The 115,343-nt window shown below is 50.5% G+C and carries 91 protein-coding genes and 1 pseudogene (1 of these 92 running past the window's edge); 51 read left to right on the top strand and 41 right to left on the bottom strand.

The genetic code is table 11. The annotated features are described in order from the left end of the window. The 6 genes from WG68_RS19075 to WG68_RS07935 form a co-directional block, all read left to right on the top strand. A protein-coding gene (locus WG68_RS19075) for a winged helix-turn-helix domain-containing protein (protein ID WP_152663057.1) crosses the window boundary here: on the top strand, positions 1-109 show its end. The gene continues 1,982 nt to the left of window position 1, outside the view; only the last 109 of its 2,091 coding nucleotides appear in the window; its start codon lies beyond the left edge, outside the window; its stop codon occupies positions 107-109. A 66-nt stretch (positions 110-175) separates the two neighbouring features. Next, complete coding sequence (locus tag WG68_RS19070; protein ID WP_052749013.1) at positions 176-2,251, top strand: winged helix-turn-helix domain-containing protein; 2,076 nt, start codon at positions 176-178, stop codon at positions 2,249-2,251. Positions 2,252-2,317: 66 nt separating this feature from the next. Beyond that, positions 2,318-4,408, top strand: a complete 2,091-nt coding sequence (locus tag WG68_RS19065) for a winged helix-turn-helix domain-containing protein (RefSeq protein ID WP_052749012.1) — start codon at positions 2,318-2,320, stop codon at positions 4,406-4,408. 103 nt (positions 4,409-4,511) lie between these two features. After that, entirely contained in the window at positions 4,512-7,391 is a 2,880-nt protein-coding gene (locus WG68_RS07940; protein ID WP_052749011.1) for an insulinase family protein, read from the top strand. A gap of 105 nt (positions 7,392-7,496) precedes the next feature. Next, entirely contained in the window at positions 7,497-7,622 is a 126-nt protein-coding gene (locus WG68_RS19920; RefSeq protein WP_268753155.1) for a hypothetical protein, read from the top strand. Positions 7,623-7,647: 25 nt separating this feature from the next. After that, complete coding sequence (locus WG68_RS07935; RefSeq protein WP_046557134.1) at positions 7,648-8,031, top strand: hypothetical protein; 384 nt, start codon at positions 7,648-7,650, stop codon at positions 8,029-8,031. 21 nt (positions 8,032-8,052) lie between these two features. Here WG68_RS07935 and WG68_RS07930 read toward each other — a convergent pair whose 3' ends face one another. Continuing rightward, positions 8,053-10,212: a winged helix-turn-helix domain-containing protein gene (locus tag WG68_RS07930; protein WP_046557133.1), complete on the bottom strand. Its 2,160-nt coding sequence runs from the start codon at positions 10,210-10,212 to the stop codon at positions 8,053-8,055. A 305-nt stretch (positions 10,213-10,517) separates the two neighbouring features. Here WG68_RS07930 and WG68_RS07925 point away from each other — a divergent pair, with 305 nt between their 5' ends. The 4 genes from WG68_RS07925 (at position 10,518) to glmU (ending at position 15,422) form a co-directional block, all read left to right on the top strand. Further along, a complete protein-coding gene (locus WG68_RS07925; protein ID WP_046557132.1) occupies positions 10,518-10,775 on the top strand; it encodes a hypothetical protein in 258 nt (85 codons plus the stop codon). A gap of 75 nt (positions 10,776-10,850) precedes the next feature. After that, positions 10,851-11,735 carry a TraB/GumN family protein gene (locus WG68_RS07920; RefSeq protein WP_046557131.1) on the top strand — a complete coding sequence of 295 codons (885 nt, stop codon included), beginning with the start codon at positions 10,851-10,853 and terminating at the stop codon, positions 11,733-11,735. Positions 11,736-11,973: 238 nt separating this feature from the next. Then, on the top strand, positions 11,974-13,914 hold the full coding sequence (locus WG68_RS07915; protein WP_046557130.1) for an alpha/beta hydrolase family protein: 1,941 nt from the start codon (positions 11,974-11,976) through the stop codon (positions 13,912-13,914). 143 nt (positions 13,915-14,057) lie between these two features. Further along, positions 14,058-15,422: a bifunctional UDP-N-acetylglucosamine diphosphorylase/glucosamine-1-phosphate N-acetyltransferase GlmU gene (gene glmU / locus WG68_RS07910; RefSeq protein WP_046557129.1), complete on the top strand. Its 1,365-nt coding sequence runs from the start codon at positions 14,058-14,060 to the stop codon at positions 15,420-15,422. A 52-nt stretch (positions 15,423-15,474) separates the two neighbouring features. On the opposite strand, the gene WG68_RS07905 is transcribed toward glmU, so the two are convergent. From WG68_RS07905 to WG68_RS07850, 12 genes are all read right to left on the bottom strand, one after another. Continuing rightward, complete coding sequence (locus WG68_RS07905) at positions 15,475-16,704, bottom strand: sensor histidine kinase (RefSeq protein ID WP_046557128.1); 1,230 nt, start codon at positions 16,702-16,704, stop codon at positions 15,475-15,477. Continuing rightward, entirely contained in the window at positions 16,704-18,056 is a 1,353-nt protein-coding gene (locus WG68_RS07900) for a sigma-54-dependent transcriptional regulator (RefSeq protein ID WP_046557127.1), read from the bottom strand. The genes WG68_RS07905 and WG68_RS07900 overlap by 1 nt, the downstream gene beginning before the upstream one ends. A gap of 20 nt (positions 18,057-18,076) precedes the next feature. Then, positions 18,077-20,497 carry an ABC transporter permease gene (locus WG68_RS07895; protein WP_046557126.1) on the bottom strand — a complete coding sequence of 807 codons (2,421 nt, stop codon included), beginning with the start codon at positions 20,495-20,497 and terminating at the stop codon, positions 18,077-18,079. Beyond that, positions 20,497-21,195, bottom strand: coding sequence for an ABC transporter ATP-binding protein (locus WG68_RS07890; RefSeq protein WP_046557125.1), 699 nt, complete (start codon positions 21,193-21,195; stop codon positions 20,497-20,499). Before WG68_RS07890 ends, WG68_RS07895 begins: the two co-directional genes overlap by 1 nt. Before the next feature lie 18 nt (positions 21,196-21,213). Then, a complete protein-coding gene (locus tag WG68_RS07885) occupies positions 21,214-22,449 on the bottom strand; it encodes an efflux RND transporter periplasmic adaptor subunit (protein WP_046557214.1) in 1,236 nt (411 codons plus the stop codon). 184 nt (positions 22,450-22,633) lie between these two features. After that, positions 22,634-23,770, bottom strand: coding sequence for a dicarboxylate/amino acid:cation symporter (locus WG68_RS07880; RefSeq protein WP_046557124.1), 1,137 nt, complete (start codon positions 23,768-23,770; stop codon positions 22,634-22,636). A 134-nt stretch (positions 23,771-23,904) separates the two neighbouring features. Next, entirely contained in the window at positions 23,905-24,246 is a 342-nt protein-coding gene (locus WG68_RS07875; protein ID WP_046557123.1) for a hypothetical protein, read from the bottom strand. Between the two features lie 15 nt (positions 24,247-24,261). Then, a complete protein-coding gene (locus WG68_RS07870) occupies positions 24,262-25,350 on the bottom strand; it encodes an ATP-binding protein (RefSeq protein WP_083981827.1) in 1,089 nt (362 codons plus the stop codon). Further along, positions 25,347-27,587, bottom strand: coding sequence for an ATPase, T2SS/T4P/T4SS family (locus tag WG68_RS07865; RefSeq protein WP_046557213.1), 2,241 nt, complete (start codon positions 27,585-27,587; stop codon positions 25,347-25,349). The genes WG68_RS07870 and WG68_RS07865 overlap by 4 nt, the downstream gene beginning before the upstream one ends. Before the next feature lie 171 nt (positions 27,588-27,758). Next, on the bottom strand, positions 27,759-28,145 hold the full coding sequence (locus WG68_RS07860) for a GntR family transcriptional regulator (protein WP_046557121.1): 387 nt from the start codon (positions 28,143-28,145) through the stop codon (positions 27,759-27,761). Beyond that, complete coding sequence (locus WG68_RS07855; RefSeq protein WP_152663056.1) at positions 28,138-29,421, bottom strand: hypothetical protein; 1,284 nt, start codon at positions 29,419-29,421, stop codon at positions 28,138-28,140. Before WG68_RS07855 ends, WG68_RS07860 begins: the two co-directional genes overlap by 8 nt. A 13-nt stretch (positions 29,422-29,434) precedes the next feature. Further along, positions 29,435-30,313, bottom strand: coding sequence for an ABC transporter ATP-binding protein (locus WG68_RS07850; RefSeq protein WP_046557119.1), 879 nt, complete (start codon positions 30,311-30,313; stop codon positions 29,435-29,437). A gap of 196 nt (positions 30,314-30,509) precedes the next feature. On the opposite strand from WG68_RS07850, the gene WG68_RS07845 reads away from it, so the two are divergent. Further along, positions 30,510-31,070: a DUF1439 domain-containing protein gene (locus WG68_RS07845; RefSeq protein ID WP_046557118.1), complete on the top strand. Its 561-nt coding sequence runs from the start codon at positions 30,510-30,512 to the stop codon at positions 31,068-31,070. Positions 31,071-31,081: 11 nt separating this feature from the next. Here WG68_RS07845 and WG68_RS07840 read toward each other — a convergent pair whose 3' ends face one another. After that, a complete protein-coding gene (locus WG68_RS07840; RefSeq protein ID WP_052749009.1) occupies positions 31,082-32,887 on the bottom strand; it encodes a flavodoxin domain-containing protein in 1,806 nt (601 codons plus the stop codon). Positions 32,888-33,104: 217 nt separating this feature from the next. Continuing rightward, entirely contained in the window at positions 33,105-33,947 is an 843-nt protein-coding gene (locus WG68_RS07835; RefSeq protein ID WP_046557117.1) for a hypothetical protein, read from the bottom strand. Between the two features lie 165 nt (positions 33,948-34,112). On the opposite strand from WG68_RS07835, the gene WG68_RS07830 reads away from it, so the two are divergent. The 9 genes from WG68_RS07830 (at position 34,113) to WG68_RS07790 (ending at position 50,655) form a co-directional block, all read left to right on the top strand. Beyond that, a complete protein-coding gene (locus WG68_RS07830) occupies positions 34,113-34,880 on the top strand; it encodes a DeoR/GlpR family DNA-binding transcription regulator (RefSeq protein WP_046557116.1) in 768 nt (255 codons plus the stop codon). A gap of 49 nt (positions 34,881-34,929) precedes the next feature. After that, complete coding sequence (gene glmS / locus WG68_RS07825; protein WP_046557115.1) at positions 34,930-36,759, top strand: glutamine--fructose-6-phosphate transaminase (isomerizing); 1,830 nt, start codon at positions 34,930-34,932, stop codon at positions 36,757-36,759. Positions 36,760-37,024: 265 nt separating this feature from the next. Next, positions 37,025-39,985 (top strand): TonB-dependent receptor, encoded by a 2,961-nt coding sequence (locus tag WG68_RS07820; protein WP_046557114.1) that lies wholly within the window; start codon positions 37,025-37,027, stop codon positions 39,983-39,985. Between the two features lie 63 nt (positions 39,986-40,048). Next, complete coding sequence (locus WG68_RS07815) at positions 40,049-41,653, top strand: tryptophan halogenase family protein (protein WP_083981826.1); 1,605 nt, start codon at positions 40,049-40,051, stop codon at positions 41,651-41,653. Between the two features lie 10 nt (positions 41,654-41,663). Further along, on the top strand, positions 41,664-42,371 hold the full coding sequence (locus tag WG68_RS07810; protein ID WP_046557113.1) for a SapC family protein: 708 nt from the start codon (positions 41,664-41,666) through the stop codon (positions 42,369-42,371). A 1-nt stretch (position 42,372) separates the two neighbouring features. Further along, the gene (locus tag WG68_RS07805) at positions 42,373-43,371 is read left to right on the top strand and encodes a cupin-like domain-containing protein (protein WP_083981825.1); all 999 of its coding nucleotides are present in this window, start codon (positions 42,373-42,375) and stop codon (positions 43,369-43,371) included. Positions 43,372-43,408: 37 nt separating this feature from the next. After that, positions 43,409-44,905 carry a tryptophan halogenase family protein gene (locus WG68_RS07800; RefSeq protein WP_046557112.1) on the top strand — a complete coding sequence of 499 codons (1,497 nt, stop codon included), beginning with the start codon at positions 43,409-43,411 and terminating at the stop codon, positions 44,903-44,905. 133 nt (positions 44,906-45,038) lie between these two features. Next, the gene (locus WG68_RS07795) at positions 45,039-47,672 is read left to right on the top strand and encodes a glycoside hydrolase family 16 protein (protein ID WP_235357699.1); all 2,634 of its coding nucleotides are present in this window, start codon (positions 45,039-45,041) and stop codon (positions 47,670-47,672) included. Between the two features lie 25 nt (positions 47,673-47,697). Beyond that, entirely contained in the window at positions 47,698-50,655 is a 2,958-nt protein-coding gene (locus WG68_RS07790) for a TonB-dependent receptor (RefSeq protein WP_046557110.1), read from the top strand. A 397-nt stretch (positions 50,656-51,052) separates the two neighbouring features. Here WG68_RS07790 and WG68_RS07785 read toward each other — a convergent pair whose 3' ends face one another. Both WG68_RS07785 and WG68_RS07780 read right to left on the bottom strand, forming a co-directional pair. Next, entirely contained in the window at positions 51,053-53,599 is a 2,547-nt protein-coding gene (locus tag WG68_RS07785; RefSeq protein ID WP_046557109.1) for a glycoside hydrolase family 3 protein, read from the bottom strand. Next, positions 53,599-54,876, bottom strand: coding sequence for a sugar MFS transporter (locus WG68_RS07780; protein ID WP_046557108.1), 1,278 nt, complete (start codon positions 54,874-54,876; stop codon positions 53,599-53,601). Before WG68_RS07780 ends, WG68_RS07785 begins: the two co-directional genes overlap by 1 nt. A 158-nt stretch (positions 54,877-55,034) precedes the next feature. On the opposite strand from WG68_RS07780, the pseudogene WG68_RS07775 reads away from it, so the two are divergent. The 4 genes and pseudogenes from WG68_RS07775 to WG68_RS07760 all read left to right on the top strand — a co-directional run bounded on the left by WG68_RS07775 (position 55,035) and on the right by WG68_RS07760 (position 60,605). Beyond that, positions 55,035-56,391: pseudogene (locus WG68_RS07775) on the top strand (GH1 family beta-glucosidase). Between the two features lie 29 nt (positions 56,392-56,420). Then, positions 56,421-57,791, top strand: a complete 1,371-nt coding sequence (locus WG68_RS07770) for a glycoside-pentoside-hexuronide (GPH):cation symporter (protein WP_046557107.1) — start codon at positions 56,421-56,423, stop codon at positions 57,789-57,791. 12 nt (positions 57,792-57,803) lie between these two features. After that, a complete protein-coding gene (locus WG68_RS07765) occupies positions 57,804-58,811 on the top strand; it encodes a LacI family DNA-binding transcriptional regulator (protein WP_046557106.1) in 1,008 nt (335 codons plus the stop codon). A 147-nt stretch (positions 58,812-58,958) separates the two neighbouring features. Then, positions 58,959-60,605 carry a methyl-accepting chemotaxis protein gene (locus tag WG68_RS07760; protein ID WP_152663055.1) on the top strand — a complete coding sequence of 549 codons (1,647 nt, stop codon included), beginning with the start codon at positions 58,959-58,961 and terminating at the stop codon, positions 60,603-60,605. A 15-nt stretch (positions 60,606-60,620) separates the two neighbouring features. Here the strand turns inward: WG68_RS07760 and WG68_RS07755 are convergent, their stop codons facing one another. From WG68_RS07755 to WG68_RS07745, 3 genes are all read right to left on the bottom strand, one after another. Then, positions 60,621-61,598, bottom strand: a complete 978-nt coding sequence (locus tag WG68_RS07755) for an aldo/keto reductase (protein WP_046557105.1) — start codon at positions 61,596-61,598, stop codon at positions 60,621-60,623. 28 nt (positions 61,599-61,626) lie between these two features. After that, positions 61,627-62,175: a DUF3617 domain-containing protein gene (locus tag WG68_RS07750; RefSeq protein WP_046557104.1), complete on the bottom strand. Its 549-nt coding sequence runs from the start codon at positions 62,173-62,175 to the stop codon at positions 61,627-61,629. 105 nt (positions 62,176-62,280) lie between these two features. After that, complete coding sequence (locus WG68_RS07745) at positions 62,281-64,341, bottom strand: winged helix-turn-helix domain-containing protein (protein WP_046557103.1); 2,061 nt, start codon at positions 64,339-64,341, stop codon at positions 62,281-62,283. A 138-nt stretch (positions 64,342-64,479) separates the two neighbouring features. Here WG68_RS07745 and WG68_RS07740 point away from each other — a divergent pair, with 138 nt between their 5' ends. After that, positions 64,480-66,258 carry an alpha/beta hydrolase gene (locus WG68_RS07740; protein ID WP_046557102.1) on the top strand — a complete coding sequence of 593 codons (1,779 nt, stop codon included), beginning with the start codon at positions 64,480-64,482 and terminating at the stop codon, positions 66,256-66,258. A 78-nt stretch (positions 66,259-66,336) separates the two neighbouring features. Continuing rightward, positions 66,337-67,248: an alpha/beta hydrolase family esterase gene (locus WG68_RS07735; RefSeq protein WP_046557101.1), complete on the top strand. Its 912-nt coding sequence runs from the start codon at positions 66,337-66,339 to the stop codon at positions 67,246-67,248. Between the two features lie 22 nt (positions 67,249-67,270). Here WG68_RS07735 and WG68_RS07730 read toward each other — a convergent pair whose 3' ends face one another. Both WG68_RS07730 and WG68_RS07725 read right to left on the bottom strand, forming a co-directional pair. Further along, entirely contained in the window at positions 67,271-67,867 is a 597-nt protein-coding gene (locus WG68_RS07730) for a response regulator transcription factor (RefSeq protein ID WP_046557100.1), read from the bottom strand. Further along, entirely contained in the window at positions 67,864-68,928 is a 1,065-nt protein-coding gene (locus WG68_RS07725; protein ID WP_235357698.1) for a sensor histidine kinase, read from the bottom strand. The genes WG68_RS07730 and WG68_RS07725 overlap by 4 nt, the downstream gene beginning before the upstream one ends. 185 nt (positions 68,929-69,113) lie before the next feature. Here WG68_RS07725 and WG68_RS07720 point away from each other — a divergent pair, with 185 nt between their 5' ends. From WG68_RS07720 to WG68_RS07710, 3 genes are read left to right on the top strand one after another with little or no spacing between them, the layout of a single operon-like run. Continuing rightward, complete coding sequence (locus WG68_RS07720) at positions 69,114-70,070, top strand: ABC transporter ATP-binding protein (RefSeq protein WP_046557098.1); 957 nt, start codon at positions 69,114-69,116, stop codon at positions 70,068-70,070. Continuing rightward, entirely contained in the window at positions 70,067-70,828 is a 762-nt protein-coding gene (locus tag WG68_RS07715; RefSeq protein ID WP_235357697.1) for an ABC transporter permease, read from the top strand. Before WG68_RS07720 ends, WG68_RS07715 begins: the two co-directional genes overlap by 4 nt. After that, the gene (locus WG68_RS07710) at positions 70,828-72,600 is read left to right on the top strand and encodes an amidohydrolase family protein (RefSeq protein ID WP_052749007.1); all 1,773 of its coding nucleotides are present in this window, start codon (positions 70,828-70,830) and stop codon (positions 72,598-72,600) included. The genes WG68_RS07715 and WG68_RS07710 overlap by 1 nt, the downstream gene beginning before the upstream one ends. On the opposite strand, the gene WG68_RS07705 is transcribed toward WG68_RS07710, so the two are convergent. Further along, the gene (locus WG68_RS07705) at positions 72,592-73,155 is read right to left on the bottom strand and encodes a LemA family protein (RefSeq protein WP_046557097.1); all 564 of its coding nucleotides are present in this window, start codon (positions 73,153-73,155) and stop codon (positions 72,592-72,594) included. The two genes, WG68_RS07710 and WG68_RS07705, sit on opposite strands and share 9 nt — an antisense overlap. An 18-nt stretch (positions 73,156-73,173) precedes the next feature. After that, on the bottom strand, positions 73,174-74,187 hold the full coding sequence (locus WG68_RS19060) for a hypothetical protein (protein ID WP_052749006.1): 1,014 nt from the start codon (positions 74,185-74,187) through the stop codon (positions 73,174-73,176). 203 nt (positions 74,188-74,390) lie between these two features. Here WG68_RS19060 and WG68_RS19355 point away from each other — a divergent pair, with 203 nt between their 5' ends. Next, a complete protein-coding gene (locus WG68_RS19355) occupies positions 74,391-74,564 on the top strand; it encodes a DUF3012 domain-containing protein (RefSeq protein WP_083981824.1) in 174 nt (57 codons plus the stop codon). A 33-nt stretch (positions 74,565-74,597) separates the two neighbouring features. On the opposite strand, the gene pdxR is transcribed toward WG68_RS19355, so the two are convergent. Continuing rightward, the gene (gene pdxR, locus WG68_RS07695; protein WP_235357696.1) at positions 74,598-76,049 is read right to left on the bottom strand and encodes a MocR-like pyridoxine biosynthesis transcription factor PdxR; all 1,452 of its coding nucleotides are present in this window, start codon (positions 76,047-76,049) and stop codon (positions 74,598-74,600) included. Positions 76,050-76,136: 87 nt separating this feature from the next. On the opposite strand from pdxR, the gene WG68_RS07690 reads away from it, so the two are divergent. Further along, on the top strand, positions 76,137-76,535 hold the full coding sequence (locus tag WG68_RS07690) for a GNAT family N-acetyltransferase (RefSeq protein ID WP_046557096.1): 399 nt from the start codon (positions 76,137-76,139) through the stop codon (positions 76,533-76,535). A 3-nt stretch (positions 76,536-76,538) separates the two neighbouring features. Continuing rightward, positions 76,539-77,165: an FMN-binding negative transcriptional regulator gene (locus WG68_RS07685; RefSeq protein ID WP_052749005.1), complete on the top strand. Its 627-nt coding sequence runs from the start codon at positions 76,539-76,541 to the stop codon at positions 77,163-77,165. Between the two features lie 3 nt (positions 77,166-77,168). Here the strand turns inward: WG68_RS07685 and WG68_RS07680 are convergent, their stop codons facing one another. The 4 genes from WG68_RS07680 to WG68_RS07665 form a co-directional block, all read right to left on the bottom strand. Then, positions 77,169-77,504, bottom strand: coding sequence for a hypothetical protein (locus WG68_RS07680; protein WP_046557095.1), 336 nt, complete (start codon positions 77,502-77,504; stop codon positions 77,169-77,171). Next, positions 77,497-77,763, bottom strand: a complete 267-nt coding sequence (locus tag WG68_RS07675) for a type II toxin-antitoxin system Phd/YefM family antitoxin (protein WP_046557094.1) — start codon at positions 77,761-77,763, stop codon at positions 77,497-77,499. The genes WG68_RS07680 and WG68_RS07675 overlap by 8 nt, the downstream gene beginning before the upstream one ends. A gap of 81 nt (positions 77,764-77,844) precedes the next feature. Next, positions 77,845-79,152: a short-chain fatty acid transporter gene (locus WG68_RS07670; RefSeq protein WP_046557203.1), complete on the bottom strand. Its 1,308-nt coding sequence runs from the start codon at positions 79,150-79,152 to the stop codon at positions 77,845-77,847. 105 nt (positions 79,153-79,257) lie between these two features. Continuing rightward, positions 79,258-79,638 carry a DUF4168 domain-containing protein gene (locus WG68_RS07665; RefSeq protein WP_046557093.1) on the bottom strand — a complete coding sequence of 127 codons (381 nt, stop codon included), beginning with the start codon at positions 79,636-79,638 and terminating at the stop codon, positions 79,258-79,260. A 154-nt stretch (positions 79,639-79,792) separates the two neighbouring features. On the opposite strand from WG68_RS07665, the gene WG68_RS07660 reads away from it, so the two are divergent. From WG68_RS07660 to WG68_RS07650, 3 genes are read left to right on the top strand one after another with little or no spacing between them, the layout of a single operon-like run. Beyond that, positions 79,793-81,286 (top strand): sensor histidine kinase, encoded by a 1,494-nt coding sequence (locus WG68_RS07660; RefSeq protein ID WP_200897559.1) that lies wholly within the window; start codon positions 79,793-79,795, stop codon positions 81,284-81,286. Positions 81,287-81,291: 5 nt separating this feature from the next. Next, the gene (locus WG68_RS07655; protein ID WP_046557092.1) at positions 81,292-82,659 is read left to right on the top strand and encodes a sigma-54-dependent transcriptional regulator; all 1,368 of its coding nucleotides are present in this window, start codon (positions 81,292-81,294) and stop codon (positions 82,657-82,659) included. Next, positions 82,656-83,489: a kinase gene (locus WG68_RS07650; protein ID WP_052749004.1), complete on the top strand. Its 834-nt coding sequence runs from the start codon at positions 82,656-82,658 to the stop codon at positions 83,487-83,489. Before WG68_RS07655 ends, WG68_RS07650 begins: the two co-directional genes overlap by 4 nt. Here the strand turns inward: WG68_RS07650 and WG68_RS07645 are convergent. Beyond that, positions 83,472-83,873: a hypothetical protein gene (locus tag WG68_RS07645; RefSeq protein ID WP_046557091.1), complete on the bottom strand. Its 402-nt coding sequence runs from the start codon at positions 83,871-83,873 to the stop codon at positions 83,472-83,474. The two genes, WG68_RS07650 and WG68_RS07645, sit on opposite strands and share 18 nt — an antisense overlap. A gap of 180 nt (positions 83,874-84,053) precedes the next feature. Between WG68_RS07645 and WG68_RS07640 the strand changes: the two genes are divergently transcribed. Next, positions 84,054-85,157, top strand: coding sequence for an SLC13 family permease (locus tag WG68_RS07640; protein ID WP_046557090.1), 1,104 nt, complete (start codon positions 84,054-84,056; stop codon positions 85,155-85,157). Here WG68_RS07640 and WG68_RS07635 read toward each other — a convergent pair. Together WG68_RS07635 and WG68_RS07630 are read right to left on the bottom strand one after the other, a co-directional pair. Continuing rightward, complete coding sequence (locus WG68_RS07635; RefSeq protein ID WP_046557089.1) at positions 85,152-86,237, bottom strand: MBL fold metallo-hydrolase; 1,086 nt, start codon at positions 86,235-86,237, stop codon at positions 85,152-85,154. The genes WG68_RS07640 and WG68_RS07635 overlap by 6 nt on opposite strands. An 80-nt stretch (positions 86,238-86,317) precedes the next feature. After that, on the bottom strand, positions 86,318-88,198 hold the full coding sequence (locus WG68_RS07630) for a coiled-coil domain-containing protein (protein ID WP_046557088.1): 1,881 nt from the start codon (positions 88,196-88,198) through the stop codon (positions 86,318-86,320). A gap of 169 nt (positions 88,199-88,367) precedes the next feature. Between WG68_RS07630 and WG68_RS07625 the strand changes: the two genes are divergently transcribed. From WG68_RS07625 to WG68_RS07610, 4 genes are all read left to right on the top strand, one after another. Beyond that, entirely contained in the window at positions 88,368-90,404 is a 2,037-nt protein-coding gene (locus tag WG68_RS07625; protein ID WP_046557200.1) for a DNA topoisomerase III, read from the top strand. A gap of 89 nt (positions 90,405-90,493) precedes the next feature. After that, complete coding sequence (locus tag WG68_RS07620; protein WP_235357695.1) at positions 90,494-91,258, top strand: peptidylprolyl isomerase; 765 nt, start codon at positions 90,494-90,496, stop codon at positions 91,256-91,258. 199 nt (positions 91,259-91,457) lie between these two features. Continuing rightward, positions 91,458-92,156 carry a division plane positioning ATPase MipZ gene (locus WG68_RS07615; protein WP_046557087.1) on the top strand — a complete coding sequence of 233 codons (699 nt, stop codon included), beginning with the start codon at positions 91,458-91,460 and terminating at the stop codon, positions 92,154-92,156. After that, positions 92,143-92,454, top strand: coding sequence for a hypothetical protein (locus WG68_RS07610; RefSeq protein WP_052749017.1), 312 nt, complete (start codon positions 92,143-92,145; stop codon positions 92,452-92,454). Before WG68_RS07615 ends, WG68_RS07610 begins: the two co-directional genes overlap by 14 nt. 34 nt (positions 92,455-92,488) lie before the next feature. Here WG68_RS07610 and WG68_RS07605 read toward each other — a convergent pair whose 3' ends face one another. Then, complete coding sequence (locus WG68_RS07605) at positions 92,489-92,911, bottom strand: DUF3010 family protein (RefSeq protein WP_046557198.1); 423 nt, start codon at positions 92,909-92,911, stop codon at positions 92,489-92,491. A 30-nt stretch (positions 92,912-92,941) separates the two neighbouring features. Then, positions 92,942-93,307: a hypothetical protein gene (locus WG68_RS07600; protein WP_046557197.1), complete on the bottom strand. Its 366-nt coding sequence runs from the start codon at positions 93,305-93,307 to the stop codon at positions 92,942-92,944. Between the two features lie 148 nt (positions 93,308-93,455). Here WG68_RS07600 and ccoG point away from each other — a divergent pair, with 148 nt between their 5' ends. The 5 genes from ccoG (at position 93,456) to WG68_RS07575 (ending at position 97,656) form a co-directional block, all read left to right on the top strand. Then, positions 93,456-94,895: a cytochrome c oxidase accessory protein CcoG gene (gene ccoG / locus WG68_RS07595; protein ID WP_046557085.1), complete on the top strand. Its 1,440-nt coding sequence runs from the start codon at positions 93,456-93,458 to the stop codon at positions 94,893-94,895. After that, positions 94,882-95,901, top strand: coding sequence for a serine/threonine protein kinase (locus WG68_RS07590; protein ID WP_083981822.1), 1,020 nt, complete (start codon positions 94,882-94,884; stop codon positions 95,899-95,901). Before ccoG ends, WG68_RS07590 begins: the two co-directional genes overlap by 14 nt. A gap of 51 nt (positions 95,902-95,952) precedes the next feature. Then, on the top strand, positions 95,953-96,594 hold the full coding sequence (locus tag WG68_RS07585; protein WP_046557084.1) for a thiol:disulfide interchange protein DsbA/DsbL: 642 nt from the start codon (positions 95,953-95,955) through the stop codon (positions 96,592-96,594). 65 nt (positions 96,595-96,659) lie between these two features. Next, positions 96,660-97,193: a DUF6942 family protein gene (locus tag WG68_RS07580; RefSeq protein WP_046557083.1), complete on the top strand. Its 534-nt coding sequence runs from the start codon at positions 96,660-96,662 to the stop codon at positions 97,191-97,193. Next, positions 97,186-97,656: a hypothetical protein gene (locus WG68_RS07575; RefSeq protein WP_046557082.1), complete on the top strand. Its 471-nt coding sequence runs from the start codon at positions 97,186-97,188 to the stop codon at positions 97,654-97,656. Before WG68_RS07580 ends, WG68_RS07575 begins: the two co-directional genes overlap by 8 nt. Here the strand turns inward: WG68_RS07575 and WG68_RS07570 are convergent. Continuing rightward, positions 97,653-98,039: a DUF4920 domain-containing protein gene (locus WG68_RS07570; protein ID WP_046557081.1), complete on the bottom strand. Its 387-nt coding sequence runs from the start codon at positions 98,037-98,039 to the stop codon at positions 97,653-97,655. The genes WG68_RS07575 and WG68_RS07570 overlap by 4 nt on opposite strands. A 244-nt stretch (positions 98,040-98,283) precedes the next feature. Between WG68_RS07570 and WG68_RS07560 the strand changes: the two genes are divergently transcribed. Next, a complete protein-coding gene (locus tag WG68_RS07560) occupies positions 98,284-99,072 on the top strand; it encodes a putative porin (protein WP_046557079.1) in 789 nt (262 codons plus the stop codon). 54 nt (positions 99,073-99,126) lie between these two features. Here the strand turns inward: WG68_RS07560 and WG68_RS07555 are convergent, their stop codons facing one another. Beyond that, a complete protein-coding gene (locus WG68_RS07555) occupies positions 99,127-99,543 on the bottom strand; it encodes a hypothetical protein (protein ID WP_046557078.1) in 417 nt (138 codons plus the stop codon). A 211-nt stretch (positions 99,544-99,754) separates the two neighbouring features. Between WG68_RS07555 and WG68_RS07550 the strand changes: the two genes are divergently transcribed. Further along, a complete protein-coding gene (locus tag WG68_RS07550; protein ID WP_046557077.1) occupies positions 99,755-100,216 on the top strand; it encodes a methyltransferase family protein in 462 nt (153 codons plus the stop codon). A 33-nt stretch (positions 100,217-100,249) separates the two neighbouring features. On the opposite strand, the gene uvrA is transcribed toward WG68_RS07550, so the two are convergent. Together uvrA and WG68_RS07540 are read right to left on the bottom strand one after the other, a co-directional pair. Further along, the gene (gene uvrA / locus WG68_RS07545; protein ID WP_046557076.1) at positions 100,250-103,072 is read right to left on the bottom strand and encodes an excinuclease ABC subunit UvrA; all 2,823 of its coding nucleotides are present in this window, start codon (positions 103,070-103,072) and stop codon (positions 100,250-100,252) included. Between the two features lie 334 nt (positions 103,073-103,406). Beyond that, complete coding sequence (locus tag WG68_RS07540) at positions 103,407-105,686, bottom strand: TonB-dependent receptor (protein WP_052749003.1); 2,280 nt, start codon at positions 105,684-105,686, stop codon at positions 103,407-103,409. 269 nt (positions 105,687-105,955) lie between these two features. Here WG68_RS07540 and WG68_RS07530 point away from each other — a divergent pair, with 269 nt between their 5' ends. After that, on the top strand, positions 105,956-106,987 hold the full coding sequence (locus WG68_RS07530; protein ID WP_046557074.1) for a LacI family DNA-binding transcriptional regulator: 1,032 nt from the start codon (positions 105,956-105,958) through the stop codon (positions 106,985-106,987). 149 nt (positions 106,988-107,136) lie between these two features. Here the strand turns inward: WG68_RS07530 and pgmB are convergent, their stop codons facing one another. Together pgmB and WG68_RS07520 are read right to left on the bottom strand one after the other, a co-directional pair. Then, on the bottom strand, positions 107,137-107,784 hold the full coding sequence (gene pgmB / locus WG68_RS07525) for a beta-phosphoglucomutase (RefSeq protein WP_046557073.1): 648 nt from the start codon (positions 107,782-107,784) through the stop codon (positions 107,137-107,139). A 1-nt stretch (position 107,785) separates the two neighbouring features. After that, positions 107,786-110,116, bottom strand: coding sequence for a glycoside hydrolase family 65 protein (locus tag WG68_RS07520; RefSeq protein WP_046557072.1), 2,331 nt, complete (start codon positions 110,114-110,116; stop codon positions 107,786-107,788). Positions 110,117-110,277: 161 nt separating this feature from the next. Between WG68_RS07520 and WG68_RS07515 the strand changes: the two genes are divergently transcribed. The 3 genes from WG68_RS07515 (at position 110,278) to ssb (ending at position 113,610) form a co-directional block, all read left to right on the top strand. Then, the gene (locus WG68_RS07515; RefSeq protein ID WP_046557071.1) at positions 110,278-111,510 is read left to right on the top strand and encodes an MFS transporter; all 1,233 of its coding nucleotides are present in this window, start codon (positions 110,278-110,280) and stop codon (positions 111,508-111,510) included. 119 nt (positions 111,511-111,629) lie between these two features. After that, positions 111,630-112,994, top strand: coding sequence for an MFS transporter (locus WG68_RS07510; RefSeq protein ID WP_046557070.1), 1,365 nt, complete (start codon positions 111,630-111,632; stop codon positions 112,992-112,994). Between the two features lie 19 nt (positions 112,995-113,013). Further along, on the top strand, positions 113,014-113,610 hold the full coding sequence (ssb, locus tag WG68_RS07505) for a single-stranded DNA-binding protein (protein WP_046557069.1): 597 nt from the start codon (positions 113,014-113,016) through the stop codon (positions 113,608-113,610). A gap of 206 nt (positions 113,611-113,816) precedes the next feature. On the opposite strand, the gene WG68_RS07500 is transcribed toward ssb, so the two are convergent. Continuing rightward, positions 113,817-115,028 (bottom strand): IS256 family transposase, encoded by a 1,212-nt coding sequence (locus tag WG68_RS07500; protein ID WP_046557068.1) that lies wholly within the window; start codon positions 115,026-115,028, stop codon positions 113,817-113,819. Positions 115,029-115,343 lie beyond the last annotated feature (315 nt).

The following is a 115,343-nucleotide window of genomic DNA, read 5'->3' as shown; positions in this document are numbered from 1 at the left end:
TAGTCTTACATATTCGATAGATAGCAACGCCGAAAACCTTATTTTTATGACGCTTAAAAAAGAAGAAAATCAGTTGGTTAAATATAGTTATGATTTCGCTGGAAAATAACCTACAGCGGTATCGCTGGCTGGGTGTTGAAAAATATCATTGTCAGCTTATCAGGCCAGATTGCTTATGAGCAGGGTAAGGATTGGCGACTTTAGCGTTAACCTAACTGAGCGTCGGGTATTTAAGTCGGGCATTGAGCTGGCGACAGAGCCAAAAGTTTTCGATGTATTATGCTACCTGATAGCGCAAGGTGATCGCTTTGTTAGTTTAAAAGAGCTGCACGACAATGTCTGGGCCGGCAGAGTGGTTACGGATACTGCAGTCAGAAGAACCATTAGTAAACTAAGAGTGTTGCTGGACGATACCGACGCCGAAAACCCGCAATATATTAAGTCGCAGATGAAGCGTGGTTATCAGCTGATTTGCAGGGTAAGTACTGAACCTGATACTGGAGCGCCGCTACTGGAAGGGCTGCCAGTTACTGATAACGATGTCAGTAAAAAATTAGCCGTGAGTAAGCCTGTAATAATGTGGTTAGCAATTGCTGCAGTAATACTCGCAGTAATTTACTATTTTTACGCTAAGCCACACCCGCAGCCGCTTAACAAGTTGGTAGAAATTGAAACCTTATTATCCATTCCTGGCCAGAAAACCAGCTTAACAGTATCAAAAGATGGCCGCTTACAGGCTTTTGTTGGCAAAGTTGATAGCAGCAGAAACTGGGAATTGTTTTTATATGACTCTGCCGCTGGTCAGCTAAAAAAAATTGACACGCCAACTGAACATTGTCGTTTTGTTGGTTTTATTGAGAATGACACCCGGCTGGCTTATGTTGGCTACGACGGCACAGAAGCAAAGCTTTACACGCAATCTGTGCTAGATCTGACTGCAGCACCTGTTTTTCATCCTACTGCGCAATTTTCTCTTATTTTTGGACCTATAGCGCTATCTGAAAATAATATTTTACTAGCCGCAGGAGAAAGTGTTTCAGGTAACATCCATTACTATAAATACAACTTAGAACATCATACCTTTGAGCAGTTTACCTTTAGTAGTGAAGACGGAATACAGGATGTCTTTGCGACTATCTCACCTGACAGGCGGTTATTGGCACTGGGCCGCGCCAATATTAATCAAAAAAACTCGATGCTGCAGATTTATCGTATTGCCGATAAAGAGCTGATAGCGGAGTATAAATTGCAGGATAATCAGCACGACTTCCGGCTAAGTTGGCGGGATAACGTTACTTTGCTTTTGCGCATAGATGTTAAGCATCATCTGGTTAATATTTATACTGGTGAGCGCACAGCCGTAGTTGCAGAACCTCACCCCCTGCATGAATATAGCTTAAGCGAAACTGGCGAGCTGTATGCGTTAAATTATAAGTTATCAAAACCTATTATCTATCAGGCTCGTTGGCCTTTTACTGATAACTTTACCAAAAGTTATCAGCTTGGCACTAAAGTACGTTCGCTGAGTTTTAGCCATGATACCGACATTCTGTGGTTAATTGAAAAAGAACATAATTTATATCGTCTGTATCGTTATTCCGATAATAAAAATGTACGCCAACTGGTTATCGAATCTCCACAACCGATGGTTCTGCAGGACCAGACTAAAGATGGCACGCTACTGCTATTGAAGCGGAATAACCGGCTGGAAATCTTTAACACCATAACGGCAGAGTTCACTACGGTATCGGTATCTACTCAGGATGTACTTGCAGGAAATTTTAGCCAAAATGGCGACTTTGTGTTTTTTTCCGAGCGGGTAAAAGATCAGCGGTTGGTAAAGCGCTACAGCCTGGTTGATAGAATGCAAACACTGCTGCTTACACACCACGTATTTATTCAGGATACTGTTAATGGTTACGTTTCGGTAGATGACAGTGGTGACGTCTGGTTGTTAGATGTTGACTTCAACAAAATACACTCACTATTTAATGGTATACCGTTAGATCTGAGCTATCAATTTACTGTAAGTAATAACCAACTTATAATCGCCTTTCTCACCATAATGGGTGAATGGGAATTAGCTAATGTTAATTTAACCTCGCAGCAAATCTGGCAGAGAAGCGTGCCATATCATGATTTTAGTCTACCCTTTTCCATTGATAGCACCGGGCGGAGTTTGATCTTTAAAACAAATATTAAAGAAGAAAATCAGTTGGTTAAATATAGTTATGATTTCGCTGGAAAATAACCTACAGCGGTATCGCTGCCTGGGTGTTGAAAAATATCATTGTCAGCTTATCAGGCCAGATTGCTTATGAGCAGGGTAAGGATTGGCGACTTTAGCGTTAATCTAACTGAGCGTCGGGTATTTAAGTCGGGCATTGAACTGGCCGCAGAGCCAAAAGTGTTAGATGTTTTATGCTACCTGATAGCCAACCGTGATCGCTTTGTTAGTTTAAAAGAGCTGCACGACAACGTCTGGGCCGGCAGAGTGGTTACGGATACTGCAGTCAGAAGAACCATTAGTAAACTCAGGGTGTTGCTGGACGATACCGACGCTAATAACCCTAAATATATTAAGTCGCAGATGAAGCGTGGTTATCAGCTGATTTGTGATGTTACTGCTATAGACCCTGCTGCTGAAGCGCAGATGATTGAGCAGCCTGTTATTATTAACGGCAATACTGGCAAGCAATTTCTGTTTCGCAAGTCGCTTTTAATAGGGTTAGTTATCACAGTTGTTATGCTGGTAGCGATTTATTATTGGTATGCTCAGTCACGACCGCAGCCAGTTAATCAACTGGTAGAAGTTGAAACCTTACTATCTATTCCCGGCCGGAAAACCAGCTTGTCTGTATCAAAAGATGGCAGGTTACATGCTTTTGTAGGCAGGCTTGATGGCGATAGTAACTGGGAATTGTTTTTATATGATTCTGCCGCAGGCCAGTTAAAGAAAATCGACACGCCTACTGAGCATTGCCGCTTTGTCACTTTTATTGATAACGACACCCGCCTGGCTTATGTTGGTTACGATGGTAGCCAAGCAAGCTTTTTTACGCAATCAGTGCTTAATCTAAATGAACTACCAGTTTTTCACCCTACAGCACCGTTTCAATTATTGGGGAATTCAGTAGAGTTAGCACCCAATAAAGTGTTAATAGCTGCATCTAACTCTTTATTAGATAATCTTCATTACTATAAATATGACTTAACAGCCAACACCTTTGAACAGTTTACCTATAGCAGTGGCGATGGAGTGCAGGATGCCTTTGCCAGTATTTCTGCAGACAAGCAGTTAGTGGCGTTAGGGCGAGCAAGTCTGAACGAGAGAAATGTGATGTTGCAGATTTATCGGATTGCAGATAAAGAGCTGATCGCCGAATACAAACTGCAAGATAGCATGCTGGATTTTAGAATAAGTTGGATTGATAACAACACGCTGCTAACGCGCACTGGTTATCGCCATTCTCTGATTAATATCGACAATGGTGATCGCACCGTCGTGGAGGCTGAACCCCACCCGTTACATGAATTTAGTTTTACCGCAACAGGTGAACTTTACGGTTTAAGTTATCAGGTTTCAGCAGCAGACATTTATCAAGCTCAGTGGCCATTTACCGGTCACTTTACTACAAATTACCGCTTGGGTAGCAAGGCTTTACAGCTTAGTTTTAGTCATGACAGTGACACTCATTGGTTAGTTGAAAAGGAGCCTGATAGTGATCGTTTATATCGTTACGCTGAAAGTCAAAACCAGCGCCAACTGGTTATGCAGACAGCTGAGCCGTTTTATCTTCAAGATCAAACTACAGATGGTTCGCTACTTTTATTAAAAAAAAATAACCGGCTTGAAGTATTTAATATTGTTACTGCTGAGTTTGTGTCAGTTTCGGTATCAACTCAGGATGTACGATCGGGGAATTTCAGCCTCAACGGTAAGTACGTTTATTTTTCGGAGCGGGTTAAAGAGCAATGGCAGGTAAAACGCTATAGCCTTATCGACAAAACGCAGTCAGTTCTGCTTGCTGACCATATCTTTATCCGGGACATTGCTGATGGCTATATCGCTGCCGATAGTATGGGCAATGTTTGGCGCCTGGATAATGATTACAACAAAATTCATTTGTTATATCAGGGAGTCATTTTTGATCTGGAATATCAGTTTGTATTGCACGATAGCCAGCTGATAATAGCCTTTCGTACCATCATGGGTGATTGGATACTAGCAGACATTAATTTAATCTCGCAAAAAGTCTGGCAGCGAAGCTTGCCATTTAATGATTTCAGTTTACCTTTTTCTATTGACTACTCAGGCCGAAACTTCATCTTTAAAACTCGCTTAAAAGAAGAATATCAACTAGTTAAGTACGGTTATAACTTTGGTTATAACTTTGGTGCCAAATAACTCACACTAATATCTTAGCCTGGTTATCGAAAATAGGACTGTCCGTGGTTAGTTTGCATTCACTTGAATAAGCAAGCTAACTAAAACATCACGGAGCAGTACCATGAAAAATAAACCCTTTATCTTAAGCGCGCTGACAATGGCTATTGTCAGCAGTTCAGTAAGCATTGCCTTGCTTAGCGGTTGTACTAATAGCACTGCTATAACTGCCAGCCAGGGCAGTAACGTTGCGGTGCCTGGTCAGCAGTTAACAGTAAGCCCTAATGATCAGCGCCAGTATCAGGCCATCACCTTAGCTAATCAGTTACAAGTGGTATTGGTCTCTGACCCCACCGCAGAAAAATCATCTGCGGCATTAAGTGTCGATGTGGGCTGGCTTAACGATCCAAAATCTCAGCAAGGGCTGGCCCATTTTCTGGAGCATATGCTGTTTATGGGGACTGAGCGCTACCCTGATCCGGATGGTTTTATGAAGTTTATGGATCAGCACGGTGGCAGCCGCAATGCTTTTACTAATCAGCTGACCAATTACATGTTTGAAATTAATCACGGCCATTATGAAGAAGCGCTGGACCGTTTCTCCGACTTCTTCAAATCGCCACTGCTGTTACCAGAATATGTTGATAAAGAACGCAATGCCATTAATTCAGAATGGTCTATGTTGCAAAATCAGGATGGCTGGGCGCAACGTAAACTGGCTGCACAATTACTCGGCGAACATCCGGCCAATCAGTTCTGGATTGGTAACCTGGAAAGTCTGAGCGATAAAGATAACAGCAAGCTACATGATGAGCTGCTGGCGTTTTATCAGAATTATTATTCGGCAAACCGGATGAAGCTGGTACTGATTAGCTCAGATCCATTGCCACAGATGCAATTGCTGGCTGGGCGATATTTTGCTGAGATTGAAAATAAAAATTTGGTAACGCCGCGGCCAACCTCGGCGCTTGAGTTTAATGCAGGACCAAAGCGGGTGCATTATGTGCCCAATACGGAAATGCAATTGCTGCGGCTGGAATTTACCATTGACAATAATACGGCGCAGTTTGCTGCCAAACCCAATAAGTTCTTAGCGCACTTAATCAGCTCAGAAATGCCAGGCACCCCAGCACAACAATTAAAGGCTATGGGGTTGCTGGATGTGCTGTACGTTGATTATGATGCAAAGTGGTACGGCAACTATGGTCATTTTCAGATTGTTGCCGTGTTAACAGAAGCGGGTATGCAGCAGCGCCCGGCAATCACCGCTATTTTGATGCAATACCTGGATTTGATCCGGCAAAACGGTGTCGACTCTAAGTATTATCAGGAGATCCGTACTTCGTTACAAAATCAGTTCAACTTCCTGGAAAAAACGGATGGCTTTAGTTATGCCGCCAAGCTTAGCGCGGCGATGCAATACTATCCGGTATCGTCGGTCGTGAGTGCGCCTTTTCAATATGATCAATTTGACAAGACCGCCATCAATACCTTGCTAGCGCAGCTGGTACCAGAGCGTTTAACCGTTTGGCATATTAGCAAGCAAGAGCCTGCAGAGCACAAGCTGCACTACTTTGAAGGCCAGTATGCTGTAGCTGACATCAGCGAGCAGGAAATGCAAAGTTGGCAACAACCGCTTATACCCTTGGTGTTGCCGGGTTTAAACCGGTTTCAACCCGAGAGCTTTGCGGTTAAACACAGCCCAGATACTACGCCGGTAAAGGTACTGGATGAAGCCGGGGTGAGCGCCTGGCTGGCAGGCAGTCAATACTTTGCTGATCAGCCCCGCGGCCAGTTGTTAATGCAGTGGCACCAGCCAGAGGTAAAACAAACCGCAAAACAGGCGGTGATGCACAACCTGTGGCTGTTCAATGTCATCTTGAATAATCAAGCTTTGCTGCAGGAAGCCAGCGCCGCCGGTATGACGCTGCAGCCAGAGGCTGATGAGTATGATTTGGTATTAAAGTTATCTGGCTTTACCGATAAACAGGCCGTGTTAGCCGGTTACCTTGGTGAGGCATTATCAGCCACGATTACTGAACAGCAATTTAACCAGAACAAGGACTTACTGCTTCGAAGCTTAAGATCATCAGAGCAGCAGATGCAGGCACGGCAAGCCAGTGAGTTGTTAAAAACCACGTTGTTTAATGGTCGTTATGAGCTGCCTGCCTTACTTGCCGCTGCAGAGCAGGTTAACCTGGCAGAGTTGAACAGCTTTATCCAACAGACATTGGCAGCGAGCCAGCTACGGTTATTAGCGCAAGGCAACTACAGTAAAGCCGATGTGGCTGTCATCGCCAAGGCCTTGGCCGGTGGGCAAAAAACAGTGCGTCAATATCAGTCGCTAAGCAGTTGGCAGCCTAATCCGGGGCAGCGCCTGACAGTGCTACGGGCAAATCCGCAAAATGACAGTTCAGTGTTTCGGGTACAATTTTTGGTTAATGGCGGCTACGCTGGCAAAGCGGCGGCCAAAGTATTGTCTGGCCACTTGCATCAGGCGTTTTTTAATCAGCTTCGCACCGAAGAGCAATTAGGCTATGTGGTACAAGCGTTTGAGTTTCCGTTAAATCAACACGCTGGTTTGGGGTTTGCTATCCAAAGCCCGGTGTTATCGGCAGAGCAATTACAGCAGCGGGTAGATTTATTTTTGCAGCAATATAGCGCGCAGCTTGAACAGCTAAGCGAGAAAGACTTTACCCAGCTGCAACAAAGTCAACTGCTGGAACTGCAGCGTGTGCCAGCTAATTTAGAGGAAGAGTTTAAAACGTTCAGTAGTGACTGGTTACGCAACCGGTTGAACTTCGACAGCAGACAAAAACTCGTTGCTGCAGTAAGCGCCCTGACGCTGGCCGATATGCAGCAATTTTACCGTCAGGCGGTGTTGTCTGAACAGGCAGCGACCATGCAGATTATATTGCAGGGCCAGGCAAAGGATCAGGCTGTGAAGCTGTTACCTGGCTTTAGCGCAATTGACGATTTGGCGACCTTTCATCAGACATTCTAACCATTAACTTTTGATATAACAGGCCCTGTTGTGCAGGGCCTTTTCCATCCAAGGTCTACTCACCAAGGGTGTTATTTGTTGATAGGTTAAGCTGTGAGATAAATCATGAAACTGTTTATGGAAAAAATAGCGGTTCTGCTTGGTTGTTGTTTATGGCTGCTGCTGTGGCTGGCGGTGAATTACGGCTTAATGGCTGTTATGAATCAGTCGCTGATTATTGGCAGCTTTTAACGTCATGGATAATAAGGAATAGTTGATGCGCGTGACAGCTATAGCAAAAAAAATGATTATTTTTAACGGCCTGATCCTGGCAGCAGCGATGGCTTTTTTTGTCAGCTGGCGCTGGTATCAGACACTTTATGCCGAGGTTAACCCCAGGCTCTGGCAACAAACCGTGATTGAATACGGCACAGGCCAGCACCAGACGTTATGGCTAAATAGAAGGCATGCAACAAAGCTAAGGGTCGCCGCGGCTTGTTTGCAGATTAACGAGGGGAGAGAAATCCCGGTGCAGCTGCTCTCTGTTAGCTATCCTGCTTTATACCCTAGCGCTATCAGGGTTGATTTTGAATTGATTGATCCGGCGGATAAGTATTCGTTGTCGAACCAGCAACAGGTGGTAATTAGGCAGCGGCGCTAAGTAACACCGCAGTTTTTTTAATTACTTTTTAACCTGCCACTGAATAAACTCCAGCGCCAGCTCTGGTGTAACAAACACCGTGGCATAAAGGGTATCCGGGCTATGCGGATCGGGGTGCACCGCCATTAACTGATAGGGCAGCTGGCTATGTTGGGTTTCGCCGCTGGTTTGGTCTCGCAGCTCAATGTGGCCAAGCATGCTGTAGCGGTATTGCTGATTACCCTGGTGCAGCCAGACTGCCATGAAGTTAGCATCGTCATTTTCCTGCAGCAGTATGTCCTGCCTGGCACCATCGACATACTGATATAACTTACCCTCTTTGTGGAACAGCAGCTGGCCGTTAGTATCGTACTGGGCAAAGTTGCCAGCGGAGAAAGTTAGTTGGGTTAACTGATTACTGACTAAGTCAAACTGCCACAGGTTCTGATTGTTCGCCTGCACCCGGGTTAGGATCAGGCCGCTGTTATCTGGCAGCCACAACGGCTGGCCGACATCGTTGAGCTCCAGTTTATTGATCAGTTGCTGCCGCTGGATATCATACAGATACAAGTTGCCCTGCTTGATAAAGGCAATATAACGGCCATCACCAGACCAGCTGATGCTGTTAATCGGCTGCTCGTCGTTAGGTAGCTCGGTCAGTTGCACATTGGCGCCATTGCGGCTGAGCCATAACTGCCAACCACCCGTCCAGTTAGCGGAAAACGCATAGTTGTCGGGTGATAGCGGCGATACCGCCAGAGCCAGTGCACTGCCAGCGGCGTTATGTAAAAAGCTAATTTGCCGGGTGTCGTCATCAAATGGCTGGGTAATTTTTACCAGTTGCATCGCCCCCTGAGTGGCGCTGCCAGCAGTGAGGTTTGAAATATAAGCCTGATTATCGCTTAATAACGACAGCTCACCTACAATAACGCCTTGTGGCAATTTGAGAACACGTAAGCTTTTATCAACAATATCAACTTGTATTATTGCATCCGCACCCGGTAACAGCAGGCTTTGTTGATCCTGGCTCCACTCCAGGCCAATCAGTAGCACAGGTATTGGCAGACTGGCAATGCGACGGTGTTCGCGGCTGGCCGGTTGATAAATATAAATATCCGACTTATTCGACTCTGGCATCAGAATATAAGCCAGTTGGCTGCCGTCTGCCGACATTGTCAGCACCGTAGTGCCCAACCCGGCAGAGGGAGCTGCCTGCAGGGTTTGAACTGCACCGCTGGTTAAATTTTCTGCCAGCAACGCATTGCTGGTATACATGCCACCGCTACCTTTACTGTAATAGAGCGTTTGGCCGTCAGCGCTTAGCTGGGCGTTACCAAACACCAGACCATCACAGTGAGTTAAAGGCTTTACCTGATACTGCGGATACTGGCTAAAGTCATAATTTTGATATTCGCAAGATTTGCCATCTTTACTGACGACCTGTACCAACAGATTGCGACTTAGTGGTTGCCAGCTTTGTACGCTGTATAGGTGCTTATCATCTTCCAGTGAAACTTCCTGTAATAACTTGCCAGAACTTACCCCCAGCTGGCGAACTATTACCCGGATCTGGCCATCAGGCTGCGAGTGGCTGTAAGCTAAAAGCTGTTTATCGGGTGATAGCAGTGGCCGTGATTCAATACCTTTGAACCAGGTAACTTTTTGCTGGCTTACCACATCCAGCTCAATTAATTGTGGTTTGCCATCAGTCTGTTGACTGAGCGCGGGCTGCTCTGGTTCAGCGCCGGCAAAATACAAGCCGGTGCCAACTACGCCGAGCAGCAACAGGCCAAGTGCACCAAGCCACAGCGCAGAACGACGTTTATGCGACGGTTGCAGCGGCCGAGGATTCGCTTCTTTGATTGCCGGAATAACACTGTTTAGCGCAGAGTGACCAAGCGGTTGCAACTGCAAACTATAACCCTTGCGATGATGGGTTTTAATCGGAGCCTGAGTGAGTGCCGGGTGCAGCAATGCTTTGCGTAACTCGGAAATAGCCCGGTTTATGGCGTTGTCATCGACATAACTTTGTTGCCAGATGGTATCAACCAACTGCTGGCGCGACAAAATCTTACCGGGATTGACAGCAAAGTAATGCAGCAGCTTGCTTAATAGCGGTTCCAACTCTTTATGTGTTGCACCGTCGCTAATACTGTATTCGCTTGGTGTAAACACCCAGGGCCCCAGCTGCATCTTATCCATTTGTTAATTATTATTCCGCTTTTAAATGAGCTGTAACTTTAACAGATACTAATAGTGATTCAAACAAAATAAGTAAGCACCATTGAACTGCAAAAGTTCATCATAAGGTTTTGATAAGGTTTGATTATGTGCTTTAAAAACAGCAGGTTAAATATTATTTTGTTAGCAATATATTGCTTAGCTTCTGATAAGCGACTTTTTAGGATTGCTGCCCTACAGTGAGCTCATCAACACAACGGACAGGCAGTGAGTCCGAGGTTGTCTTCAGACAAAACAATACTTACTGATATAAAAGGAACAGCAAAATGAAAAAATTAACGACTAACATTACCCGCCTGATGATCATTAGCGCGCTGTTTGCCAGCACAGTAGTGCAGGCTGACGAGAAGGCAGAGCAGCAGGCTACTGTGGTACAGGTGCAAACCGAGGTGGCAAAAGAGTTAACCGAAGTGACAGCAAACCTGCTGCAGGAGTTACAGCAACAAGTAACTAACAGCATTAAACAGCAGGTAAACAGCACCGTCAGCACTATCGCCGAGTCAGTAAAGGCTTTAATACTATAAGTCGTTTAACATGATGGGCAGCGACTTTCAGGTAAGCGATGTCCAGCAACATTTAAATTTAACAGGGTAATAAAAATGAAATTAAAAAAGTTTTTTAAGGTAAGTTTTACAGCGGCATTGTTGGCAACGGCGTTTAGTTCCGCTTCGGTATTAGCTGCAACATCCATGTGGAAAGTGAGCAAAGGCGATGACTATCTGTACATTGGTGGCACCGTACACCTGCTTCCTGAAACAGCATTTCCGCTGCCAGCAGAATTCGAAGCAGCGTATCAGGCAACGGACACCCTGGTATTAGAAGTAAAGATGCCAGATATGACGGACAGCGCGGCGCAAACTGCATTATTGCAGGCCATGGCTTATAACGATGGGCGCAGTTTGGCCAAAGTGCTGTCACCGGAAGTGTACCAGCAGGTTAGCGCATATTTCGCGCCTTATGGCGTGCAGTTACAACAGTTGGATGGCTATAAACCCGGCTTTGTTGCCTTGCAGATGCTGGCGCTGGAAATGATGAAAGCCCAAATGGCCGGGGAAGGAGTTGACAGTTACTTTGATAAGAAAGCACTGGCGGATGGTAAAACTATGGCGTATCTGGAGAGTGTGGAAAGTCAGATTAACTTGTTGGCAAACATGGGTGACGGTTATGAAGATGCCTTTATGAAGATGAACCTGGAGCAGGTTAGCGATTTCAAAGGCTATTTCAGCGCGATGGTTGCGGCCTGGCGTGCCGGAGATATGAATAAGCTAAACAAGCTGGCGGTTGAGCCTGCCCGGCAGCTGGATCCTGTGCTATATCAGGCGCTGTTTGTTAAACGGAATAATGCCTGGTTACCGCAAATTGAAAGTATGTTCGGCAACGACACCAAAGAGTTGGTGCTGGTGGGGGCCGGCCATTTAGCGGGGGATGACAGTGTGTTGGCCTTATTGCAGCAGGCGGGTTATCAGGTCGAGCAAGTTAAATAGTCGATATATAACATTGTGAATCAGCAAGGAAGCAGGTAATGTTTAAATTGTTAAATAAGCCAGAACCAGCCCGTGTGCTGGGCTGGACCTTATGTTGGTTTGGTAGCTGGCTGCTGCATCTATTACTGCTGCAGCACCCCTTTGCCGGCTATTAAGGCTGCAGGCCTGATAATTATAATAACAAACACATGGCCGGCTCATTGATGTTGCCGCCCACGAAAAGAAAGAGGTACCCCTGATGAGAGCAGTACTGTTAAGTTGCCTGTTGTTCGCTTTTTGCTTTGTGCAGGCTGCAGAGTTAACCCTGGAAGATTACGCCAGACAATCCCAGTTCCTGGAGATCAGAATTTCGCCCAGCGGCAAATATTTAGCGGCCACCAGCCGTAGCGATGAAGGTAATATTTACCTGAATGTTATAGATGTCAAATCTAATGCCATTATCAGTGTGCGGCATTTTACCGGCCGTGACTCCATTGGCTCTATTAACTGGGCAAATAATGAACGTTTGCTAATCACGCTGGTTCGAGACATCGGTGCTTTAGAGCAGCCTGTGCCAACCGGTGAGATTTTCGCGGTAAATGCTGATGGTAGTAATGCCAGAATGTTAACGGGTTCCCGGGCAGACAATGAAAAGGACGCTGCTCAGGTGATCAACTATTTGCCTGATGATGATAAGTTCGTGCTGATTGTGACCAGCTCGCCCAACCGCCGTGGTTCTTTCAGTTTGGTGAAACGCTTAAACATTGAAAATGGCCGCACCCGGCAAATTGCCCGGGCACCAATGCGCTCTTCCGGCATGATTACCGACAATAACGGCGTAGCCCGCATGTCGGTTGGCGAAGATCAGAATAATGACAACGAAATGGTGCTAATGTACCGTAAAGACGAAAAAGCCGACTGGGTAACGTTGCGTCGGTATGGTCAGCGCGACGGCAGTTTTAATCCGATAGCATTTCTACCTGATAACCTGCGTATTGTTGGCCTGAGTGATACCCAAACGGATACCAAAGCTATCAGTATTATGAACCCGGAAACCGGTGAAGAGCAGATACTGGCGCACCACCCTAAAGTTGACGTTGCGCCGCTTTTTAGTATTGAGGATGGTTATTTAAAAGAAGTGATTGGTGCTTCTTATGAATATGATGTCCATGAAGATGTGTTTTTTGCTGATATTCAAGACAAAAGGTTCAGCAACTATATGCAAAGTCTGACCGCCGCTTTTCCCGGCAAAAAAATTGCATTTAGCTCAGCAACCCGCGACAACAGTATTTTAGTATTAACGGCGCGTTCGGCGAATCATCCACCAGAGTTTTACTTGTTTGACACTAAGAATAATCAGCTGAGCTTTTTGTTAAACGGCCGTCCCTGGTTAAAGCCGGAGTTGTTGGCCGAAACTGCAGCGATAATTTATAAAAGCCGGGATGGTTTAGATATACATGCAATTTTAACCTTGCCGCGTGGTAAAGAAGCAAAAAACCTGCCGTTGATTATGCTGCCTCATGGCGGTCCGCACGGTCCCCGGGATTATCTGGAAATGGATTCGGATGCTAAAGTCTTAGCGCAGCATGGCTATGCCGTATTACAGCCTAATTTCCGGGGGTCGGGTGGTTTTGGCCGCAGTTTCCTGCAAGCCGGTTACCAGAACTGGGGTACCACCATGATTGATGATATGACCGATGGTGTAATGCATTTGGTCGAAAAGGGTATCGTCAATCAAGAGCGGGTGTGTGCCTATGGCGGTTCTTACGGTGGTTATGCCGCACTGATGAGTGCGGTGCGTGAGCCGGATTTGTATAAGTGTACCGTTGGTTTTGTTGGTGTATTTGATTTAAACCTGATGTACACCGACGGCGATATTCCAGAGCGACAAAGCGGTATTAACTACCTTGAAATGGCTATTGGTCGTGATCAGGCACAATTAGATGCACAGTCGCCAATTAAGCAGCTGGATAAACTAAAAGCACCGGTCTTTATTATTCATGGTAAGGAAGACCGCCGGGTGCCGGTGATCCATGCCAACCGCTTACGCGAAGAGCTGGAAAAGCGTAACCATCCTTTTGAGTGGCTGGTAAAAGACAAAGAAGGTCATGGTTTCTATAAACCTGAAAACAACGTTGAGCGTTGGCAGAAAATGCTGGCCTTCTTTGATAAATACATCGGTGAAACTGAAAAGAACTAGTTTTAGCTGAACCATGCAGAACACACGCCACCTCAGGGTGGCGTTTTTCATTCAGCAAAACTTCACCCCACCCCTGTAATCTGCGGTCATATCTATTAGAATAAGCGCACTATCGACGACACACGATGACAGGGATTTATTTTATGACGTTAAATGTAGTAATTCTGGCGGCCGGCAAAGGCACACGGATGAAATCAGACTTACCTAAGGTATTGCACCGGGTGGCGGAACGGCCAATGGTGCAACATGTTGTTGATACTGCCCGTGCTTTGGGGGCCGTTAAGCCGCAACTGGTGTACGGTTATGGTGCTGAGGCTTTACAAGCGGCGATGGGCGAGCAGCCGTTGCACTGGGTATTACAGGCCGAGCAGCTAGGCACTGGCCATGCGGTGGCCCAGGCCATTCCCAATATCGCCGATGACGATACCGTATTAGTGTTATATGGCGATGTGCCACTAACCGGGCTGGAGACCTTACAGCAGTTATTGGCGGTAAAACCGGCCAATGGTTTGGCGATTTTAACGGTGAGTTTAGCTAACCCCAGCGGTTATGGCCGTATCGTGCGGCAAAACGGTAAGGTGGTCGGTATTGTTGAGCAGAAAGATGCCAACGCCGAACAACTGCAGATTAACGAAGTCAACAGCGGCATTATGGCCTTGCCAGGTAGACAGCTGAAAAGCTGGCTGGGTAAGCTGTCGAACAGCAATGCTCAGGGCGAATATTATCTGACCGATGTGATTGCTATGGCACACAGCGAAGGCGTCGAGATTGCTACCGCCCAGCCAAAAAACCCTATGGAAGTGGAAGGCGCCAATAACCGCGTGCAATTGGCTGCGCTGGAGCGGGCTTATCAGCAGCGCAAAGCCGAAGAACTGATGCTGGCAGGTGCCAACCTGCGTGACCCGGCGCGGCTTGATGTGCGCGGCACTGTCGAGGTTGGCAATGATGTAATGATTGACATCAACGTGATTTTCGAAGGTAAGGTGGTGCTGGGCAAAGGCGTGACTATTGGTGCTAACTGTATTTTAAAAGACTGTACTATTGGCGATAACACCGAAATAAAACCTAACTCAATGATTGATAAGGCGACTGTCGGCAGCGATTGCTCAGTTGGCCCTTATGCCCGTCTGCGGCCGGACAGCGTAATGCTGGACGACAGCCATGTCGGCAACTTTGTTGAGATGAAAAAAACTACCCTGGGTAAAGGCTCTAAAGCCAACCACTTAACTTATCTGGGTGATGCAGTGATTGGCGATAAAGTAAACGTCGGTGCCGGTACCATTACCTGCAACTATGATGGTGCCAATAAGTTTGTGACCACCATCAAAGATGGCGCCTTTATCGGTTCTAACAGCTCCCTGGTAGCACCGGTTACGGTAGGGGTAAACGCCACTGTTGGTGCTGGTACAGTGTTAACCCGTGATGCCGCCGATGGCGAGCTGGTGGTGGCCCGCGCCAAGCAAAGGCATATCGACGGCTGGCAGCGGCCGGTGAAAATAAAAAAATAGTGTTTTAAATTTAACCCCACCATGTTGTGGGGTTACTTTATTGTCTGGCTTTTTAATCTGGCAGTGGCCAGCGTATCACCAGTTCAGCGCCGCCGTTCTGCAGGTTTCGGGCCTCAATACTGCCTGCATGCTGCATCACAATTTCCTGACAGAGCATTAAGCCTATACCGGAGCCATTGGCCTTAGTGGTATAAAAAGGCGTAAATAAGTTTTCCAGATTGGCAAAGCCGGGACCGTTGTCACTGACCTGTAAGATTTGCTGTTGCCCTTGGCAATAAGCGGCTACCTGAAGTATTGCATCGGGTAAATTCTGGCAGGCCTGTGCTGCATTCCTGGCCAAATTTAATAGCAATTGCCGAAGTTGATACGGATCCGCATAACAGTTTGTTGCTCCGGTATGTTGCAGCGGGATCGAACAGGTTAATTGCAGTTCATCAAGTATTTCTTTTAAATCGCACCATTCTGGTTTACTGGCGGGTAATTGCTGTAGCTGAGCATATTGATCGATAAAAGTGAGCAAGCGCTGGCTGCGAGCTTTAATGCGGTTCAATACTAAGCGGCTTTGCTGTTCTGGTAACTGTACTTGACTGAGTAAGGTTTCAGTCATCGATGCCATTGGCGTAAGTGAATTGCGTAACTCATGACTCAATACCCGAATTAACTGCCGCTGACTCTGTTTTTGTTGCTGATAGAGTGGATGACGAAGATCCAGCGCATAGAAAACCAGCTCACCATTTTTTTGCTGTATGGTCTGTTGTTGCCAATCTTGTATTAAGCTTGGATGATTTAAGGCGGGTTGTGCTGTAAATCCCAGGGCGGTTGCCTTGCTGCCTAAAATAAGAGGTAGTTTCAGGGCGTGGCTGGCAGCATTGTTAGCAAAAAGCAGGGTTTCTGCCTGGTCGAATACTAATAAAGGAAAAGGTAACTGCTGGGCAACCAAAGTGAGCAGTAAGCTTTGGTCCCGGTGGGGAGGGGGTTGAGCCAGTTGTTTAATCTCTTGTAATAACTGTTGATAAGCGTGCGGTAACTGCTGGGGATTTAGCTGGAAACAGGCAGCGTCTTCATTGAGGCTCTGGCAATAAATGACACTTTGCTGCAGTGGCAACTTTATTTTTAGGTATAACCAATACCACAATGCAGCCAGCGGCCAGCAAACAATAAAAAGGAGCGTGGCAACAGCCAGATTGCTCCAGCCAAGCAGTGCAAGCAGGCTGAGGCCAAGTAACACCGTCAGGCTACTAAAACAGATCACTAAGTACAGTGGCAAATACAGGCTCTGCATTATTCCTGGCCGCTAGACTGATATTTTTCCAGCCTGCGGGCTAAGGCATGCCGGGATATCCCCAGTAAGTCTGCCGCCTGCGAGAGTTGCTGACCACTTTGCGCCAGCGCTTGCTGGATAAGCTGCTGTTCCATCGCGGCTAAGTCCAAACTGCTTGTTGCAGATGGCGCTGCGTTCGTTCTCGTACTATAGGGCAAGGCTAAATGTGGCACATCCAGCGTGCTACTTTGGCTAAGTAATACTGCCCGCTCTAGTATGTGACTAAGCTCCCGGACATTACCCGGCCAGGAATATTGTTGCAGTGCCTGCATGGCCGCTGCGGTAAAACGGATAGGCGCTTTACGATATTTTTGGCAGAGTTGCTGGCAAAGCTGCGCTGCCAGCAGTGGCATATCGGCTTGGCGTTGCCGCAATGGCGGTAGAGTTAATACCAGAGTATTTAAACGATACAATAGATCTTGCCGGAATTGCTGCATTTGCACTAATTGCGCTAAATCAGCATTGGTGGCGCTGATAATGCGAGCGTTACTCTGTTGGCTATGACTGGAGCCAAGGGCTTCAAACTCTCCGCTCTCCAATACCCGCAATAATTTAGGCTGCAAATGCAGGGGGAGGCAGCCAATTTCATCTAATAATAAGGTGCCTTGATGTGCTAACGCAAAACGCCCTAAGCGTTGTTTGCGAGCATCGGTAAAGGCGCCTTTTTCATGGCCAAACAGCTCAGCTTCAAACAAGTTTTCTGGGATGGCGGCCATATTAACGCTAACAAAAGCGCCTTTATTTCGCGCAGATAGCAAATGAATGCGCTGTGCTAACTGAGATTTTCCAGTGCCATTTTCACCTAAAATCAGAATATTGGCGTCAGTTGCTGCCACCATTTTTACTAATTGTTCCAATTCCTGCATCGAGGGGCTTTCTGCAATCCAGTTGTTGGCTGCTGGCTCGGTCAATTGACGTAATTGTTGGTTTTCTGCGGCTAACGACTTTAAGGTTAATTGTTGGTGGACCACTTGCAATAAAAGCTGATTATTCCAGGGCTTCTGCACAAAAAATGCAGCACCCTGCTGCATGGCCGTTACGGCCAGCTCAATGCTGGCCCAGGCCGTCATCATAATCACCGGGATGCCACTGTCTTTTATTTTCCCAAGCAAGCTTAAACCCTCTTTACCAGAGGTGGTATCTTGCTGGAAATTCATATCCAGCAGAATTAACGCCGGTTGCTGCACCAGCACATCCAGAACTTGTGCTGGTGTGCTAACACTAAGCGTTTGATAACCAGCAGAGCTGAATAACAGCTCGAGCGCCAGACGGATATCGGCATCATCATCGGCAATTAAAATCGTTGCTGCCACAAAAACCCCTAACGGCTAAATTACAGTTCACGCAGAGTTTGCATCGGATCTTGCCGGATCACCTGCCAACTGGGTACTAATATACTTAGTAAAGCTACTGCGCCAAGCAGGCTATTTAACACAATAAACACCTTTGTTTCTAAGGTTGGTAAGATAGCATAGTTCAATTGTAATAGTTGATAGAGCCAGCTGGTAAAGATCGCACCTAATACCAGCCCCACTAATACTAAGGCACCGCTTTCTTTCGTTAACAACCACAATAAGCGCTGTTCGCTGGCGCCGGTTGCCATTCTTACCGCCAGCTCATAACGCCGCTGTCTGGCACGCATCTGGCTTACTCCCGCTGTACCCAGCAATGCCAGTAATAAGGTGGTAAAGCTAACGATGCAAATGATATAAAAATATACCCTGCTTTGTTTGGTCATAGCCTGCCATAGATCGCGCATGCCCCGGATATGTATTTCGTAATCCTGATAATCCTCAGCCAAAGCCGCTGTTACTTCGCCTTCAGATATTTGCAGTTGCTCAGGTAGCAGCAACACAAAGAAAAACATATTACTATGCATTACTTGAGAAAGGTTTTCATAAAGATGTGGAATACCGGCTCGCTGGTTTTTAATGTTGTCGACGATACCGGCAATGCGGTAATGACGATCTTTGTTATTGACGGTGAAGTTTTCACCTAAGGCACGTTCCGGTGTGCCGGGATAAAGTAAATTAGCAAAATTGAGATCAACAATAACCGATTCAACGGCCTCATCGGCAGTGAAATTTCTGCCATACAGGAGCTTAATACCAAACTGATCAAAGTAGTGTTCGTCAATCTCACTATAGGTGAACTGAATATCCATATTTCTTTCAGTCAGTTTAGCTTGGGCAAAGCGGATAGTGCGCGATATGGGTTGGCTCAGGCTATTGATTAGCTGTGCATGCGGAAAATTGCGTTTTAAGTCATGTTGTAATGTCTGGTATTGCTGCTTGAAAAAATCTATTTGTTGTTGCATTTCCTCAGCATTCGTCAGGTTCTTTATTTGTTTTGGCCTTATTGCCAGCTCATAACTATTGACTAACCTGAACCCTAAATTGGTATATAAATCCTGATAGCTATGCCAGGCCAAACCGGCGGTGCTACTAATTAAAATGGCTGATACGGTAAGTTGCACCACTAAAAGGGTTTTAATAAGCCAAGGGTTGTGTGCTTTGCCGCTGCCTTTGCCACTTTGTTTTAAGCTTACCGCTATTGCTGATACCTTAATACCAAGTGGTAAGCTAAAGCAGCAGAGTAACAAAACGCTGGTGATGGCTGCAGCGGCTAGGGTGGTGCTATTAACGCTGATCCCTTGCAACAGTGGAATGGCATCACCCACCAGCACGGGCAAAAAACGCATTAGCCACTGCGCAGCTAATAATCCGAGCAGTACAGCCGGCAAAACCAGACTAATATTTTCCAGTGCAATCAAGCCTCGTAACTTTGTGAGCGTTGCGCCGCTAAAAAGCTGCATGGCAAATTCATGCTGCCGGCTTTGATAGTGCGCCAATAAGACATTAGTTAAATTCAGGCTGGCAATAATAAATAGCCCAAGGGTAACGGCTAGTAACAGCCATAATAACTTTTGGCTATCACCGAGCAGGTAATTTCGGTAAGCATTTTGTTCAACATCGATTGTGATGGTACTGAGTACCTGCTGAACCATCTGAGGTAGCGCGGATTTATCTTCGTTAAACCAGTTGTTAAATTCTGTGGCAGAAGGTTGCTTACCGATGCTGCGTAATAGGATAGTTGCGTCAGTACCAAACATCATTTCCATATCATCACTACGCCAAACATCAGGTTCGAAGAATTGCCAAAGTTGTGCCGCTGTTATGTTATGGCTGTTAGGGATGCTGTAAAAATCGGGCAGTACGCCAGCAACAATTAATGGCTGTTCATGCAGTTTTAGCGTTTGGCCGATAACGTCAGGGCTGGCTGCAAAATAACGCTTCCATAACGTTTCAGAGATCCAAACTTGATTGTCAGCACTGACTGTAAGCGGTGTCTGGCCTTCTAATATCGGCAGCCCTAAAACCTCTAACAAGTTATTACTGCCAGTGAACAGGGTGCTATCTACACTTTGATCACTCACCATCAGTGTAGAAGTTTGTTCAGACGAGAAATAGCCCCAGTCACCATAGTGGGCGAAATAGCGCTGCAAACTGGCAAAACGCTGTTTATCGATCATATTCATTTGCACACTGCCAAAGCGGCCGTAAAGCTTTTGGATGCTTAATTGTTCAACCTGCTGAATATGAGGTAACGGTTGTACCATAATGCGATAGCTTAGCGTGACAACCACTAATACTGCTGCCAGGGTAAAACCCAAACTGATAATTACCGGCAAGCATAAGCGGGGTTGCTGATAGAGGCGCTTTAAGCCTAGTTTAAGATGCTGCAGCACCAACATTAGGCGACATCCTGTGTTTGTTGTTCGGCAACAATATGGCCATCAAGCATTTGTATTTGCCGGCTGGCAATACGGCTGTAACGAAAATCATGGGTAACCATTACTATGGTGGTGCCTTGCTGATTTAGCTGCTGTAGCAATTGCATAATGGCATCACCATTTTTGCTATCCAAATTTCCGGTGGGTTCATCTACTAACAATAATTGTGGTGAGCCTGCGAAAGCTCGGGCAATGGCAATACGCTGCTGTTGTCCACCAGATAGTTGGTTGGGATAGAAGCTTGCCCGGTGTGCCATATCAACCATATCCAAGCACTGATTGACTCGCGCGTTAACCTCTGCCCGTTTTATGCCGCGGTGCTGCAGGGGAAGTGCAACATTCTCAAACACGGTCATGGCATCAATTAAATTAAAAGACTGAAATACAAAGCCAAGATGCTGGTTGCGAATAGCAGTACGCTGATTACTGCTCAGTTTTTGCGTATCAATGCCAGCAAGCTGGTAATCACCCGCGTCTGCGATGTCCATTAAACCTAAGATGGTCAACAGGGTTGACTTACCACAACCTGAAGGCCCGGTAATGGCAATAAACTCTCCCGGATACGCCGTCAAACTGATACCTTGCAACGCTAGGGTGGCAATATCCAGATGTCGGAAGGCTTTCTCAATATTGTTAAGGATAATTAGCGGCTCTCTCATTTTAACTTCCTGTTTTCTCTATTTTAATTTAATAAATGGATACTGTTGCCACTCTGGTTTATCCATGGCAAGGAATTGTTCGTTGACGACCAGTCCGGCGGTAATCAGCAGTTGGCGGCCACTTAATTCGCCAAATTGCACTTCTCTGGGTTCGGCGCGATTTGTGGCGGTTTTCACAAATAGCCTTTGCGTACTATGCGGCTTTAATCCCGCTGTGTGTGTGACAAAAAGTGCGGCTGCTCTATGACCCAGTTGCACTTTGGCGGTAATGTTTTGTTGTGGCCGACTGCCTGCAGGCAGCTCATCGGGTAGTTGCACCTCTGCCAGCACACTACCCTGCTGCACCACGGCTTCAATACGGCTAATCTGGCCTTGTATTAAGCCAAAGCGGCTTTCAATGGTAACGTGGTTGCCAATATAAACCTGTTCAGCATGTCGCTGATTTAACAAAATGCGGGCGTTAAGCTGATGCTGACTGCCTACTCTGGCCAGTGCCTGACCTTTGTTAACGCTTTGCCCAAGTTCAACCTCCAGCTGTTGCAGATACCCTGCAATACCTGCGGTTAATTGCATACTGGCTTGTTGCTGCTGCAATAGCTGATAATCGCTGGTTAACTGCTGCAGCTGTAACTGCTTTTGTGCTAACTCGGCTTGTTGTAACAGTGCAAATTGTGTTTGTTTCTTGTGTTCAAATTCCAGCTGCTGACGGTGTTGCGTTACTCTTAAGCCGGCCCGCTGCAGTTCAATCCGCGCTGCTACACCATTGGCGGCCAGCTCTTCATTAACCCGTAACTCCAAATCTGCTTGTGCTAACTGGTTTTCCAGTTCAGCTGCTCGGCCTTGTTGCTCTAATAACTGGCTGCTTTGCTGGGCGGTAAAGGCCCGGATTTCGACCTGCATTCTCTGCATAGCATTCGATGCAGCAATAACCTGCTGATCCAGTTCAGGATTATCAATTCGAATAATAATGGTATTGGCGTCTACTTCACTTCCGGGCCGGTGCAGAATTTCTGCGATAATTCCCGAGGCTGGCGCAGTAAGCAAACGTTGGTGGCGCGAGAAGAGCTCACCTATTGCATCACTGTAAAGCGTTAAATCAGCTTGTTGTACAGTAGTTAGAGATACAGAATGGAGTGATACGGTGGGAACCGCAGGGCGCAATATTATTAACAGTAGCCAAAAACCAATAGCGGCGACAGTTGCTACAAGTAAATAGCGACGATAAGGTTTTTTAGCCGGTATTTTAATATCCATCAGCATTGCCAGTAACAAGGGTGCTATGCTTATGGAAGTTTTATGCCAAAAATTAAATTGATATTATTCAGTGGTTTATTTTTAGTTTCTGCGTAAGGTGCGCGATTTCGCGCTTGTGATGCGCTTAACTGCGCTAAGCGTGTCACTGTGCAGGCCAAGTCATAGCTTGGCCTGCTTTACACATTTAGCTTTTATCGACTAACACGGCAATAGCACCATCGCCGGTGACATTACAGGCGGTACCAAAGCTGTCTTGTGCCATATACAGCGCAATCATCAATGCTATGGCACCTTCGCCAAAGCCGAGCATAGTGCCGAGTAAACCCACCGCTGACATTACCGCACCACCGGGCACACCGGGCGCAGCCAGCATCACCACACCCAGGGTTAAAATAAACGGCAGCATGGTAAACAGCGATGGGATATCCAGGTTGTTCTGCATCATCATCACGGCTACGGCACAACTGACGATAGTGATGGTAGAGCCGGCCAGGTGGGTGGTGGCGCAGAGTGGCACGGTAAAGTTAGCCACGTCTTCTTTTACGCCATTGTTTTTGGTGGCCTGCAGCGATACCGGAATAGTGGCGGCGCTTGACATGGTTCCCAGTGCGGTAAAATAGGCCGGTAGCATGTTTTTAATCAGGCTGATGGGTGACTTGCCGGCTTTAATACCCGCTAACACAAACAGCGCAATTATCCATAACCAGTGCAATACCAGCGCCATTACCAGCACTATGCCGAAGGTTTGCAGGGTAACAAACACTGAACCTGCTGCCGCCATCTGGGCAAATACCCCGGCGATATACAGTGGTAACAGCGGGATAATGATTTTGGTCAGCAGCAGCTGGATAATATCGCGGCCCTGATCTGATAGCTGTTTTAATGATGTTGCCTGCGTACTGGCAATGCCTAAACCAAAGATAAAGGCCAGCGCCAGCGCGGTCATCACATTAAACACCGGTGGAATATTCATTTCAATATAGGGTGTTAAATTCACGCCATCAATATTGGCTAAATCGGCCGCGGCCGGCGCCAGCATGGGGATCACTAAAGCTGCAATTAAGAAAGCAAAGGTGCCGGCGGCAATCGTCGACAGATAGGCAATGCCTAAAGTACGGCCCAGCAACTTACCGGATTTTTGTGGCAGGGCGGCAATGCCGCTGGTAATAAAGAATAAAATCAGTAGTGGAATAGTAAAAAACAACAGTTGGCCAAACAGGGCTTTAAAAGTAATTAAAATTTGCGTTAGCCAATGCGGTGCATAAAGGCCAAGTAACATGCCCAGCACTATGCCGGCAATCAGTTTTAAAATTAGCGCCATAATTTTCTCTTATTAGTAATGGAACCCCAGATTATCGCGGCTGAGCATAGCATAAGTTGCCACAGCTGACTGCGCTTTGCTGGTCGGCTGTGTTTTAAGTGCTGTAAATCAACGCATTACCACAGCGTGATTTGTCAGTTTTGCCGGTAAGTCTTTTCGGTCAGATCCAGTGCAAAGCCCTGGTCATCCAGCAGTGTCAACTTCATCATTTTTTGCTCAAAGCGCAAATTATGTAACGCCAGGGTGGCGGGCAACTGATAGACAATCAGGGTGCCAGAACTGATAGACAAAATTTTGGTGGCAAGATCTGACTTTTCTGCCATCTGGCCAGTGACACTGTCACGTAAAAAACTGTGGCCGGTTATTTTCACAATGCCTGCCTGATAGTCGTCTACAGTGCCCAGGAAAAAACGATTCTCATCGTTGCTGAATAATCTGCGATAACAAATCAGTAAAAGATCTCCACTTTCCAGCATAATATGTTCCCCTTGTTATATTAACGATCGGTTTTGGTACAGTGCTTGCCAATATTTACCTTTACGCTCTGCAAACTCAGTTTCAACATAGTGTTTTAACCTGCGCCTGTCCTGTGGATGGTCTTTCAGTGCTGAACCCAGCAATACATGCAGCAGCAATTGGGCATCGGGTTGGGTCTGTTGGTAATAGTAAGCATGCGTATAGATAGCGTGGGCCACACTGACTGCCTCGGCAGTAGACATGGTGGCCCCGGCCAACCGGTCTGTACTGCGGCCATCCAGAGTCTGGCCATTGCGCAGTTCATGAAAAATGGTCGCCAGCACCGCAATCAGTTCGGTATCTGCGGTGATATTGATATTGTTGGCCGCCATCAGTTTGCTGGTTTCCCAGAAAATTACATCCATTTCATCGTCGACATGGCGGATAGGCTTAATATGCTCAAAACTAAGACGGCGTTTTAAGGCGGCACTCATGCGCTGCAAGCCTTCATCCACACTGTTGGCGCTGGCAATAATATTAAAGCCCGCTGTGGCATACAGGGTGCTTTCTGCAGCGGGCAATTCCGGCACTACCAGCATTCGTTCCGATAAAATAGATAAAATGGCGTCTTGCAGAGGTTGCGGACAACGGGAAATTTCCTCAAAGCGTAATACTTTGCCATCGCGCATCGCCCGGTATAAAGGAGTGGTCACCAGCGCTTCAACACAGGGCCCGCGCTGCTGCAGCAGTTGTGGGTTCCAGCTATACAACAGTTGATTAATGCTGCTAACGGCACCACCCTGAATGATTTGGGTGGAATCGGCACTGATGGCGGCGCTTAACAGTTCAGATAACCAGGATTTGGCAGTGCCGGGCTCACCGGTTAACAGCGCGCCGCGCTGAGTGCATAACGCCAGAATAATCCGGGTGACGACCCCGGGTTCAGCAACAAATTTGCGCTCAATTGACAGTTCGGCATCGCCGCAGATAAATTTCTCAACCGCCACCGCCGACATAAACCAACCGGGCGGCACCGGGGCACTATCGGCCTGCTGCAGCCGCTGTAACTCGGCCGCATAGTGTTGCTCTGCTGGCTTTTTCTGGGTTTTCGCATTTGTCATCATAATTGCTGTACTCCGCCTCTGTGCTCAGGCGCCATTCGCTCCTGCAGCAGCACCTTTGGTAACTCGTGTAGCGGAATAATGCCGTCTATTACCAGGTTCAGCGCGCTGTCGCGCATAGTGATCATACCGGCGTCCAGCGCTTGCCAGCGTAATTCGCTCGCAGTGTTTTCTCTGGAAATCGCATTGCGAATGTCGGTATTCATCAGCAAGAATTCGACCACGGCAATCCGGCCAAGCGTGCCTCTGCCGTGGCAGCGGCTGCAGCCTGCGCCAGCAAAGCAGCGGAAATTGCCGGGTACGCCATCGGGGAACAATTCGCCGAGGATTACCAGATCAGGCTCGGCGGGTGCCCGGCAATCCGGACAAATGCGTTTGGCTAAGCGCTGGGCAATAACTGCCAGCAATTCACTGGCGATAGAGTTGGGGTGTATATTCAGATCTTTCAGGCGCTGAATGGCATCAACAGCATCATTGCAGTGCAGGGTCGATAACACCAGGTGACCGGTTTGCGAGGCTCTGGCCGCTTCCAGCGCTGTGGGGTGGTCTCGGATTTCACCAACCAGTATCACGTCGGGATCCTGGCGCACAAAAGCGCGCACGGCGTCGGGGAAATCAAAGCCAATATCTGCGCGTACCCGGGTTTGCTGTACCTTGTCTATCGAGTACTCAATCGGGTCTTCAACTGTAATTACTTTACGTTTGCCATCGTCTGCCAGCTCTTGTAGGCCGGCATACAGGGTAGTGGATTTGCCGGAGCCGGTGGGGCCGACCACTAACACCAGCCCGGCCGGATTATTCAATAAGCGTTGATACATGGCGGCTACCCGTGGTGACATACCCAGATCTTGCATGGTCATGGCCCGGCCGGTATGTTTCAGCAAGCGGATAACCACATGTTCCGCATGCAGAGACGGCTGCGTTTGCACCCGTAAATCATACAAATGCTTGCCTTGTTTTACCTGGCTGCGGCCGCCTTGTGGCAAACGTCGCTCTGCAATGTCCAGCTCTGCGCGAATTTTGATCACATTAATCAGGCCAGCCAGCTCTGACATGCTGACCTGAAAATGGGTTAGATCATGCAAGTCGCCATCAATTCTCAATCTTACCCGGGGTGTATTTTGATAGCACTCAAGGTGAATATCACTGGCGTGCTCGCTAACCGCCTCCAGCAACAATGCTTCGTACAGCGATACCAGATAAGGATTAACCGGGCTGGGCAGAGCGTCAGCTGCCGTATCTTCAGGATGGGTTTTACTGACAAGGCCAGATTTATGCTGTGCCTTAGCGCTCACTTCCAGCTGTGTCCACAGCCGGCGGAAATCCTCTGGGGTCACCAAAACACAGTGGATTTTGCCATTGCCATTCATCACGGCCAGTTCGGCTAAATCCGCATCCGGATTATCTGTCACTACCGTCATCCGGTTGCCCTGTAAAGTGACAGGCAATGCCCGGCTGCGGTCAAGAAAAGTACGCGAAAAGTGGTTAAATAAGCTACTGTCAACTTGCTTGATCAGGCTGTCAAAATCGATAAAAGACAGTTGGCGCTCTGCTGCCATCGCTTCGTATAAGTCTTTACTATGCTGTTGAATTTTTCGGTTAAGAGCGTGAGCAAACAGCTCATTGTTTCGTTTTGCATCCAGTTTTGCTTCAGCCAGCATAGCGTCATCAGCGTAGCCAAGGTCTATTACCATATCCGCCAGGCGGCGGCTGAAATCAATCCAGCCCAGTTTATGCTGGCGGATTAATGTGACGTGCTGCTTCTGATATAGCACGAAATTTGAAACATGGTCTTTTTCATCTTCGATCACCACCAGCAAACCGTTTTCAGTCAGTAAAGGCACCAGCTGCTCGTAGTGTGACAACAAACAGGTAGCCAGAATAAGCTGGCAAGGCTCACTTACCCCGATGCCGTCGTTAACATCCGCCAGCACCAATTGAATATTGTTAATACCTAAAGTGGCAAAGCGCTGACTGGCGTCACGGATTAGCCTGGCATCGCGCTCTACCGCAAATACTTTTGCAGCTAACCCAGACAGCACGGCGCTAAGGTAACCGGTACCTGCGCCGATGTGCATCACATTGTGCTGCGGTTTAATCTCAGGTAACAACTGTAAAATACGTTGTACCGCAGCCTGAGTTGGCATGCTGTGGCCAGAAACCAGTTCGGCATTTTGCGCTGTGCTGACAAAAAGCTGTCGTGGAATTTGCTCTGTTATCTGATTGTTGACAGGTATCATAGGCGGCTCTTTCACTGCAGGACTTTGCTGATATGTAGTGTAGCGCCTGGCAAAGTGCAAGTTTTTACTTTGCATCAAATTATACTGAATAATCTGTCTTACTTAATTATTCTGGTTGCTGGCAGATGCTGCTTAAACCACGACTGTATCGCGGGTAACTGGTTAGGGTTTTTAAGTAACATCAGACGTCCTGTCAAGTAATGCGGCGAGCGCTAACAATACCGACTGTTTCGGTAGTTGCAACTGCTGAGAAGCCATTGCCAGTTGCTCCAGTTGTGGCAGCAACTGCTTTAGCCTAGTCTGCTCACTTTGCCCCGTTGACGCCTGTGCCGCTATCATCATCGGTTTGCCGCGCTGGCGCTCCAGCACGCCTTCGGCTTCCAGCAGGCTGTAAGCTTTAGAAATGGTCATTGGGTTTACTGCATATTGCGAAGCCAATTCCCGTACCGAGGGCAATGCATCACCCGCTTTTAGCTGGCCGCCCGCCACCATCCGTTTAATTTGCTCGGTAAGCTGGCGGTAAATTGGCTCGCCGCTATTGGGGTTGATACTAAACATGGCGCCTCCTGATGTTTGTGGCTTTATGGCTGTAGTCCCGAATTTTCCAGCGTTTTGCGGCAAAATGACGCAGCAGTAAAGTCGCAAACAGCAGGCTTAGCAGGCTATAAAGTTGTACCGATTGTGACGCTGAAAAAAGCTGATAAGCGGATGTACTGTAATAAAGAAAGGTCAGCGTAAAACCGGTTTTAGTATTGTTTGGGAAGCACAGCAATAAATAAGTAATAAACAAAAGCTTACTTAGCAGTAATCCACTACTGAGTAGTAAAAGAGGATTTTGTGGTTGCCAGAAGTAAAGCAACAGCAGCACCGGCAGGCTGAAAATAACTAACTGGCTTAGAAAATGGCGCTCATAAAAATAGAATAGTTGTTGTCTGGATACCGGCAGGTACAGCCAGGCTGCTTTGGTTCTGCCAGTTGCAGAATCAATAGTGTATAGCCAGTAAATAAGGGGAACCAGAAACAAAAGCTCGTTCAGCACTTTCCAGTCAAGTACAGGAAACCATTGCCAGCTGCTGTTAAACCAATAATACACTGCGCTTTGCAGCAGAGGAGCAGCGGCACAAACTGCTGAAAATACCAATAAGCGAACGAGTGGCCGGGCATTACACTGAAACAGATAGCTGGCCGCCAACGTTGGCTGAAATTTAGGGATGGCGCGCCAGCGAAAACGCCACAAATGCTCAGATTGTTGGCGGCCTGTGCTGCGCCGTTGCCCGGAAAGTTTTGGCAAATACACCGCCGCTATCAGGCTAAGCGTGTAAAACAGGATCATGGGTAAAGGCTGTGCTACCGGTACTAACCAGCTCGTTTGCAAAAACCATTGTGGATTAAACATCACCAGCCACACCGGAAAGATAACCAGCCCGGAGGCGGAGCTGCGGCCTTTATCAGCAAATACGATGGTATGCAGTAACAGATGGCTACAAAATAAGGTGAGTAACGCCTCCGGATACGGCAGCGCCGTATACTGGACAACGCCCGGTGAGCAGAGCAGGGTTATCACGCTGACCAGCAAAAAAGGTAGCAGAGTTGTTTGTGCCTTGCTCAACAATAGCCGGCCGTAACTGCTGGTTATTAATGCCGCTATTGCTGGTAACAAACGCAGATAGTAATACAAAAATAAAACAACGTTTGCCACGTATAAACTGGCATTGTTGACAAAACCCAGGATCCAGAAAAAAGCGATGAAATACCACCAGCCAACGCTCATTTCAAGTAGCGTCAGCATCCGGGAAAGCTGGGTAAATAGCGGCGGAAATTTAAGCGTTGTCATTAAAGGCTCATCCTTAGCATTCATGCAACTCCAGAAAAATATCTTCCAGATTCAGCTGTTCCACCCGGATTTGCGCCTGTAGTTGCTGTGCTAAGGTTGTTAGCTCGGCATCCTGCCAGTTTTGTACTGTTACAGTCGCCACATTGCCTTGTATCCGCTGGCGCAGCATATGGGGCAGGCTTAGCGGCCCGGGAAAAGGCTGCTGTGCACTGATATGCAACCGAACTACGGATTCTTTCAGGGTATCCAGCTCGCCTTGCCAGGCAAGTTGGTGATCTTTTAACAACCAAACCTGGTTCGCAACTCTTTCCATATCGGTGACGATATGAGAGGAGAAAATAATGACACTTTGCTGATCCGCTGCAATATTAACCAGTTCCGTTAAAAATTGGCGGCGGGCTATCGGATCCAGGCTGGCGACGGGTTCATCCAGCACCAGTAATTGAGGCTTATGGCACAACGCCAGAATAATCGCCAGTTTCTGGCGTTGTCCCACCGACAACTTACTGATCTGTTTCTGTAACGGAATTTCCCAGCTTAGACACAGCCGCTCACATAACGTCTGATCCCAGTGCGGTTGAAAGCGGGCAAACAGTTGTAAATGTTCATCCGCGCTTAATTGATCCAGCAATTCATCCTGCTGTGGCACAAAGCCGATAAGTTGCTTTTCTCTGGTTGCAATGTCGGTGCTAAGGGTGCCAAACAGCCGCACTTCGCCTTGTTGGGGTAAGGCAAAACCAAGAATAGTTTCCAGCAAGGTGGTTTTGCCGGCGCCATTTTTTCCTAGCAGGGCGATAACATCACCCGGCTTTACCCGGGTAGTGATATTTTCCAGAATAACTTTATTATCGTACTTACGTTGTAACTGAGTTATCTCAATAATGTCGGGCATATCCCTGTCTCCAAAAATGAACTGTATTAATACACTAATACAGTTTATTTTGAGACGCAAGCAGGATTTCAATAAAAATACCAACAAAGTCACAGCGCTGTGCGGTGCTTTTGGGTTAACAGGTGCTGATTCAGGTTATACTAAGCTACACCGGTTACCGTGTTACACCGAAAATGTTGTTTAACAGGAAATACTTATGCGTATAGTTTTTGGTTTGATGTTTATGCTAGTGCTGGCCAGCTGCGCCCAGCTTGGTTCGTTATCAACCTACAATGTTAGTGAAGCCGATTTAGAACAGATGCTTAGCGCGCAGCTACCAAAGTTAACCCGCCAGGCCGATGTGGCCGGTATTCCGCTGAAAATGGCGGTGGATAAAATGCAGGTGGCTATTGGCCCGGACAATAGCGATTTGGTGCGGATCAACACCGACGCCACTGCGGTATTGTCATTATTTGGTTTAAGTTACCCGGCTAACTTAAAGCTGCAAATTGAAGGTGCGCCTTATTATGATGCCACTGAAAAAGCCATTTTTATCCGCTCGGTGAAATTGCTCGATAGCAGCATTGAAGCGGCCGGCTATCGCGGCAATTTAGCCCCGGTGAGTAATGAGTTATTGCAACTGGTTAATGGCTATCTGGCGTCTAATCCGGTGTACCGGCTTGACCAAAGTAACCCCACCATTAAATTGCTGACCGCAGTGCCGTTAAATATGGCGGTACAACAAGGCAGATTGGCGTTTAGCCCCAGCAGCCAATAACGGCTGCTGATTTAATACAGATCCCGGCGGTAGCGGCCTTGTTGCTGCAGTACGTTAAGCGGGCTGCTGCCCAAAATGTCGGTTAACACCGAGTGCACGGCACTACCCATGCCCAGCAGGCTGCCACAAACGTATATGGCGCCGCCTGCGTCAACCAGCTCACGTACGGCTGTGGCCTGTTCCGCCAGGCAGTGCTGCACATAACGTTTTGCTGCCTGATCCCTGGAAAACACCAGCTGACAGCGGCCAATAAAGCCTTGCTGCTGCCAGCGCTGAATATCCCGGGCAAAGAAAAAGTCAGTTTGCTGGCTACGCTCGCCAAAAATAAGCCAGTTGTTGGCCTGCTTTCTGGCGATCCGCTCGGCCAGTAAGGCGCGAATACCGGCGATGCCGGTGCCATTAGCGATAAACAGCAGCGGCCTGTCGTCAGCCGGCAGCTGAAAATGGCTGTGCCGGCGCAGTTGCAGCTGAAAAGGTTGCTGCTCGCTCAGCCAGCTGGTCAGCCAGCCAGAACCTATGCCCAGAGTGCCATCTGCGTGGCTTGCCTGGCGCACCAGCAGAGTCAGCTGACCTTCGCTGGGGATCGATGCAATAGAATAATGGCGCAGCGGTAACTGTGGTTGTCGGGCCAGCCAGGGCTCCAGCGCTTCGCCCTGTGCCGGCGGCGTAACCCCGGACAAGGCTAACTTAGCCAGCGCACAACACAGCGGCATAGGCTGGCCCAGATAATGAACTTGCTGACAGCCATACAACTGATGGCGGGTAAGCCATAGTGCCACATCGCATTTGCTGTTCTGTGGTTGCACGGCAACAATATCGCCGGCCTGCCATTGGCTGTCTGGTTCAACCGCCAGTTTAATCACATAACAGGGCGCGCCCTGGCTGCCTGGGTTAGCCAGATAGCGGCTGATCAGCTTGCTGGGTAGCCAGCGGGTTTGCTCTGGCAAAATTAATTCTGTGCTTGCTGTCGTGTCTGTGGGCTGCTGGCCGGTAATGCTGGCCAGTAGCTGGTGCCATTGCTGCAATGCGCCGTTGCTATTACGCTGGCTGTCCAGTTCGGTTACTGCCTGCAACGCCCGGGCCTGGCGCTGACAAAACCATTGATGCAGCCAGTGGCCAAAGCCACAAAATTGCTGATAGCTGCGATCGCCCAGCGCCAGAATAGCAAACGGTAATTGCGGTAATGCCTGTTGCCAACCGCTCGCTTGCTGCTGGAATTGCAACGCATTGTCAGGCGCTTCGCCCTCACCATAGGTACTGACCACCAGCAGTGCGCCGCTATATTGCCCAAGCATGGCCGGGTTTAGCTCGTTCAGGCTGCGCAGGCTGCAGGCAATACCGCAGGCATTGAACTGGCGGGCCGTTTGGCGGGCCAGCTGCTCGGCATAGCCGGTTTGGCTGGCATAACCAATTAACCAGGGGGGCTGGGGGGAAGTAAGCTCAGTCGGCGGGTTGTCAGCGCTTTGTTGTTGGCTGCTAAGCCAGCCGCGACAGATTAATAGCAGGCTGCTGACGACACTGCCGGCGGCGAGCAGGGCGTCAAAGCGTTGCTGCACGCTGGCGCTGTTTAAATACAGCACTGTGCAAAGTAGCAGCACGGCCAGCAGCAGCGTTTGTTCCAGCCATTGCCAGAAACTGGCTTGCGCAGCGCTTTGCTGACTACCAATAATATTACTGGCCAGGGTAACCAGATAAAAGTAGCCCAGCAATAGCGGTTGCGCCACAAGGTCGCGGTAGCCCAGCCACCAGACAGGCAACAGAGCCGCCAACAACAGACAGCTTTTATCCAGCAGGGTTAACCAGCGCCTGAACATCATCACCTCAAAGCCGCAGCCAGCTTAAAAAAAGGGGCAGCGTTAGCCACCCCAAAGTGCAAGACAAGTAAAACAACGACCAGAGACGGCCCATCCGGGGCCAGTCAGTGTCAGTCCGTGACGAGCAGAACTATAAACCAGCTATTTTTTAAATGCAAATAATTATCATTAAGTTTTATTCTGATCTTTTGCTGCAACAGCTGATTTTGACTTACAGCTGTTACCCACCTGGTTGATAATAAATAAAGAACAAGGTTCTGGCGCCGGGTAACAATTGCTCGGCTATGCTGTTCGCCTGCTGAATATGAATGTGCGGAATACTGATACCGCTTAAAATTGCCTCTGGATAATGAAAACCGGCAGGCAAGTGCTGCATTAGCGCATGTTCGGTGCTATCGCCCAGGCTGAAGTTGTGCAGTCTGAAAGCCGGTAATTGCTGCTGATAGTATGCCAACACCTGGGCCGGGGTTTTGGTGCTTGCAAAAGAGGCGCCGGGTAGCGAGTGAACCATATTGTCGCCTATTTCGATACCAATGCCGCCAGGGATATGCATTAACATCTTGCTGTCTGGCATTATAGGTAAGGTAATAACATCTTCTGTGCCGGCGCTGGCTGCAGACAGATGGTTCATCATTTGTTGCAGCTCCTGCATGCCTTGCTGCTGCATTTGCGTTAGTAACTGGTCAATGTGTGCCTGCTCTGCCGCCGTTGGTGCCCTCTCCCCTATGCGTTCATATATGGCATCCAGTTGAGCCAATATCGCATCCTGTGGGTTATCGTCTTGATCGCACTGCTCCCAGCGCTCTTGTGGTACGCCCGTGGTCAGTAAGCGTTGCTTAACGCAGGTTTCATGCTCCGGATCTTCATGATCCAGGCCACAATGCCGCAAAGTACTGCGATACAGTTCGCGCAGCCGTTGCTCAGGTAAACCGGTGCATTCGGCTTGCTGTTGTAGCTGGCCACTTTGCGCCATAAAATTGAGCATGATATCAATCTGGATATCTTGCGGGTTGGCCAGTAAGTTGCCACTTATACCGGCCAATAATAACAGGGCTGCTCTCATGCCAAGGCTCCACTATTGAAATTATATTGGTTACAAAAGTAACAGCATTCTAACTCAGGCGAAAAAATCTGCAATCTGCCGCTGTGGAAACTTGCCAATGGATAAAATTGGCGTAGAATATCTTTCGTTGTGAAACTTAATCGAAAGAACTTAAAAGCAAAGCCCATGAATAAACGCAATACTCAGCAGCGGCGTCACCTGATTGTCAGCCAGTTACAACAGCAGGGTGAGTTGTCGGTAGAGCAGTTTGCCGAGCGCTTTCAAACCTCTGAAGTGACTATTCGCAAAGACTTAACGGTACTGGAACAAGCTGGCTTGTTGTTGCGGCGTTACGGTGGTGCTGTGCCGGTACCGCAGGATTTTGTGTCCGACTCCAGTTTTGAGAAGGTTTCAAAGCGAAAGCTGGCAATCGCCAAAGCAGCAGCTGAGCTGATTAAAGATCATTACCGGATTATTATCGACAGCGGCCGCACCACAGCGGCATTGCTGCCAGAGCTGGCCAGTAAACAAGGCCTGGTGGTGATGACCAACTCACTGGCAGTTGCCAATGCGCTGCGCGAACTGGAGAATGAACCTACCTTGCTGATGACCGGCGGCACCTGGGACCCGCAATCCGAGGCCTTTCAGGGGCAGCTGGCTGAGCAGGTGTTACGCGCCTACGATTTTGACCAACTGTTTATTGGCGCCGATGGTATCGACCTGGCGCGCGGTACTACCACTTATAACGAACTGTATAGTTTAAGCCGGGTAATGGCCGAAAGCGCCCGTGAAGTGATAGTGATGCTGGAATCTGACAAGCTGGGGCGGAAAATCCATAACCTGGAGCTGCCCTGGGCCATGGTAAAAGTACTGATTAGTGACGATGGCTTAAGCGATGCCGCCGTCGCCCAGATAACCGAACAAGGGGTGAAGGTGATCAGGGTTCAGGCCTGATTCACCCGCTCAACTTAAGCTGAATTTAACGGATTAACGGAGAGAAATTATGTGTGGAATAGTCGGCGCTGTGGCGCAACGTGATGTCGTGGATATTCTGGTTGAAGGCTTGCGCCGCCTGGAGTATCGCGGTTACGACTCGGCGGGTGTGGCAGTGGTGAATGCCGCTGGCGAGCTAAGCCGGCTGCGCCGGTTAGGCAAAGTAAAAGAGCTGGCTGATGCCGTAGCGGAAACTCCCGCGGCAGGTGGCACCGGTATTGCCCATACCCGCTGGGCCACCCATGGCGAGCCGAGCGAGCGCAATGCCCACCCGCATCTATCCAGCAATATTATTGTGGTGCACAACGGTATTATTGAAAACCACAGCCCGCTGCGCGACGCGTTAAAAGCCAAAGGCTATGTGTTTAGCTCTGACACCGACACTGAAGTTATCGCTCATTTAGTGGAAGAAGAGCTGAAAAGCGCCGGCTCGCTGCTCAGCGCGGTGCAAACATCGGTGAAACAACTGCACGGCGCTTATGGCACAGTGTTACTGGATAAAACCGACCCCAGCCGGGTGGTGGTGGCGCGTTCTGGCAGCCCGTTGGTCATTGGCCTGGGTATTGGTGAAAATTTTATTGCTTCTGATCAGCTGGCACTACTGCCGGTTACCCGCCGTTTTATCTTTTTAGAAGAAGGTGACGTAGCCGAGATCACCCGCCATAGCGTTAGCATTTTCGATAGCAATGGCCATGCCGTTGAGCGCGAGGTGCATGAGTCAAATGTCAGCTATGACGCCGGCGACAAAGGCCAGTACCGCCACTTTATGCTCAAAGAAATTTACGAGCAGCCAACGGCTATCAACAATACGCTGGAAGGCCGCCTAAGCAGTGACAGTGTGCTGGACGAAACCTTCGGCAACGGCGCGGCCGAGCTGTTTAAACAAGTGAAACACGTGCAAATCGTCGCCTGTGGTACCAGCTATCACTCCGGTATGGTGGCGCGCTACTGGTTAGAGTCGTTAGGCGGCATTTCCTGTAATGTTGAAATTGCCTCAGAATTTCGTTACCGCAAATCCTTTGTGCAGCCAAACAGCCTGCTGGTCAGTATTTCCCAGTCCGGCGAAACGGCCGATACCCTGGCTGCGCTGCGCCTGGCCAAAGAAGCTGGTTATGTCGGCAGTTTAACCATTTGTAACGTGGCCGGTTCATCCCTGGTGCGTGAATCTGATTTAGCCTTTATGACCCGCGCCGGCGCAGAAATCGGCGTGGCATCTACCAAAGCCTTTACTACTCAGCTGGTTGGCCTGGCCATGTTAACCCTGGCCATTGGCAAATATAACGGCTTAAGCAGTGCCCAGCAGCGCGAGCTGACCGAAGCGCTGAAAAGCTTACCGGGCAAACTGGAGCAAACCCTGGCGCTGGCGCCACAAATTGAAGCGCTGGCCGAAGAATTTGCCGACAAACACCACGCGCTGTTTTTAGGCCGTGGCGATCAGTACCCCATCGCCATGGAAGGGGCGTTAAAGCTGAAAGAAATTTCTTACATTCATGCCGAGGCTTATGCCGCCGGCGAGTTAAAACACGGCCCCCTGGCGCTGATCGACGCTCAGATGCCAATTATTGTGGTGGCACCGAATAACGACCTGCTGGAAAAACTGAAATCAAACGTAGAAGAAGTGCGCGCTCGCGGCGGCATTTTATATGTGTTTGCCGACACCGACGCCAAGTTCCAGTCTGACGCCACCATGCGGGTGATAAACGTGCCACACGTTGCCGGTATTCTGGCGCCGATTGTCTATACCCTGCCACTGCAGTTGCTAAGCTACTACGTTGCCATTATTAAAGGCACCGACGTAGACCAGCCGCGTAACCTGGCCAAGTCGGTTACTGTCGAATAACCTGCACCAAAAATTTGCAAGGGGCCTTAGGGCCCTTTTTTATTGGTGCATGCTTATGCTTTGAAATTTAAAGCAAAAGCCATTTTATTGAGATAGTTTGCCCCGCTTTGGTTCGGCTTTTTATCGCAGCGCTATTGACGGCTGAAATTTAATCATCTACCTTTTGTAAGCGCTTACATTTATGTATTGCACGCTTTGCTGTAAGTAATGTAGGCCCAAAAAAATATTATAACGATACCGCATTAAGTAAACTCGGGAGAAGGGTATGAACCACACACGTTTCAAACTATCGCGTTTAGCGGTCAGTTTGTCACTGATCACAGGCGCCAGTGTACTAGCACCTGCCTATGCTCAGGACGCAGAAACAGAAAAGACCAACGAAGAAATTGAAATTATTCAGGTGACAGGTATCCGTGGCAGTTTGATCAAGTCGATGGATATAAAACGCAGCTCCATAGGCGTGGTTGATGCGATTTCTGCTGAAGATATGGGTAAATTTCCAGACACCAACCTGGCAGAATCATTACAACGGATCACCGGCGTAGCGATTGACCGCTCAAACGGTGAGGGTAGCCGGGTGACGGTGCGTGGTTTTGGTCCGGAATTTAACCTGGTGATGCTCAATGGCCGGCAAATGCCAGCGTCGTCACTGGAAGCAACGACAGCATCATCATCCCGCTCTTTTGACTTTGCTAACCTCGCGGCAGAGGGTATTGCCGGGGTTGAAGTATATAAAACTGGCCGTGCCAGCATTGCAACCGGTGGTATGGGGTCAACCATTAACATTTTGACCAGCCAGCCATTGAATGCGCCCGGCATGAAAGCCACTTTTGGTGTTAAAGGTGTGATGGACCAGTCAACTGACGAAGGCTCAAATATCACGCCTGAGTTATCAGGTTTATATAGCAACACCTTCAATGACAACAAGTTTGGTGTGGCAATCAGCGGTTCTTATCAACAGCGTGATAGCGGCAATAAGCAAGCAAACAGCGGTGGTTGGCGTACCTTCCCTGGTAATATCAATGGTTTCGACTGGGGTGGCGGTAATGCTGACTGGGGTGGCTTGATCCCTGATGGCCCAAATGCCCATCAAAACTACCCTGCAGCAGACTCCATTTATTCAGTACCGCAAAGCTTAGGTTATGCCTTCCACGAAGTGGAAAGAACCCGTACTAATGGCCAGTTAGTTTTGCAGTATCGCCCGGTTGAAGCGGTAACAACCACTTTAGATTACACCTATTCGAAAAACGAAGTGTCAGACCGTTACAACGACGTTTCTGCGTGGTTTAACTTTGGTCCGTCGACGGGGGTGTGGAGCGATGGCCCGGTGGCTGCGCCAATCGTGTACTCAGAAGCGTTCAGTGCGCCAGGCGATTTAGCCATGGGTGGCGGGCAATTCTCAAACGTGAACGAGAACAAATCACTGGGTTTCAACACCAAATGGCAAGTTAACGACAACTTGAAATTAGAGTTGGACTATCATGACTCGTCAGCAGTGTCGCGCCCGGATAGCCCATTTGGCAGTAATAATGTGATTGGTACTGCAACGTTTGTGCGTACGTTAACGACTGCGCGTTTTGACAGCGATTTACCTACCTTAGCCATTGGCTATCCTGCTGGCTTCACCGGTATTAGTGGTGAAGATATGCGAGTAACAGGCAGTTCATTCCGTAACAGCCAAATGCGCAGTGACATCGAGCAATTGCAACTTCGCGGTAGCTATGTGTTTGACGACGGAGTGTTAAACAGTATCGATTTTGGTATTTCCAGTTCAGAAACAAAGAACCGTTCAGCGTTTTCTAACGTGCAACAAGATAACTGGGGAGGTTTAGGTGCGGCTGGTGATATCGACCCGTCGGTATTTAAGCTTGACCAATTGGGCGATAATTTTGACGCATCTACCAGCAGCGATATGCTCAAAGAATTTTTCCGTTGGGATTTCAATACCATTCGTCAGATTGCCAGTGACACCTATGGCGCCTTAGGTTCGGTGGGAGATTGCGGTACGTCGTTCTGCGCATCGTCCAACATGACCACAGACCGTCGCACCACCGAAGAGCAGCGGGCAGCTTATCTGCAGTTCAACTTTGCCGGCGACATTGGTTCGCGTCCCTATGGTTTAACCGCCGGTATACGCTACGAGAAAACCGATGTTACCTCAAGCGCTTTAGTGCCGGTATACAGCGGCATCGCCTGGGCGGGTGACAACGAGTTTAACCTGATCAGCACCGGTGAAAGTGATTTCACTGAATTAACAGGAGACTACAGCAATCTATTGCCAAACATCGACTTTAATATTGAAGTAGTGGATGACGTTATTCTACGTGCTTCAATAAGCAAAACCTTGGCCCGCCCAAGCTATGCCGATATTCAGGGCGGTCAAACCCTTAACTCGTTAGTGCGGATTGATGGCGGTACGGGGGCTCGTGGTAACCCGGATCTGGACCCGTTTGAGTCAACCAACCTCGATTTATCCTTAGAGTGGTACTATGCCGAAGGCAGCTATATGGCCGTTGGTTACTTCAGGAAAAAGGCGAAGAATTTTATCGGCCGTACTACGGTTGAAGAGCAAACGTTCAATTTAGCACACCCGGCGCAAGGTGCCCGTTATGCCGAAGCTGTTGCTGCGGTGGGTAACAACACTACAGCCATTCGTGATTATATCAAAGCGAACTACCCGGAAACGGTCGATGCGAATGGCTTTATCCTGGGTGTGGCAGGCGATACGCCAGCGACCTTTGATATTACTATTCCAGTTAACCAGGATGACGCCAAGTTAGACGGCTGGGAATTGGCGGTGCAGCACTTAATCGGTGACACGGGCTTTGGTGTGATAGCCAACGCGACCTTCGTCAGTGGTGATTTTAACTACGACAACCAAAGTTTGGGCGAGCAATTTGCGTTACTCGGCATGAGCGACACCTACAACTTAGTGGGTTTCTACGATAGAGACGGCATACAAGCGCGTATTGCGTATAACTGGCGTGGTAAGTTCCTGGCGTCAACGGTTAACACCTTAGGCTTACAAAACCCCATTTATGTAGAGTCTTACGGTCAATGGGATGCCAGCGCCAGCTACGATGTAAACAAACAGTTGACGGTTTTCGTTGAAGCCATCAACCTGACCAACGAATCAATGCGTTCACATGAGCGTAATTCACTGCAATTAGTGAACTATACTGAAACAGGTCGTCGTTTTGGCATCGGTGCGCGTTATACGTTCTAAGATGTTGTTGCCCTGAACAAGTAGCCATCGCAAGATGGCTACTTTTTACAAGAAGTGGTCATAATGCAAGCAACCCAGTCACTCGAAACGGATAACCTTGCTGCAGCCTTAAAGGTAAAGTCCTTCGAGGGAGGCAGGGTAAATATTGTTGTTGTTGGTGGTGGTAGTGCGGGTTGGCTTACTGCGGCCTTATTGGCAGCCGATCATCAAGCAAACCCTCTGGTCAAGATTACCCTGATTGAGTCTGCCTCGGTGCCTACCATCGGTGTTGGCGAGGGGACCTGGCCATCGATGCGCGCAACCTTAGCGCGGATCGGCATTTCTGAAACCGAATTCTTACTTAGCTGCGATGCCAGCTTTAAACAAGGCAGTGTGTTCCGCCAATGGCGCAGCGCTGCCCCCCAGGATTGTTATTACCACCCGTTTACCGCGCCTGTAGCGGCTGATGAACTGGACATTGCAGATTATTGGTTTAGTTACCAGCAGCAAGTTGAGTTTGCCGCGGCAGTATCCAGCCAACCTGCGGTGATTGCCGCTGGTTTAGCACCTAAACGCATTAGTACCCCGGAGTACGCGTTTTTACAAAATTATGGCTATCACTTAGATGCCGGTAAGTTTGTTGCCTTATTGAGCCAGCATGCTAAACGGCTTGGGGTGACGCATATTATGGATGATGTGGTTGCCGTACACAGTAAGGTTGATGGCTGTATTGCTGCGCTACAAACTGCGCAACATGGTGCCCTAACCGGCGATTTATTTGTTGATTGCTCGGGGTTACAGAGTTTGCTGTTAGGCCAGCATTACCAAACGCCCCTGGTTAGTGTGCAGCATTGTTTGTTAAATGACAGTGCTTTAGCGGTGCAGGTTGCTTACGATGATGAGCGCTCGCCCATTGCATCGGCGACGCTGGCTACAGCACAAACCCAAGGTTGGGTGTGGGATATCGGCTTGCCAACCCGCCGTGGTGTAGGTTTTGTGCACCACAGTGGCCATACCAATGAAGAGCAAGCGCGGGCGACACTTGCACAGTACCTGCAATTATCTGAGCAACAATTTACCGAACGCTACCAGAGCAGGCTTATCCGCTTTACACCAGGCTACCGCGAGCAATTTTGGCGGCATAATTGCGTGGCGGTGGGTATGGCGGCTGGTTTTGTTGAACCGTTAGAAGCATCAGCCCTGGTGATGGTTGAGTTGTCTGCTAAGTTTATCAGCGAGCAATTACCTCGTAGCATGGCGCAGCTTGTTATTGTCGCTGAACGTTTTAATCAAACGTTCAGCTACCGTTGGCAGCAAATTGTTGAGTTTTTAAAATTGCATTACGTGTTGTCGACACGGGACGACAGCGATTATTGGTTGGCCCAACGCGCTGACAGCAGCATGCCGGCGGCACTGCAACAAAAACTGATGATGTGGCAACACTTTGTGCCAAGCCGTTATGATTTACCGATGGCGGAGGAATTATTTCCGGCCGCCAGTTACCAATATATTTTATATGGTATGCAGCACTTACCAGGCAGCGCGCGGCCACTAAAGGCAAGCTCAGAGGTACGTGCCAACCATGCCTTTGCCGAAGTACAGCAGAAAACACAACAGCTCAGAGCGGGCCTGAGCAGTAATCGCGAATTATTGAACCAAATCAGAGTTCATGGCTTACAAAAGATTTAAAGGGGAGCAGATGGCTAGTATCGAAATACTCAATAACGTTGATCATCTTGACGTGAAGATCCGCACTGAACGTAGCCTGGAGCTGGGTGATAACCAAATGTTTTGTTTGAGTTTCCCGGCTGAATTTCGCGCTGCACAAGCCTATTATCCCATCCTGTTTTACAAAGACGGTAATACCGGCCAATTTATGCCTGTGCTGCTGCTGGGGTTTCAATCTGGTGAAAACCTGTTTGTGCAACAGCAAGGCTGGCAAGCGGGCTATTTGCCATTAGACATCGCTCGCTCGCCCTTTACCATCGGCCTGCAAAATAATGAGCGCGTTATCCACCTTGATACAGCGCACCCGAAAGTAAGCCGGACCAGTGGAGAAGCGTTGTTTTTGGAATTTGGTGGGCACAGCCCTTATTTACAACAAGTGGCTGAGCAATTGGAAACCTTGCATCATGGCATTACCGACGCCAGGCAGTTCAGCCAGCAGCTATTGGCACTGGAGTTAATGGAGTCTTTTGTACTGGATGTCACGTTGAATAATGGCCAACAGCACAGTTTGCATGGTTTCTATACCATCAACGAGCCCAGATTAGCGCAGCTCAGTGGCGAGCAATTGGCGCAGTTGCAGCAGGCGGGTTACTTAGAGGCGATTTATATGATGCTGGCCTCGCAATCACAGTTTGTGCGGTTGATTAGCTTTAAAAATCAACTGCTGGACAGGCACTAATATGTGGTCTGCGGCGCAACCGGTAGCCCCAGGGGCCGGCCTGACCGCGGATAGCATCAGCGCAGCCGAACTCAATAGCAGCCAGCCGCTGCATCTGCCTGGTTTTGCTGCGCACTGGCCAGCCGTCTGCGCCGCCAGGCAAGGTGAGCCTGCCATGCGTGATTATTTGCTGAGCCATTACAGTGGTGAACCCCTTACCGCCTATACCAGCGGTGCCAGCAGTGGCGGCCGGGTGTTTTACAATGCGGACTTCAGCGGCTTTAACTTTCAGCCGGTGCACGCCAAACTTGAGCAACTGCTGGCGTCGCCCAATGGCGGTGGCCACTGGTATGTCGGTTCCACTTTTGTGCCACGCTGGTTTCCACAGTGGTTGCAACAGCAGCAGGTGCCGGCGTTAGCGCAGTATGGCAATGACCTGCTGGTCAGTTTGTGGCTTGGCAACCAAAGCCGCGTTGCGGCGCATGCCGACCTGCCGCAAAATTTGGCGGTGGTAGTGGCTGGGCGTCGTCGCTTTACCTTATTTCCGCCCGGGCAATTGGCTAATTTGTATATTGGACCGCTGGATGTCACTCCAGCTGGCCAGGCGATTAGCCTGGTCGATTTTGCCAAGCCCGATTTAACCCAATTCCCAAAATTTGCCGAAGCGATGGCGCATGCGCAGGTGGTAGAACTGGAGCCCGGCGATGCGTTAATTATCCCCAGCATGTGGTGGCATCACGTTGAGGCGCTGAGCCCGCTCAATGTGCTGATGAATTTTTGGTGGCGAGAAAGCCCAGCTTATGCCCCTAGTCCGCAACTGGCGCTTAAGTTGGCGATGCTGAGTATTAATGCTTTGCCGGCAGAGCAAAAAGCGGCATGGCGCGCGCACTTTGAGCATTATGTATTTGGTCAGGAGCAAGCCGAACACATTCCTGAACATCTACGAGGTTTGCAAGGCCCCTTGACTGAGCCTGTGGCCCGGCAAGTCCGTGCTGAACTATTAAATAAACTCAATCGATAACTGAATTGATAGCTCAATTAATAACAACGAGGTCCAAATGCAGTCGCAAGCAATAAAACGCGTGGTTATTGCCGGTGGTGGAACCGCTGGTTGGATGGCCGCCGCGGCCATCGCCAAATTAATGGGTAAGCATTTACAAATTTGCCTGGTCGAGAGTGACGATATCGCCACCGTAGGCGTGGGTGAGGCGACCATACCGCCGTTACTGACCCTGCATAAGCTACTGGGCATTAACGAAGCTGAGTTTATGGCTGCTACGCAGGCCACCTTTAAATTAGGCATTCAGTTTGAAAACTGGCGCGACCAGGGCCAGGACTACATTCACTCTTTTGGTACCACCGGTCAGGATTGCTGGGCGGCGGGTTTTCAGCATTTCTGGTTAAAAGGGCAGCAAGTCGGGCTCGCCAGTGACTACGGTGATTATTGCCCGGAATTATTGGCGGCTCAGGCCGGTAAGTTTGCCCATTTGCCAAATCGGCCATTAAATTACGCCTTTCATTTCGATGCCGGTTTATACGCGAAATTCTTACGCACCATGGCGGAACAGCATGGTGCAACGCGCATTGAAGGAAAAATTGCCAAGGTCGAAACTTGTGAGCAAAGCGGCAATATTACCGCCTTACAGCTGGTCAGCGGTGAGTGCATCGCCGGCGACCTGTTTATTGACTGCACCGGTTTTCGCGCACTGCTCATTGAACAAACGCTGCACACCGGCTTTGATGACTGGAGCCACTGGTTGCCTTGTGACTCGGCGATTGCGGTACAAACCCGCGCCACGCGTGAGCCGGTACCCTACACCCGCTCCATCGCCCACGGTGCTGGCTGGCAGTGGCAAATACCGCTGCAACACCGGGTCGGTAATGGTTTAGTGTATTGCAGTAAGTATTACTCCGATGATGAGGCTAAAGCGCTGTTGCTGGCCAATCTCAGTGGTGACTTGTTGACCGAGCCGCGACTGATCAAATTTCGCACTGGCATGCGCCGCAAACACTGGAACAAAAATTGTATCGCCCTGGGTTTGGCCAGTGGTTTTATAGAGCCGCTGGAGTCGACCAGTATTCACCTTATTCAGCGCAGCATAGTGCGCTTGCTGCAAATGTTCCCACTGCATGGCATCAGCCTGGCGGATGTCGATGAATTTAATCAGCAAACCGAACATGAAGTGCTGAATATTCGCGATTTTATTATTCTGCACTACCATGTTACCGCGCGCCGTGACACGGCATTCTGGCGCTACTGCCAAAGCATGCCCATTCCGGAGTCACTCGCCCATCGTATTCGCTTGTTTAAGGAAACGGGTCGGGTATTTAAAGTGCCGAACGAGTTATTTGGTGAAAACTCCTGGACGCAGGTGATGCTGGGCCAGGGCATTACGCCAGAGCAGTACCACCCGATCGTGGAGCTGATGAGCGAGCAGGAGCTCAGCCATTTCCTTAGCCAAATCAAACTACAAAATCAGCGACTGGTGGCGCAATTGCCGAGTCATCAGGCGTTTTTGCAAAGCTACTGCCCGGCGATGAGTAATCGGGTATAAAGACAAATTTGTTGACGGCTGAAAATTAATCAACTACTTTATGTAAGCGCTTACATTTTTATGTTGCAGATACCTTATATGGTGTTGGCGTTTCAGTCAGCAGGTAGCAAAGACCCAGGGGATGATAAAAAAAATGAAACAGATTTCAATGTTAACCGCCTTACTAATGGCGGCAGGCCTGGCCGGGTGTGGTGGCGATGTTGCAACCAATTCCGATTTTACGGCCGTAAACCCGGCCGAGCCGGTAAGTGACTGGCAACTGGTTTGGAGTGATGAGTTCGACGGTACCAGCATTGACCGTAACAAATGGACGCATGAAGTCAATTGCGCCGGTGGCGGCAATCAGGAAAAGCAATGCTACACCGACAGCCCTGACAACGCTTTTGTTGCTGATGGCAAACTGCATATAGTGGCGCTGCCTGCCGGCGAAGGTTCTCCATTGCCTTATACTTCTGCCCGGCTGAATACCAAATACCAGGGTGATTTCAAATACGGCCGGATTGAAATGCGCGCCAAATTGCCTTCAGGCCAGGGTGCCTGGCCGGCATTCTGGATGCTGCCCACCGATGAGGTGTACGGTGGTTGGCCTAAATCTGGCGAAATCGACATTATGGAAGCCGTTAACCTGAAAGTAGTGGCTGAGGATGGCGTTGCCGAAGCGAATGTCCATGGCACCTTGCACTATGGCCGCGACTGGCCCAACAATGTGTATTCCGGTAAAGCCTATCTGCTGCCTGAAGGCATGAATCCGGCCGATGGCTTTCATACCTATGCTATTGAATGGCAGGAAGGTGAAATACGCTGGTATGTGGATGATTACCTGTATCAAACCCAGATGGCATCAAAAGTGCGCTTTAACAGCCGTGGCGAAGCGGTTGGCCTGAGCCATCGCGGCTGGTTTGCCGAGTATTACAATATTGCTACCGGTGCGCTGGAAACTCAATGGAATAATGCGCCTTTTGATCAACGCTTTCATATTCTGCTGAATTTAGCCGTGGGCGGCAATTGGCCGGAAAACGTTAACAACCTAGGCATTGATGCTGAGGCGTTTGCTGATGGCCAGACCTTTGAAATTGATTACGTGCGGGTATACCAGTGCGGCCAGAATTTAAGCAGCGGCAAAGGCTGTGAAACCGTGCGTGCCGGCTATAAAGATGCCGACACCTTGGTTATTGGCGAAGCGCCTATTCCATCACCACCGTCGACCGGGGTGGCACAAAACCTGACTATTTTTGCCGGCACGCCTAATCCGAACTGGCCAGCCTGGGATTGTTGTGGAGGTTCGACCCCGGCATTGGTTGCCGATGCTGAGCGCGGTGATGTGTATGAGTTTTTAGTAGGCCCACAGCCTACGGTCAATGGCTTTATCAGCCGCTCTGCTTTTGTTACTGCCCCTGGGGTGGCCAGCCCTTTTGATGCCTCACCATTAATTGCAACTGGCAGCGTCAGCTTTGATATGCAGGTGGTGTCAGCGCCCTCAAATCCAGACTCAAGCTGGATATTCAAGGTAGAAAGTAATAACAACTCCAGCTTTGCCGAACTGGCCATTACGGCAAGTAGTGAAGGCATGGCGCCAGTAACCGGCCAGTGGCAAAGCTATAGCTTCCCGTTGCAAATGCTGGCAGATGCCGGGCTGGATTTATCGGCTATTGACGTGGTAATGATTTTCCCCGCCTGGGACACCGGTAATGGTGCTGTTTATCGGGTAGATAACGTACAAATTGCCGCACCTGCAACAGCTTCGCCAGAATTAGTGATCTTTACCGATGGCCAGAATCCGGCCTGGCCAATGTGGGATTGCTGTGGTGGCAGCACCCCGATTGAGGTGATGGACGATGAGGCACATGGCCTGACTGCAGAGTTCAGTATTGGTGCAGCACCTACGGTAATGGGTTTTATTAACCGTGCACCAGCTGGCTCGGGCGAGCCGTTTGATGCCTCAGCTTTATTGGCTGAGGGTGTGGTGCAGTTTGAGCTGAAAGTAGTTGATGCCCCGGCTAACCCCGATTCCAGCTGGTTATTTAAAATTGAAGCTGATGGTGGTTCGTCTGCGGTAGAGTTACCACTAAGTGCCGGCAATGCCGGGCAGCAACCGGTGACCGGCCAGTGGGCCACCTATACCTTTAGTATTCAAAGTTTGTCAGATGCCGGTCTGGATATCAGTGCCATTGATGTGCTGATGGTATTCCCTGCCTGGGGCACCGGTGAAGGTGCGGTATACCGCTTAGATAATGTGCTGATCTATAACCCTAATGCCGCCAACACCGGCTCGTTAACCTTGTTCCGTGATGCGGTAAATGCTGACTGGACCTTATGGGACTGTTGTGCCGGCTCAACACCACAAGTTGTCGATGCCGGTGCACCTTATGGCAACGTAGCGCAGTTTTCAGTGCTGGGTTCGCCGGAAACCGTGCAGGGCTTTTTAGCCAAAGAAGGCGTGTCTTTTGATGCCTCACCATTGCTGGCCAATGGTGCGCTAAGTTTTGATATGCGGGTGGTGGATGCTCCTGCAAACCCGGATTCTACCTGGTTGTTTAAAATTGAGTCCTCTGGTGCGGGCAGTGCCGTCGAGCTGCCATTAGCCGCCGGTAACAATGGTCAGGCGCCGGTTACCGGGCAGTGGGCCCGCTATAGCTTTAGCCTGCAAAGTCTGTTTGATGCTGGTTTAGATATCAGCGACATCAGCGTGATTATGGTGTTCCCAGCCTGGGGTACTGGCACGGGTGCGGTTTATCAAATTGATAACGCTGAAATTTCAAATAACTAATCAGTGCGACAAGAGTAGGACGATTATGAAACCAATATCATTTAATAAAAACCGGGTGGCCTTGGCGGTATCTGTGGTACTGACCGCCGGTTTGCTTATGCCGGTGCAGGCGCAGGACGCCAGCGACGAACAAGCGCGAGACGTGAACGTTGAAATTATTCAGATCAAAGGGATTCGCGGCAGTTTAGCCCGCTCAATGAATATGAAGCGGCAAGGCTCCGGAGTGGTGGATGCAATTTCAGCGGAAGAAATGGGTAAGTTCCCTGATACCAACCTGGCTGAGTCATTACAACGGATCACCGGTGTATCGGTAAGCCGGGTTAACGGCGAAGGTAGCCAGATCACAGTGCGGGGCTTTGGCCCTGAGTTCAACCTGGTCACCTTAAACGGCCGGCAAATGCCGGGCACCGGTTACTCGCGCTCTTACAACCTGGAAAACTTATCTGCCGAAGGGGTGAGCGCCTTAGAAGTGTTTAAAACAGCCCGTGCCGCTAACCCCAGTGGTGGTTTAGGGGCGACGGTAAATATTGTCACTGCCAAACCGCTGGCCACCCCCGGCCAGCAACTGGCGATCATGGGTAAAGCCCTACACGATAGCTCGAATGTGAAGGGCGACAACGTCACCCCCGAGCTGGCCGGTATTTACAGCAACACTTTTGCCGATGATCGCTTTGGTGTAGCTGTATCGTTGTCGCACCACCGTCGCGATTTCCAAAGCCAGCAAGCGAATATTCAGGGCTGGCAGGCGAATGTGCCGTTGCCACAATTAGCCGATTCGCTGGCTATTGATGCCCGGCCGCGTGATGCTGAAGGTAACCCAATTGGTAATCACTTTTTCCCAAAAGATATGAATTATGGCATTGAAGATGTGCAGCGTGAGCGCACCAATGGCCAGCTTACCTTGCAGTTCGCGCCAACCGACGCTATAAACTTTACCCTGGATTACACGGCCAGCCGTGCTCTGACCGGGGTGCAGGGGATTGGTTGGGGCATATGGAACGAATTTGGTGGCAATATCAATGCCTATGAACTGGACGAGCGTGGTACCGCCATTTTTGCCGATATAGGCGGTAATGATGGCTCTTTCACCGCAAACAAAAGCACTACCGAAGTAAAAGCACGCTCAATTGGTTTTAACATGGGCTGGCAACTGACCGATGATTTTGACATCAGTATTGATTACCACGACTCAAACAACAAAACCGATAACGGCGCAGATAAGGGTAGTGGTAATGCTGGCCAGGTTATTCTGGGTTCCGATCAATTGCTAAGCAAAATTTATGACTACCGCAGCGGCGACATCCCGCAAGCGTTAATCCGCTGGCGCAATGGCACTAATGTGCTGCAACCGGGCGAAATTGATTCTAACTTCAGTCAGTTTATTCATTCACCGGGTGAGTCGGCCGTGAAGCAATTGCAGTTAGATGGCACTTGGTTTAACTCACGCTTTGACAAGATCCCACTGGAAAAAATCACCGGCGGCATTGCCCGTACAGAGCAAACCATGGGTGGCTGGAACGCCTGGAGCGGCCTGCGCGGCGGCCCGGGTTTTAACCCGGCCTTTACCGAAATTTTCCCGGACAGCATGTTTACCCTGAACAACACCCGCAATTTCCTGAACCAATTTCAGGGCGGTGGCAGTAACATGTTAAGTAATTACTACTACACCTACGATTTCGATGAAGCCGTAGCGCGCCAGGCCGCCTTTTTAACCGAAGCGGTAATGGGTAGTGATGCGTATGTGCCGGATGCCTATTTTGATGGTATCGACAGTGAAAGCTACGTAAAAGAAGTGACCAATAGCGTTTATCTGGAGTCAGCCTGGGATTTTGAAGTAGCTAACTATCCGGTACAGTTAAATCTGGGGTTACGCTACGAAGAAACCGACGTAACCAGCACTGTGCGCCAACGGGTTGAGCGCCAGGTAAACTGGGAAAGTGCTTCAGAATGGATTATGCAATATGAACAAGGTGGCGCCGATAACTTCCTGACCCTGACCGGCAAGCATGATGTGCTGCTGCCCATGTTAGATATCAAGGTTGATGTGACCGACGACGTGGTAGCGCGCTTCTCCTGGGGCAAAACCATCTCCCGTGCACCGCTGGGGGCGCTGGCTGGTGGTCGTAGCTTAAGTGGCAGCCCAAGGCCGGGCGCGCGCAGTGGTGGCCAGGGTAATACTAACCTGTTGCCGTTTGAAGCAACTAACCTCGATTTAAGCCTGGAATACTATTACGCCGCCGGCAGCTATGCCGCCATTGGTTACTTCAGAAAGAGTGTGGATAATTTTATTCAAACCACCATTACCGATATCACTATTGATGGCTTACACGATATTTTCAATGGGCCGCGTTACTTGCAAGCCATAGCCGATATTGAAGGGCGTGGTGAACAGGCCACCAGTACCGCGATTTTTGACCAAATGCTGGCCAATGGTCACGGCAATGCTGAAGGTAAAATTGAACCAACCAATGCGGACCCGTTAATTGTCTGGAGTATCAGCCAGCCACGCAATACTGACAGTAAAACCGTCGATGGTATTGAAGCTGCCTGGCAGCACCTGCTTGGCGACAGCGGCTTTGGTTTTGGGGTTAACGCCACCCTGGTAAGTGGTGATGTTAAGTTTGATACCGAAAGTCTGGAACAACAGGCGCCGTTATCTGGCCTGAGTGATTCTGCTAACCTGCAATTGTTTTATGAAAAAGACGGTATTTCAATTAAAGCCACCTATGCCTGGCGTGACAGTTATCTGATTGGTGTGGGACAGGCACAAGGCTCGTCTGATGCACCACCGCAGTTTGCTAAATCTTATGCGCAGTGGGATTTAAGCGTGAACTATGATGTAACAGACAACTTTACCGTGTTTTTTGAAGGCATTAACCTGACTAACGAAACCGAACGTGGCTATGGACGTTATGAAGAGCAGTTCCTGTTTGCCCGCCAGTACGGCACCCGTTATGTTGTTGGTGCCCGTTATCGCTTCTGATAAGTAAGGCCTCCCTGAATCAAAATGCCCGGCTAGCTGGGCATTTTTTTCATAAAATTCAGGATTTTAAGCCAGTTGCGGTCAAGATTCAGGCCAAAGCAAAAGGGCTGGTGCGAGAGCCTCGACGTTAAGATCATGCTAGTTAGGCTGGGTGGCTGGTGTGCTTATTAAATGTTGGTTTTGTCGAGATGGGTGTTAAGACAAGGGAGCTGGAGATACTTACTGCGCCAGCTTCAAGGATCACATCCCTGTGCCCTTTCAGCTTCCGCGGCATCCCTGCCGCTGCTTCGTAAGCACACCTGCCCCATTGCCTTTTGGCATAGTTTGTCGCTGTTTATGTTAAAGCGTATAAAAAAGGGCGCCTGCTGGCGCCCTGAATAACTTACTTGGTAACTATTTACTGGCAGGCTAGTGCGGTACTTTGCGCCGCTGAGCTAATGCGCGCATCGGCCAGGCTCAGGTTAAGCGCGCCACTGCTTTGAACTGTTAGCACACTAAACACCTGGGCCAGATTTAAGCCTTGCTGTTGCAGGCAACTGAGGCTGATATGCACGGTTTGCCACTCGCCTTCTGGCATGGCAGCCAAGGTGGCGGCAATATTCTGGCTGGCCTTGCAGTCAGCGCCGCATTCCATCCCCAGCAATACCGTGTCGGGCACCGGGCCGCGGCGCTGCAGTTGCACTGATAACTGGCTGTCGGCACCGGTAAAGGCACGTAAATCGCGCGGGAACGGGCTTATAAAGCTCAGGGCGGCCGCTGCACTACCATCAAACTCAAAGCGGCGGGCATCTTCCTGCACCTGATTATCAAAGGTACGGCTGCTAATGGCCCCCAGCTGTTGCACGCTGCTGGTCACCATGTCGCTGTCGTTGCCACTGCGTAGCTGCAATAACCAGGGAGAGCGCGGTGCGCGTTCAAAGATCACCAGCTCTGACGGTCCGCTCAACTCGCCGCTATCCTCTGACAAGCTGCTGCTCAGCAACTCTGGTTCGCCATAGCGCAGGCCAAAGCCATAGGGCAGCAGTGGCTGATAATCAGCATCGCCACGGTTAACTGCGGTTTGGTTGGGGCTGACCGGCCAGGAAAAGGTAAGTTTGCCATGAAAGTCATACTGCGCACTGCCATCGGCTTTAGCCAGAATAACATCGGCCACGCCCTCACCTTCACTGCCCGGCAACCAGACAGCAACAAAGGCATCGGATGCATTCAGTTCAGCATTAACCCACAGTGGCCGGCCGCTGATAAACAACGACACCACTGGTATGCCCTGTGCTTTGAGTTGTTGTAGTAGCGCCAGATCGGTTTTATGACCGCGCTGATACTCCAGGTTATCTAAATCGCCATTGCCTTCGGCATAGGGCTCTTCGCCAAACACCACTATTGCCACATCGGGTTTTTGGCTAAAGCTACCATCGCTGGATAATTCGACGCTGCCACCGGCTGCGGCTACCTGGCGCTGAATGCCGGCATAAATCGAGCTGCCACCGGGGAAGTCGGCATTAGTATTGCCGGTACCCTGCCAGCTGATAGTCCAGCCGCCGGATTGCTGGCCAATATTGTCGGCCCCCGGGCCGGCCACTAAGATCCGCTGTTTAGGATTAAGTGGTAACAGGTTTTGCTGATTTTTCAGCAGCACCAACGATTGGCGCACGGCGTCACGGGCAATGGCTCTGTGCTCAGCGGCGCCAATGAGCTCAGTGCGGCCGGCCAGCGGCCGGTTGGCTGGGCTCGGCTTATCAAACAAGCCCGCGCGTTTTTTAACCCGCAGTACCCGGCGCACCGCATCATCAATCCGCGCCATGCTGATATCCCCGGCTTCTACCTGGGCTATCAGGTTGTAGTACAGCGGCTTCCAGGCTTGCGTGGGTACCATATAAACATCTAACCCGGCATTGGCCGCTTGCGGGCAGTTGTCGTTAGTGCAGCCCGGAATTTGGCCATGGCCATTCCAGTCGCCGACAATAAAGCCATCAAAGCCCATCCGGTCTTTCAATACATCGTTAAGTAAGTACTTGTCGCCATGAATTTTACTGCCATTCCAGCTGTTAAACGACGCCATCACCGTTTGCGCACCGGCTTGTAAGCCACCAACATAGCCCTGGGCATGAATGCGGAACAGTTCTTCCTCACTTATTTCAGTATTACCCTGATCGACCCCCCCGCTGGTGCCACCATCACCCACAAAGTGCTTAACGGTGCTGATCACCCGCCTTTCACCTAAAAAGTCGCCGTCAGCGGCGCCTTGCAGACCGCGGACTATGGCGGCAGCATAGCTGCGTACTATCTGTGGATCTTCAGAGTAGCCTTCATAGGTACGGCCCCAGCGATCGTCGCGCACTACGGCAACCGTGGGCGCAAACACCCAGTCAATGCCGGTGGCCATCACTTCGCGGGCGGTGGCTTCAGCAATTTGCTCTATTAACGCCGGGTTATTGGCTGCACCCAAACCTATGTTATGCGGAAAAATGGTGGCGCCAATCACATTGTTATGGCCATGCACCGCATCGGTGCCCCACATGGTGGGAATATTGCTGCCATCCAGGCTGTCATCAATCGAGGCCTGATACATGGCTTCGGCCAGCGCTATCCAGTCGGCTGGCGTAGCGTATTTATCATCATTTGGAAAGGCGCCGCCGCCGTTTAAATAAGAGCCAAAGCCATATTTACGCATATCCTCAACCGTGATATCGCGAATTTCTGGTTGGATCATCTGGGCAATTTTTTGCCCCAGGGTCATGCTGGCCAGCCGCTCAGTGATCGCCTGCTCCATGGCGGTATCCTGCGCAACAGGCAAGGATAGTTGGGGCCAGATGGTAATATCAGTTTTTGACTCCGCGTTAACCGTGGCGCTATCGGTTGGCGCCGGTTTGCTGCAGCCAGCCAGCAGTAAGCCGATGCTCAGCGTCAACAGTAAGGGGCGGCTTAGGGTAAGTGTGTTAAGCATTAGTTTAAATCCTTAGTAGTGGCAACAGCTCGGGGCTTGCAACCATTAAGTCCATAGAAAGCAATGTAGATATAGCAAACTAACGGCAGAATAAAGGCCATTTGTACGCCAATATTGTCAGCCAGCATGCCTTGCAGTAACGGCAGAATAGCACCCCCGACAATGGCCAGACATAAAATACCTGAACCCTGACCGGTGTATTGTTTTAAGCCGGCAATCGCCAGACTGAAGATAGTCGGGAACATAATAGAGTTACACAAGCCGACCAGTAACAGCGACCACATGGCTAATTTGCCAGAGGATAAAATGGTAATGGCCAGTAGCAATACTGCCATCACGGCATTAAATGCCAGCACTTTACCCGGATTGAGTTTTTGCATTACTGCAGCGCCGATAAAGCGGCCGAGCATAGCGCCACCAAAGTACCAGGCGATGTAATGCGAGGCGGCGGCGGTGGTCATGTCACCAATTTCCGGCATCGACAAATAAATAGCTAAAAAGCTGCCAATGCCCACTTCGGCACCAACATAGACAAAAATACCCAGCGCACCCAGCATTAAATGCCGTTGTTTCCAGGCTTCTCCGCCCAGCGGCAGTGCTTCGGTCGGGTCTTTCTTGCCCATCGCCGGCAGTTTTAACCAGGCAAAAATAATGGCCAGCAGCACCAGGCTGGCAGCCAGAATTAAATAAGGCAGTTGCACGGTAGATTCAGTAACGGCACCGGCTACCGGCTCGGGCGCATCCATGCCACCAAATATCAGCCAGGCACCAAAAAACGGCGCTACCGTGGTGCCCAGCGAGTTAAAGGCCTGAGTCATGGTTAAGCGGCTGGAGGCGGTTTCTGGTTTGCCCAGCACACTAACATAGGGGTTAGCGGCCACCTGCAGAATGGTAATGCCCGAAGCCAGCACAAACAGCGCCAACAAAAACATGGCATAAACATGCATGGCTGCTGCCGGCAGAAATAACAAACAGCCGGCGCCGGCGATTAGTAAGCCAGTAACAATACCCGATTTATAGCCAATTTTACTGACCAGCATGCCGGCTGGCACCGAGACCACAAAGTAAGCGCCAAAGAAACAAAACTGGATCAACATGGCCTGGGTATAGCTCAGGTCGAACAACAACTTTAAATAGGGAATTAAAATGTCATTCAGACAAGTGATAAATCCCCAGATAAAAAACAGTGAGGTCAGAGCGGTTAGCGCGAAGCGGTAATTCTGGTTATTGCCAGTATCCGCTGTGGCGGTTGCCGTGGTTGTAGGTATTGCTGCCATCTTGTCCCCCTCGGGTGCATAGTGTTTTTTTATTGACGTGCTGGCTAGGGCCGTCTAGTATTATGTAAGCGCTTTCATTTATAGCATATATCACGCTGTTGGCAAATTTTTTGTCGTCCAGCTGCCTGTAACTTTACGTTCGGAAGATAGCCAAATTGATGAAAATCTCCTTAGCTGCCAACTCACCCTTACTTCAGCCCGGCTTTGTGTTTGGGGTGGCCACTGCTGCGTTCCAGATTGAAGGCGCGGCTGCCAGCCGCTTGCCCTGTATCTGGGATACCTTTTGCGCCGAACCCGGGCGGATTAAAGACGGCTCGGATGGCCTGTGATCATCTTAATCGCTGGCGGGAAGATGTTGAGTTAATTGCAGCTTTGGGAGTAGATGCTTATCGCTTCTCTGTTGCCTGGGGCCGGGTGATCAATATCGATGGCAGCATAAATCAGGCCGGGCTGGATTTTTACCTGCAATTGCTCGACGCGTTGCAGGCTCGCAATATTAAAGCCTTTGTTACCCTGTACCACTGGGATTTACCGCAATACTTGCAGGATAACGGTGGTTGGTTAAACCGTGACACCGCTTATAAGTTTGCTGACTACGCCGATGTGGTCAGCCGGGCTTTTGGCACAAGGGTATATTCCTACGCCACCTTAAATGAACCCTTTTGCAGCGCCTATTTAAGCTATGAAGCCGGTATTCATGCCCCCGGCGTGCAAAACCGCCAGCAAGGCCGGCAAGTAGCGCATCATTTATTGCTGGCGCATGGCCTGGCGCTACAGGTGTTGCAGCAAAATGCGCCGCAGGCTAAAAATGGCATAGTGCTGAATTTCAGCCCCTGCCATCCGGCCAGTAACAGTGAGGCCGATATCCGGGCAGCTGAGATGGCCGATCAGTATCATAACCAGTGGTATCTGCAGCCGATAATGGAGGGGCGTTATCCGCCGCTGTTCAGCCAGTTGCCACTGAACGAGCAGCCACAGATTGCTGAGGGGGATATGGCGATAATTGCTCAGCCGTTAGATTTTCTGGGGGTAAATTACTATACCCGTACAGTATATCGGGCCAGTCATAAAGGTCGGTTTAGTGACGTGCCGCCAACCCAACCACCGTTAACTGATATGGGCTGGGAGATTTATCCGCAAGGGTTAACCGAGATCCTGCTGGCCATTAATAGCCGCTATACCCTGCCACCGGTGTATATTACCGAGAATGGTGCGGCCATGCCCGACAGCTTGCAGCACGGGCAGGTGCAGGACGCTGAGCGGGTACAGTATTTTCAGCAGCATTTACAAGCAACCGAAGCTGCCATTCATGCCGGCATGCGGATTGATGGCTACTTTGCCTGGAGCCTGATGGACAATTTTGAGTGGGCCGAAGGTTATGCCAAACGTTTTGGCATAGTCTATGTTGATTACACCACTCAACAGCGTACCTTAAAAAGCAGCGCTATCGCACTGCGCGACTGTTTTGCGAACAGACGGGATCCAAACATCAACACAGCCAGCGAAAAAGAGTAACTATTATTACCACGCCATCAGGGGTTAGCATGCTGACAAAACGCGAAAAAGTGGCCTATGGCCTGGGTGATACCGCCAGCAACATAGTATTTCAGACGGTTATGCTGTTTTTAACCTTCTTTTATACCGACATATTTGGCATTTCGCCGGCGGTAGTGGGCAGCATGTTTTTACTGGTGCGAATTATCGACGCGGTAACCGACCCGTTAATGGGTGCGCTTGCTGATAAAACCAAAAGCCGCCATGGAAAATACCGGCCCTATTTATTATGGCTGGCGGTACCCTTTGCTTTGTGTAGTGTGCTGGCCTTTACCACTCCCGATTTATCGGCCAATGCTAAGGTCATTTATGCTTTTGTGACTTATACCTTGCTGATGCTGGCCTACACGGCTATCAATATCCCCTATTCCGCCCTGGGTGGCGTACTAACGGCTGATCCGACAGAGCGGGTGTCGGTGCAGTCTTACCGGTTTGTGTTTGGCATGTTGGGTGGTTTACTGGTCACGGCTTGTACCTTGCCGCTGGTGGCATTTTTTGGCAATGGTGATAATGCCAAGGGCTACCAGCTGACTATCGCCGCCATGAGTGTATTGGGTGTGGTGTTATTTTTACTCTGTTTCTGGGGTACGCGTGAGCGGGTGCAGGCCCCTGCTAATCAACAGCTTACACTGCAAAATAGTTTTGGCTCATTGTGGCAGAACGACCAGTGGCGTATTTTATGTGTGGCGGCGTTTTTCCTGCTTACTGGCATGGTACTGCGCACCACCCTGGCGATTTACTATGTCAAATATTTCCTGGGCAGGGAGGATTTGATCACGGCCTTTATTACCCTTGGCATGCTGGGCAATATTGCCGGCTGCGCTGCCGCGCAGTGGCTTAGCCGCTATGTCGATAAAGTAAAAGCCTATATTGGCCTGCAGCTTATCTCGGCCGTCATTTGTGTTATCAGCTTTTTTATTGGCAGTGAACAGCTGGTGCTGGCCTTTGGCCTGTATTTTCTGTGGGGCTTTTTTTTACAAATGGCTACACCATTACTATGGGCCAAAATGGCCGACACTGTCGATTATGGCCATTACAAAACCGGCATACGGATCACCGGGCTGGTTTATTCGTCTATCGTGTTCTTTATTAAGTTGGGGCTGGCACTTGGCGGCGCTTTAGCCGGCTGGTTACTGGCAGGGTATGGTTATCAGGCTGATGTTGTGCAAACAGCGGCGACCCAGCAAGGTATTTTACTTAGTTTTACCTTGTTACCTGCGATTGGCTCGGTGCTGGTCGCCCTGGTGATGAGCCGCTACCGGCTTACCGGCCAGCGGGTATTGGATATTCACCGGCAACTGGCACAGCAATCTGGTGGTTCGTCGCCAGAGCATGCTAGAGTAGACGCCTTAACCAACTAGCACAGGTCAAGCATGGCAACCATTTACCAGGTATCTGAATTAGCAGGGGTATCACTGGCTACTGTTTCCAGGGTGATGAACAATAATGTCCGGGTGAGCGAGGCAACTCGTAATAAAGTGCTGGCAGCGATGGAGCAACTCGGTTACCGGCCTAATTCTATTGCCCAGTCGCTGGCGTCTAATCGCTCCAACAGTATTGGTATTTTAGTGTCAGAATTGCACGGCCCTTTCTACGGTGAAATGCTAACCGGCATTGAAGCGGAGTTTCGCGCTGCCGGCAAGCACGTGATCATTGCTGCTGGTCATAGTGAGCGGGTAACCGAAGAGGATGGCATCGAATTTTTACTTAGTCGTAACTGTGATGCGCTTATTTTGCATGTTGAAGCGGTTAGCGATCAGTTTTTAATCGAGCTAAGTAAGCAAGAAACGCCTTTTGTGTTGCTCAACCGTCAGGTCGAGGCGCTGGCAGATCGCTGTATCAGCCTGGATAACGAGCTTGGTGGCTTTTTAGCAACAGACTATTTGTTGTCGCAGGGCCATCGGCATATTGCCTACATTGCCGGGCCAATGTGGAAAACAGACGCCCGCGATCGTTTCCGTGGCCACCAAAGGGCCCTGGCCGGGTATCAGTTAGCCGCTGAAGATAAGTTGTTTTATGAAGGTGATTTCCGGGAAACGGGTGGCAGCAAAGGCTTACAGGCGTTGCTGGCCAGTGGCCGGCCTTTTAGCGCTGTCGTCTGCGCTAATGATGAAATGGCTTCCGGCGCGCTGACTGCGGCCCGCGAACTGGGCTATGAAGTACCGGCCGATTTTTCGGTAATGGGTTTTGATAATGTTAACTTTGCTTATTATACCTATCCAAAGCTCTCAACCATCGATTATCCGATCAGTGCCATGGGCCATATGGCGGCGCGCTGGGTATTAAAGCAGGTGTATAAACAAAGCAGCATTGCCGTGCAGCAGGTATTTGACCCCCATCTTATTGCGCGTGATTCAGTGGCTGAGGCAACCATAACCTGAGTGGTACTGAGGCGCCGCGTAGTTTAAAAATCAATCGATTTTTTCGTTAGATTATTCACGTTAATTTCATTAGTTTTGATTAAAGCAACCGCGTATAGTGCTGCCATTAACGTGCAACCCGCCCGTTTGCAGTACAGAGGTTTAATCATGCAACATACACAGTCGATGACGGTCGCCATGCGATTAGCCCTGGGTTTTGGCGTTGTGCTGCTGTTAATGATTGCTCTGACCCTGTTTGGGGTGCAACGGGTCAGCCAGATTAACCATACCCTGACAGAAATTACCGAAGATAATTCAGTTAAGCAGCGTTATGCTATTAACTTCCGGGGCAGTGTGCATGACAGAGCCATTGCCCTGCGCGATGTAACCCTGGTACCTAACCTGGCAGATCTGCCCCCGGTGCTGGCTGATATTGATCGGTTGCAGGGCTTTTATCAGCAATCCCGTCAGCAAATGGACCAACTGTTCCAGCGCAGTGCCAACAGCACGATTGAACGGCGCTTACTTGATGCCATTCATCAGGTTGAACAACGGGCTCAACCGCTGGCCGCTGAGGTTGTTCGTTTACGCCAGCAAGGGCAGCAAGCTGGCGCGCAGCAGTTATTATTGCAACAAATGAGCCCGGCCTTTGTTGACTGGTTAGCCAGCATTAATGCCTTTATTGATTATCAGGAGCAGAAAAATCAGCAGGCCACCACTTACGCTCGTGATGTAGCGGCAACCTTTGCCGTATCAATGGTATTGCTTACCTTACTGGCAATTGTGATCGGCGGTGTCACGGCCTGGTATATCAGTCGTTATCTGCGCAATGCGCTGGGTGGCGAACCGGCGCTGGCGGCCGAGATCGTCAGCCAGATAGCCGGAGGCGACTTAACAACCCAGATTAAAGAGAGCCAGCCCAATAGCATGCTGGCGGCGGTTGCCAGCATGCAGCAGCAACTGCGACAAACCTTAAAAGAAGTGATTAATGCGGCCAATACCGTGTCAGCGCAGGCGACTGAACTGGATCTGGCATCCAAAGAAGCGCTGCAGGCATCCGAGTTGCAGGCTGCGTCGTCAACTGCATCAGCGGCCAGTATTGAAGAAATGACGGTTAGCCTGAATGCGGTGGCCAATACCGTACAGCTTACCGAGCAGAACTCAGAAAAAACCGCAGAGCTGTCAGCTCAGGGTGCCAAACTGGTGAAAGACGCGGCTATCGAAATTGGGGTGGTTGCCGAAACAGTGCAACAATCGGCCAGAGAGATTGGCAGCCTGCAGCAACGTTCAAAAGAGATTGCTGGTATTGCCGGTGTGATCCGCAGCATTGCCGAGCAAACCAACTTGCTGGCATTAAACGCTGCGATTGAAGCGGCCCGGGCCGGTGAGACTGGCCGCGGTTTCGCTGTAGTGGCCGACGAAGTCAGGCAACTGGCTGAGCGAACCAGTAAAGCCACCACCGAAATTGCCGGCATGATTAAATTGGTGCAGGACGAAACGCAGCAAGCGGTACAAGCAATGGAAACGTCAGCACCGCGGGTGGCGCAGGGGCTGGCGCTGGCGAATCAGGCGGCGACGATGCTGGAGCAAATTCGCTTGCAGGCAGAGGATTCATTGCACAATGTGCGCGATGTGTCCCGCTCTACCAATGAGCAGTCGGCAGCTGTATCTGAGTTGGCACAGCATATCGAGCAAATTGCGACCATGTCACGTGAAACCACCCTAACCATGAAACAAAACCGTGGCGCGGTGGCGGCATTACAGCAGGTTGCTAAGGGGCTAAGCGGCCAGGTCAGCCGCTTTAAAACCGATTAGCGTAAAATTGATTTTCTAAGGAAGCGGTGCACCGCGTGCTGCCAGGTATAATGCATACCAGTGTTCGCGGCTTAATAGCACCTGGCTGGCCTGGCCACAGGCAGCTATCCGGCTGGGATTTATCGTGCCAATTACCGGCTGGATCTGTGCCGGATGGCGCATTAACCAACCCAGTACGATAGCCTCCGGGCTTACCTGATATTCAGCTGCCAGCGTTGCGACCAGGCGGGCCGTCGCCCTGATAGGTTCCGCTGCTTTGCTGGTATCTTTGCCGCTGAACAAGCCCTGGCTTAAACTACCCCAGGCCTGCAGCTGTACTTTGTGCCGGCGGCAGTATTCGATGGTGCCGGCACTGAAGTTAACTGCTGGCTGGCCACTACAGCCTGCGGTGGTGCCCTCATCCAGCCAGGCCAGATGGCTTAAACTCAGCTCCAGCTGATTCACCAGTAACGGATCTATCAGCGCATCTTGCAACAATGCCATTTGGTGCTGCTGCATATTCGATACGCCGAAATGTTTTACCTTGCCGCTTTGCACCAGCTGGCCAAAGGTCGCGGCGACTTCTTCCGGTTGCATTAGCGGATCTGGCCGGTGCAGCAGCAGGATATCCAGCTGCTCAATTTGCAGCCGTTTTAAGATGTGATCAACTGACTGGCTAAGCCACTCTGCCGAGAAATCATAGCGCTGCGGGCCATGTTTATCTGCAAAGCGGATACCACATTTCGACTGCAAAGTGATGAGCTGACGCAGTTCTGGCCGCTGCGCTAATACCTTGCCAAACGCCTGCTCGGCTTTGCCCAAGGTGTAAATATCAGCATGATCGAAAATACGAATGCCGGCTTCCAGTGCGGCATCAACCGCCTGGTGTGCTGCTGTTATATCGGCGGCAGACAGCGGATTGCTGTTCCAGGGGCCGCCTAAACTCATACATCCAAAAACTAACGGGCTGTGCTGGCGCAGCTTACTGGCCAGCGGATAACGACTGTCGGGCATAGCAGATCCTGTAGCGGAGTTAAAAAAATCAGCTGCAATCAGCTTTTAGCCACTTGCCGCTTTGTTGCATGGTCATTTGCTCAGCTTTGCCGTTCACTTCCGTAGTGAAACTGGCGTTACCAGTGTAAGCCTTGCGGCCGGTAAAGGTCATATCGCCGCTACCACTGGTGGGCGGCTTGGTATCACAATTAAAAGAGAAGCTGTAGCTGCTGTCACCCGTTTGGCGGATTTGCTGCTGACAGCCGTCCTGCTGCGGTAGCTGACCGCGATCAATTTCTGCCTGAGTCAGACACACCTGCACCGAGCTGCCCTTTAAATCGAACGACATGCCCTGGCTGGCCATCATTTTTTCCATCATTTGCCGTTGCGCAGCCGGCATACTGGCCAGCTGTTGCTCCAGTTGTTGCATGGCACGTTCCAGCTCGCCACTGGCGGTTTTAATACTAAAGCTATGCTGCCACAGGCCGGGTTCAACATCCAGCTTTACGGCGTTGGCGCTGGCCGGTTGGCTTAACACCAATGCGGCACTTAGCAGCGCACTGGCAACACTTTTAATGGCAAATTTACGTGGTTGCATGATAATCCTCCATGATAAGACAAAACGGTTAAAACAGTGGCTAAGCATAGGCGCATATAACCAAAACCGCAAAGTGGTTGGATAACAGCGCGGCAGGCTAACTATTTAGGGTAGTGGCAACTGGAAAATGTCGCCTTGTGGTGGCTGGCGTTTCACAAAGTAAATAGCCCTATTACTCAGGCTATAATGATGCACCAGCTCCGGGCTATCGGCTAACAACAGTTCAGGCGGCGAGTTATTTTGCAGCAATTGGCGGAACACCCCCAGCCCCGGTTTAAAATACACCAGCTGGTTGTCTTGCACTTGCCAGTTAAGCCAGTTTATTTTGTCAAAGTCAGCCATTAGCAATTGCTCATCAGGGCTATCGAGTTGACGTTGCCATAAGCCATCCTGATGAAATTTGCTGTAATACAAGGTATCTGCTACCAGATAGCCACTGTAACCACCCTGGTGGGTTAATTGCTGATGTTGCTTGCCGTTAAGCTTATAACGCCATAGCTGCCAGTCACCACTTTTACTGCTACTGTAAATCAGGCTGTTATTATCCTGGCCTGCATTTAGCACATAAGCCTGATGCTCTGGCCCAAATAGCTGCGTTAGCGAAGCGCTGGCCAGTTGCAGCTGATAGGCCGCCCCTTGCTGACTAAAGTAGATACTACGTTGATCATAAGACCAGCTGAGACGGGTAAAGCTGGCCGGTGCTGGCAATGCTGCCAGCAAATGCTCCGGGCCATTATGTACTTTGCGCCAAACCTGATGCTGCCCCTGACGGGTGCTTAAAAACAGCAATTCGCTATCCTGCTGGTTCACTCTGGGTAAGATATCCAGCTGAGAGCTGACAATAAATGGCGTAGCCTGTGCATTGGTTGTCAGGGGTTGGCGCCAGATACCTGCTTGCTGTTGCTGGCTGGCAAAAAACAGCTGGTTGTTGCTGCTGGCCATTGAGTTCAGCGGTAATTGCGAGTAGTAATAATGGTGCAATGACAGATCTGCTGCCAGCAAATGTAACTGGTTGCGGCTGGCCAGGATCAGCGGTTGCCCGGCAGGCCAGGTTAAATCCACCACGCCGATACGCAGGTCGGTGGTTTGCAACAACTGCGGCTGGCCATCGGTTAGCTGGTAAAGGCTAAGCCGGCTGCTATTGGCTGTCAGATAATTGGCAACAGCCAATTGCCGACCATCAGCGGCAACCGTGATGGCAATGGCGCCGTTACTGCTGGCTGGATCGGCCAGGGTGAGTTGCTGTTGCAAGGTGGTGGCTATCTGGTAGCGATAGACCAGATACGGCTGGGTTTTGCTGTGGCGTAGCCGGTAGTAAAAGTGCTGGCTGTCAGGGTGCCAGCTGGCCTGAAACTCACTGTCTGTCGGGCAATCCAGTAACGGCCGCTCCGGGGTTGACGTTGACAAAGACACCAGCACTATCTGGCATTGGTCAGCGTTGAGTCGGCGGTATACCAGCTGGCGGCCATCCGGGCTAATACTGCCGTTAAGTGCCTGGCCGGCGCTGGTAATTAAAGGCTTGTCCTGTTGCTTGCTGCGCAGCCATAGCTGAACGCCGCCTGCAGCGTCCCGGCGGTGATACAGCAACTGGCCATCCTGGCTGCTGCTTATATTAAATTCTGCGCCATCAAAGCTGGTAACTGGCTCGGGGATCAGTAGCTGCGCCTGTTGCTTACTGAATGAGAGGGTGAACTGCAGCCACATCCCGCTGGCGGCCAGTGCGATAACACATAGCGCCACCAGGGGCCACCAGGCGCGGCTTGCTTTCGTGGTGTTGACGGTGGCTAAAACAGCCGGGGCCGCAGAGGGGCTGATATGCTCTGAGCTATCAGCTACTGCGGTTGTATGGAGTAACGTTGCTGCCGGCAGCAGGCAATAGCCCAGCTTGGGAATGGTAGCAATATAGTCTGTTGTTGGATCCAGCCTGGCACAGGCCTTTCGTAATAAGCTGACAGCACGGTTAATCGCGCTTTCGCTGACGACTCTGCCCTGCCAAATCTCGCTAATCAGTCGTTCACGACTCACCGGCTCGCCAGCGTGTTGTGCCAGTAATAGCAATAGTTGGGCCTGCTTGGGCTCCAGAGTGCAGTGCGCTTCAGCTAACTGCAGGGTACGGCGCTGCGGTTCAAATATCAGCTGGCCCAATAGCCATTGCTGCTTGCTCATAGTCTGGTCTAATTCCTTGTTTCTATTCAATTAATAAATAGTAAGCTTTTCATCATAAATTCATCAGCTGCTCTTTATCGCTATAACACCAGCGTGCAGTTAGTTTGGATGGCGACTTTATGTTAACAGGAAAGCAATATGAAATTACAACTAAGATTTTTACTGCTGGTGCTGGCTGGGTTGCTGGCTGGCTGCAGCGACGAAAGTAAGGAGCAGGGCGACAGTAGTCTGGTTAAGCTGGGGGAGCGCAGTTATCTGTTAGTGCTGCCAGCCAATTACCAGCCAGATCGTGAATACAAGTTGCTGCTGGTATTTCATGGCTCGGGCGGAAACAGTAATGGGATGCAGCGAACTGCCAACTTTACGGCTTACAGTAATGACTATATTGTCGCTTATCCGCAGGCGGCTACTGTTGAATGGAACGAAGGCTGCAATTGCAACATCGCAAGCCGGCTGGGTATCGACGATTTGGGGTTTGTCGACACAGTTATTGCTGATATCAGCAGCAAGCAACGGATTGCCGCAGGAGAAATTTATGCCGCTGGGTTTTCACAGGGCGGTTTGTTTACCCAGAATCTGGCCTGTAATCGCAGTACTGGTTTTAAAGCTTTTGCAGTAGTGGCAGCACCTATGTCCGGGCAGTTATGGCAAAGTTGTGCGCCGCAGCAGCCGGTGTCAATTATGATGGCCATTGGCAAAAATGATACCGTTTTGCCCTACAATGGTTTTACAGACCCCAATTTCGGGCTGATCTCTGCTCCCTGGGCTATTGCCCACTTCGCTAGTTTAAACAATAGCTTACCGAAAGCGTATAGAAAAACACTTGCCGGTAATCAGGTGGAATTGCTTAGTTACAGCAACGGCCAGCAAAAAGCTGAGTTATTTAGTATCAAGCAAGGCCAGCATCAGTGGCAATTTAGTCAGTTTGATACCTCAGCTGAAATTCTGACCTTTTTTCAACAACTGGCTACGCCGCGCCTGCCTGATGCCTCTAAGCTGGTGCAGGTGGCCGATAAACGTTTCCATCTACGGCAAATGGGCGAGCAGCATGCCGGCCCGGCCGTAGTGTTATTAGCCGGGCCTAACCAGAACTACCATAGTGACAGCGCCTGGTTTGCCTTGTTGCAACCGCTGCTGGCTGAAAAGTACCGGGTATACAGCATCGATCGGCTGGGTAATGGCTTCAGTGACAGTGCCGACGATTTGTCTTACCGCCGTTTTGCCGGTGATTTAGCCGGCGTGCTAAAAGCATCGGGTGAGCAACAGATCGTGCTGGTCGCGATGGCCAGTGCCAGTATCAGCGCACGGCTATTTTATCAGCAACAGCAGCAGGCCTTTGATATCAAAGCCATGTTACTGGTAGACCCTGACGTACCCACCGCTAATGCGTTGCGTGTTTACCAGGGGTATCCGGCCGATTGGTATCAAGCCAATCTGGCAGCGTTAATACCGCATCTGGCCACGGGTGCCTGGACCGCGCGTACCATGGATAAATTGCAGGCTGAGCGCAGCCATGCTGAACAGTTGGTCGGTGAGCAGCCCCTAATGGACTGGCATTATTTTGATTTAATCAGCCAGCAGCGTTTGCTGATCAGCCATCAGCAAAGCCGGGCGCGGGAAATAGCTGCGTACAGCGAAGATTTAGACGTTTATGCGGCGTTGCCGATGGTGACGGCGATACCGGTGTCGGTAATAGATACCGACTTTGAGCAGGCGCAGATTGCTGCTAATCCCGACGATGCAGAACTGCTGCGTTTATGGCAGCAGGAAAGCACCCACTGGCATCAACAGCAAGCCGAGCAATCTAATGGCCAGTATATTGCGCTGAGTAACAGTGACCATCTGGTGGCCTTGCAGCAACCTGAGCAAATTAAAACGGCATTGGACTGGTTATTCGCCCAGTTGCAGTTGCCGTGACTGCACCCGCTAACACACTAAAACATAGCAATACAATTTCTGCACCTATTATCAGGTGTTCACTTAAGGAGAAATACAATGTGGAATACTAAATCAACCAGAATCGCTGCAGCACTTACCAGCCTGTTGGCGGTTTCGGGGCTAACTGCTTGCGGCGGTGGCTCGGCTGACAATGACGCGCCGGTATCAGCCAACGATTGTGCTATGTTTGGCACCGGCGCCATTTGCGATATCGCCGCCGGTCGGCGTTTTCAACTAATAGTACCAGCTACGACGACAACATCGCCCAGGCCAGTGTTACTGGCATTTCATGGCTCGCCACCCTCCTTTGGTACGCCGGCAAAGTTGAACCAATTTCTGGCGCTACAAAAGTTTGCAGATGATTATGGTTACCTGATTGCTTTGCCGCAAGGGGGGGATGACTGGGCATGGACCAGTGAGCTACAGGCTGCTTCAGCGCACAGCGCAGATACCCGTTACGCATTACAGGTGATAGATCGTCTGGTGAGTGCTCACAATGCCGATGGCAATAAGGTAGCGACTGTAGGGTTTTCTGCAGGCGCTATGATGTCGTACCAACTGGTTTGTCAAACACCTGAGCGGGTTAAAGCTGCCTTCACAATTTCGGGACAGGCGGTAGGCCCGTTAACCGCATGCCAACCGGCACTGCCGGTTGCGTTGCACCATTTACATGGCACTCAAGATCCTGACATGCCGTTAGCCGGTAGGGTCAGTGTCTCGGGTAAGCTGATTAACAGTCTGGATAATACCATCGCACGTTTTCAGCAAATAAATGGTTGCGCCACTAATTACACCCAAAGTGCCCCATGGCAACTGCAAACGGCCGGCAATCTGGCCACCAGCTTTGAATATCAGGGGTGCTTGCAGGCCACTGGTTATACGCTGGTGGATACGTTTGAACATCAACCAGATTATGTGAAATCTGCATTGCATCAACTAATGCATCAGCTGTTTGACTCGGCATTTTAACACTGCTGTTAGCTACGCCGACTCACAGCCAGCCCTTTTGCCGGGCAATCCGGGCGGCGTCAATCCGGTTGGCTGCATGCAGTTTGCTGATCGCTTCCGACAAATAATTGCGGGCGGTGCCCTCGGCAATATACAGCGCCGCTGCTATATCGCCGGTGCTTTTGCCCTCGGCGGCCAGTCGCAACGCCTGCCGCTCTTTCTCGGTTAACGGATCTTGCTCACCAAGCGAATTTAACAAGAGTTCAGTGTCGACCACTTTTTTGCCCTGCATCACCTGGCCAATGGCTTGCACCAGCTGCTCGACCGGCGCGTCTTTTAACAAAAAACCGCCGACGCCCGCATCCAGTGCCCGCTTCACATAACCGGCCCGGCCAAAGGTGGTTATAATCACCACCTTGGTCGGCAGCTGATGTTGTTGTACATATTGCGCCAGTTCTATACCGGAACAGCCGGGCATTTCAATATCACTCAGCAGCAAATCAAAGGCCTGGTGGTTTAACAGCTTGAGTGCGGTATTGCCGTCTGCGGCCTCGGTGACCTGAAAATCGGCTTCGAGGCGCAGCAGGCTGGCCAGCGCGGTACGGATCATTGCCTGATCTTCAGCCAGTAAGATTTTCATTGCGTAGCGTCCTGTAACAGTGAGGGTTCCTGCAGTGGTAGTTGAATACTGGCCGTGACACCATCTTGCTGTTGCAGCGTCAGGGTGCCACCGATTGCGGCTAAGCGTTCACGTAAACCGGTCAGGCCGTTGCCCTCTTTCATCTGTGCAAACTGGCCGTTGTCATTCAGGCAAATATGCAACGCAGGCCCCTGTTGCTGAAAGCTTAGCTGACAGCTATCGCCTTTACTATGGCGCATCACATTGGTGATCAGCTCTGTCAGTGCCAGAATAATTGCCGTTTCGCGCCGGTTGTCCAGCCTTGGTACGTCTCCGCTTAATTCGGCCTGAAAACCGGCATCGCGCAGCCGGCCAAGCAGTTTAGCCACTTCGGCTGTTAGCCCCTGATGTTTGTAACCCGAGACACTTTGCCGCACCTGGCTTAGTGCATCGCGGGCAATCTGGCTAAGCTCGATCAACTGTTGTTGGGCAGGCTCCGTTTGCTGATGAGCTAACAGTTTTGCCGCCAGATCGGCTTTTAAAATAACGCTGGATAAGGTGTGGCCCAATATATCGTGCAGGTCGCGGCCAATCCGCTCGCGCTCGACCATTGCTGCCAGTTGCTTTATTTCATCTTCGCTTTGTTGTCTGGCAAGATAATGGCGCTGCTTTGCTTGCTCGGCCCGTCCCAGCAAGCTGACCGCTAACACAATGGGCAGGCCCATCATTAAAAACAGGTGCCAGCGAATATCGAGGGTTAAGTCCAGTAGCACCAGCAAGCCGAGTAACAGGCACATTAGCAGCAGATAACGGCGCAGAGAATAGGCAAAACCGATAAAAAAGCTGGCAAAGGCAAACATCGACACTGAGCCGGGGTTTATAGGGGTGATTAGCGTGGCTGTCAGCACGATACCCAAAATGGGCCAGTGCATTTGATGGTTACTGCTGCGGTGGGCCCAAAAATAGCAGGCCAGAAACAGCAGCAAAGCCGCTGCCATACTGATGTACTGCCATACTGCAAAGCGCACGGTAAAAAGCGGGATAAAATAGAAAATAAGGTTTATCAGATAAACCCAACTCATTTTCCGCTCCAGGGCCAGCCCTTTATCCATCCTCATCACCGCTTATTGAATGCTTAAGCTGATTATTCACTGCCTGCCCGGCTTAAGCCAGTGACATTTGTCATTAGCATTTGCTGACAAAGCACACTGCGCAACGCGCTGCAGTTGGCAGATACTGGCACCAATCACAGACGGAGCCTGAACAGATGAACCCTGACGTTAACACTGATCAAACCCTGCTGCAGCTCACTCAGCTGCATAAAAGCTTTGCCGGCAAGCCAGTACTGAGCGGCGTTGATTTACGCGCTAAAGCAGGTGAAGTGCTGTGTATTCTCGGCCCTAATGGCGCCGGTAAAACCACGCTGATTTCAGCTATTTTAGGCTTAATCGCCGCCGATAGCGGCGACATATACTTACTTGGCCAGTTACAACAGGGGGCCAGCCGCAGTGTGGCGCTGCGCCAGCAACTGGGCGTTATGCTGCAAATTGGCAGCTTACCAGCCACCTTAACGGTGGCCGAACACTGTGATTTATTTGCCAGTTATTATCTGGCCGGCTACAGCGCCACAGAACTGGTAACGCTGGCCGGGCTGGAAGCGCACGCCAAACAACGGTTTGGCCGCTTATCCGGTGGCCAGAAGCAGCGCTTATTATTTGCGCTGGCCTTAGCCGGTAAGCCGCGCTTGTTGTTTTTAGATGAGCCTACGCTGGGCATGGATGTTGAGGCCAGACGCGGCTTGTGGCAGCAAATCCGTCAGTTGCAACAACAGGGCGTCAGCATAGTGCTGACCACTCATTATCTGGAAGAGGCGGAACAACTGGCCAATCGCATTATGGTGCTGCATCAGGGCAAGTTTATTGCCAGTGGCAGCCCCAGCGAATTAAAAGCGCTTACCCAGTACAAAGTCATTACATGTTGCAGTGCCTTAACCGATGCGGCCTTACTGGCGCTGCCTGGCGTACTGCAACTTAACCGCCAGCCGCAGGGTGTGACCTTACATAGCAGCCACGCCGAACAAACGGTGCTGGCTTTACTCACTGCAGATAATACGGTAAGTCAGTTAGAAGTGAGCCAGGTGGCACTGGAGCAAGCCTTTTTACAACTGACCCGGGGTGATGGCACTGAAGCTGTCGGTTCAGAAAAAGAGGAGCAAGCAGCATGACTAGTGGCATGACCAGTTTAGCGATATATCAAAAAGAAGCCTGGTACGATCTAGTCAGCGTCTGGCGCACCCCAGGCTTTGTATTGCCGGCGTTGGCCTTCCCGTTGGTGTTTTACCTGTTTTTTGGCGTGCTGTTCAGCCCCTCAGGCAGCGGCAGCCAGGCGGCCTATATGTTGGTGACCTACAGCTGTTTTGGCATTATGGGCCCGGCGATGTTTAATTTTGCCATGAGCATTGCCAGCGATAGGGCGCAGGGCTGGCTCACCTTAAAGCGCTTGTCACCGATGCCAGTCAGTGCCTACTTGCTGGCAAAAATGGCCACCAGCCTGGTGTTTGCACTACTGATTATTTTGCTGTTGTTCAGTGCCGCTGCGCTGTTCGGCGAGGTCAGGTTATACCAACACCAGTGGCTGGGGCTGGCACTGCTGATGTTGCTTGGCACTGTGCCTTTTGCGTTAATTGGCTTGCTGTTGGGGTTAACCCTAAGCGACAAGGCCGCGCCCGGTGTGGTCAATCTGCTGTATCTGCCAATGGCGTTTTTATCTGGCTTATGGCTACCGGTTACTATGCTGCCACACTTGATGCAGCAACTTGCCTGGCTGTGGCCGAGTTATCACTTATCGCAACTGGGGCTAAAATTACTGGCAATGGATCAGGGCCATGCTGCCTTGCTGCATCTGGCGCTGCTGTTAGTCACCAGCGCCGGGCTAACGCTGTTATGTCTGTTGGTGTTTCGTCGGGTTATTGGAGCTAAATAATGAAAGCCATAGTGATTATTGGTACTGCTGCGCTGCTGCTGATGTTTTTTGTATTACTGCCTCAGCCGCATGCGCCTTTGCCAGCAAGCTCTGCTGCAGCGGAGCTCGACAGTAACAGCTTTGTGCTGGGGCCGGTGCGACTGTTTGACGGCGAACAGTGGCGCGACGAGCGCTATATCGAAGTACGTGATGGCCGGGTAAGCCAATTACATCTGGCTAAACCCGACAGCCAATTGCCACTGATCGACGGCAATAATCAATGGCTGATACCGGGGCTGATTGATGGCCATGTGCATGCCTGGGGTGATGCCCTGCAGCAGGCGTTGAATTTTGGTGTGACCACAGTGCTGGATATGTTTGGCGATCATCAGTTTCTGGTAGCGCAAAAAGCCGCCAGGGCCGGTACTGAACGCACTACGCAGGCTGATATCTATGGCGCCGGCACTCTGGTCACGGCCCCCAAAGGCCATGGCACTCAGTATGGTATGGCAATACCGGTAATAGACGCGCCGGAGCAGGCCAGTGACTTTGTGGCACAGCGACTGGCCGAGGGTTCAGATTTTATCAAAATCGTTTATACCTCGCCAAAAGCACTGCAGCGCTTTGCACCTTCTATCGATCTGGCTACCTTGCAGGCAGTTATAACGGCCGCCAAAGTACAGGGTGTGCTGGCAGTGGTGCATATTGCCGATTCACCATCGGCACAGGAGGCAATAGCCGCCGGGGCTGATGGCCTGGTACACAGCTTTTTCAGTGCGCCGGTCAGTGCTGAGTTACTGCAGCGGATGGCAGCTGAGCAACGCTTTATTATTCCCACTATGACCGTAATGGAAGGGATGATTGTTCAGCAGATTAATGACGAGTTACTGCTGCAGGCACCGCCACCGCAGCTGACGCCTGCTGCCATCAGCAGTTTACAGCAGCGCTTTGGCAATGGGCTGATCCCAAAACAGCGCTATCAGTTGCTGGCCCGCAACACTGAGCAGATGGCAGACGCTGGCGTACTGTTGCTGGCAGGCTCTGATGCGCCCAACCCTAATACCGCTCATGGCGTTAGCCTGTTGGTAGAGATGGTGCTGCTGCAGCGCGCCGCTGTGCCGACACTGCAGGTGCTGCAAAGTGCTACCTCGGCGCCGGCTAAGGCCTTTGGCCTGACCGAGGTAGGTTATCTGCGATCGGGTTTCAAGGCCGATATGCTATTGCTCAGTCAGGATCCGATGCAGCAGCTGACCACCCTGTTGCAGCCTGCAGCCATCTGGAAAAACGGCTGGCGGCATCAGGTTAAGTTGCCAGCAGCAAACCCTGCCATCAGTGCTGGCTTAATTGCTGATTTTGCCAATGATGTCACCGCCCGTAGCGGCGCTTTAGCCGCCAGCAGTGACAGCATGATGCAAGGCAGGTCGTCGGCTGAGATGCGTTGGCAGCAGGGGGTGTTGCAGATCAATGGTGCGACCCGGCCAGGTTTTGCTTATCCCTGGGCTGGCGTAGCCTGGCAAACGGCCGATAGCATGGAAACGGGCAGCAACTTCAGCGGCATAACCGGTATTCAGTTTCGCATTCGCGGCACGCCCGGCCAGTACCGGTTGGATGCGTTCTCAGCCGGTAGCTTTATGCCGCTAAGCCAGCATTTTGCGGTCACGGCCGACTGGCAAACTATCGAGGTGCCGCTGGCGGCATTTAACGGCCTGAATACTGAAGCCGTTAGTATGCTGCTGTGGAACGGCCCGCAGGGTGAGTTCCAGTTTGAGCTGGATAATATTAAGCTACTTTAATTTATACTCAAAACCGGCCTCTGCCTCACTGTCGTTAAAGGGGGTTATCCGGCTTTGTTTATTTAAACTGGCATTGACCAGCGCGTTCGGAAACACCTGAATGCCGTTGTTAAAGTCTTCGACATTCTGGTTAAAAATGCGGATAGCCGCGCCAATGTTTTCCTGTTGTTCAGCGATTTCGCGCATCAGGTTATTAAATACGTCGGAGGCTTTTAACTCCGGGTAGGCTTCCACCGCAATATTCAATCCCTGCATTAAGCGTTGGGTGCTGCTTTCCACCTGCTGTAACTGGCTGGCGTCTATGTTATTGCTATCTAACCTGGCAATGCCGCTGCGTAGCTCGGTGATCTGAGTTTGCAGGCCACTTTCATACTCGCGGAACTGGGCGACTACCTGCTCCAGATGCGGGATCATTTTATTTTTCTGCCGCTCCTGGGTAATCACATTGGCCCAGCCACGCTCGACCGCGTTCTTGCGGGTAATAATGCCGTTGTAAATGACCACCACTAATACTGCCAGTAGTGCGACTATGCCAATAATGATGCCTGTTGCCATCAGCTGCTCCTGCTAAAGTTAAAAGTTTGAGTCTGAGTGTCGCATTAACTGGTGCAGACACGCCAGCGTCTGCTGTAATTTAGGCAGTGTGGTTGCCTGCTCAATGCTTTGGCGAAACAGGCTTAGCTGCTCCAGGCCACAGGGTGGCAGGGCGCTGAGTAAATCGGCATCGGCAAAGCTGAGGCACAGCATACCATCGGCACTGTATTCCAGGTTAAGCTGGCGCAACTGGCCGGCTAAATCTTCCAGCGCTACCACCACTGCCGGCTTTAAAAAGCGCGCAGCCTGCATTTGCTCGCGGGCGCGCACTTTAAATATTTTATTAAAACGGCCGGAGTCACTCTGGTATTTTTCGCCACTAAAGCCGTTTGGGGTAAAGCTGCAGATAAACAGGCTTTGCACATAGCTAAAGGGCAGCATCAAGCCATAGCGGTCGTAATGGGTATATTGGGTGCGGGTGCTAACATGGCCTTTGCTGTTGGTGCTGGTTACCGTGCGCCGGTCAACATAATGAAAATGCCAGTAGTGATAATCGAACTGGTGCTCAGTACCAGCGTAATGGCCGGCGATAATCTGTTTAAATTCACGCTTGTGGTTACCGCGGTCAAATTCGGTAAAGCGACTTTGCCAGCTGCGGCTGTCGGGCCAGCGGCTTGAAGGTAGTACCTGTAGCTGGTTATCCAATAGCGCGTTGTGCCAGTAAAGCTCGCGGCCCAGCTTTTTAAAACCTGCATGGCGCCAACCTATCACTATTAGGGGCAACAGGCTCAGGCCCAGCAGCCCCCAGCCAATGGCGGGCAGCCAGCTTAGCTCTACTAAATAATGGTACAGCGCCATACAAGCTAATGCGCCAGCCACTAAGCCAGCGCTGCTCAGCCATAACGGTAAGTGGCGGTAGGCCAGCGGCTGTGGCAGCGCGGCCAGTTTATCCAGCAATTGCAGCAGTTCCGCCTTATCGCTCAGCTGTTCGCTGCGCCTTTTTACTAGCGCCAATGAGGCAGATAGCGATTTATTATGTTGATAGGCTGACATATCCCCTCCGTGGCACTAGCAACATATGCAAAATTGGCAACAGATGCAAAGAAAACCTGCTGCAAGCCTTCCTTACCAGCAACATACTGCCAGCATTTAGCGTAGCTTTTGCCATCCGGCAACCCTAATTTAAAGCCTGATTTTAAAGCTTTGGTGTTATATTGCCGGGCAAGGTTCTATTAACTCTTAAAATGGATAGTCATATGAAAAAGATGCTGGTTTTACTGGTATTAAGTAGCACATTGTTGGCGGGATGTGCACCAGCGGTAGGTTCTCAAAAGTGGTGTAATGCGATGGAAGCTAAACCGAAAGGCGATTGGAGTGCAAATGAAGCAGCAGAATTCGCCAAGCATTGTATATTAAAAATCAAAGATTAATCCAGCAGCCGCCAGCCGCTAAGCAGCGGTTGGCTATCTGATACCTGCCTGGCCAGACATGGCCTTCAAGGTGTTAAGCAGGTTAATCAGCTGCATTAAACAATCTTTATCCGCATCAGCAATGCCTATCACCAGGCCACGCTCTGGCTCATTTAAAAAGCAGTAGCGGCTATAGGGTTGTGCGTTAAAACCATGATGATTGCACTGCCGGCTTAGTGCGATGTCATCGTTAAGACCCGGTAACAACACGCTTAGGTGCAATCCGGCGTCTTGCGCCAATAAGGTGGCATGCGGCAGATGCTGCTGCAATAAGCTGACTGCCTGCTGTTTTTGCTGCTGATAAAAGCGTCGCATTTTGCGCAGGTGGCGGTTGAAATGGCCCTCGTCCATAAAATCAGCCAACACTGCCTGAGATAGCAAGGGCACATCACCATGCAGTGCCTGTTGAATGGCGCCGGCTGTGCCAGCCAGCTCAGCCGGCACTACCAGATAACCGAGGCGCAGTGCCGGAAACAGGGTTTTGCTGAATGAACCGGTAAACAGCACGCCGTTACCGTTGGCTAAGCCCTGCAAGCTGGCTATTGGCCGGTGGCGGTACTGAAATTCACTGTCGTAATCATCCTCTATCAGCCAGCATTGTTCCGTGCGGGCCCAGTTCAGCAACGCCAGCCTTTGGCTTAGCGGCATAATGCCACCACAAGGGTATTGATGGGATGGCGTTAAAAACAACGCTTTAGCTTTGCTCTGGAGCGGCAGCGCTGTCGGATCTATCCCGGCCGGACCGGCTGCCGGCAAATACGCGATATCCAGTTCTGCCAGTTGTAATGCCTGCTGTAATCTGGGGTAGCCGGGTGATTCCATCAATACCTGCTGGCCACCGCGGGCCACCAGTTTGGCTGCAACAAATAAGGCTTGCTGGGCACCGGCGGTAATCAACACCGTGCTTTCATCACAGATCAGTTGCCGTGACTGGCGCAGATAGTGCACCAGCGCCTGGCGCAGCGGCAGGTAACCTTGCGGATCGGCCATGGTGCATAACACAGGCCGGTTAGCATGGCGTTGCAGCAGTTTCTGCCACAGCCGGAATGGAAACTGCTGCACATTGGCAACGCCGGGCTGCAAACGGCCGCTGTAGCTGGGGGCTTTGGCCGTTAAACCATAATGCTGGCTTGGCAAGCTGCTACTGGTGCACGCCGGCTTATGGCTGGCGGCAAAAAAGCCATCCGGTAGCGCGTGCACGATCTGATAGCCCCGGCCCTGCTGCGGTTCAATATAACCCTCTGCCACTAACTGTTGCAGTGCCTGTTGCACTGTGCTGCGGCTTAGCCCTAAATCAGCAGCCAGTTGTCGCTCCGACGGTAATAAGGCGCCTCCTGGACAGCGGCCGCTCAGCAGTTGCTGGCGTATGCTCAGATACAGTTGCTGCTGCAGCTCACCACTGCCGCTTAAGCTTAAGGGATCGGTAGTCAGGCGTGGTATAGGCAACTGGATTGCTCCGTTTGTTAAAACTGGTTATTTATAATAAGCCAGTTTAGCGTTGCAATAGCACTATTCACAACCGGAGATAGCGCTATGTCATTAATCTTTACCATTGAAACAGAGCTTAAACTCGATGAGGCAATTGCCTTATATATTGCTTCTGGCATAAATCGCCCGACCGCTCAGCCAGAGCGGATGCAGCGCATGCTGCAGCACGCCAACTTAATTATTACCGCGCGCCAGGATGGCAAGCTCGTTGGGTTAGCGCGCTGCCTAACCGATTTTAGCTTCGTTGTGTATATCGCCGATTTGCTGGTAGCTAAAGTCTGGCAACAGCAAGGCATTGGTGGCCAGCTGCTGGCCGAGGTGCAACGTGTTACCGGACCACAAGTGCAGCAGTTGTTGTTGAGCGCACCGTCGGCGATGGCCTATTACCCTAAGGTGGGCTTTAACCCTTTAGCCAATGCCTTCGCCATAGCGCGTACGGAGTAGTATATGCTGTATTGTCCGCCCAACATGGCCTTTACCGATAAAGATCAAGTGCATGATTTTATTGAGCAACATAGTTTTGGTTGCTTAGTCAGCATGCCGTTTTTTTGCAGCCACCTGCCCTGGCTGCTGCAGCGTGCTGAAGGAGAGCATGGTGTATTGTATGGTCATCTGGCCCGGCAAAACCCGCACTGGCAGCTGGTGGATCAGCAACAGGTGCTGCTTACGTTTACCGGCCCCCATGCTTATATTTCACCGCGCTGCTATCAAACTGAAAAGGCCGTGCCGACCTGGAACTATGCCATAGCGCAGGTGTTGGGGCAGGCAGAATTGCTGGAACCGGCGGTAACGCTGGCGAATCTGCCACTGCAGATCGCCAAATATGAACCTGATATGGCAGCCGCTATGGCTAAAATGCCGGTGGCTTATCAACAGCAACTGGCTGCGGGTATAGTGGGGGTAAAAGTGACCATTTCCGCCCTGACCGGCAAGCTCAAGCTGGGGCAGCAGCGTAGCCTGGCCGATCAGCTAGGGGTGTTTAATGCGCTAAGCAGTAGTCCGCAGCCTGGCGCGCAAGCCCTGGCGGCGCTGATGCAGCATTGGCAGTTGGGAGCGGGGGACGAAACAGTTTAAGATTTATAGGGTTAGCAAGCTGTAATCAATAAGCAGTTGCTGGGCACTTTGCTTCTGGCGCATAAAAGCGGTAATAAACGCCGTATCGCAACGGGGTTCGTATCGGTAAAGTATCTTGTATTTATCGACGGTAATTTGCCGATAATCGGTTACCCCTAACCTTTCCAGTTCATGACATATAGGAAATTGTAATGGGTTGTCTTGCAGCTTTTGTTGGCTTAATTGCAGCAACTGAGTGGCCAGCGTTAATGCTTCATCACTACCTATGAACTCTTTCATATAGCGACTAAGCAAGGATAACGTTTGCGCCGCGAGCTGGGTAACTGCAACCTTACTCATGGAGTTTTAGCTGTTCTTGTAGCAGTTGCTGCTGCAGCTGTTGCAGCGTGTCTTCTACCGACAAGGTATTACCACTGCGTATATCCCGCTCGGCCAGATTCATTAGTTTTAGCAGCGCCAAGCCTTCATCCCGCAAGCGCGCGCTGGCTTCAGACTCAATGCGATAAACTGGCTTACCTCCTTGCGTCACCACTATGGGTTCTTCCACACTGAGCGTCGCCGCGTGCTGTTTAATATAACTGATGGTTTCAATCCGCATCTTATACTCCTGCCGCTAATAGTCTATTTATAGACTATTAGCGGACTAAGCGCTACTGCCGATCGACTATGGCTGCCATTTTCAGGCAAAACTCAGTACCAGACTAATAATCACCCCGGTAACGACTAGCTGTAGCAGACAAAAACCCATAATGTCTTTGGCTTTTAAGCCGGCAATTGCCAGCACCGGCAGCGCCCAGAAGGGCTGAATAAGGTTAGTCCAGGCATCGCCCCAGGCCACCGCCATGGCGATGCGGCTGACATCGGCACCGAGTTCCAGTGCCGCCGGCAGCATAATGGGCGCTTGCACTGCCCACTGGCCACCGCCCGAGGGCACAAAAATATTGACAATACCGGCACTGATAAAGCTCCAGAACGCCAGGGTTTCGGCAGTGGCGAAGCTGACAAACCACTGCGACATACTTTGCGCCAGGCCCGACTGCACCATTACCGCCATAATGCCGGCATAAAACGGAAACTGAATAACAATACCGGCGCCGCCGGCAATGGCCTGCTGCAAACTATGCAGTAAGCGCCGTGGTGTACCGTGCAGCACTATCGCCAGAAATAAAAACAAGAAATTAACGATATTCAGGTTCAGGCCGCCGCCTTTAACAAAATACTGCACCAAATAAGCAATGCCAGCAAAGCCGACTAACAGCGCCAGCAACAGGCTGTTTTCCAGCTTATCGGCCGGGCGTTCGCTGCTGCTCTGCGGCAAGGGCGTGTTATGTAGTTTTGCCGGGTCGACATAGACACTGTCGCCCGCTTTGGGCAGCATCAGATAATTGACCAGCGGTATCGCCAACAACAGCAGGGCCAGTAACAACAGGTTAAAGCCGGCAAAAATGGTATTGCTGGTACCAATCACGCCAATTTGTGCCTCACTGAAATGGCCGGGGGTGGCAATGGTCAGTGGAATTGAGCCTGCCAGGCCGCCATGCCAGACAATAAAGCCGGAATAGCTGCTTGCGACCAGTAAGCGGTAATCTACCTTCAGCTGGCGCGCCAGCGCTTTGGCAAATAAGGCGCCGACCACTAACCCAAAACCCCAGTTCAGCCAGCTGGCAATCAACGAAATAACAGTAACCAGAATAATGGCCTGGCCGGCTGATTTGGCCAGCCGCGCCAGACGGTTCAGCAGGCCGGTGACCAGTGGCGTGCTGGCCAGCATAAAGCCGGTCACCAGCACCAGCAGCATTTGCATTGAAAACGCCAGCAGGCCCCAGAAGCCGTCGCCCCAGTATTGCAGTACCTGCAGCGGTGACTGTTGCTCAAACAATACGGCCGCCACAAACACTATTATGCTCAGTAGCAAGACAAAGATATAAGGATCAGGCAGGTAGCGATCAACCAGTTTTACCAGGGGTTTGGCGGCAGCATTTAGCATGGCAGGCTCTTTGGCTAAGTTACTATTAAGGTTATACCTTAGCCAGTTTCGCCAAAAATGAAAAGGCACCAACAGGTGCCTTTGAGAAGACGAGTTAAGTGGCCGTTACTGTGTATTAGTCATGGCCAGAATGCGACTGCGTAGCGCTTCATCTTGCTGCGCCTGTTGGGCAATCTGATTGTACTCTTCGGTGGTTAAGCCTGACGCTTCAACCGCTGCAACCATTTCTTGTTGCGCGGCCTGCTGAATTTTCTGAGCTGCCTCAGCGTCTTCCGCGTTTTGAAATTCAGCTTCATACTTGGCGCCAACGGATTGCACGCCTGCCATTGCCACACTGAATTTCAGCAAAATGGCATCATTTAAATTAATAGCCTGTTGCTGCGCTTGTGCCTGAGGCGCTGCCGGATTGGCCTGCGCCTGAGCTAACTGAGCTGTGCCTGTCATAGTTAAGCCTGCCAATACTACTGCCAGATATGATTTACGCATAGGTTTCTCCTTTAGTTGAGTTCGCCTTAGCTGTTGCCACTATTATGCCAACTTTAAAAAGCCAACTATATCAATGACATGATGATGATTAAGTTACCATTCAGCTAGCAAGGGCCATTTATGTGTATACTTTAGATACATTGGCGGAGGGCTTGTGACAAAATTAACCAATTTATGGCGCTGGCCGCTGGCCAGCTTGCAGCGCCGGCTGTTTTTTTATGTGGTATTGCCTATGCTGCTGCTGGCAGCGCTGGCGATGCGCTTTGGCCTGAATTTTACCAATACCTTGGTGGCTGATAGTTTACGCTCGGATCTGGAGCTGATAGGCCGGGCGATCCGGGTACCCATCAGTGATGCTTTGTTACAGCAAGACACGGCGACTATTACTACCTATCTGGAGTCGGTATTTACCATTGGCCAGGTATATGGCGCCTCGGTTTATGACACTGACGGCACGCTGGTTGCCGCTACAGGGGTCACTGAGCGCGACTTGTCGCACAGTATTGTTGCGTCTGAAGTGGTGCGCACCGGCCAGTTGCAGGATAGTTATCGCTCGGTGTCGGGTGAGTCGGTATTTTCACAGTTTCTGCCAATTATTGACCGCTCGGGGCGGATCCACGGTTTGCTGCAAATTAACCGCAAACAAAGTGATTTTTCCCGCTCCCTGAACCAACTGGCCGAACTGGCCTGGCTAAGCTGGCTGGCGCTGGCACTGCTAAGCCTGCTTATTATGTGGCTGGGGCATAGCAGTGCGGTAGGCCAGCCGGTAGCCCGGCTGGTGGCCAGTATGCGGCGGGTGGCAGCCGGTGACAGCCAGCACCGGGCACAGAGCAGTGGCCCGAATGAGTTACGCGAGCTAAGTCGTGGCCTGAACAACATGCTGGATCATATTAACCGCAGCAATGCCGCTATTCTTAACCAGCAGCATGAGCGGGAAAAACTGGCGCAGCAGTTAAAAGCACAGGAGACCATGGCGGCGATTGGTCAGGTGGTCAGTGGCGTGGCGCATGAGCTGGGGGCGCCACTTAGCGTGATTGATGGCCGGGCCCAACGGCTGTTACGTCAGCAAACCGATGACGACAGTAAACGCCAACTGCAAGCCGTGCGTGGTCAGGTTGCGCGTTTAAACATTATGGTACAGCAGTTACAGGCGTTTGCTCATACTCCGGTGGCTGCACAACAACACATTGCCCTTGGCCAGCTGTTACAACAAGCCTTGCACAGTTTAAGTTTCGAACAGCAGGAGCACGACGTTATACCGGTGCTGGCTGAGGGGTACCCAGAGCTCAGCCTGCAGGCTGATGTGCCAAGGCTGGAATTAGCGTTGGTTAATGTGTTACGCAATGCCATGCAAGCGGCTGAAGCTAAGGTGCAACTAAGTGCCGATGTGCGGGGCAATGAGCTGTGGCTGCGGGTACAGGATGATGGCCCCGGTTTGCCCGCCAATCTGACTGCAGATGAGCTGGTAGCGCCTTTTGTCTCAACCAAGCTGCAGGGTAAAGGCACTGGCCTGGGCCTGGCAATAGTGCAGCAAATACTGCAGGCACATCAGGGCCGGGTGTTACTGCGTAATCTGGCGGCTGGCGGCTGTGAAGTCTGCCTGATTTTGCCGTTATCCCCGGCGTCGTCTGCCGCAGCACAGGAGTAAGCCATATGCTAAGCCCGCAACAAATAGCGGTAGTGGAAGATGATCCGGCACTAAAAGAGCTATTGCAGGAAGAGCTGACCGGGCTCGGTTATCAGGTAAGCGCCTGTGACAGTGCTGAGGCGTTACTGGCATTGCTGCCTGAACAACAATTTGCGCTGGTAATCAGTGATATTCGTCTGCCAGGCATCAATGGTATGCAGCTGTTGGCGCAACTAAAAGAGCGCAATAACCCACCTGCGCTGCTACTGATCACTGCCTTTGGCACGGTGCGCCAGGCGGTGGCGGCATTGAAGCAGGGCGCCGATGATTTCCTGACTAAACCGCTGGATCTGGAACATCTGGCGTTAGCTGTGCAGCGGCTGCTGCAGCGCCAGGCCCTGGTACAGGAAGTGCAACAGCTAAGACAGTCGACCCGGCAAACCGGCCCCGGCGGTCTGGTAGGCAACAGTAGGGCGATGCGCTTATTGTACCAACAAATTGCGCAGCTATCCCCGGCGCAGGGTGCCGTGCTTATTCTGGGGGAAAGTGGCACTGGCAAGGAGTTAGTAGCGCAGGCTATTCATCAGCAAAGCCCACGCAGTAGCAAGCCTTTTATTGCGGTAAATTGTGCCGGTATTCCGGCTGAGTTAATGGAAAGTGAGTTTTTCGGCCATGCTGCCGGCGCTTTTACCGGTGCCCGCAATGCCCGTACCGGTTTATTTAAAGAGGCTGATGGTGGCAGCTTATTGCTGGACGAAATTGCCGAAATGCCGCTGCTGTTGCAGGCTAAACTGCTGCGGGTATTGCAGGAAGGCAAAATCCGGCCAGTGGGCAGCGATCAGGAGCTGGCGGTTAATGTTCGCATTCTGGCCGCTACCCATCAGGATTTAGAGCAAAAGGTGGAACAAGGCCAGTTTCGGGCTGATTTATTCTACCGGTTGGAAACCTTCAGCCTGGCGATACCGCCACTGCGCCAGCGAGCCGAAGATTTAGAGCTGCTGGCCAGCCATTTTGTCGGCCAGTTTCAGCGCCAGCAACAAAAAGCCGTACAGGGTTTAAACCAGACCGCGCTGGATTGTTTGTATCGCTACCCTTTTCCGGGCAATGTGCGCGAGCTGCAAAACGCCATCGAGCGCGCCTTTACCTTTGCCAGCGGCCAGCAGATCGCCGTGGCCGATTTGCCAGAGCGCATTCGCCATTATCAGTCGCCCAATGACAGTGAGGCAGCGCCCGCTGCTAAAAGCTGGCCTACGCTGCAGCAGCTACAGCAAAATTATGTTAATCAGGTGCTTAACCATACCAAGGGTAATAAACAACGCGCTGCGCAAATATTAGGTGTTACCCGCCGCACCCTTTATCGCTGGCTGGAAGAGCAACCGGCGGTACCGGAATGAGCCCGGTTAGTGCCATCATCAGCCAGATGCAATTGCCGCCACAGGCTGGGGCCGCCTACCTGCAGCTGTTACAGCAATTATACGGTTGTCTGTCGGGGGTGCCGCGCCCCGCTGTCATTGGCATCAGCGGGGCTCAGGGTAGCGGTAAAAGCACCCTGGCCAGGGCGCTGACAGCACAGTGCAATGCAGCGGGCATTAGCGCTGGCACCGTGTCGCTGGATGATTACTATCTGGATAAAGCGCTGCGCCAGCAGCTGGCGCAGGCTGTGCACCCTTTATTGGCGCAGCGCGGTGTGCCGGGAACCCATTATATCCAGCACGCAATTACCGATGTGCAGGCGGTACTGGCGGGCAAGCCGGTGGCGTTGCCGCAATTTGATAAAGCGCTGGATCAGCCGGTAGCGTCCTTACCGGCACAGCGGTTTGATATACTTTTCGTTGAAGGCTGGTGCCTGGGTGTGCAGCCACAAACCATGGCTGAGCTGGCAGTGCCGGTGAATCCGCTGGAAGCAGTTGAAGATAGCGCTGGCCAGTGGCGGCACTATGTTAATCAGCAACTGGCTGGCGGTTATGCTCAGTACTGGCAGTTATTACAGCCGCTAATCTGGCTGCAAGCACCCGACTGGGACAGCATTTGCCGTTGGCGTGCTAAACAAGAACAGCAACTGTGGCGTGAACGCGGTCAGGGCATGACTGACCGTGAGCTGGCGCGCTTTATGCGGCCATTTCAGCGGCTAACCCAAGCCAGCTGGCAACAATTGCCGGCTGTGGCTAACTATACGGTACGGCTCGACCTACAACATACTCCAACGCTATTGGCTGCTGATTAACTGCAGTACCGGTTGTAAAGTACGGCCAAAATGAATTTGTAAGGTGGTTTGCTGGCGGGGTGCCAGCCGTATTTCAAAAGCCTGCGGCAACATCCGGGCACAGTCAGCCATCACGGCCACAATGTGATCCTGATTAAATATCCGCTGGCCGCTGGCGGTATTGGTCAGGGTAACAATGGCTACCCGCTCACCATTGTCGGCGGCCAGTAGGGCATAGTTATCCAGTTGCAGTTCGCTGCGTTTGGGCACAATGTGTTTATCACGTTCACAACTCAACTGGACATTCTGGAAGGGGGACGGTTCAAAGCGCAGTACCTGCTCAGGATCGGGGTCATAAGCAAAGGCAGGCATGCTTAACCCAACAAACAACAGCCAGTATTTCATTCATCTTCCTTCATATTTACAAAGACGTTACATTATCGGTTTTATTACCGGATGCCTAGTTCCTTGTCAGGGAAAAACTAAATTTTTTGGTCGGGGGCAGGCTCGTGGTGGAATCTGCGATACAGCTTTGGACTTAAGCGCTAGAATAGCGATAGAACTCTGTTAATTAGTCTGTTCACTATGCCGCTCCTACGCCGGGTATTATCCCGCCTTACCGAAGACTACTTATTGTTGGCGCTGCTAATGCCGTTGCCGATACTGCTATGGCTGCAGCCTACGGCAGCGCCAGATGTAATAGCATTGGTAGACTGGCATACCGTAGCGGCGCTGGCAGGATTAATGTTACTTAGCCGGGCGCTGGAAGATAGTGGTTATTTAGCCCGCTTTGCCACCTGGCTGCTGGCGTTTTGTCATTCTGAGCGGGTACTGGCAATACTATTAATGTTATTTGCGGCGCTGTTATCGGCCATCGTTACCAATGATGTGGCGTTGTTTATTTTGCTACCCATTAGTTTAAGCATTGGCCGCTTAACCGGCCTGCCGGTAGGGCGGTTGATTATTTTTCTGGCGCTGGCGGTGAATGCAGGTTCTGCCTTAACACCGATAGGCAACCCGCAAAACCTGTTGTTGTGGCAGGCGTCGGGGTACCGCTTCTGGCAATTTAGCTTAATGATGGCGCCGTTGGCGCTAAGTTTGCTGCTGTTGACCATACTGCTTGGCTGTGCGGCTTTTAGTGGCAGCAAGCTAAATATTATGCTGCCGCATAACAACAACAGTGACAATCGCCGGCTGTTTGGCTGGTCGCTGGCTGGTTATCCGCTGTTTATTCTGGCTATGGAGTATCAACTGGCGCCCTATGCAGGATTGGCCGTGCTGGCAGCATATTTGTTGCTAAAGCGCAGTATTGTGTTCGGTATCGACTGGTTATTGCTGCTGGTATTTATATTGATGTTTATCGACCTTGGCTTGCTGGCGCAATTGCCACTAATGCAGCAACTGGCGGCGCAGCTAATGGCGTTGCCCGATGGCAGTTATATCGGTTCGGCGTTACTGTCGCAGCTGATCTCTAATGTACCGGCGGCAATTTTTCTGCAGCACTTTACCGACAACTGGCGCGCCCTTAGCTGGGGTGTTACGGTTGGTGGTTTTGGTTTAGCCATTGGCTCGCTGGCGAATTTAATTGCATTGCGGCTAAGCAAACAACCCGGCCTGTGGCGCGAGTTTCATTACTGGTCGCTGCCGGTGTTTGCGCTCAGCCTGCTGCTCGGCTGGCTGCTGCTATAAAATGACACTATCTCCTTCGTTTAAAATCAGCAGCGGCACCTGGCTATCCAGTTGCTGCTGCATATGAAGTAAGCGTAACAGCGGCGAGTGCGAGCTGTGATCACCCATTTGCCAGCTGGCATTACCATAGCCCCAGGGGATCATGACTTTGCAGCCCAATTCGTCAGCCACCATTAACGCATCTTCTGGCGTCATATGTACTGCACGGTAGTTTGGGCCATGATAAGACGCTATCGGTAGTAAGCAAATATCTATTTCGCCGAATTTTTGCCTGATATCGCTGAAATGCTGTGAATAGCCGGTATCACCCGCAAAAAAGAGTTTCTCATTACCGTGCTCGATCAGCCAGCCGGCCCACAGGGCCTGGTTTTCATCTCGTAAAGTACGACTGTTAAAATGCCGTGCCGGAACAGCATGAATAGTCAACCCGCCTTGCCGTGCGCTGCTGTACCAGGCCATTTCAGTGGCGTTATAGCCGCCCTTTGGTAAATAAGCCGCCATGCCATAAGGTAGATAATAGTGTGCTGTGTTGCCGATACGTTTGATATCTCTAATGCTGAAATGGTCATAATGCAGGTGCGAGTACAACACCGCATCTGTGGCAGCCAGCTCTGCATCAGTGAGTGTGGCTGTGGTGCGCCGAGTTTTGGTGCCGACCAAATGTGCAGCCCAGTTAACCGGCCAGTCAAACTGGCCGGTTACCGGATCCAGCAAAATCTGCTGGCCATCGGGGGCATTAATCATAAAACTGGCATGGCCTAACCAGCGAACGGCAAAGCCACTTTGCAGCTGCGGAGCATGCTGCAGGCCGGTGAATTGACATTGCTCAGCCGGACTCTGGCAAGCAACCAGTGGATGTGGCAGATAGCAGTCCTGCTCACAATTGGCCGGATAGGGAATGTTGCCATAATACATATTGCGAAATGGCTGCTTAGTCTGGCGCAATTCTGCCGCGTTATCCGGCACTCCTGATAGCTGAGCAACCGTGTTCGGGCTGGCACAGCCACTACAAAGTAACGCAATGGCCAGTAGCGCAATGCATGTCGGTAACCTGGGCTTAGAGGTTGATAAAATTTGCATAATATTGTGGCATTTCCCGGAAAGCCCGGAGGGGTATGACCAAATTACTGGTACAACTCCATCCGGGACAGATTTACTATTTAATGCGCCCGGGCGGCGGGATCTTTCTGATGATCGCGCAATTTTTGCTCCAGCTTTTCGATTTTTTCCTGGGCTTGCTCGCGATAACGGGTAAGCCGCTCAATGGTCGCAGTGGCATTACTTTTTACAAAGCTAACCTGCTCTTCAAGCTGCTGCTTTTGTTTGGCCCACTGATTCTTATCAATCAGCATTTCCTGCATTTGATCACGTTGTTGCTGCAACTCATCCCGCAGTTGCTTGATGGTCTCGCGTTGTTCAGCCTGATGATTGGCAGTGATGGCACTTTGCTCTTTCATCATATTATTGCTGGCACGCAGTTGATCAACCAATTGTTGTAAATCGGGCTGGTCACTGCCTTTGGCGCTTTGTGCTTGCTGCAGATTGTCAATTTGTTGCCGCAGTTCACTGACTAAATTGCGCTGTGCGTCGGCTTCCTGCTGGGTGGCTTCACGTTCCGCTTTCAGGCTTTCAAATGCCGCTTTATGCTCAGCCACTAATTTTTGTTGGGCGGCTAACGCTGTTTCTAACTCAGCCTGATTATCAGGCTGCTGTTGCGTTTGTAGTTTTGCCAGTTGCTTTTGTTCAATCGCAACCTGATCCAATGCGGCATCACGTTCTTCAGTCAGGTTGGCCTGCAGCGTTTGTAACTCAGCTATTTTTGCTAAGGCTTGGTCGCGCTCAGCAATAATGGCAGCTTGTTGGCCATCATCTTCAGGTGTATTGCTGCTTTCTGGTTGTGCTTGTTGCAACTGTTCCAGCTGCGATTGCAGCCGGCGGCTTTGCGCCACAGCTTGCATTTCGGTTTTGGTTGCCAGCTGCAGTTTGTTTTCAAACTCGCTAAGCATAGTTTGCAGTTCAACAATTTCGTTGCTGCTCTGTTGCTGCTCAGCGGCGTATTTTTTGGCTGTAGTCTGCAGCTTTTCTAACTCTTGCAGTTGCTGTTTATTCAGCTGCTGTTGTTCTTGCAGTTGTTGTTCTACCGCCAGGGTCTGGCTCAGCTTATCTTGCAAGGCCTGCTGCTCTGCATTGGCATTGGTCAGCTGGTCCTGTAACTCAGCAAGTTGTTGGTTATGTTGCTCTGCTTGCTGTTGTAGTTGTTGTTGCAGTGTTTCAAGTTCAGCAGCAGCGTGTTGTTGTAATTGCTCATTCGTTTGTTGTAGCGCGGCTAAGTCATCAGCTGCTTTTACTGCGGCTTGCTCACCGGCCTTCAGCTTGTCATTGGTGTCGGCCAGTTGCTGCTGCAATTGTTGAAGTTGCTGCTGAGTTTGTTGCAGCTCACTGGCAGCTTGCTCTAATTTCTTTTGCAGCTGCTGCTCGCCCTGCTGTCGCTCTGTGGCGGCAATTTCCAGTTCTTTTTGCAGCTGCTCCAACTGCATTTTATGTTGTTCTTGTAATTGCTTGGATTCAGCAAGCTCCTGCTGCTGACTTTTCGCATGCTGCAGCGCCTGATCTCGCTCGTCACGTATCGCACTATATTTTTCGGACTGCACCGCCAGTTGTTGCTGCTGATGTGCCAGACTGACTTCAAGCTCCGAGCGCTTTTGCTGCAGCTGTTCCACATCTTTCTGGATTTGCTGGTTATGTTCAGCTGCCTGCACCTCAGCCTGAATAGCCTGCGCCAGTTGTTCATTTAATTGCTCGAGCTGTTTACTGGCATGCATTTGCGCTTCGCGTTGAAACGCATTAACGAAATCTTCGCTAAAAGCGGTTTCCGCTACTGTGGGCGTGCGGGTAGCTTGCTCGTTACGCCATTTTTGATAATGCACCACCAGGCTGGCCTGAGCGCCAGAGACTTTTGCCAGCAGGTAGTCTAGCGAGACCGGTTTGCCAGCTTGCTGCAATTCGTCACAGATCTTTTTGACTTCACTATATTGGGTCATAGTTTTATATCCGATTCACTACTTTGATTTTGCAGAACAACTTAAACAGCCACAAGAAACATACTGTAGTCGTTTTTGACTAAAAACTAAATTTTTATCACATAATTTTTGCATTTATCCGGCAAAGCAACTAAATTAACTGTTAATTTATACAGTGGTGGTGATTGCTATGATTTTATATATTGCTGAAAAGCCCAGCATGGGCCGAGCTATTGCTGCGGCGTTTCCCAAACCTCAATCGAGAGAAAATGGCTGCATTCGCCTGGCCAATGGCGATGTGATAAGTTGGTGCATTGGCCATTTGCTGGAGCAGGCGGAACCACAGGACTATAACCCTGATTATAAACGCTGGCAGGCGAATCATCTACCTATTATTCCTGAACAGTGGCAACTGAAAATTCGCAAATCAGCGCAAGCGCAATTAACTATTCTGCAGAAGCTGATAAAGCAGGCTGACGAATTGGTACACGCCGGCGACCCTGACCGGGAAGGCCAATTACTGGTAGACGAAGTTATAGCGTGGAGCAACATAACTGCAGCAAAACGCAATGCAGTTAAACGTTTGTTAATTAATGACTTAAATAGCAGTGCTATCCGTCAGGCGTTAAAACAACTGCAACCCAATCAGAATTTTGTGCCGCTATCCACGTCAGCGCTGGCCCGCAGCCGGGCCGATTGGCTGTATGGTTTAAATATGACCCGGGCCTATACGTTGCGTGGCCAGCACGCTGGCTATCAGGGGGTATTATCCGTTGGTCGGGTACAGACTCCGCTGTTAGGCCTGGTGGTGCGCAGAGATTTGGCAATCAGTGATTTTAGCAGTACAGCTTATTATCAGGTGCAGGCAGAAATTACCACACCGGCGGCAGAAACCTTTACTGCACAGTGGCAGCCCAGTAGCGCCTGCGAACCTTACCAGGATAGCGAGGGTCGGGTAATACTGCAGGCGTTGGCCGCTAAAGTGCAACAAGCAATTAAAGGACAGCCAGCTGAAGTAATAAGCCTGCAAAAACAACATAAAAAGCAGAGTGCCCCCCTGCCTTACAGTTTGTCGGCATTGCAAATTGATGCAGCCAGAGCATTTGGCCTGACTGCACAGCAGGTATTGGACAGCTGTCAGCAGCTGTATGAGCGGCATAAGCTGATAACTTATCCGCGATCAGATTGCCGTTATTTGCCGCAGGCCCATCATAATGAAGGGGCTAAGATTAGTCAGGCAATTGCCAGCAATATGCCCGCATTGGCGCCGGCAGCAGCGGGGGTTAATCTGCAACTTAAAAGTAAAGCGTGGGATGACACTAAAGTTGAGGCGCATCATGCCATTATTCCAACAGCAAAAACATCAGCGGCACAACGGCTATCGGCCACTGAGCAAAAACTATATAGCCTTATTGCCCGCCAGTACCTTATGCAGTTCTATCCGGCACATTGTTTTACCGACACCAGAGTGGAATTACGCATTGCGGGTGGTTGCTTTGTGGCGAAAGCCCGCCAACAAACGGCAGCAGGCTGGAAAGCACTGTTACCAAAAGCTGCGGAGGCCGGACGCGGTGACGGCGTCACTGCTGGCGTGAATGACCCTGCTCTGCTACCGGTTTTGCCTGCCTTGAAGGTTGGTCAGCTATTACGCTGTAGCAACAGCCTGTTGCAGGAAAAGCAAACTCAGCCACCTGCACCATTTACTGACGCCAGCTTGCTGAGCGCCATGACCGGCATTGCCCGCTATGTGCAGGACCCGCAAATTAAACGAATTTTGAAAGATACCGACGGCCTGGGCACTGAAGCGACTCGCTCCGGCATTATTGAATTATTGTTTAAAAGGCAATTTTTACAACGCGAAGGCAAGCAAATTCGGGCGACGGCGGCGGGTAAGGCATTAATTGCAGCATTGCCGGCCGAAGCATCGTTGCCAGATATGACAGCACGCTGGGAAGCAGGTTTAAATGCGATTTGTCAACGCGAGCAAAGTTATCAGGCCTTTATGCAGCCACTAACAGAAAATCTACAGCAGTTGATCAGTCAGGCAAAACAAGTGGTACCGCAAGGGCTGGGCAACGGCCAGCAGAAAAAGTGGCGCCGAAAAGCTAATAACAAGCGAACAGCCTCTAAGGCCGCAGTTGATGGCCTAGCGAAGCGGCCATATCGTGGCAAAGCTAACAAAAAAGCCGCTGCAGGAGATACTGGCGCAGCGGCAGAGACTGTGTGATTTAGTAAATAAGTGTAATAGCGCTGGTAAGCGGCGATATGGCTGTTTATGCTCAGGACCAACTAAAATAGTTTGTGCAGGAGAAAGCCTTGAGTAAGTTTAAATTGGTGGGTGCGGCCATGGCGGCAACCCTGCTGCTGGCCAGTCAGCAGGCACTGGCAACCATTGTGCAGGTAAAAACCAGTCTGGGAGACTTTGAAGTTAACCTGTTTGATGAAATTACCCCGGTAACAGTGCAAAACTTTCTAACTTACGTAAACAGTGGCCGCTATAACAACACTGTTATTCATCGCTCTGTGCCCGGTTTTATAATTCAGGGTGGCGGCTTTCGCTTTATTGAACAGCTGCCACTAACACCTATTCAAACTAATGCGCCTATTATTAATGAGCCGAAGTTATCCAATGTGCGGGCGACTATTGCGATGGCAAAAGTGCCAGGCAACCCAAACAGCGCAACCAGCCAGTGGTTTATTAATTTGGCAGATAACAGTGCCGGCAGCCCAAAACTGGACATTGTGGAAGGCGCCTACACGGTGTTTGGCCAGATTAGCGCGGCTGATATGGAAGTGGTAATGGCGATTGCCGGTTTACCGACTTATAATTTTAACGGTGTGCAGAATTTACCCCTGCGGGGCTACACCGCTGATGATCGCACTAATAATGTGCCGTTAACCAGTGCCAATATGGTGACCGTAGAAAGTATTATTGTCGTTGACGCCAGAGCAAATACGGCGGCGGGCTTAAACCCTAAACCAAATACCCTGCGCCCTGAAGAGACAGGTAGCAGTGGCAGTGGCGGTGTAGGTTTGCTGTTACTCACATCGTTAATCTGGTGGCGTCGCCGTCAACACTAAAGCGGTTTGGTTTAGCTGGTTTGTACCGGCGTAGCGGTTTGTGCTACGCCTTTTAGTAAAATATCTTCTTTAAAAACTGCTATTTATAGCAAATAATTCTGTTTGCTCAGTATGAAATTCTTATTACTCGCCTACACTTAAGCCACTGTGCTGATAATGGTGTAACAGCACGTTGTTGCATTTTAACAAGGTGACGCGAATGATAGTGTTAGTTGGTGGTGAAAAAGGCGGTAGTGGCAAGAGCTGCCTGGCACAGAATATTGCCGTATATTTTTCCAGAGAGAAGCAAGCCAACGTGATGTTGGTAGATTGTGATCCGCAGCGTACCACTTCAGATTGGGTGCAGGAGCGGCATATGGACGCCAGTTTGCCGTGGATTAATTGCGTGCAGATGTACGGCAAAATACGTTTTGAGTTGAAAAGCCTGGAAATGCATTACGACGTAGTCGTAGTGGATTGTGGTGGCCAGGACAGTGTTGCGCTGCGCTCAGCTATGGTGGTAGCCAGCCACGTGCTATTACCGTTGCGGCCAAAACGGCGCGATTTGAAAACACTGGAGCATCTGGAAGATTTGGTCAGTGCCTGCAACATCGTTAATCCGGATATGATAGTGGGCTGCGTGATGACCCAGTGTCCGTCGTTACCTAATCAGGCGGCACGTATCCTGGATGCCAAAGACGTTTGTAAGTCTTTTAATATCAGGGTGCTGGAGAATATTACTTACAGCCGGAACATCTATGATGACAGCGAGGAAAAAGGCCTGTCGGTAATGGATGTCGATGCTGACGGTAAAGCATCGGGTGAAATCCGGGCCATTATTGAAGAACTGCTGGCAATGAAGGCGATACAAGAAGATGGCGCTGAGCGACCTGAAGAAAAAGTGTTTGCAGTCAAATAAACCGGCATTTACTGCCGACGAGTTTATTGATGATGCTAATAACTATGCGCTGGGATTACCGCGCATTGTGAGTTTGCGCCAGCTATTACCTGACGAAGATGATACCACTCGCTTACCAATGCGCCATGCCACCTTTACCCTTAGTGAAGAGGCAATAGCGGCGTTAAATGAGTTAAGTGATTTAACCGGCGAGGCTAAATCGAAGCTGATCCGTCGCCTGATACTTCGTGCTACCCAGACAGTGCAACTTGAATTAACGCCGTTACTGAAGGTTAAAAACAAAACCGGCTCAGAGTAAGCCGGCTTATATTTAACATAAATGACAATTATTGCTAGCGGGCTAAAAAGGCGTAGGCGGTAATAAAGGCGGTTTCCTGAAAACCTTTTAAGCCGGTATCTTTAAAATCGACCGGTAATGGGTGCTGCTTTATTTTCTCTTTAATGACATTAGCCGATAAAATCACGCTTGGGCATCGGTTGATCAATTGAATGGCCGCTTCAATTTTAAAACCTACAGCGCCACCTGCAAATTTGCCCTTTTGCGGCCGCTCTTTAATCACCAATTGTTCAATCTTATAATCTTCAATCAGTTTGGCCAGATTAAACTGAAACTTTTGCACGTTCTCAGCGTCTTTATCCTGGCTTAATGCCAGCCGGGTTTGCCGGCAATCAGGCAGATCGAATAAGCCATCTTTCAAGGTCACTAAACATAAAATCGCTTCGCTGCCTTTTATTTCAATTCCACATACACGCATAGTCATTCTCAGTAATAAAATTTAGCCGGCTCAAGGGCCGGTCAGTGCTTCCATATGGCTGCTGATAATGCTGCAGCTTTCGCGTAATGGCTCACCAAATAAAATGGGGTTAAAGTCTCGATTAACACAATACCGTTGATAAAATACCAGCAGGCTCTCTTTTGATTCTGCTGCTCTGCTCAGCTGCTGTTGCTGGCTTTCACCAAGCTTGGCCGTCAGGGCGTTAAGTTGTTTTTGCACTTGCCGCAGCGCCTGCTGATCAGACATCTTGCCTGAGCTTGGTGCGCGGTCCAATATCAAGCCATAAACCTGATCACGGTAAGGTCTGATCAATTCATGATCAGAAAACGTCAGGATTAATAAAACTATAACAGCCAGCCAAAAAAACTTCTTCATCTGATAGAGCACCAAAAAAAACGCAGTCGCTATTGTAAAGTATTTTTGGCAATGGTGCATCTGCCCGCCGGCTGCTTATTTTATATCAAATATTCTGCAGCTAACGCTGTTATACTAGCGCCAGCACAGCAGCTGGTTAGAGGTAGCAGTGGATAACAACCGCATCGACATAAAAAACATTCCGGTTTCAGTAGAAACCTATAAACCAGAGCAATCAAGCCAGACGAAATATGCTTCACGCGACCGCATTTATGTGCGGTCTGTCAAGGGGCTGCATCAGAGCTTGCGTCGCAATATGGGTTTTGTGTTTATGGCATTATTTATGTTGTTGCCATGGATCCAATACAACGGTACGCAAGCCATCTTACTTAATATTGGTGAGCAAAAATTTAATATTTTTGCGCTTACGCTGTGGCCTCAGGACTTTACTATTTTGGCCTGGATTTTTGTGATAGCGGCCTATGCATTATTTTTTGTTACCGCGTTTTATGGCCGGGTGTGGTGTGGTTACTTATGCCCGCAATCTGTCTGGACCTTTATTTTTATGTGGTTTGAAGAGAAAATTCAGGGTAGCCGCAATCAGCGGATGACCCTGGATAAGGCGCCCTGGTCGCTGAGCAAATTTGCCAAAAAGGCGTTGACCCATTTCTGCTGGCTGGCTTTTGCCCTGCTGACATCACTCATTTTTGTTGGCTATTTCACGCCGGTAGGCCCACTTTTTATTAACTTCTTTACTTTTGAAGCGGGTTTCTGGGCAGTGCTGTCGGTACTGTTTTTTACCCTTTGTACTTATGGCAATGCGGGCTGGATGCGGGAAATTATGTGTACTCACATCTGCCCCTATGCCCGTTTCCAATCGGCGATGTTTGATAAAGACACCTTCACCGTGGCCTATGACGAGCAGCGCGGTGAGAATCGTGGCCCGCGCAGCCGCAAAGATACAGATTATAAAGCCCAGGGGCTGGGTGATTGCATCGACTGCAACCTGTGCGTACATGTCTGCCCTACCGGCATTGATATTCGCAATGGTTTGCAATACGAATGCATTAACTGCGGTGCCTGTATTGATGCTTGCGACGATACCATGACCAAGATGGGCTACCCGACCGGGCTGATCAGTTATACTACTGAGCACAACCTGAAAGGTCAGAAAACCCGGATCTTCCGCGGTAAACTGATTGGCTATTTCCTGGTGCTGGTGCTGGTGTGTGCCGCCTTTGTGATCAACCTGGCACTCCGGAAGCCGCTCGAGCTGGATGTGATGCTGGATCGCGGTAGCGTCGGTGGCAGCCTGTATCGGGAAACGGCCAGTGGCCTGATTGAAAATACTTACCGGCTGGCGATGATCAATAAATCGCAACAACCCATAACATTGCTGCTGAGCGTTGACAGTGCGGAGCCATTGCAGTGGATAGGGCCGACCGAGGTCAGTCTGGCGGGTGGTGAGAGCCGTGATGTGCCTGTCAGCCTGGCGTTAGATCCTAACGAAGCAAACCGTGGACGCATTATTATCCGTTTTAGCATCACCGATCAGGCCAATCCAGCTTTGACCGTCAGCCAGGAAAGCACTTTCTTTGCCGGGCGCTGAGCCAGGGCCGGCAGGCAAATTTGATTTCTCGGGCTTAGGCCCGGAGATCATTCTGGATGCGATGTTTTCGTTAGGGCTGGATGTCAGTAGTGGCTTGCTGGCGCTGAACAGTTATGAAAACCGGGTGTATCAGTTTACCGCTTATCCTGATCACAGCGTCAGCGCGCAAAAGTATGTGGTGAAATTTTACCGGCCAGAGCGTTGGAGCCCGCAACAAATTCAGGAAGAGCATGATTTTGCCTTTGAGCTGGCCGGGGCAGATATTCCGATGGTGGCGCCGTTGTGTTTTAACGGCAACAGCCTGCAGCAGTATCAGGGTTACTATTTTGCCGTGTTTCCCAGCCGCGGCGGGCGTACCCTGGAAGTGGATAACGACGAGCAGCTGGCGATGTTAGGCCGATTTTTAGGCCGGATGCATCAGGTCGGTGCGAAAAAGCCTTTTAGCAACCGGCCAACTTTCAGTGTTGACAGCCATTTGCTGCAAAGCCAGCAAGTTCTGGCCAAGCTGGAGCTGATCCCGGACTATATGCGTCCGGCTTTTGATACCGTGCTGCAGCAGGTAATTGACGAAGCCAGCCGCCAGTATCAACCAGGCCGGCAAATTCGCTTGCATGGTGACTGCCATGCTGGCAATTTGTTTTACGTTGATCAGGGGCCATTCTTCGTCGATTTGGACGATTGTCGCACCGGTCCCGCTATTCAGGATATCTGGATGATGTTGTCCGGAGATCAGCAGGAGCAGCGGCTAACCTTAGAGTTGATGCTGGATGAATATGAACAGTATTGCGATTTCGATCCGGCGGAACTAAAACTGATCGAGCCACTCAGAGCAATGCGTATAGTGCATTACATGGCCTGGTTGGCGCGGCGCTGGCAAGATCAGGCCTTCGTGCAGAGTTTTCCGTGGTTCGCAACCGATAAATACTGGGAACAGCAGTGTCTGGTGTTAAAAGAGCAGCTGTCTTTATTACAGCAACCGCCGTTATCACTGGTGCCAGGTTACTGACAATTTGTTAAGCTGGAGTCTGTCTCAGACCGAATGAGGATATTAGATCAAATGAATAAGCTGTTATCGCTATGTCTGGCCGTTATGCTGTTACCCCTGGCAGTCAGCGCCAATGCGAAATTTGTCGAGGGTAAGCATTATCAGGTTATTGCCGAGCAGGCGTCTGCCAAGCCGGCAGTGAAGGAATACTTTTCATTTTATTGTGGCGGCTGTTACGGTTTTGAGCCCGTCGCGCAATCGCTGGCGAGAAAGCTGCCTGAGGGCACCGAGTTTAAAAAAGTACATGTCGACTTTATTCGCGCTGCCTCACCTGAAATCCAGAATATGCTGGCCCGCGCTTATCTGGTTGCTAAAAATATGGGTAAAGGCGACCAGGTAACGATGGCTATTTTCAACCAGATCCATCGCAGCCGGGTGCCATTTGTCAATGAAGCTGACGTACGCAACCTGATGTTGCTGCATGATATTGATGCAGATGAATACGAAAAGGCCATGCGCAGCTTCTCAGTGCGTGGTGCTGCCAGTCAGATGAAAAAAGAGCAGGAAGAACTGTCAAAAAGCCGGGTATTAAGCTCGGTACCTATGCTGGTGGTTAACGACAAGTATAAAATTATTAATGAGGCACTGAACCAGCGTAATCTGGAAAATGAGCTGCAAGAGCTGATTAGCTACCTGCTGGCCAAAGATGCCTGATTGAGCTAAACACGTTATCTGGGGTGGCAGTTGCTGCCCTTTTTTATTGGGTGACAGAGAAAAGCATGACTACTATAGCCGATGTGGGTTTTGGCGACAGCAAGGCGGCTGTTAGCGTCTATATCGCCAGGCCGCCACCTATGGCAGAGTATGCCGGTTTGCGCCAGGTAAAGCCGTTACAGACAGGTGAGATAGACCTGATCAACAGTGCCTGCGGCAATGGCTGGCGTAAGGTATTTAATGTCTATGCTAAGCTGTTGTTTGCGCTTAACGCCGGGCAGTTTGGCTTTGCAACGCAAGCCGCCAGCTGGCAGCAGTATCGTCAGCAGCACTTACTGCAGGCCGGCAGCAGTACGGCGTTATTGTTTAGTGCGCCTGATCTGCAATCGGCTATGAAAACGGTGCATATTATTGCCGGTCGCACCCATGCCAAAGCTTTGCTGGAGGCCGGTTTGCCGACGCAGCTTAACTGGCTGAATAATGAATTTGCCGTTGACAAGCACAACAGGGTGTTAGTATGCCCTTACTTTGACTATCGGCAGCTTACTAACGAAAAGCTGGCATTTCTGGCGCAGCTGATCAGGGCATTAGATGACTAACGATTACTTACAAACGCAGTTGCAACAGTTGTGTCAGCTGTTACAGCCACTGCAATTTGGGGTAGGCGGCAGTTGCCTGTTGTGGCAACTGGGGCTGGAGGCCGCGCCTGCTGATATTGATATTGTCTGTAGCGAACAGGATTATGCGGCAATAGCCGGGCGTCTTGCTGCAAGCTATAGCCAACAGCCAATGCCAGCGCATCCGGATTATCTGTCAGCACACTATGGTCGTTTTAGCCGTGCTGGCTGGCCTGATATTGATTTGATGGCCGGTATTGCCGTGCAACAGCATGGTAGCATCAGCCGCTGGCAGTTTACTCCGCAACGTTGCCACTGGCAAAACGGGGTGTGCTGGATGCCACCTGCCGACTGGTTACAGCTGTATCAACTGTTCAACCGGCCAGAACGGGTGGCTCAATTACGCCAATATCTGGTGCAACTGCGGCTGGGCAGCCTGAGTTAGTCGGCTATTTCCACCGCCGTTGGCACCAGCTGATAGCCATCGGCTTTATCTTCACCTTGCGGCCACAAAGTAACCAGCCCGGTGGCATAAGCCGTTTTACCTTTAGCGCTTAGCGGAAACACCATATCGCCATCGCGTACTTTCAGCCGGAACGCGGCCGGGCCACCGTCAGCAGTGAACTTCATCCAGCAGCCTTGCTTGCTGCAAACTGCATCAACAGTACCTTCAATAGTTACAACCTGTTGCAGATAACTTTGCGGCTTCGTCAGCAACTGTGCCACCGGCATTACTGCGGTTTTATCAACCGGCTCACCAAACACGGTGGCGGCCTGTACGCTGAAAAAGGTGCTGGCAAATGCCAAAACCAATAGTGGTTTAAACATGCTAATTCTCCTAAGTGAATAACCTATTCTGGCGTAACAGCCGAAAAAGGCAAGCGATTGCCATCTTTACAACGCCAGGCCACGTGTTTGCTCGCTCCGACCGTTGGTTGGCAAATAAACCAGAACAGTTTAAAAAGTAAACAAATAGGCTGTTTATGTGAAATATTTATGAACTTTTGTTTTACTTTGGTGGCGGCTGGCTGTAGTATGCGCGCCGCAATCACCAACTTAGGGAAATAAAACAATGACGTTAAAGTACGTACTGCCTTTAATCGCACTAACAGCTACTGCTGTTTCTGCACAGGAATACCAATTATTCACTGAACTGCGCGCGGATCAGGTGCGGGTTAGCGGCGACAACGAAACTTTGTGGTCACTGAACGGCACTTACTTCCTGGACAAGAAGCAAGCGTTAGGCCCACTGGATCAGTTTGAATACATTAACAAGGTAAGCAATGTTTCTGCTTCTTTTGCCCGTGCTTATGATGACAACAGCTATGGCATCGGCGGTGAATACTTTGCACAGAATGGCCTGGTTGTTTCAGCAAGTCATCAACGCTTTGGTGATTTTGATGTTAGCTCAGTTGGCTTAGGCTATTTAGTTTCAGAGAACTTTATTGTTCGTGCCGTAGCGATAAAGCCAGAGGGTGAGGATACCAGTTTCCAGTTCTCAGCCAGCTACAACCACCAGTTGCAAGGTAACGACTACCTTGGCTTTACTGCCAGCGTAGATGACGAATTTGATTTCTTCAGCATCAGCGGTAAGTATTTTGCAAGCCTGGGTGGTGATCGTTTCATTACTTTTGGTGCCACTATTGCCGACAACGATGGCAGCAACAGTTGGGCAGCAGAAGCAGATTACTACTTCTCTAAAATGACCTCTGTTGGTGTGTCTTACGACAAGGCCGACAACTACCGCGTGCACGCTAAACACTTCTTTAACCAAAACTGGGCGTTAGACGCAGGTTTTGGCAGCAATGCTGATAACTCAAGCGTTAAAGTTTACAGCCTGAGCGTTATCGGCCAGTTCTAAGCTTTCTCTGGTAGCTACACTAGTGCTTTTGGGGCAACCGTTGTTGCCCCTTTTTTATGGCTGCGCCCATTTCGCCTTTACTTTATATAACTGATAAATGAAGAGAGGAAAAATCAGCAAGCCCAGGTCAATCTTTCCTTTATTCACCAGGCTATAACCGGCGTCGGCAAGGCCCAGGTAACCCAGAATAAAGCAGGCAAGCAACCCCCAGTAGCGCCCGGTAATCAAACCATAAAAGCTGGCGGCAGTGGCAATAAAAAACAGCCATATCATTCCAAATGCCATGGTAGTGTTCTCAGCAGCAATGGTAACAAAAGCAGGTAATTGCTGCTGATAGAGGAAACCGGTGATATACAACAGAAAAAGAAAATGAACGCCCAGCAGGCAAACACCCAGAAACTTTAACCAGACCGGCACACTCAGGCTGCGCTGATGTAGCAGGTTATAGTCGGAGGTAAATGCTGTTTGCATAGCTTGTCCTTATTTAGCAAACCAGGTAATCGACCAAGTGTTGCATGATTGTAAATTTGAGGCAATTGATAAATAAGCTATGCAGTGTGCTGATATTCCAGGCAGTAGCTTCACACCTTTTGCGCAAAAAAGTATTGTACTGAATAGAATATTAGCTAATAAACCATGGTAAGTAATATGATATCCAGATGAAAAATCATGGATGGCTGTTATGCCTGTATTAGAACTAAAAATCCCACCAGTAATTTTGGTAGCGCTGTTTGCCTTAGCGATGTGGTTACTGGCGCAGCTGGTGTCGCCTTTGCTGTTGCCTGTGGTTTGGGGGTGGGTATTAGCGCTCAGCCTGGCACTCACTGGGGTGGCAGTCGCGCTGCTGGGGGTGTTGGCGTTTCGTCGGGCTGATACTACGGTAGATCCGCGTGTACCAGAGCAAACGTCCAGTCTGGTGATCCGCGGGATTTATCGTTATAGCCGTAACCCTATGTATCTGGGGTTTTTACTGCTGCTAGCCGCGCTGGCCTGCTATTTAATGAACGCGGCAGCTTTTGCCTTACTGCCGCTGTTTGTATTGTATATGAACCGGTATCAGATAACACCGGAAGAGTGCCATTTGTCAGCCAAGTTTGGCGCTGATTATCAGGCGTATACTAAACAAGTAAGGCGCTGGTTGTAATACCAGCGCTTTAACTTAACCGTCAGCCCGGCATTAGCCTAATAATGGCTTTAAATACTGGCCGGTATAGGATTTTTTGCAGGCGGCGACCTGCTCCGGCGTACCGGCGACCAGTATTTTACCGCCGCCATTACCGCCTTCCGGGCCTAAGTCGACTATCCAGTCGGCGGTTTTTATTACGTCCAGGTTATGCTCTATCACCACTATGGTATTGCCATGATCACGCAGCCGGTGCAGGACATTCAGCAGTTGCTGGATATCGTAAAAATGCAGGCCAGTGGTCGGTTCGTCCAGTATATACAGGGTTTTACCGGTGTCGCGCTTACTGAGCTCGCGCGCCAGTTTTACCCGTTGTGCCTCTCCGCCCGATAAGGTGGTAGCAGACTGGCCCAGCTTAATATAAGTCAGGCCCACATCCTGCAGCGTTTGCAGCTTACGTTTTACGGCCGGTATCGCTTCAAAAAAGGCCAGCGCATCTTCCACTGTCATATCCAGCACTTCGTGGATATTTTTGCCCTTGTATTTAATTTCCAGGGTTTCCCGATTGTAGCGTTTGCTTTTACAGACATCGCACGGCACATAGACGTCGGGTAAAAAGTGCATTTCTACTTTAATTAAACCATCGCCCTGGCAGGCTTCACAGCGCCCGCCTTTAACATTAAAGCTAAAGCGGCCGACCTGATAACCCCGCGAGCGAGCTTCCTGCGTGCCGGCAAACAGCTCGCGCACTGCGGTAAAAATACCGGTATAGGTAGCGGCATTCGAGCGCGGGGTACGGCCAATCGGGCTCTGATCAATATCGATAACCTTATCGAAATGGTGCAGGCCCTTGATTTCTTTGTGCGGCGCCGGATCAGCGCTTTCACCTTTGTTCAGCACCCGGTGGGCTACCCGGTACAGGGTGTCATTGATCAGCGTTGATTTACCCGAGCCTGATACGCCGGTAATGCAGGTCATTACCCCGAATGGAATGGCTAAATTGACATTTTTCAGGTTATTGCCGCTAGCGCCGGTCACTTCCAGCCACTTATCGGTAAGTTTGGTACGGGTTGCAGGCACCGCAATTTTTCTGGCTCCTGACATATACTGGCCGGTTAACGATTTTGGCTCGGCCATAATCTGCTCCAGGCTGCCCTGAGCGACAACATAACCGCCATGCACCCCTGCGCCGGGGCCAATATCAATAACATGGTCGGCCAGCCGTACCGCGTCCTCGTCATGCTCTACTACAATCACCGTGTTGCCTAAATCGCGCAGGTGGGTCAGGGTGCCGAGCAGCCGTTCGTTATCACGCTGGTGCAGGCCAATGGAGGGCTCATCCAGTACATACATTACCCCAACCAGGCCGGCGCCTATCTGGCTGGCTAAGCGAATGCGCTGGGCTTCGCCGCCCGAAAGCGTTTCGGCACTGCGTGATAAATTAAGATAGTTCAGGCCGACGTTGACTAAGAAGCTCAGCCGGTCCTGAATTTCTTTTAATACTTTTTCGGCAATTTTCGCTTTCTGGCCCTGCAGGCTTAGCTGCTGAAAAAAGGCTAAGCAGTCAGCAATCGACAACTCGACGATTTGTGGCAGGTTGGTTTTACCAATAAATACATGGCGCGCTTCGGTGCGCAGCCGGGTGCCATGGCAGCTGGGGCAGGCCTGGGTTGCCAGGTATTTGCTCAACTCTTCGCGCACCGAATTCGATTCGGTTTCGCGGTAGCGTCGCTCCATATTCGGTACTATGCCTTCAAAAGGGTGGCTGCGCAGCACTACATCACCGCGATCGTTCAGGTATTTAAAATCGACTATGGTGTTACCGCTGCCATATAAAATGGCGTCTTGCTGTTTTTTTGTCAGGCTACTAAAAGGCACGTCCAGTTTAAAGCCAAAGTGTTCGGCCAGCGCTTTGAGCATCTGAAAATAATAGAAATTGCGTTTATCCCAACCGCGAATGGCGCCGCCGGCCAGGCTAAGCTGGTTACTGACGATAACCTTATTCGGGTCGAAAAATTGCTTAACCCCCAGGCCGTCACAACTGGGACAAGCGCCGGCCGGGTTATTAAAGGAAAATAGCCGCGGTTCGAGCTCAGTCATCGAATAGCCGCAAGTCGGGCAGGCAAAATTGGCCGAAAACACCAGCTCGGCAGTGTCAGGCTCGTCCATAAAGGCCACTTTGGCCACCCCGCCTGACAGCGCCAGCGCGGTTTCAAAGGATTCGGCTAAGCGCAGCTTAATATCGTCGCGTACTTTAATGCGGTCGATCACCACTTCAATGGTGTGTTTTTTATGTAAGTCGAGGGTGGGCGGGTCTGATAAGTCGCACACCTCGCCATCAATCCGCGCCCGGATATAGCCCTGCGCTGCCAGGGTTTCCAGGGTTTTAACATGTTCGCCTTTACGCTCCTGTACCACAGGTGCCAATACCATTAACCTGGTGCCTTCCGGAAACTCAGTGACTTTATCCACCATCTCACTGATGGTTTGCGCCGCCAGTGGCTGGTCGTGCTCCGGGCAGCGTGGTTCGCCTACCCGGGCAAACAGCAACCGCAGGTAGTCGTAAATTTCAGTAATAGTGCCGACAGTAGAGCGCGGGTTATGCGAGGTCGATTTTTGCTCAATGGAAATAGCTGGCGATAAGCCCTCAATATGATCGACATCGGGCTTTTCCATCATGCTTAAAAACTGCCGGGCATAGGCCGATAACGACTCAACATAGCGGCGCTGCCCTTCGGCATACAGGGTGTCAAAGGCCAGCGAGGATTTGCCCGAGCCAGATAAACCGGTGATCACGATGAGCTTATCGCGGGGAATTTGCAGCGAGATGTTTTTCAGGTTATGGGTACGAGCACCCCGAATATCAATTTTGTCCATTGCGGTTTCCGGTTGTAGGCGTTGAAGGCACGAAAGCTGTACAAATATACACTACATGGCGTTAATATAAAACCAGCCAGCCAAGCTTACTTAGTTTAGCGGGTTATGTTAGTTAGGTAGAGCGTAGGGTTAGAACCCCGTTTCGGTCGCCACAGAGTGTCTGAGGCTTTATGCCAGTAAAGCCGAGTTGCTCTGGCGAGCCGGGGCGGGTGTTGTAACCTGAAGCTATCGGGTTTTTTGTACGACGAAAATGCTAAATTGGCTTATAAAAGGAATTAAAAAAAGCCCCCGCATCAGGCGGGGGCAACACGTGTTGGAACACGGGGAGAGAAAATCAGAACGTATAGCTGATACTGAACTCGACACTGCGCGGCATAATATAGCGGCCGTTCGGGCTGCCGGCGGCGCGCGGGTCGCCTTCGGTAATACCGGCTTTGTCGGTCAGGTTTGCTACTGATAGCTGGGCTTTTAACTGCTGGGTTATATCCAGCTGTAGCCCCAGGTCCAGTTTACTGTAGCCGTCCAGCGTTACGCTGTTGGCATTGTCGCCATAGCGATCGGCAACGGCCGACAAGGTACCGTAGACGGTGGCGTACATATTGGCCACGTCAAAACCGTAGCTGGGGGTAACCCGCAGCATCCAGTCCGGTTGCCGGATGGCCTGATTACCCACTACCAGCGGATCCGGGTGATTAGTGATCTCGGTATCCTGTACTGTGGCATTCAGATTCACGGCAAAGCCGTTGTCGGCACGGTAGTTGGCGTCAAACTCAATACCCATGGCTTCAGTGGTTAATACTTCGGCCGGGGCGCCAGGGCGTGATACAAACAGCTCGCCCTCTACTTCGTTGTAAAAAGCGGTTAAGTAAATACTGTAGTTTTGTTCAGCCCATTTGTAGCCGAGCTCGTACTGGGTCACTTCTTTAATTAACTTGTCGCCACTTTCAAAGGCACCGAAGTTATCGCGAAAGTCGTCAAAGAACGGCATTTTATTGCCTTTATTAACCCGGGCGAACATGCCCATATTGCGTTGCCACATCCAGTTAACGCCGGCAGTCCAGGCAATTTTGCTTTCATCGTAATCTACTGCTTTACTGATATTGCCGGTTAAACCTTCGTCCACCACATAGGTTATTTTGTGATTTTCACGGCGCAGGCCGGCATCTACCCGCCATTGCTCGTTCAGCTGATACTCCAGCGCGGCATAAATGGCGCTGGTGTTGCCATCACCGGTAGCGTCGATATCATAGTTCCAGCTACAGCTGGCCAGGCTGTCGTTACAATCGATGCCATTCAGTGCTTCGCCGCCTTTTTCAACCACATGCCATTGCTGGTTACCGATAGACCACCAGTCCTGTACCGAAAAATTTGTAGCATAGTAACCCAGGGTAAAGATGGCGTTGTCGCTGGTTTTACTGACGGCAATGTCGTTGGTAAAGGCTTCAATATCTTTTAATACCACCCAGCGGCCAATTTGCTGCACCACGGTATCGTTATCATAGCTGTTGCCGCTAACCGTGCCGGTTACCGGGCCGTTAACGCCGGCGACATTGCCAAGGGTGGTGGCACCGCCTTCCGGCACTAAACCAAAGGTATTGGCTTGGCCTTGGATATGGCTGAAACGATACATTAACCGCCAGCTGTCGGTTAAATCTAAATCGACAGTGCCGCCGGTAATGCCACCTTTCCAGCCGCGGCCATCGCCAAAGTCATAACTTTGCTGCTGATTGTCCGGGCCATAGGCAATGCTGCCTAAGCGATTATTCGGGCCAATCTGGCTGTAACTGTTATCGACGCCGGCCACATTCAGCGGTACCGGCAAATGCCATACACCGCTGTCATCAGTTTGACGGGTGTAAACATTGATGCTGCCGTTATCCAGCTCTTTGGTGACATTGACGGTAAACTGGTGACCTTCCTCGGCGTTAAAGCCAACTTTACGCGGGCCTTCTGAGCTGCTGATATAACCGCCCGCCATCACGTATAACCGATCAGCTATCTGGCCGCTAACCACCCCATCCACCCGGCGTAAACCATAACTGGAGGTAGAAAACTTCATCAGACCTTCGGTAACATCACTGCCTTCTTTCAGTAAAAAGTTGGTGGTTAAACCGGGCTGGCCATTAGATAGTACCGGGGTAGAACCACCACGCAGCGCTTCCATAAAATGAATGGTTTCATCGAGGCGAAAAATAGAGGAGTTTTCTAAAAATGACAAAGTTGGCGGCGGAAAGATCGGCGCGCCGTTGAGCTGGATGGTTAAAAAAGGTGCATCGCCGGTACTGGGAAAGCCACGGACAAACACATTGGCGCCCGCTTTACCGCCAGAGCTTTCCGCCCAGACACCCGGTACTACGGTAAATAACTCCGCGGTGCTTTGCGGCGATAGCCGGGTAATGTTTTCAGCTGACACATTGGTAATGGCGTAACTGGTATCGACTTTAAAGCCGGACATACCGCTGGCTTTACCGGTGACGACGATTTGTTCGATCTGGTTGTTTTCGGTATTTTTAGCGCGTTCGGCTGAACTGGTTTCGCTGCTTTGCTGAGCAACCACCGGTAAGCTAAACAGCAACACCATGGCAGTGGTGATTTTATTAAGCTGAATTGCCATTATTATTCTCCTGTCCTGTTGATAGAAACGCTGGCTGTATTTTTAATGTTGTGCCGGGCGAAACTAACCTTAAGCCACTTTTTGATCTATTGCAATCGATTGCAGTGTGCTTTTTATACTTTTGCAGACGATTGCATAGACTTATTTGGCATTAAACTGCAGCTTTATATATTCAACTTTCAGCAGCCGTTGCTCCGGCCATAAGCTTAGGGCATGATGGTAACCAGAATGGCACAGCTTACCGCCAGATAGACCAATGGATGTATGTGATGAAACAAGCGGCAAAAGTAATGACCCTGGCCGACATTGCCAGACTGGCCGGCGTATCAGAATCTACTGCCTCGCGTGCTTTGCGCGATAACCCGGTAATTAACGCCCAAACCCGGCAAAAAGTGCAGCAAATTGCCGCTGATCATCAGTTTAAGGTGAATGCTACGGCGCGCAGTTTGCGCACCCAGAAAAGCCACACCATAGCGGTAATTATTTTATTTGATGCCAAAACCCAACAGGCGATTAGTGACCCCTTCTTACTGGATATTCTGGGGGTGATTGCCGATGAGCTCACCGCCAAAGGTTACGATATGCTGCTGAGCACCAGCAAAACCACTGACAAAGACTGGCGCAGCTACTATTTTGACTCGAAGCGCGCCGATGGCCTGATCGTCATTGGCCAGGGCGAGCATGATGCGCGGGTAGACCAGTTGGCCGCCGCCGGGGTGCCTTTTGTCGTGTGGGGTGCCACCACCGGCACTGAGCCATACCCGGTAATAGGCTCAGACAACCGCCAGGGCGCGCAGCAGGCGGTGGCTCATTTAGTGAAACAGGGCTGTCAGCGTATTGCCTTTTTAGGCGATATTCGCCATACCGAAATTGAAATGCGTTACCTGGGGTATCAGGATGCGCTGCAAGCCGCCAATATTAAAGCCGAGCCAGCTTTACAGCTGAATACTGACTTTACTGCCCAGGCTGGTTATTTGCAGACCCAGCAGGCGTTATTTAGTCAGTTATCGAGTTTGGATGGCATTTTTGCGGCCAGTGATGCCATTGCCATGGGGGCGATGAAAGCCCTGCTGGAGCATGGCATAAAGGTGCCGCAGCAGGTGGCCATCGTCGGTTTTGATGATATTGCCATGTCGGCGTACTGCACGCCGTCACTGACCACGGTAAAGCAGGATACCCACGCCGGCGGTCAGTTGCTGGTGGCACAATTGTTAAGCCGGATTAACGGCGGCAAGGCTGCATCGCAGCTGCTGCCGGTTAAGTTGGTAGATCGCCAGTCCAGTTTGCGAAACAGCACTTAAAGACGAAAGAATGGAATACCTGTTGGGCCGATCTCAACCTGGTCGTGGCTTGCGTTACCATTGCCGCCGGGCTCGCCACAGCAACTCGCTCGGGCTGACGCCTGTGGCGCCCCGTCAGCAAAGCTAACCGCCACTCGCTTAAGTGTGTGTCATAGTTTCAGGAGATCGGTTAACTTTAATTTTTGTATTGAGGGATAAACCTTAATTGCTCTATTAAGCACACTTGGCTCGCCAATGCCTATCGCTGTCATCCCGGCGGCGTTAATCGCCTCGACACCGGCCACCGCATCTTCCACGCCAATGCAGTGCGTTGTTGCTACCCCCAGGCCTGTGGCGGCCAGTAAAAACACTTCCGGGTCTGGCTTACTGTTAACTACATCATTAGCATCGGCAATATAATCAAACTGGTTGGCGATACCTAAGCGCTCTACCACCATAGCGGCGTTTTTACTGGCCGAGGCCAGGCCAATTTTAATGCCATGCTGGCGCAGCTCAGTAAATAACGGCTGCACCCCGGCGAATAAATCGGCCGGACTCATATGGGCAATCAGCTCCAGATAATGAGCGTTTTTCTGCTGCATTAGCCGGGTTTCTTCCTCAGGGCTCAGTTGCCGCTGGGCTTGTTGTAAAATCCAGCGCAGTGAGCCTAAGCGATCTACCCCTTTTAGCTGTTCATTATCCTGCTCAGTAAAGCTGATGCCTAGCTCGTGCGCTAAAGCTTGCCAGGCCTGGAAATGATAGTGGGCGGTGTCAGTTAATACTCCGTCCAGGTCAAAAATAACGGCTTTTATCGTCATCTCAGAGATCCTCATTCAATGCAACTATGCTGCACTGCACCGGCGCGCCAACGCTGAGCTGCAACGGTTGATTCGCATGGTGCAGGGTAAGGGGGGCGCCAGAGTGCAACTGATAGCACGCCTGTTGTTTGGTTAAACTGACTTGCAATACCCGGCCCTGATAGCACAGCCGGAAATCCAGTTCAGGAATGGCCTGTGGTAAGCGTGGCTGAAAATATAAACCGTCGCTACGCACCCGCAAACCGGCAAAGCCCATTACCAGCGACAGCCAGCTGCCAGCCATGCAGGCAATATGCACGCCCACCTCGGTATTGCCGTGGTGGTTATCCAGATCCATCCGGGCCGAGTCACCGAAAAAGCGCTGCGCCTGCCCGGTGTTACCCGTCTCGGCAAAAGCAATGCTGTGAATACAACCCGACAAGCTGGAATCATGGGTGGTAAGCGGTTCGTAGTAGGCTAAGTCGCGCGCTTTTTGCGCCGGGCTTATCCGGTTATCCAGCAGTACGTTGGCCAGCACTGTATCGGCTTGTTTTAACACCTGATGCCGGTAAATCACCAGCGGGTGAAAGTGCAGTAACAGTGGGAATTTATCGCCTGGTGTAGTGGCAAAATCCCACGGTTTTTTGCTGAGAAAACTGTCATCCTGCGCCTGCACTGCCAGCTCGCTGTCATACGGCAGGTACATGTTGGCGGCAGCGCGCTGCCAACTTGCCAGCTCGCTGTCGCTTAACGCAAATTTTGTTTTTAGCTCTGGATACTCAGCAAAAATTTGCAGGCTGAACTCCAGTTGCAGCTGCACCATGGCATTAGTGTAGAAATTATTATTCACCAGCGCGGTGTATTCATCCGGGCCGGTAACCTGATGAATTTCAAAGCGGTTAGCGTGGCGCGGATTAAAAAAGCCCAGCTCCAGCCACAGCCGGCTGGTTTCCAGCAGCATTTCAGCTCCCATCTCGCGGATAAAATGGCTATCGGCACTCGCCAGATAGTAGCTGCGAATAGCATAGGCAATGGCAGCGTTAATATGATACTGCGCCGTGCCCGCCGGAAAATAAGCCGAGCATTCTTCACCACCAATGGTACGCCATGGATACAAAGCGCCGCGCTGGTGAGACATTTGCCGGGCACGCTGCCGCGCAGCGTCGAGCTGGCTGTAGCGATGCGTCAGGAGTTGGCGGGCGGTATCGGGCTGGGTCAGGCTCAGTACCGGTACCACGTAAATTTCGGTGTCCCAGAAGTAATGGCCGTCATAGCCCGGGCCGCTTAAACCCTTGGCGCCAATGTTGCTTTTACCATTGCGCCCGGCCGCCTGGGCCAGGCTGAATAAGTTAAAGCGGATCCCTTGTTGCAGCGCAGTGTCGCCGCCAATTTTTACATCCGCCTGCTGCCAGAAATCGCTCCAGTACTGTTGGTGTGCGGCTAACTGGCTGGCAAAGCTCTGGCTACAGGCGTGCTGTAACAAGCTACTGGCCTGTTGTTGCAGTAGCTCGCTCGCTGTATCGGCAGCGGCATGGCAATACACCACCAGCTTATGCAGCGTTAGCGGCTCGCCTTCAGTCAGGCTTAACTGAAATTGCTGGCTGATGCATTGCGCTGTGCATTTATTGGCCAACCATCTGGCATTGGCTGGTAATTGATGGCCCATGGCTGCAGTTACTATGCTGCCACTGCCATGCGCCTGGTGCAACATCAGGGCTTGCGTACTGTCACAGTGCTGTTGTAGCAAGCTCAGGCTGTCGGCTATCGACATCACACCGACCCGCGGGTCATCTTTTTTCTGAAAACCGGGATAGCCGGCGTCCAGCAGGCTATCAAGCTGAATATCACCACTGAAATTCAGCGCGCTAATGCTAAGTTCTATCGCCAGTAAATGTGGGTTTGCCTGGGAAACAAAACGGCGGCTGTGCAGTTGCAGCACTTTGCCCTGGCTGCTTTGCCACTGCCATCGCCGCTGCAACACGCCCGTTTGTAAATCCAGCTGGCGCTTGTGGTTAACGGCACCACCGATAGTCACTGTTTCACCATCTACCGTCAGTTGCAGTACTTTGCCATTGGCAACCTGCAGCATTTTATGGTTGTTACGGGCAAAGCCATAGGCGCTTTCGCCATAAGTGATTGGCTCGCTGCTGTAAACGCCGTTCAGGTAAGTGCCTTCACAGTGGTTTACGCCTGCAGGCAGGGCTTCATCAAAGCTGCCGCGGCTGCCAATATAGCCGTTACCCAGGCTAAGCAAAGTTTCTTTTAGCATATGCAGCTCTGGGGTATAGCTATCATCCGACAGCTGCCAGTCGGCCACCCCCAATGCTTTGGTTAAATCAGCTTGGCTTGTCATCAGTATTCCTCGTCGCAAGGTGCAATATTGGCACTATACACGGATTTAAATTGCAATTGCAATCGATTGCAATTGGTAATTAAAACATTGTATAGTCGGTGACAACAGGGTAAAAAACCAACAACTGCTAACAGGCAGTGTCTGATAATGAGAATAAAACCATGGCAACACTCAGAATTAAACTGGCGTTACTGCTGACCTACTTTGTTTTTGCCATACTGCTAAACAGCGTGGGTACCGTAATTTTACAGGTCATCCACACCTACCAGATAACCAAAGAAGCGGCCAGTGTATTAGAGGGCTTTAAAGATATCCCGATTGCCATAGTGTCGTTTTTAATTGCGGCCTGGTTACCGCGGCTGGGCTATAAAAATGCCATGCTGATTGGCGTTAGCCTGGTAACCCTGGCCTGTCTGGCGATGCCGCTGCTGCCGGCGTTTCTCACCACCAAATTACTGTTTTTAACCGTAGGGGCCAGTTTTGCCTTAGTAAAGGTATCGGTGTATGCCAGCATTGGCGTGGTTACCCGCAGCAATGCCGAGCATGCTTCGTTACTGAATTTTATCGAAGGCTTCTTTATGCTGGGTGTACTTAGCGGTTATTGGGTATTCGCGGCCTTTATGGACCCGGCGGCGCCGCAATCTGCCGGTTGGTTGCAGGTGTACTGGTGGCTGGCCGGGTTGTCAGCGCTGAACCTGCTGCTGTTGCTTAGCACCCGCTTTCCCAAGTTGGAGTTACCTAAAGTAAGCCATGCTGCAGAAGACTTTCTGGCAATGATTAAGCTGGTGTACCGGCCGCTGGTATTTGTGTTTGTGATATCGGCCTTTTTATATGTTTTAATTGAGCAGGGCATTGGCAGCTGGTTACCCACCTTTAATAACGAGGTGCTCAGCCTGCCCAACCAGCTGAGTGTGCAGCTGACCAGTATTTTTGCCGCCAGCCTGGCGCTTGGCCGCTTAGCGGCCGGCGTGGTGTTAAAGCATGTCAGCTGGTACTGGTTGCTTAATAGTTGCCTGGCCTGCATGGCAGCGTTAATTTTACTGACCTTACCGTTAACCCATAACGTACAGGTGGCTGCCGATGTCAGTTTATTCAGTGCGCCGCTGGCAGCCTATTTATTTCCGTTGATTGGCCTGTTTATGGCACCGATTTACCCGGTAATTAATTCGGTTATCTTAAGTGCCCTGCCCAAGGTGCAGCATGCGCCGATGACGGGTTTAATAGTAGTGTTTTCAGCGCTGGGGGGTACCACCGGCTCTATTGTTACCGGTTATACTTTTGCCAACTTTAATGGCCAGACCGCGTTCTATTTATGCTTATTGCCGCTGAGTCTGTTGTTGCTGTCGGTAGGCTTGCTGCGTCAGCAGAGCCTGCGAGCCAGCAACTCATTATAACTGTTATTGCCGCGGGCAAAGATTATCGGGCAGAGCCGACTAATCAGCGGTAAATCCAGTTAAAGCGTGCGGGTTCTATGCTACACTTGCGCGCTTATTTCGGCTGTTAATAAAAATTAATGGATCAACTGAACCCTATTGAAAAACGGGCCGCCCTGGCGTTGGCGCTGGTCTTCTCTACCCGCATGCTGGGCCTGTTTATGCTGTTGCCAGTGTTTGCGCTGTATGGCACTGAGCTGGTTGGTTACTCACCGCTGTGGATTGGTCTGGCTATTGGCGCCTACGGCCTGACGCAGGCCATCCTGCAAATTCCATTTGGCTGGTTATCTGACCGGATTGGCCGGCATAAAGTCATGCTGCTGGGCCTGGCGTTGTTTGCCGCAGGCTCGATAGTGGCTGCGCTGGCTGAATCTGTATATATGGTGACTTTCGGTCGTATTTTACAGGGGGCCGGCGCTATTGCCGGGGCGGTGCTGGCGCTGGCGGCAGATCTGACCCGCGACGAGCAACGGCCAAAAGTGATGGCAATTATCGGCGCCAGTATCGGTTTATCTTTTGCGCTGGCGATGATCGCCGGGCCGCTGCTGGCCAAGTGGGCCGGTTTAAGCGGTGTGTTCTGGTTTACTGCGGTGCTGGCCTGTTGTGCCATGTTAATAGTAGCGTTTCTGGTGCCCAAAAGCGTCAGTAAAGCGCCGGCGGCAGAAACGCTGGCCGTGCCGGCAACGTTACTTAATATTCTGCAGCACCGCCAGTTACTGCAGCTCGATATTGGCGTATTGCTGCTACATTTAATGCTAACCGCTATGTTTGTCGCCCTGCCGCTGCTGCTTAGCCAATACCAGCTGGCAGCCGATCAGCATTGGCAGGTGTACTTGCCGGTGTTGTTGATGTCTTTTGTGTTGATGATACCGATGATGATCATCGCTATGCGCCGGCAACAGGAAAAAGGTTATTTTTTAGTGGCGATCAGTCTGCTGATTATTGCTATGTTACTGGCTTTTGTTGCCACTGATTTGTGGTGGTTAATTGCCGCCTTATTACTGTTTTTTACTGGCTTTAATTTTTTAGAAGCCAGTTTGCCAGCGATGGTGTCAAGGGTGGCGCCAGCCGGACAGCGCGGCAGTGCTATGGGTATTTATTCCAGCAGTCAGTTTTTCGGCGCCTTTGCCGGCGGCGTGATTGGTGGTGTAGTCGCGCAGCAATTTAGTTATGGATTGGTGTTTGCCGTGTTGGCCGGTATTGGTTTAATATGGCTGCTTATTGCCCGAACCATGCTGGTGCCCGCGCGGGCGCAGCGCTTGTCGCTGGCGGTGCAGGTTGGCACAGAGCAAGAGGCCAACGCACTGGCCAGCCAGTTGGCGGCCTTAAGCGGGGTGCAGGAAGTGACTATTTTACTGGCTGAACAACGCTGTTATTTAAAAGTCAGTTCGCAGCAATTTGACCTGGCACAGGCCCGGTCATTGGTTGGCATTGCCCAACCCTAATTTTTTCAGGAGAAATCGCATGGCGCGTGGAATTAACAAAGTTATCTTAATTGGCAATCTGGGTGGTGACCCGGAAGTGCGTTACATGCCGCAGGGCGGTGCCGTAGCCAACATGACTATCGCTACCTCAGAAAGCTGGACTGACAAGGCCACCAACGAGAAAAAAGAGCAAACTGAGTGGCACCGGGTAGTAATCTATCAGCGCCTGGCCGAAATTGCCGGTGAATACCTGCGTAAAGGCAGCAAGGTGTATATTGAAGGTAAACTGAAAACCCGTAAGTGGACCGACAAAGACGGCATAGAACGTTACACCACTGAAATTGTTGCCAACGAGCTGCAAATGCTCGACGGTCGCGGTGATGGCCAGCAGCAGGGCGGTGGCATGGCAGGCGGTCAACAGGGCGGTTACCAGCGTCCGGCGCAACAACAACCGGCGCAACAGCCAGCACAGCAAAGTGGTGGTTATCAGCAACCGCAGCAAGGTGGTTACCAGCAAGCGCCGGCTCAGGCCGCACCGCAGCAAGGCGGCTATCAGAAGCCTGCGCAGCAACCCGCCCAGCAACAACAGCGGCCAATGGAACCCCCCATCGACTTTGATGACGATATTCCGTTTTGACTTAACACTTTTAGTTATGTAAAGACAAATTGTAAAGTAGTCGAAAAAAGCCTCTTTAATTAGAGGCTTACTTCTAAAGAGAGGGTTGTCTACCTTTTAGGGAATTTTAGTTCTTTTACAATAACATCGAACACTTTAAAATGTAAAGACAAAGGTAAAGTTGCCGAATAGGAGACTATAAAATCTTTTGTGTAAGTGGCTGTTTATCATAACGATACTCGGTCACCGTACATAATCATAAACTGCGTCATGGCAGGCTTCCAATCTCGTAGCGGCATTGTCCACTTTTTAGCAATCTGGTGTAAAGCCAGATATAGCAATTTCAGTACTGCATCATCACTGGGGAATGACCTTCTGGTCTTTGTGACCTGACGCAGGCTGGCATTGAGTGATTCGATGGCGTTGGTGGTATAAATCACTTTGCGTATCTCCGGTGGATAGTCGAAGAACACGCTGAGCCGCGTCCAGTTGTCGCGCCAGGATTTGCTAATGCCAGGATGCTGATTATCCCAAGTCTCGGCGAACTGCTCCAGTGCCTGCTCTGCCTGTTGCAGGGTGGCTGCGCCATAAATGGTTTTTAAATCTGCTGCGACGGCTTTACGCTCTTTCCAGCTGACGAAGCGCAGGCTGTTGCGGATTTGATGCACGATACACAGTTGTATCTGCGTTTTAGGGTAAACCGCTTCTATCGCATCAGGGAAACCCTTTAGGCCATCAACACAGGCGATAAAGATGTCTTCCACACCCCGGTTTTTCAGTTCGTTCATCACCGAGAGCCAGAACTTAGCGCCTTCGGTCTGAGCTATCCAAAGGCCAAGCAGCTCTTTTTCGCCATCGGTGTTCACACCAAGGGCAAGGTATACAGACTTATTCTGGATGCTGCCAGAATCACGGCTACGCACGACTAAACAGTCCAGATAGACTATCGGATACACCGGAGCCAGTGGCCGCTGTTGCCAGGCTTTCACTTCGTCTAATACGGCATTCGTTACCTGGGAGATAAAAGTCGGCGAGACTTCAACTCCGTAAGCTTCTTCAAAGTGAGCCTGGATATCGCGGGTAGACATGCCTCTGGCATACAAGGAAACGATACGCTCATCAAAGCCACCGAGTTGTTTCTCGCCTTTCTTAATCAGCTTTGGCTCAAAGCTGCCGTTGCGGTCACGTGGTGTTTCAAGCTCGATATCGCCATGGATACTGCGTACGGATTTACGGCTTTTACCATTGCGTGAGTTACCGGTATTCTTACCGATAGCATCATGTTTGGCATAACCAAGATGTTGCTCCATCTCAGCTTCAAGGGCACGCTCAGCAATTTTCTTAGTTAACTGCTTAAGGATACCTTGCTCACCAAGCAGGTCTTCAGGGGATTTGTAGTCAGCTAATAACTGATCGATAAGCTGGTCTGATACTGGCATTCTTTATTCCTTTCAAATACATGGATAGAATGCCACTTACACAGATTTTTTTACACTCTCATAGTGACCAGTTATACGTTGCCGGCGACAGCATCCTACTCGCATATGGTAACTAAACGTCCCTCATCAAATTCTCCTGTTAATTTATTACTATTTCATAGAATAGAGAACTAGGTTAAGCGAGCCTCGGAGCAGCGTGAGCTTTAAAAACCACACTTTATCAAAATGAAATTGCATGTTTATAAACTTTTCATCAAGTAAATACGCGAAAATTTATATAGTTTTTCGTAAGCGTTGCAGCAACCACACCATCCA

The organism is Arsukibacterium ikkense (genome assembly GCF_000987775.1).
Lineage (GTDB): Bacteria > Pseudomonadota > Gammaproteobacteria > Enterobacterales > Alteromonadaceae > Alishewanella > Alishewanella ikkense.
The sequence above is the reverse complement of the archived record's forward strand: the minus strand, read 5'-3'. Positions and strand labels throughout refer to the sequence as shown.

Coding starts and splice junctions, on each gene's coding strand:
- WG68_RS07715 (WP_235357697.1), top strand. CDS start 70,067: ATGACTAGTGGCATGACCAGTTTAGCGATATATCAAAAAGAAGCCTGG.
- WG68_RS07770 (WP_046557107.1), top strand. CDS start 56,421: ATGCTGACAAAACGCGAAAAAGTGGCCTATGGCCTGGGTGATACCGCC.
- WG68_RS07645 (WP_046557091.1), bottom strand. CDS start 83,873: ATGAAATACTGGCTGTTGTTTGTTGGGTTAAGCATGCCTGCCTTTGCT.
- WG68_RS07790 (WP_046557110.1), top strand. CDS start 47,698: ATGAAACCAATATCATTTAATAAAAACCGGGTGGCCTTGGCGGTATCT.
- WG68_RS07705 (WP_046557097.1), bottom strand. CDS start 73,155: ATGGCAACAGGCATCATTATTGGCATAGTCGCACTACTGGCAGTATTA.
- WG68_RS19060 (WP_052749006.1), bottom strand. CDS start 74,187: ATGTCAGCCTATCAACATAATAAATCGCTATCTGCCTCATTGGCGCTA.
- WG68_RS07895 (WP_046557126.1), bottom strand. CDS start 20,497: ATGTTGGTGCTGCAGCATCTTAAACTAGGCTTAAAGCGCCTCTATCAG.
- WG68_RS07935 (WP_046557134.1), top strand. CDS start 7,648: ATGCGCGTGACAGCTATAGCAAAAAAAATGATTATTTTTAACGGCCTG.
- WG68_RS07570 (WP_046557081.1), bottom strand. CDS start 98,039: ATGTTTAAACCACTATTGGTTTTGGCATTTGCCAGCACCTTTTTCAGC.
- WG68_RS07530 (WP_046557074.1), top strand. CDS start 105,956: ATGAAACAAGCGGCAAAAGTAATGACCCTGGCCGACATTGCCAGACTG.
- WG68_RS07670 (WP_046557203.1), bottom strand. CDS start 79,152: ATGCTAAATGCTGCCGCCAAACCCCTGGTAAAACTGGTTGATCGCTAC.
- WG68_RS07710 (WP_052749007.1), top strand. CDS start 70,828: ATGAAAGCCATAGTGATTATTGGTACTGCTGCGCTGCTGCTGATGTTT.
- WG68_RS07850 (WP_046557119.1), bottom strand. CDS start 30,313: ATGCCCGACATTATTGAGATAACTCAGTTACAACGTAAGTACGATAAT.
- WG68_RS07815 (WP_083981826.1), top strand. CDS start 40,049: ATGCAAGCAACCCAGTCACTCGAAACGGATAACCTTGCTGCAGCCTTA.
- WG68_RS07575 (WP_046557082.1), top strand. CDS start 97,186: ATGACTAACGATTACTTACAAACGCAGTTGCAACAGTTGTGTCAGCTG.
- WG68_RS07630 (WP_046557088.1), bottom strand. CDS start 88,198: ATGACCCAATATAGTGAAGTCAAAAAGATCTGTGACGAATTGCAGCAA.
- WG68_RS07515 (WP_046557071.1), top strand. CDS start 110,278: ATGGCAACACTCAGAATTAAACTGGCGTTACTGCTGACCTACTTTGTT.
- WG68_RS07640 (WP_046557090.1), top strand. CDS start 84,054: ATGCCGCTCCTACGCCGGGTATTATCCCGCCTTACCGAAGACTACTTA.
- WG68_RS07750 (WP_046557104.1), bottom strand. CDS start 62,175: ATGCAACCACGTAAATTTGCCATTAAAAGTGTTGCCAGTGCGCTGCTA.
- WG68_RS07920 (WP_046557131.1), top strand. CDS start 10,851: ATGAAATTAAAAAAGTTTTTTAAGGTAAGTTTTACAGCGGCATTGTTG.
- WG68_RS07580 (WP_046557083.1), top strand. CDS start 96,660: ATGACTACTATAGCCGATGTGGGTTTTGGCGACAGCAAGGCGGCTGTT.
- WG68_RS19355 (WP_083981824.1), top strand. CDS start 74,391: ATGAAAAAGATGCTGGTTTTACTGGTATTAAGTAGCACATTGTTGGCG.
- WG68_RS07585 (WP_046557084.1), top strand. CDS start 95,953: ATGAATAAGCTGTTATCGCTATGTCTGGCCGTTATGCTGTTACCCCTG.
- WG68_RS07680 (WP_046557095.1), bottom strand. CDS start 77,504: ATGAGTAAGGTTGCAGTTACCCAGCTCGCGGCGCAAACGTTATCCTTG.
- WG68_RS07550 (WP_046557077.1), top strand. CDS start 99,755: ATGCCTGTATTAGAACTAAAAATCCCACCAGTAATTTTGGTAGCGCTG.
- WG68_RS07685 (WP_052749005.1), top strand. CDS start 76,539: ATGCTGTATTGTCCGCCCAACATGGCCTTTACCGATAAAGATCAAGTG.
- WG68_RS07795 (WP_235357699.1), top strand. CDS start 45,039: ATGAAACAGATTTCAATGTTAACCGCCTTACTAATGGCGGCAGGCCTG.
- WG68_RS07600 (WP_046557197.1), bottom strand. CDS start 93,307: ATGAAGAAGTTTTTTTGGCTGGCTGTTATAGTTTTATTAATCCTGACG.
- WG68_RS07875 (WP_046557123.1), bottom strand. CDS start 24,246: ATGCTGGAAAGTGGAGATCTTTTACTGATTTGTTATCGCAGATTATTC.
- WG68_RS07690 (WP_046557096.1), top strand. CDS start 76,137: ATGTCATTAATCTTTACCATTGAAACAGAGCTTAAACTCGATGAGGCA.
- WG68_RS07650 (WP_052749004.1), top strand. CDS start 82,656: ATGAGCCCGGTTAGTGCCATCATCAGCCAGATGCAATTGCCGCCACAG.
- WG68_RS07730 (WP_046557100.1), bottom strand. CDS start 67,867: ATGAAAATCTTACTGGCTGAAGATCAGGCAATGATCCGTACCGCGCTG.
- WG68_RS07865 (WP_046557213.1), bottom strand. CDS start 27,587: ATGATACCTGTCAACAATCAGATAACAGAGCAAATTCCACGACAGCTT.
- WG68_RS07930 (WP_046557133.1), bottom strand. CDS start 10,212: ATGGATAAGATGCAGCTGGGGCCCTGGGTGTTTACACCAAGCGAATAC.
- WG68_RS07785 (WP_046557109.1), bottom strand. CDS start 53,599: ATGCTTAACACACTTACCCTAAGCCGCCCCTTACTGTTGACGCTGAGC.
- WG68_RS07845 (WP_046557118.1), top strand. CDS start 30,510: ATGCGTATAGTTTTTGGTTTGATGTTTATGCTAGTGCTGGCCAGCTGC.
- WG68_RS07820 (WP_046557114.1), top strand. CDS start 37,025: ATGAACCACACACGTTTCAAACTATCGCGTTTAGCGGTCAGTTTGTCA.
- pgmB (WP_046557073.1), bottom strand. CDS start 107,784: ATGACGATAAAAGCCGTTATTTTTGACCTGGACGGAGTATTAACTGAC.
- WG68_RS07805 (WP_083981825.1), top strand. CDS start 42,373: ATGTGGTCTGCGGCGCAACCGGTAGCCCCAGGGGCCGGCCTGACCGCG.
- WG68_RS07840 (WP_052749009.1), bottom strand. CDS start 32,887: ATGATGTTCAGGCGCTGGTTAACCCTGCTGGATAAAAGCTGTCTGTTG.
- WG68_RS07675 (WP_046557094.1), bottom strand. CDS start 77,763: ATGCGGATTGAAACCATCAGTTATATTAAACAGCACGCGGCGACGCTC.
- WG68_RS07740 (WP_046557102.1), top strand. CDS start 64,480: ATGAAATTACAACTAAGATTTTTACTGCTGGTGCTGGCTGGGTTGCTG.
- WG68_RS07720 (WP_046557098.1), top strand. CDS start 69,114: ATGAACCCTGACGTTAACACTGATCAAACCCTGCTGCAGCTCACTCAG.
- WG68_RS07735 (WP_046557101.1), top strand. CDS start 66,337: ATGTGGAATACTAAATCAACCAGAATCGCTGCAGCACTTACCAGCCTG.
- WG68_RS07800 (WP_046557112.1), top strand. CDS start 43,409: ATGCAGTCGCAAGCAATAAAACGCGTGGTTATTGCCGGTGGTGGAACC.
- ssb (WP_046557069.1), top strand. CDS start 113,014: ATGGCGCGTGGAATTAACAAAGTTATCTTAATTGGCAATCTGGGTGGT.
- WG68_RS07555 (WP_046557078.1), bottom strand. CDS start 99,543: ATGCAAACAGCATTTACCTCCGACTATAACCTGCTACATCAGCGCAGC.
- WG68_RS07760 (WP_152663055.1), top strand. CDS start 58,959: ATGCAACATACACAGTCGATGACGGTCGCCATGCGATTAGCCCTGGGT.
- WG68_RS07855 (WP_152663056.1), bottom strand. CDS start 29,421: ATGACAACGCTTAAATTTCCGCCGCTATTTACCCAGCTTTCCCGGATG.
- WG68_RS07905 (WP_046557128.1), bottom strand. CDS start 16,704: ATGCAGAGCCTGTATTTGCCACTGTACTTAGTGATCTGTTTTAGTAGC.
- WG68_RS07885 (WP_046557214.1), bottom strand. CDS start 22,449: ATGGATATTAAAATACCGGCTAAAAAACCTTATCGTCGCTATTTACTT.
- WG68_RS07870 (WP_083981827.1), bottom strand. CDS start 25,350: ATGATGACAAATGCGAAAACCCAGAAAAAGCCAGCAGAGCAACACTAT.
- WG68_RS07810 (WP_046557113.1), top strand. CDS start 41,664: ATGGCTAGTATCGAAATACTCAATAACGTTGATCATCTTGACGTGAAG.
- WG68_RS07940 (WP_052749011.1), top strand. CDS start 4,512: ATGAAAAATAAACCCTTTATCTTAAGCGCGCTGACAATGGCTATTGTC.
- WG68_RS19070 (WP_052749013.1), top strand. CDS start 176: ATGAGCAGGGTAAGGATTGGCGACTTTAGCGTTAACCTAACTGAGCGT.
- WG68_RS07755 (WP_046557105.1), bottom strand. CDS start 61,598: ATGCCCGACAGTCGTTATCCGCTGGCCAGTAAGCTGCGCCAGCACAGC.
- uvrA (WP_046557076.1), bottom strand. CDS start 103,072: ATGGACAAAATTGATATTCGGGGTGCTCGTACCCATAACCTGAAAAAC.
- WG68_RS19920 (WP_268753155.1), top strand. CDS start 7,497: ATGAAACTGTTTATGGAAAAAATAGCGGTTCTGCTTGGTTGTTGTTTA.
- WG68_RS07925 (WP_046557132.1), top strand. CDS start 10,518: ATGAAAAAATTAACGACTAACATTACCCGCCTGATGATCATTAGCGCG.
- WG68_RS07625 (WP_046557200.1), top strand. CDS start 88,368: ATGATTTTATATATTGCTGAAAAGCCCAGCATGGGCCGAGCTATTGCT.
- WG68_RS07540 (WP_052749003.1), bottom strand. CDS start 105,686: ATGGCAATTCAGCTTAATAAAATCACCACTGCCATGGTGTTGCTGTTT.
- WG68_RS07560 (WP_046557079.1), top strand. CDS start 98,284: ATGACGTTAAAGTACGTACTGCCTTTAATCGCACTAACAGCTACTGCT.
- WG68_RS07665 (WP_046557093.1), bottom strand. CDS start 79,638: ATGCGTAAATCATATCTGGCAGTAGTATTGGCAGGCTTAACTATGACA.
- WG68_RS07835 (WP_046557117.1), bottom strand. CDS start 33,947: ATGAGAGCAGCCCTGTTATTATTGGCCGGTATAAGTGGCAACTTACTG.
- WG68_RS07510 (WP_046557070.1), top strand. CDS start 111,630: ATGGATCAACTGAACCCTATTGAAAAACGGGCCGCCCTGGCGTTGGCG.
- glmS (WP_046557115.1), top strand. CDS start 34,930: ATGTGTGGAATAGTCGGCGCTGTGGCGCAACGTGATGTCGTGGATATT.
- WG68_RS07725 (WP_235357698.1), bottom strand. CDS start 68,928: ATGAGTTGGGTTTATCTGATAAACCTTATTTTCTATTTTATCCCGCTT.
- WG68_RS07500 (WP_046557068.1), bottom strand. CDS start 115,028: ATGCCAGTATCAGACCAGCTTATCGATCAGTTATTAGCTGACTACAAA.
- WG68_RS07890 (WP_046557125.1), bottom strand. CDS start 21,195: ATGAGAGAGCCGCTAATTATCCTTAACAATATTGAGAAAGCCTTCCGA.
- glmU (WP_046557129.1), top strand. CDS start 14,058: ATGACGTTAAATGTAGTAATTCTGGCGGCCGGCAAAGGCACACGGATG.
- WG68_RS07780 (WP_046557108.1), bottom strand. CDS start 54,876: ATGGCAGCAATACCTACAACCACGGCAACCGCCACAGCGGATACTGGC.
- WG68_RS07860 (WP_046557121.1), bottom strand. CDS start 28,145: ATGTTTAGTATCAACCCCAATAGCGGCGAGCCAATTTACCGCCAGCTT.
- WG68_RS07880 (WP_046557124.1), bottom strand. CDS start 23,770: ATGGCGCTAATTTTAAAACTGATTGCCGGCATAGTGCTGGGCATGTTA.
- WG68_RS07635 (WP_046557089.1), bottom strand. CDS start 86,237: ATGCAAATTTTATCAACCTCTAAGCCCAGGTTACCGACATGCATTGCG.
- WG68_RS07830 (WP_046557116.1), top strand. CDS start 34,113: ATGAATAAACGCAATACTCAGCAGCGGCGTCACCTGATTGTCAGCCAG.
- WG68_RS07615 (WP_046557087.1), top strand. CDS start 91,458: ATGATAGTGTTAGTTGGTGGTGAAAAAGGCGGTAGTGGCAAGAGCTGC.
- WG68_RS07655 (WP_046557092.1), top strand. CDS start 81,292: ATGCTAAGCCCGCAACAAATAGCGGTAGTGGAAGATGATCCGGCACTA.
- WG68_RS07605 (WP_046557198.1), bottom strand. CDS start 92,911: ATGCGTGTATGTGGAATTGAAATAAAAGGCAGCGAAGCGATTTTATGT.
- WG68_RS19065 (WP_052749012.1), top strand. CDS start 2,318: ATGAGCAGGGTAAGGATTGGCGACTTTAGCGTTAATCTAACTGAGCGT.
- WG68_RS07520 (WP_046557072.1), bottom strand. CDS start 110,116: ATGACAAGCCAAGCTGATTTAACCAAAGCATTGGGGGTGGCCGACTGG.
- WG68_RS07915 (WP_046557130.1), top strand. CDS start 11,974: ATGAGAGCAGTACTGTTAAGTTGCCTGTTGTTCGCTTTTTGCTTTGTG.
- WG68_RS07765 (WP_046557106.1), top strand. CDS start 57,804: ATGGCAACCATTTACCAGGTATCTGAATTAGCAGGGGTATCACTGGCT.
- WG68_RS07745 (WP_046557103.1), bottom strand. CDS start 64,341: ATGAGCAAGCAGCAATGGCTATTGGGCCAGCTGATATTTGAACCGCAG.